Here is a 95,853-nt window from a genome sequence, read left to right on the forward strand (position 1 = left end):
TATTTATGCCTCTATTTCGGCTTCTTTGCTCTCCACGGCTGCCAAATAGCGCTCTGCATCCAAAGCGGCCATACAGCCAGTCCCGGCAGCGGTAATAGCCTGACGGTATTCCTTATCCTGAACGTCGCCACTGGCAAAAACCCCGGGCTTGTTTGTCTTTGTGGATTTCCCCTTGGTAACAATATACCCGGTTTCGTCCATTTCCAATTGGTCCTTAAAGATATCGGTATTTGGTTTATGTCCTATTGCTATAAATAAGCCTGTAATTTTAATTTCCTCTTTTTCACCGGTTTGGTTGTTTACCAACTTAAGGCCTTCTACTACTTGGTCTCCAAGAACTTCTTCTATTTCTGTGTAGTATTTAACTTCCAGGTTGGGCGTATTGTTTACCCGGTGCTGCATGGCTTTGGAAGCCCTCATCTCTCCTTTTCGTACCAATAGGGTAACTTTGTTGCAAATATTGGCCAAATAAGTACTTTCTTCGGCAGCGGTATCCCCACCGCCTACAATGGCAACATCTTGACCTTTAAAAAAGAACCCGTCGCAAACAGCACATGCAGATACCCCGCCTCCCCTTAAGCGTTGCTCGCTTGGCAGCCCAAGGTATTTGGCCGTTGCACCTGTAGATATTATTACCGTTTCGGCCTCTATGTTTGTAGCATTGTCTACCACCGCTTTATGGATGCCCCCTACTTCATCGTTCAATTCTATGGAGGTTATCATTCCTATTCTCACTTCCGTTCCAAAGCGTTCTGCCTGTTGTTGCAACTGTACCATCATTGAGGGGCCGTCTATCCCTTCTGGATAGCCGGGAAAATTATCAACCTCGGTTGTAGTTGTTAATTGCCCACCGGGCTCCAACCCTGTATAGATTACAGGTTTCATATCGGCCCTGGCAGCATATATTGCAGCTGTGTACCCCGCAGGGCCAGAACCTATTATTAAACATTTTATTCTTTCAACTTTTTCAGACATGATATATCCTTTCTAAATATTTATATAGCAAAAGTAGGTTTTTTAGTAAAAAGCTTACAGCCGAAATGATGAAAAGTTATTATCAAACAATAAACAAATTTAATATTGAAAGTCATGCATTAAAGAATGTTCATTTTATTTCGTTCATAACATAAAAATTCGTAAATTAACAGTACTCAAATTACTAGTTCATCAAAAATAAAGCAGTTATGAAGACAATATTTTATCCATTGGTTATTGTTTTTGCTCTTGTGCTTCTTTCGGGTACTTCTGAAGATGATGATCAAAAAAATTCTATTCAAGGTGTATGGGAACTGGAAAACCGCTATACCTACGACAATAATACCGTTATAGATACCATTCATAATGTTGACGGTTACCGGCAAATTAAAATGTATCATGAAGGTAAGGTTATGTGGACCCGCTTTGTGCCCAAGGATTCTGTTGAATGGTTTGGATACGGGTCTTACAATACTACGGATAATGCTTTACAAGAAAAACTTGAATATGGTTCTGCGTCCATGATGCGTATTATTGATACCATGCGGATTTTTTCGTTTAAACTGGTAATAGACAAAAACCATTTTAGCCAGATTACCATTGATGATGAAGGAAACTCCATTTTCTCGGAAAATTACAAAAGGATAAAATAACATCTACAATCAAAAATGCTAGAATTATCTAGTTTTTTTATTAATGTAAATTTTGGTCCTTATCGTTTACTTTTTACTATAATGTACTTTTGGAAGGCCCCGGAGCGTTTCTGCCGCAGATTCTGCCGTGATGTCCCTTTGGGGATTGGCAAACATTTCGTACCCTACCATGAATTTCTTTACTTCTGCCGAGCGCAACAACGGTGGATAAAATGACATATGAAAATGCCATTCCGGGTGTTTCCCACCATCCGTAGGACGTTGGTGTATTCCTGATGAATACGGGAACGAAGTTTCAAAAAGATTATCAAACATTATGGTCAATTCTTTAATAATTTCAGCAAAGGCAACTTCTTCTTTTTCGTTTAACTGGGAAATGTCCTGGTAATGTTCTTTTGGCACGATCATGGCTTCATAAGGCCAAACGGCCCAATAAGGCATTAAGGCCACAAAATGATCGTTTTCCAGTAATATACGCTCTTTTAATTCAAGCTCCTGCTTTAAATAATCCTGCAACAAGCTGCTGTTGTTGGCCTCCCAATATTCTTTTTGCTTTTCCTGTTTTTTTACAACCTCTTGCGGAATAGAAGACTGCGACCATATTTGCCCGTGCGGGTGCGGATTGCTACACCCCATGATGGCACCTTTATTTTCGAATATTTGCACATGGTTAATCCCTTTTTTTTCTCCAAGGGATTTATATTCTTCTTTCCATAGTTTTACCACATTGGTAATTTCTTCGACTTCCATTAACGGCAATGTAAGCGCATGATTGGGCGAAAAGCAAACTACCTTGCATATTCCCATTTCGGTTTCGGCCTGCAACAAACCTTCTTTGTATTGTTCTGGCTCCACATCGGGTAAAAGCGCGGCAAAATCGTTTGTAAAACTATAGGTTCCCTTATAGTCTGGGTTTACGTCTCCGCTCGCCCTTTCGTTGGTTGGGCATAAATAGCAATTTGGGTCGTAAGCTACTTTTTGCAATTCACTTTTTTGATCCTTTTTGCCTTGCCAAGGACGCTTGGTCCTGTGTGGCGAAACCAAAATCCATTCGCCAGTTAAAATATTATATCTTCTATGTGGTTTATTGTTTATTGTATTGCTCATTTTCAATGTATTTCCACCCCATTGCTTATGTTCACTTCGATAGGGCTCAATTCAATATTAAATTTTTCTTTGTAGGCCTTGCCAATTTTTTCAATGTATGAAGAAACATAATCCTGGTGAACTAAATTAATGGTACACCCTCCAAAACCACCGCCCATCATCCTAGAGCCTAAAACATAATTGTAATCTTTTGAAAAATCCACCATAAAATCAAGTTCGTCGCAACTAACTTCATATAAATTACGTAACCCATGATGCGATTGATATAGTAAATTGCCAAATACTTCAAAAAGCTCATCCTCCAACGCATTTGCGGCCATGAGTGTCCGTTTGTTTTCCTGTATAACATACAAGGCGCGGTTGTAGACTTTTTCGGGAAGCTCGTCCTTAAATGTCATGATTACGTTTTCTGGTATTTCTACCAAATATTTGTACTGCGGATATTTTTTATTTACAACGCCCAATGCTTCATCGCATTCTTTCCTTCTTGTATTGTACTCGCTACTTGCAAGGTTATGCGATACATTGGAATTTAACAGGACAAGTTGGTAAGGCTCAAATTCAGATTTTATAAGCTGATGTTCCAAATCTTGGCAGTTGAGTAAAATTAAGTGCTTCTTTTTTCCTTTTACCACTGCAAACTGATCCATTATCCCGCATTTGGTACCTACATAATTATGTTCGGCATCGCGGGAGAGGATTATAATTTCGCCTTTGGTAAGGCCTATATTAAAAAGCTTGTTGAGTCCGCTGGCAAAACCACATTCCAAAGCGGCCGAAGAGCTAATACCAGAACCCATTGGCAAATGGCTGTCAATAACGCAATCGAACCCCTTTACCGTATTTGGTTTTAACGCGTGTATATAATGAATAACGCCCAAAATATAGTTTTGCCATTCTGTTTGGCTGGGTTTAACCTCATCGAGATCGATAGTAAAACCTGTTTGGTAATTTTTAGACCATATATGGCATGCATTCGTGCCGCTTTTTCTAAAAGAAAGGTAAATCTTTTTATCGATGGCAGCGGGCAAAACATGCCCCCCGTTATAGTCTATGTGCTCCCCTATTAAATTAATCCTTCCGGGTGAATGTACAGAAACCTCGCCCTCAAAATTTTTTAAATCCAAAAAGTTTTCTTGCCTATTATCAGATTGCGTCGTATTTTTCAAATCTTGCTAATTTTACGTGAAACAAATATAATAAAAGTGATATATACTTTTATTGTAATTTTAAAATATTTTCAAATAAATTATAATCATCAATGATTTCAAGCGCAGAAGAATATTATAAAGATGAATCAAAAATGCACGTTGCAACCGACTGCATTGTTTTTGGTTTTGACGACGGAGAATTAAAACTCCTTATATTTAAAAGACGTGTAGCGCCCAAAAAAGGAGCATGGTCGCTCATTGGAAGCTTTGTCCAAATTAACGAAGATGTTGACAATGCCGCTCGAAGGGTATTAAAAGAGATTACCGGCTTAGACAATGTTTTTTTCGAGCAATCGCTAACCTATGGTAAGGCAGACCGAGACGATGGTGCCCGCTGTATCTCGGTTGCACAATTTGCCTTAATAAGAATTGATGAATATGATAGGGAACTTACCGAAAAACACGGAGCATATTGGTATAAACTCGACGAATTGCCCGATTTGGTTTTGGATCACGACCAAATGGTAATAGATGCCTTGGCCAAGCTACGCCGAAAAGCAAAACACCAGCCCATTGGTTTCGAACTGTTGCCCGAAAAGTTTACCATTCCGCAGTTACAAAGTTTATACGAAGCCATCTTTCAGCGTAATCTAGACCCGGGCAATTTTAGAAAGAAAGTGCTTTCGTTCAAGGTGTTGAAAAAACTGGACGAAAAAGATAAGAGCTCTTCCAAAAGAGGGGCCTATTACTATAGGTTCGACCATGAAAACTACAAAAAGCTTTTAGAGTCGGGTTATAATTTTGAAATTTTATAAGTATTATTTACAATCCCATGTAAAATTTGCAATTTTATAGTTTAAAGTGGGCTTGTAATTGTAATGCCACCATTCTGAAGTAATGGCACCAAAACCAAAAGATTCCATGGTGCTTTTCAATAGTTTTCTATTGTCAAGCACTTCTTCCGGAAGGTTTTGATAGGCATGCCTGGCCTTTCTCCCAAAGAAATCAAAAGGAGTGCCCATGTCCAGTTCTTTGCCTTCCAAATCGGTAAGGGTTATGTCCACGGCTCCTCCTTTGTTGTGTATGGAGCCTTTGGCCGGATCTGCGACATAGGTTGCATTGGGTACTATTTTCCACATCTTTTTTTGTACATCGTGCGGGCGGTAACAATCAAAAAATTTAATGCGGTAACCCTTTTCCATAAAAGCTTTATTTGCCTTTAAAAGCGCCCTTGCAGTAATTGCCCGTACATAGCATTCGCCACAATCGTACACCTGTGCTTTTAAAAAATTATCGGTGGTGGCATATTTCATCTCATAAACAAAATCGTCGCTATAATCTGCCAAGCGTACAAAAGCAGTGTCCTTTACACTATCAAGAGCGGGCATTTCAGCCTTTTTTTCTTCTTTTAACAGTGTACTGTCAACCGTAACTATACTGTCTTTCTTTATAGACGGTCCCGCAGCTTTGTTAGTTTGTTTTGGTTCGTTTTTACAAGAAATGATTACAAGTACAAGTACAAGAAGATAATTTTTCATTTAAAAGCATCTATTTTGTTAAGGTTGGTAAAGATATAAAATTTAAAAAGTTAAAGAATTTATAACACCTTTTTATGCATTTGCTATTATAATTGAAACGAAAAACAATACTCAAAATAGCTGTAATTAAATATATAGGAATATATCATCAGCAATAAGACCGTATAAAAAAGAATATACTCTACATGGTTTTTAAGTTATTCTTACAATTAACTTATAATTCAATTAACGCTTTTGTATTTCCCTGCCTCCTAATTTTGGATTAACAAATTTGATTAACAACAAACAAAAGACAATTATGAAAAAGCAAGTTTTAATTATAGCAGCCTTACTAATAGGTAGTATAGCAAGTGCACAATCGTGGTCCAGCGAGTTCCAGATTGGGGCACGTGGAGGTGTAAACTTTTCCAGTGTAACCGGAGACGATATTGACAGTCCGGATTCAAGGACAAACTTTTATGCCGGTTTGGTGGCAGAAGCGCCATTAAGCGAGCGTTTTTCTGTTCAACCGGAGGTTTTCTATTCTGGTCAAGGTTTTGAAATAAACGACCGTGAAGACGAGCCCGATGGCGAATTTCAGGTAGATTACATTCAGGTACCACTTTTAGCAAAGCTATATCTAGCAGATGGCTTTAACCTACACGCAGGTCCACAAGTTGGGTTTAAAGTAAACGAGGAAATTGATTTTGAACCCACTGAAGACGCAGGCGATTTTGATACAGACGCCATTAATGATGTTGATTTTCAATTAACGGGTGGTGCAGAATATAAATTTGAAAACGGATTCTTCCTTCAAGCCAGATATTCATACGGGCTAACAGAGATTGTTGAAGATAGCGATATCCACAACTCCGTATTTTCTGCCGGATTAGGATACATGTTCTAAAAGAACCATAATTAAACATAATAGGTAAACCCAAACCCAAAAAATCCGTAGGCGTTTTTATAATGCTTACGGATTTTCTTTTTATGCATATGCATCATTAAACCGCTTAAAATTATCCATTTAAAAAATAAACCAACTTCAAATTTACAATTCCATAAAAATAAGTATCCACTTCATAATTAAGTATTATACGTATTTTAAATTAAGTATTTTTACTTATATTTGAATTCAAATTTACGTAGTTATGAAGAAAGTCATTGTTATCGGAAATGGAATGGTTGGCTATAAGTTTTGCGAAAAACTGGTAAATAAAGCCAATAGCACGGATTTTTCAATTGAAGTATTTGGCGAAGAACCCAGGCCTGCTTACGACCGTGTTCATTTAAGTGAATATTTTGGCGATAAATCTGCCAACGAACTTTTACTGGCACCTTCAAAATGGTATTTGGAAAACAATATAAAACTGCATACTTCTTCATTGATTTCGTCTATAGACCCTTCAAAAAAAGAAATAAAAACCTATAAAAACGAAAGCTTTACATACGACTATTTAGTTATTGCTACCGGTTCCTCTCCCTTCATCCCACCAATTAAAGGCGTAGAAAAAAAGGGTGTCTTTGTGTACCGTACACTTGAAGACCTGGATGCCATGAAGAGCTATGCCTCTAAATTAAAATCTGAAGGAAAAATAGAAGCGGCCGTGCTTGGCGGTGGTTTATTGGGGCTAGAAGCTGCCAACGCCGCAAAAGAACTGGGCATGAACACACATGTAATAGAGTTTGCGCCCCGGCTAATGCCAAGGCAGCTCGACCTTCCTGCCAGCAACCTGCTCAAACAAAAAGTTGAAGCCATGAACATAAAAGTCCACTTGGAGAAGGCAACAAGTGAAATCCTTGGTAAAAATGGCATTGAAAGCATGGCCTTTAACGATAATTCTTCGTTAAAAATAGATATGCTCATTATCTCGGCCGGCATCCGCCCGCGGGATGAGCTGGCAAGAAACTCCGGCATTAAAATTGGCGAACGTGGTGGTATTTGGGTAAACAATAAAATGCAAACCTCTGAAAAAGATATTTATGCAATTGGCGAAGTTGCCCTGTACAATAACGGAATATATGGATTGGTTGCACCGGGTTACGATATGGCAAACGTGGCGGTCGAGCAAATTACCGGTGGAGACCTAACCATGGCCCCGTCTATAGACATGTCTACGCAATTAAAGCTTATTGGAACCGAAGTTGCCAGTTTTGGCGATCCCTTTATTGAAAATGATGAAGTCGCGGTAATCTCTTTTGAAAACAAACACAAAGGAATTTACAAACGCATTAATGTTTCCAAAGATGGAAAAAAACTTCTCGGCGGAATTTTAGTGGGAGATGCTTCAGACTACAACACGCTCTTTCAACTGTATATCAATGCAATGAAGCTACCCGAAAATCCTGAAGATTTAATCCTTGGTGCAAGGGGTGGCGAAGCTTCTTCCGTGGGAAGTGTTATGGATTTTCCAGATTCGGCACAAATATGTTCTTGCGAAAGTGTTTCTAAAGGGACCATTTGCGGAATGATACAAGACGAAACTTGCTGCTCTGTCGCAGATGTAGTTAAAAACACCAAGGCTACCACCGGATGTGGCGGGTGTAAACCCATGGTTGTAGATTTGGTAAACGAATCTTTAAAAGCATTGGGGAAAGAAGTAAAGGAAACCTTGTGCGAGCATTTTAGCTATAACCGACAGGAACTGTACGATTTAATAAAAATAAACAAAATAACAACTTTTAACGAAGCCCTAAACCTTTTTGGCAAAGGAGATGGCTGCGAAACTTGCAAGCCTGCACTGGCTTCGCTTTTTGCAAGTATTTATATGGAAACTGCCAATAGGCAGGTTACCATTCAAGATTCTAACGACCGTTTTCTGGCAAACATTCAACGAAATGGCACTTATTCTATTGTACCCCGTGTTCCCGGTGGGGAAATAACCCCCGAAAAGTTAATGGTGCTCGGGAGCGTTGCCAAAAAATACGATCTGTACACAAAAATTACGGGCGGACAGCGCATTGACCTTTTTGGCGCAGAACTACACGAACTTCCCCTTATTTGGAAAGAACTCATCGATGCCGGGTTCGAAAGCGGCCATGCCTATGGAAAATCTCTTCGGACCGTAAAAAGTTGTGTTGGCTCCACATGGTGCCGGTATGGAATGCACGAAAGCGTTTCTTTTGCCATAGAAATTGAAAATAGGTATAGGGGCCTACGTTCTCCGCATAAATTAAAAGGCGGCGTTTCTGGCTGCATAAGGGAATGTGCCGAAGCCCGCGGAAAAGATTTTGGCTTAATTGCCGTAGAAGGTGGCTGGAACCTATATGTATGCGGTAACGGGGGTGCCACGCCCAAACATGCCATTCTACTGGCCGAGCAACTGGACGACGAAACCTGTATAAAATACCTTGATCGGTTTTTAATGTTTTACATCCGCACTGCGGCACCCCTTACCCGAACCGCTCCTTGGCTGGAAAAATTGGATGGCGGTATTGAATACTTAAAAAAAGTTGTTATTGAAGATTGCCTGGGCATTGCCGAAGAACTTGAAAAAGAAATGCAGGGTTTGGTAAACCAATACGAGTGCGAATGGAAACAGGCCATTGAAGATCCGGAAATGATGAAGCGCTTTAAACATTTTGTAAATTCCAACGATCCCGATGACAACATAGAATACGTGCCGTTAAGGGAACAAAAAATGCCAAAGGCCTGGAGATAAACGCATACAGTGGTCTACTATATCAGTTGGCAGGATGTCAGTTGTAAAAACTGCCAACTGAACGCTGAACCTTATTTTTTTAATAACGAATGCTCTCAAAATAATTATACACAATGGAACAAATACTTCAACAATATCAATCGGTTGCATCAACAAAAGTGATGACTTGGTTTCATGTGGGAAAAATTAATGATTTTCCCGAAAACGGCGGAGCCTGTATAAAATATAAGGCCAAACAGATAGCAGTATACAACTTTACTAGAAAATCAAAATGGTACGCCTGCCAAAATGTATGTCCGCACAAAATGGAAATGGTACTTTCCAGAGGAATGATAGGCGACCTAAGCGGAACACCAAAGGTAGCCTGCCCCCTACACAAAAAAACCTTTTCACTTGAAAACGGTGAAAACCTTAATGGCGACGATTATAAAATTGCAACCTATCCTGTTAAAATTGAAAACGAAAATGTGTATATTGGCTTCACCGATTAATTTATGAAGCTATGAGCCAACCGAGTTTTGAACAAGCCATTGAAAAAATAGACAAAGAAAACGCAAAAGACCCAAACAAAGAGATCTATCAAGGTAAGGAATATCCAAAAGAGCTTTTATATGCCCAAAGAATGACCAAGGCATTGCTTGATTTTAATCCTCAAGCCAATGAAGAACTGCAAATTGCCGCAAGGGCACAGCATATTGCCCGTTGGAAAATAGACCGCTCCTCGTATCCCATGGACCGCATTGGATATTTAAAATGGCGGGAAGAACTTAAAAAGATGCATGCCGACATGACCTCCGAAATCCTTTCTGAAGTTGGTTACAATGTTGAGTTTATTGAACGTGTTTCTTTTTTAATACGAAAGAAAATGCTAAAAAAAGACCCCGATTCCCAAACTTTGGAAGATGTTGTCTGTTTGGTTTTCCTTCATTATTATTTTGAAGATTTCGCACAAAAACATCCTGATGAAAAAGTAGTAGATATCCTTCAAAAAACATGGGGGAAAATGTCAGAAAAAGGACACAAAGCTGCCTTAGAACTACCTTTGGACGAAAAAAGTTTTTCCCTTATTAAAAAAGCACTGGCTTAAAAAGAACCTTAATAAAACAGGAAAGGCTTCCAAAATAAGTTATACATTCAATCATGGACAAAAAGGTCACATCGCTCGACCAGAATACCTTTAACCGTTTAAGGAAACTGTACATTATAGCTCTTAGTGCCATTGCCTTGTCGGTTATTGTCAGTCAGTTGTTGGTACGCAAATATTTAAGCGATCAGCGGGACGATGCCAAGATTGTAAACATTGCGGGAAGGCAGCGTATGCTAAGCCAAAAACTAAGTAAGGAAGTGTTACTGCTAAGCCATTCTATCTCCAAATCACAATTGGACACGCTGGAGAACACGCTTCAGTTATGGGTAAATTCGCACAGGGCGTTGCAAAATGGAAGCGGACTTATGCAGTTTGAAGGGAATAATTCAGAAGTAATCAAAACCATGTTCAACGAGCTTCAGCCTTCATTTATAGAAATACAAAATGCCACGAACACTATCCTGCAAAAATCGAAACAAAACGGTTTTTCTTCTGAAAAAATAAGCGGTGAAATTTCTAGTATCCTTTTCCACGAAAGAAATTTTTTGACCCTCATGGATCGCATCGTAAACCAATACGACCGTGAAGCCACACAAAAAGTAGAGAAATTACAGAAACTAGAATTTGTACTGCTAATCATTACCCTTGCAATTTTACTTGCTGAATTTCTCTTGATATTCTGGCCGGCAGCCAAACGTACCAAGCAAACCATAAAGAATTTATTGCTATCGGAAGAAAGAGCAAAGGAGATGGCCTATAATGCCGATAAATTAAGCCAGGCAAAGGAAGAGTCTGTTAAACAATTAAAGGCCTTGAGCCTTGTTATGGAGCAAACACTACTGTTTGCCCGCATCTCTACCGATGGTTATTTAATAGAATTGGGAAATAAATTTAGCAGTTTGTTTAATTACAGGAGTTTTTCGGGAAACACAAAATTTGCCGAAGTCATTTCAACCCATGTAAGTGAGCAAGAGCAAATAGAAAAAATTATTGAAGACCACCTACAAACGGGCTGGCAAGGGGAAATTAAGGGAACTACGGCCGGCAATGCATCTGTATGGCTGGAAATGTCGTTAATTCCGTACCACCCGGTAACCCACAAAGAAGAACTGCTTGTAATTTGTTTTGATATTACCGAACGCAAAAAGGCGCAAATCCAAATAGAAAAACTTACAAAAGAGCGCTTCCAGGCCGAAATGGACCAACAAAAAGAGCTGTCGGCAAAAATTATTGAAAATCAGGAACAAGAACAGAACAGAATTGCCAAAGACATACACGACGGTATAGGGCAAATGCTTACGGGACTTAAATACAACATTGAAAGTATAGATGTTTCCAACCGGGAAAAAACGGCCGAAAAAATTTCCCACCTAAAAGAACTTACAAGCAATATTATTAAAGGCGTGCGGACGGCCACCTTTAACCTTACACCGCCAGAACTTACAGACCACGGCATTGTTTCGGCACTTACAAAACTTACCTTGGAACTTTCTAAATTTACGGGAAAGGACATTGTTCTTTTTAATAAAACCAATTTTAACGATCGGTTAGATTCGCTTACAGAAATAAACATATACAGAATTACGCAAGAAGCAGTCAATAATGCCATAAAATATGCGGAATCTTCGCACATCATTGTTTCGATGTCCCATAGCAATGAAGTTTTAAGTATTACTATTGACGACAACGGAAAAGGGTTCGATCCCAAAAAAACCCAGTCCCGGAAAAATGGCGAAGGCGGCATGGGACTTACATTTATGAAAGAACGTATAAAATATATAAACGGACGCTTGTTTATTTCTTCAACACAGGGCGAAGGTACCCGGGTTACCTTAAATGTGCCTGTTTAAAACTTCAAAATGCTTATTGACAATCCGCTTAAACGGATTAACTTTGGTTAAGTATTTTTCCGTATTTTCGTACTTAGAAAAGCTACAGAACATTCATGGGCACAATCAATATCATTTTGGCAGACGACCACGTACTTGTTAGGGACGGGATAAAATCGTTATTGGAAGACGAAGAAAACATTCAGGTAATAGATGAAGCTTCAAACGGAAAAGAAGCACTGGAAGTTATCGCCAAAAACAAACCCGATATCTTGGTGGTCGATATTAGAATGCCCGAAATGAATGGCATTGAAGTTGTAAAAAAGCTTAAATCTGCCCCAACCGATATAAAAGCCTTGGTCCTTTCCATGCACGATTCAGAAGAATACGTTGTACAATCCATACAGGCCGGGGCCGACGGATACCTCTTAAAAGGCGCCAGCAAAGAAGAATTCATCAAGGCCCTACATACCATTGCAGAAGGTGGCAAATATTTTGCAGGCGATGTTTCTTCTATCATCATCAATAATTTTGTTGACGGAAAACCTAAAAAGAAAGACACTACAAACACAAACGAATTTAACCTTACCAAAAGGGAAAAACAAATAATGGAACAGGTTTTAAAGGGCTTGAGCAATAAAGAAATTGCCGAAGAACTAAAAATAAGCAAACGCACCGCCGAAGTACACCGTTTTAATTTAATGAAAAAACTGGATGTAAAAAACCAGATCGAGCTGGTCAACAAAGCGCAAATGCACAATCTTATATAAAGTTAAATATTACATACAATTCAACTCCGCACCCAATTACCTTCATATTTAATAAAACACATAATAAATAGTTGATTTTTAGCATTTTTACAAAATAAATCAGCTAAATTCCTTTTTTAATAATTCTTCCTAAATACTTGTATTTTTTAACATTAATTACGTATTAATACTTATTTTTAAATCAAAATTAAGTATTATGAAAACTATAGTTACAACAAAAGCTACAAAATTAAATTTAACCAATTTAAAAAGCGTTCCCATAAGAACGTTCTGGATATCTGCTATTGCCTTTTTCATGTGCTTTTTTTCATGGTTTGGCATTGTGCCCTTTATGCCAGATGTGGTAAAAGAGCTTGGCTTGTCTCCAGACCAAAAATGGAACGCGGTTATCCTAGCGGTCACTGGAACCGTGTTTGCGAGATTATTAATTGGTAAATTATGTGATAAATATGGGCCACGGCTTTGCTACACATGGCTTTTAATATTGGGGGCCATTCCTGTGATCCTGACCGGTTTGGTGCAAACTCCTTTTCAATTTTTGGCGTGCAGGCTTTTTGTTGGCTTTATAGGTGCTTCCTTTGTTATTACGCAGGTTCATACTTCCTTGATGTTTGCTTCCAATGTAGTTGGCACAGCCAATGCCACCTCGGCAGGATGGGGTAATCTGGGCGGGGGAGCCAATCGTTTGGGGATGCCGCTAATTGCCGCGGCCGTAATAAGTTTTGGCGTTGCCGAAACCGATGCCTGGCGCTATGCAATGGTTATTGCAGGCAGCATTTGTTTTTTAATGGGCATTGTATACTATTTTTTTACGCAAGACACTCCCGAAGGGAATTTTAAAGAGTTGAAAGAAAAAGGAAAAAAAATACCGAATGCCAAAAAAGATGAAGTAGGCTTTCTGGAGGCCATTAAAGATTACAGGGTCTGGATTTTATTTATAGTTTACGCAGCGTGTTTTGGAATAGAATTAACCGTGTATGGCACCATGGACGACTATTTGCAAAATACTTTTAGGCTGGAAAGGATTACCGCCGGGAACATTGTGCTATCGTTTGCTCTAATGAATGTTTTTGCCCGGACTTTAGGCGGCTTTTTTGGCGACAGGTTTGGCAACAAAAAAGGCCTGCGTGGCAGGGTTTTGTTCTTGGCCATAATATTGGCGGTAGAAGGTATCATGCTTTCCGTGTTTTCTACCATTACCAGTTTAACATTGGGCATTTTCTTCCTCGTAGCATTTAGCCTGAGTGTACAAATGGCCGAAGGGGCTACATTTTCTGTTGTACCATTTATAAACAAAAGGGCCATTGGTTCTATTTCGGGTATTGTTGGTGCCGGTGGGAATGTAGGTGCCTTTCTGGCCGCTATTTTACTGAAATCAAAATCGGCTATTGCCGAAAAAATAGCCATTGCCGAAAGTCAGGGACTAAGCAATGGCCTTATTAAAACAGCCCAAGCTGAAGCTGCTGCAAATGCCGTATCAAGTGGATACCTAATTATTGGTTTTCTTGTAATTGTAACAGGCTTTACCGCCCTTGCAATTAGATTTTCTGTTCAAGACGAAAAAGTTGCACGCAGGGAAACACAACAGTCATCTGGAAAACTCAGCCCTGCAAATGGTTAATCATTAAGGATTAAAATTATGAATCTAAAAATAGTTGGCTGCTAAAATTATTGTATTCATAATAATGGGGAAGCCCTGTTTCATTTTAAAATTAAAATATGCAAATTAGTTTAAAATCGGTGATAGAATGATGACAGAAGAAGTAAAAACAACTTGTTCGTACTGTGGTGTTGGTTGTGGCATAATTGTAAAAAAAGATGCCCAAAACAGGGTAACGGTCGAAGGCGATAAAGACCATCCCGTAAACAGGGGGATGTTGTGTTCTAAAGGAATGAACCTTCATTATGTTGCCAACGATATCTCTGATAGGATTTTGTACCCCGAAATGCGTTGGAGCAAATCGCATCCACGGGAACGTGTTTCGTGGAATAATGCCATGGAAAGGGCAGCTTCGGTTTTTAAATCGATTATAAAAAAACACGGACCGGACAGTGTAGGTTTTTATGTTTCTGGACAATGCTTAACAGAAGAATATTACATTGCCAATAAGCTCACCAAAGGTTTTATAGGAACCAACAACATCGACACCAATTCTAGGCTATGCATGAGCTCGGCGGTTGTTGGTTATAAAAAGACTTTTGGCGAAGATTCGGTACCCATTGCTTACGACGACATAGAACTGGCCGATTGCTTTTTAATTGCAGGAGCAAATCCTGCTTGGTGCCACCCTATTCTCTTTAGAAGGATAGAACAGCATAAGGAGAAAAACCCCGAAGTGAAAATTATTGTCGTGGACCCGCGAAAAACCGATTCTGCTAATTTTGCCGACCTTCATTTGCAAATAATCCCCGGTACAGATATTGTGCTGTACAATGCCATTGGAAGGCGTTTATTGGAACGCGGGCTTATTGATTACAATTTCATAAAAGAGCACACCGAAAACTATCAAAAATACAAAGAGCAAATATTGTCCGTTTCCCTAAAAAAAGCCTCAAAAATATGTGGTGTCCCAGAAAACGATATTAAAAAAGCCGCCGACATGATTGGGCTTTCCAATGGCTACATAAGCATGTGGGCAATGGGGCTAAACCAAAGCGTAATTGGTACCGATAAAAATTTTGCACTGCTCAATTTGTCCCTCATTACCGGGCAAGTTGGCAAACCCGGTTCGGGCCCATTTTCGCTTACCGGACAACCCAACGCTATGGGAGGCCGCGAAGTTGGCGGAATGGCAAATTTATTGGCGGTTCATAAAAACCTTTTCAATGAAACCCACCGTAAAGAAGTAGCCCAATTTTGGGGCGTAAACAGTATTTCGGGGAAAGCCGGTTATACAGCTACCGAAATGTTTGACGCGCTCGAAAAAGGAAAATTAAAAGCCATATGGATTGTATGTACCAACCCAATGGTGAGCATGCCCAATGCCAGAAAAATTGAAGAAGCCTTGAAAAATGCCAAATTTGTGGTTCTTCAGGATATTTCGCATGCATCAGATACTTCTAAAATGGCCGATTTATTGCTTCCCGCTGCCGGGTGGCTTGAAAAAGAAGGTACCATGACCAACTCTGAACGCCGGATTTCATACCTTCCAAAAGCACTGAATGCCCCAGGTGAAGCCAGGCCCGATGTTGAAATATTATGCGATTTCGCTTCAAAAATGGGTTATCGGGGCTTTAATTATAATTCAACAGAAGAAATTTACAGGGAATATTGCTCCATGACCAAAGGAACAAACATCGACATTTCCTTTTTAAATTACGACCGACTTAAAAACGAAGGCACAATACAATGGCCGGTGCCAGAATATAGGCACAAAGGAACCCAACGCCTTTTTGAAGACCGGAAATTTTACACGCCAACGCAAAAAGCAATTTTCAATGTTCCATACAGCACAGAAAATGCATCTATTCCAACCGATGCAAAGCAGCCGTTAATTTTAACAACCGGAAGAATTAGGGATCAATGGCATACCATGACAAAGACAGGCAAGGTATCCCGCTTGCATACGCATTACCCCAGCCCAGTAATAGAAATAAACCCCGTAGATGCCTATTTGTACCATATAAAAAATGGCGACATTACCGAAGTTAAAAGTAGAATGGGTACGGTACGGCTTCGCGCAAAAGTTACCGACAATGTCCGTGAGGGCGTTATTTTTATCCCGATGCACTGGGGGAAAGTGTTAAAAAGTGACCTTAACCGGGCAAACAACCTTACCAATACCATTGTTGACCCACAATCCAAAGAACCCGATTTTAAATTTACGGCCGTTTCGGTATCAAAATATAAAAAAGAGAAAGAAAAAATTATAATTGTTGGCGCAGGTGCCGCCGCATTCAGGTTTGTTCAAAATTACCGGGACCATAACCCACTTGATGAAATTGATGTCTTTTCAGAAGAAGAGAATCCGTTTTACAACCGTGTGCTTTTACCGGAATATGTTACCGAAGAACTTACTTGGGAACAGCTTCAAAAAATGAAGGAAAACGAGCTGAAGAAACTCAAAATAGCCATTCATGGCGGAATTTCCATCACACAAATCAACAGGGAGCAAAAAACCGTTACGGACGCACATGGAAATTTATACAGCTACGACCGCTTGATATTGGCTACCGGAAGCCGGGCCTTTGTTCCAAACGATGTACAATTAAACCTGCCGGGCAGGTATACGCTTAGGAGCAAAGAAGATGCCGACCAATTTAAACTTCATCTGGACAAAATTAAACTCCCAATAAAAGAAAAACATGTGGTTATTGTTGGGGGCGGACTTCTAGGATTGGAGCTTGCCGCAGCTCTTAAGCACCAAGGCATGAAAATTACCATTATTCAACGTTCCTCAAGACTTATGGAGCGCCAACTGGATAAAACTTCCAGTAAATTACTTGCCATGGACGTCCAGGAAAGAGGCGTACAGATTTATTTTGACAATGAGGTTAGCACTGTTTTTGACGATGAAGAATCTGGCGACCTTTTTATAACGCTTAAAAGTGGTAAAAGCTTTAATGCACATGCCATTGTGTATGCCATTGGTACACGGCCGAACATAGAAATTGCCAAAAAATCTGGAATAAACTGTGGAAGAGGCATCAAAATAAACCAACATTTGCAAACTTCAGATGCATCGATATTTGCAATTGGCGAAATTGCGCAGTTTAACAATCAACTGTTCGGAATTACTTCCGCAGCGGAAGAACAAGCCAATATTTTATCAAATTTTATCGCCGGAGATATCAGCAGTTCGTACAAAGGTTCTGTGTTGATGAACATCCTTAAGTTTAACGACCTCAACCTTTGCAGTATCGGGGACCTTAACATTCCCGAAAACGATAGCAGTTATGAAGAAGTTATATTCATGGACGTAAGCAAGCGCTATTATAAAAAATGTATTGTAAAAGACGATTTACTGGTAGGGGCCATCCTTATGGGCGATAAAAACGAATTTGCCGAGTTTAAGGAGATGATCGAAAACAAAACAGAACTTTCGCACAAAAGGGACACCCTGCTCCGCGGAAGCGGAAATACAAAACCCGTAAAAGGAAAATTAATATGCTCGTGCAGCCAAGTGGGCACCGGAAATATAGAGGAGGCCATTTCCAGCGGATGTACCGACTATACAGCCTTGTGCAAACAAACCGGTGCAGGCCTGGGTTGTGGAAGTTGCAAGACCGAAGTAAGGCAGCTCCTAAAAAACAGTGCCGTACTCACTTAAAAAACAAAACAATGAGAAAAGAATTGTACCGTTTAATCATAAAAGGAGGCGTTTTATCTCCCGGCGAGCTTAAAAACATAGTAACCTGCGCCGAAAATTCGGGCCTAAAAAGTATTTCTTTTGGCTCCCGGCAGGACATTCTTTTCAACAAAGAGATTAAACGGGAACAGCTCGATAATTTTAACGACCTGGAATGGATTGCGCCCAATGCTAAAGGTACAGAGAACATTATGTGCTCTTATATTTCTGCCGATATTTTCCCAAACACCAGTTGGTTGACGGGAGACCGCTATTTGTATATCTTAGAACAGTTTAGGCATCAACCATTATTAAAAATCAACATTGCCGACCCCAAACAAAGGCTCGTTCCACTTTATACCGGACATTTAAACTTTATTGCTTCTCCGCACGAAGATTATTGGTATTTGTACTTAAGGCTCCCGCAATGGGAAAAAACGACCATGTACCCGGTATTGATCTATAGTTGGGATATTGCCAAGGTGTCGGTTGCCATTGAGGCGCTCCTGCAAGAAGAACCCGAAAATGTTTCAACGGTATTCGAGCTGGTAAACGATGCCGTGGACGCTAACAACAGAAATATTGACACTCCCTTGCACGTACCTTTTCACCCTTTTCCTTATTATGAAGGGATGAACAGGATGGGCACCGACAAATATTGGCTGGGACTTTATTGGAGAAACAATAAATACGACCTAGATTTTTTAAAATCCATGTGCGATCTGTGCGCCGAATGCAAAATAGGTAAAATAGGCATTACCCCATGGAAATCTTTTATCATTAAAGGAATCCAGACAGAGTTTAAATTAAAATGGGAAAAATTTTTAGGAAAAAGAGGCATCAATGTCCGCCATTCCATGTTGGAACTAAACTGGCATTTGCCCGTTGCCAATAAAGAAGCTTTGAAACTTAAAAGATACCTGGTCTCCAATTTCGATCAAAACGACATCAGTACTTACGGGCTTACCTTTGGAATTACCGATTATACCCGTAAAGCCTATTATTTCACCTCTATTGTAATTGAAAAGAACAAACAGCCCGAAATTTCGGTCGATTTTAAAATACGCGACACCTATAACCTACTTTATGCCAAAAACTTCGACCCAAATACAATGGAATACCTAATCCATGTGCAGGACGTAGATAAAGTGGAACTCCCCGGCCTGTTAATTGAACTCAGCAAAATGTATTTTGATGTTTTAGGTGAGGGGCAAGACACTCCCAATAAAAAAACAGAAAAAAAAGATACCATTGAAACAGAAGTATACCAATGTAGGGAGTGCCTAACCATTTACGACCCCGAGTATGGCGACATAACACAAAATATCGATCGGCAAACCCCATTCAACGAACTGCCCGAAACCTATTGCTGTTCCCTATGCGAAGCTCATAAAAGTGCCTTCGCCAAAAAAGTATTGGTAAAAGAATTGGAATGATGTGGGATGTTGTTCAATTAATAATTAGGTTTTTTTGCTATTATGTAGCTATGATGTTACGTTGCTATGCTGTTGAGGGTTGAGAGTCCAGAGGTTCAAGGTTTCAGGTTTGAGTATGTTAACTAATCCCTAATCACTTTTCCCTTATCGCTAATCACTATTCAAGGTTGTTATGCTGTTACGATGCTATGTTGTTGAGAGTTGAGGGTTGAGAGTCCAGAGGTTCAAGGTTTCAGGTTTCAGGTTTCAAATATCGCTAAGGGAGTGTTCAATTAACTAATCCCTAATCACTTTTCACTTTTCCCTAATAACAATTAACCATTAACTAACCCCCTTTCCTCATTTACTTATTAATTCATTGCATTATGTGACTTCTCCTTACGTCGAAGTGACCAGAAACCAAAACTATAAATCCTGAACCCTCAACGCTAAACTAGAAAAAGCCTTAAACTCAATCATGGCCTTGGCCGCGCAGTATTTTAAAAACATGGAGGACATGGGGGAAAATAGCTTCCATGGATTCTCTTGCACCATTGGTAGAGCCCGGTAAAGCAAGTACCAAACAATTCCCGATGGTACCGGCCATACTTCTGGACAACATTGCAAAAGGCATGCGCTCTTGCCCGTAACTCCGTATGGCTTCTTCTATCCCTGGTATTTCCCTATCCAACAAAGGTTTTAATGCTTCAGGTGTGATATCCCTGTAAGACAATCCGGTTCCCCCGGTATAGATCAATAAGTTATGGTCACGTGATAATTCTTTGGCTTTCGAGGCGATAATATCTTTTTCGTCTGGAACAATTTCATAATTTAAAACTTCAACATTGCATTCCTTAAGCTTTTTAATAATGGCCTTTCCGGCGGCATCTTCCTTTTTTCTTTCAGAAATAGTATCAGAACACACAACAACTGCTGCCTTTAACCCCAATGGGTACATGCGTTTAAATTTATCGATCCCGCCCTTGCCCGATACCATTTTTACAGGACCCAAATCTACGCCCCCATCTGGGTTACCGTTAAAAAACTGCCTTAATGCAATTCCCGCTATCGATGCGCCCAACATGGCCTCTGCATCCAGATTGGTTTTATGGATGCCCTTTACCATAACGGTAAAGGTAAGTTTGTTCTCTTCCAATAGGTCGGTTATTTCAATGGCATCAATTAAAAAAGGATGAGCATTCGGCAATATCGATGGGGTGTTTTTAACGGCCAATAAAACCGTAGTCTTTACTTCGGCAAAAACTTCTTTGGTATAAAGCGGCATCAAAGGGGTTCCGAGCGTAAGCGTAATTTCGGCCGTTGAGGCATAAAGTGTTTTTATTGTGGTTGAAATATCTTTCATCTTAAATAGTATTTAACGATATATCATAAAAGGAGCGATACCGTTTTTCATTTTGTAATCCTTTTTCAAATATAAGATTTAGTGAACGGTAAACATGCTTAAAAAAAGAAGAATCTGCCCTGTTCGGGAAAAAAATTTAAGCCCCCTGATGAATTTAAGCCCAAATACAGTGCTGTATTATATTAAAAACCTCATTATCAATTAAAAGAGATTGAAATATTTATTAAAATAAATACTGTGATGTCAATTAATAAGAGTACCTTTGCGCCCTTATTTTAAATAGATATATGAACAAATTTGAACAATTAGGACTGAACGAACAGCTACTCAAGGCCATAACCGACATGGGCTTTGAAACGCCTTCTGAAGTACAGGAGAAAGCTATTCCGGTCCTACTCGCCAACGAAACCGACATGGTGGCCTTGGCACAGACAGGTACAGGGAAAACAGCTGCTTTCGGATTTCCTATGATTCAGAAAATAGATGCAAACAGCAAGACCACGCAAGGGCTTATTTTATCGCCCACACGCGAACTATGCTTGCAAATCGCCAACGAATTAAAATTGTATTCCAAATATTACCCATCGCTAAACGTGACGGCCATATATGGGGGCGCCAGTATTACAGAACAGGCAAGACAAGTAAAAAGAGGAACGCAGATTGTAGTTGCCACGCCCGGTAGGATGAAAGACATGATAAGCCGTAACATGGTAGACATTTCTAAAATTGAGTATTGTGTACTCGATGAAGCAGACGAAATGCTGAACATGGGCTTTTACGAAGACATTAAGGACATTCTTTCGCATACGCCAAAAGAAAAAAGCACATGGTTGTTTTCTGCAACCATGCCAAAAGAAGTAGCTACAATTGCCAAGAAATTCATGAAAAACCCACATGAAATTACCGTGGGAACAAAAAACTCTGCATCAGAAAATGTACAACATGAATATTATGTAGTTAGCGGTAGGGACAGGTATTTGGCCCTGAAACGCTTGGCCGATACCAACCCGGATATTTTTTCGGTGGTTTTTTGCCGGACAAAGCGCGATACCCAAAAAGTAGCAGAAAGGTTAATTGAAGACGGATACAATGCCGGTGCACTTCACGGCGATTTAAGCCAGAACCAACGTGATATTGTTATGAAGGCCTTTAGAAGCCAACAAATACAAATGCTGGTTGCCACAGATGTTGCCGCACGCGGTATTGATGTAGACGATATTACCCACGTTATTAATTACCAGTTACCAGATGAAATAGAAACCTATACGCACCGAAGCGGGCGTACGGGAAGGGCTGGTAAATCGGGGATCTCAATGGTTATTATTACCAAAAGCGAACAACGTAAGATACATGCCATAGAACGCATTATTAAACAGAAATTTGAAGCAAAGAAAATACCAACTGCCGACGAAATCTGTGAAATCCAGTTGTACCACTTGGCAAGCAAGATCAAGAACACCGAAATAAACGATGATGTTGAGAACTATTTGCCTGCAATAAACGATGTTTTAGAAGGCATTGACCGCGAGGAACTTATTAAAAAAATGGTCTCTGTAGAATTTGGCCGTTTTGCCGAATATTACAAAAAGGCAGGCGACCTTAATGTTGCTGCAAATTCAAGTTCCAACGGAAGCGATTATTCATCAGAAGGAAACACAAGATATTTTATCAACGTTGGTTCCCGTGATGGCTATGACTGGATGGTTTTAAAAGACTTTTTAAGAGAGCAGCTTCAACTGGAAAAAGACGACCTGTTTAAAGTAGATGTTAAAGAAAGTTTTTCTTTCTTCAATACAGATTCTACGCATACCGAAAAGGTCTTGGCCACTTTCTCTGAATTTAAAATGGACGGACGTTTCATCAACGTAGAAGTTTCTAAAAATGCCCGCGAAAACTCAAGAGGGCGCGGTAAACGCTCTGGCGGAGGCGGAAAACGAAGCAGAAGAAGCGATAAAGGTTCTGGGGGCAGTTATGGAGAAAAACGCTTTGGTAAAAAAGGCGGAAAAGGAAATAAGCCCGGGAGTGGAAAAAGAAGATCTAAAAAAAGATTTTAGTTAATTATAAATTAAAAATGCGCCAATAGGCGCATTTTTTCCTTTTGTTTGCTATTTTTAGCCGCAATTTAATTTACGTAACGAACTGTTGGTCTATTGTGATACCTACTATATTTGTTTATAAACCAATCACATTCTTTAGGCATCAGATTACTTTTTTAGTATGTTTGAAGTAATGAAAAAAATATTTTTGATATTAGCCCTTCTCTCCTTTGGCCATGCCTTTTCGCAAGACAACGAAGGAGCGTTAAAAGGAACTGTCGTGAACACTTCGGACGATGCGCCTTTGGACAATGTCCATGTACTTAACCTAAACCAGGTTATCGGTACCATTACCAACGAAAAAGGCGAATTTAATATTCCCGCCCGCGCCAACGACACGCTATATTTGTCGTACCTCGGTTTTAAGTCCATTAAAGTCCGCGTTACCAACGACATGCTCAAATATCAAAATACCAAAATAGGATTGACCGAATTGGCTTATGCCCTGGAAGAAGTTGTGGTACGGCCATTCCAACTTACGGGCTACCTAGATATCGATGCCAAGAATATTCCCATAAACGAATCTGCCCGATACAGCATTTCGGGCCTAAACGTTGGTTACGAAGCCGGTAGCAGGAACCCCAATGCCTTTGCTAAGGTTATGGGCTCCATCTTCAACCCGGCCGATTTCCTCCATAACCTCTTTGGAAAGAAACCCAAACAAATGCGAAAGCTTAGAAAAATGCAGGAAGATGATAAAATCCGTAATTTGCTGGCTTCCAAATTCGACCGCGAAACCTTGATGGCCCTATTGCAAGTGGACAAAGTGGATATTGAAGAAATTTTACGAAACTGTAATTATTCCGACAGTTTTATTGAAACCGCCAACGACCTCCAAATTCTCGATGCCATAAGTAATTGCTACGAAGAATACAAAGTACTTAACCGAGGGAATTAATCAAAGAAAGACATCTATAAAATTTTATTGAGTCTACGTAATCAATCACAATGTACTTTCGCTTCCAACCGAGAGGTTATTAAAGTTAACACTTTTATAATCAAGCATTAACCGCGCTTCGGCCATTAAACATATGTTATGATCTATAGCGGGCAATCGGTAAATTTTCATATTAAATATCAGAAAATATAGGTTATTCTATTAACTTCTTGTTTTTTAAATGACAAAAAATAGCATATTTACGACACTAAACTTATATCTATGAAATATTCTTTAATGGCATTTCAAAAATATGCCGAATTTAACGGACGCTCCAGAAGAAGCGAATATTGGTATTTTTTCTTGTTCAACATGATAGTCAGCTATTCGTTACTTTTGGGAGAAGCGTATATAAATGGCACAAGGTATCTTAATTTAGTATATGTTATTGCCTCATTTATTCCTTCTCTTGCAGTGGGTGTAAGAAGACTTCATGACGTTGATAAAAGTGGTTGGTTTATACTCGTTCCCCTGTATAACATAATACTACTTGCTACAGAAGGAGATAATGGTCCAAACCAATATGGTCCCGACCCTAAAAATGAAAATATCTCTGAAATAGAAGAAATCGGGAAAGAATAACCCTTCCCTTACTTTTTGTAACAAAAAAGTTTAGCTGCTACATTGCAACGGGATTTTATTCATTATTTTTTTTAGTATCTTCAGTATCAATAAACTAAAAAATTAAAATATATGAAAACCCATACATTCATAATACTAGCCGCTATACTTTGCTTGGTTTCTTGTAAAAAAGAAGCCAAGAAAGGTAAAGACGTTACCGCCGAGGCCGTTTCTCAAATAAGCAAGGAACTCTCCAACTCCGAAAGACACCACGAGTGGGTAGATTTAAAACGTGAAAAGGGTACTTTTAAAGCCTTTGTGGTTTATCCCGAAAGCAATGTTGCCACCGATGCCGTTATTGTAATACACGAAAACAGAGGATTAAACGACTGGGCACGTTCTTTTGCCGATAAACTGGCGGGCAAAGGATACCTTGTTATTGCCCCGGACATGATATCTAATACTGTTGAAGGAATTGAAAAAACAACCGATTTTGCCGATTCCGACAAAGCTCGGGAAGCCATCTATGCCTTAAGCCCAGATGGGGTTACAGCAGACCTGAACGCAGCTTTTGAATACATAAAAAAAGACCCGGCCAGTACCGGAAAAGTATCGGTGGTTGGCTTTTGTTGGGGCGGATCTCAAAGTTTTAGGTACGCCACTAACAACCCTGCCATAAACAAGGCTTTTGTGTTTTATGGCACCGCTCCCGAAGACAAAAATGCTCTGGAAAGCATTAATGCACCCGTATATGGTTTTTATGGTGGAAACGATAACCGCGTAAATGCAACCATTCCAGATACCAAAACTGCCATGCAGGAATTTGGCAAAACTTATGAGCCCGTAATTTACAACAGGGCCGGACATGCATTTATGAGAAGGGGCGCAGAAACCGATACCGATGAAGCCAACAAAAAAGCACACGATGAAGCTTGGGAACGATTGCTAAAATTGCTTAAATAATACCACATCGGGCGACTGTTTGCCAAGGTGTTTCTAACAAGCATACATACTTTAAGGTATTTTATACGTAACTATTGGCGTTTACTTAGTGGGTAAAACATTTAAATTGATTAGATTTGCCCTATTACACATTTGTTTATTCATGAGAAAAATAATTCTTATGGCATTGCTATGCACCATAGCAACTGCTAATGCACAAAATACCGGACTTTTTAAAGACGAAACTACATTTACAAGACAGGATACACTACGGGGCAGCATTACCCCGGAACGCGCTTGGTGGGACCTTAATTATTACGACCTCGATGTAACGGTAAAGCCAGACGAAAAGTACATCTCGGGTTTTAACACCATTCGTTATTTGGTATTGAACACAAATCAGGTAATGCAAATTGATTTACAGCCGCCATTGAAAATTGAAAATGTAACACAAAACGGTAAAAAACTGGATTTTACAAATGATGGAAATGCACACTTTATAACCCTAAAGGAAAAACAAAAGGTGGGCGATTACAATGAAATTATTGTTTATTATTCCGGACATCCAAAAGAAGCCATAAGAGCCCCATGGGATGGAGGTTTCTCATGGAAAAAAGACAAAAACGGAAAAGATTTTATTGCCACATCCTGTCAAGGGCTTGGTGCCAGCGTATGGTGGCCCAATAAAGACCATATGTACGACGAAGTAGACAGCATGAAAATAAGTGTTACCGTGCCCAAAGACCTTACGGAAGTCTCTAACGGCAGGCTTATTGGCGTAGACGAGCATAAAGAAACAAAAACCTTTCATTGGTTTGTAAGCAACCCAATAAACAATTACGGGGTCAATATAAACATTGGCGATTATGTACATTTTGGAGAGGTATACCAAGGCGAAAAAGGTCCGCTGGATATGGATTATTATGTATTGAGCTATAATTTGGATAAGGCCAAGGAGCAATTTAAGCAAGCCCCTAAAATGATGGAAGCCTTTGAACATTGGTTTGGCCCATACCCCTTTTACGAAGACAGCTATAAACTTGTGGAAGTGCCTTATTTAGGCATGGAGCACCAAAGTTCTGTTACCTATGGAAATAAATACGAAAATGGCTATTTGGGCCGTGACCTTTCTGGTACGGGCTGGGGCTTAAAATTCGATTTTATCATTATTCACGAAAGCGGACATGAATGGTTTGCCAACAACATTACCTATAAAGATATTGCCGATATGTGGGTACATGAAAGCTTTACGGCCTATTCAGAAAATTTATATTTAGATTATTACTTTGGAAAAGAAGCCTCTGCCGAATATGTAATCGGTACACGAAAGGCCATAAGAAACGATATCCCGATTATTGGCAAATACGATGTTAACAACGAAGGTTCGGGCGATATGTATTACAAAGGCGCCAATATGTTGCATACCTTGCGCCAGCTAGTTGAAGATGATGAAAAATGGCGTTCCATACTTCGAGGCCTAAATAAAGATTTTTATCATCAAACGGTAAAAACTAAACAAATTGAAGATTACCTATCTGAAAAAACCGGTATTGACCTTTCGGCATTTTTTAATCAGTATTTACGCACGGTCATGGTACCCAATTTAAACTACAAAATAGAAGGAAAAACACTAAGCTATAAATATACCGATGTTGTTGAAAACTTTGACATGCCGGTACAGGTATTGGTTAACGGCGAAGAACAATGGATACAACCAAATAAAGACTGGCAAGAGTTAACTGCCAAAACAAACATAAATAGCTTTGAGGTAGATAACGATTTTTACATCTATCATACAGAAATAAAATAATTGCTTGAGGAATTTTAAGATTAAAGCAACCCGATAGTTTTTGAATGTGCAATTGCAATAGAACTATCTACAAAATAGCAAGTCGGCACTTTAAATGTTTCAATATTTTGTAACATTTTTACCGTCTTGCTATTTTGTTTATTAGTGGTTTGCCTAATATATACAGCAGCGACATTTTTAGGGAAGTACTTTACAATTTCTTCATAAATACCGGGATCTTTTTGAGAATCGTCCCCCATTAAAACAAAATTCATCTGCGGATAAAATTCAAGGATATCTTTAATCTTATTGAATTTATGCCTGTGATTTCCCCTACCGGAAAACAAGAAGTCTGTTAGTCCCGATTTTATTTTTTTCAGTTTAAAAACCGCTTTGGGCAATTGATGAAGTTTTGTAAAATTCAATATAAAACTATATAAATTCCATTCACTGCTGGAAACATAGAAAAAGGTATTGATTTCCATTTTATCGGTTCTCCCGGCCTTGCTCAAGAGCGAATAGTGAGTGGCTACATCATCAAATATTTTACGTTTTTGTACATTCTTGGTCAGCAAAACATACAGCTTCTTAAAAATATTGTTGGTATGCGAAATAAGAAAGGTATCATCTATATCTGAAATAACCCCGATTTTCCCTGGAAAGGGTTTTAAAAATTCGCTTTCCGCCTCTACCATATGCCCTTTGTAATACGCCTCTACCCTATAGGCATGCCAACCTGCATCTATGCCATTGCACGGTATGCAGACTCTAAAATAACCTTCGTACGTAGTTTGGGTAGAAATTTCCCGATTGTTAAAATAGACTTTTATCCTAGCATTTTTTAATGTTTTAATGGTAAACATTTCAAAAACGCCTTTGGCATGCCTATACCCTTTTTTATCGGTTAACAAATATTCGGGCGCCAACGATTTAAAAACATGCCCAAACAATATTACTTGTTCTTCGTTGGCATATCCCCTGTAAAGACTAAGATCGAATTTCATGTATCTTTTACCTTTTCTTTAGTAAATCAAGTTAGTTATTTTAATTAACTTAGATAAAAAGTCGTGCTATAAATGAATACAGCCCATAAAATTTTGTTAGTAGTAAATCCAATATCGGGAAATACAAAGAAGGAGAACATTATAGAGCAGGCACAAAAAGAAGCAAAGGCAATAAAAAAGCAATTAGAAATTTATACCACAAAAGGTAAAAGCGACAAAGACAATTTAATAAAACTGCTAGAGAAAAACCATTTTGAAAAATTGATAATCGCTGGCGGCGATGGCACCATAAAGCTTGGCGTTAGCGCAGTTATGGAAATCCATAAAAACATTCCCATTGGAATTATCCCTGCCGGAAGTGCCAATGGCATGGCGGTAGAGCTCAACCTGCCCCTAGACATACAAAAAGCCATACGCCATGCGCTAAAAAACACTCCAAAACCTGTAGATATTGTACAAATAAACGGCGAAGCATCCATCCATATAAGCGATATCGGCATTAATGCGGCGCTCATTAAAAATTACGACCAAAGCAACATCAGGGGAAAACTGGGCTATGCGCTACAGTCCATACCAACGCTTATTAATTTTAAGGAGCCTTTTCATTATAAAATCAATGCCAACGGAAAAGTTTTCTCTGGAGATGCCATCATGGTAGCTTTTGCAAATGCCCAAAAATATGGCAATGGCGCTGTTATTAATCCGCAAGGGAAATTAAACGACGGTAAATTTGAAATACTTATTTTTAAGTCGTTACAAATACCCAAGATTCTGGAAACTGTTTTTAACGAGGTTCCCATAGATGAAGAATTTATAGAGATTATTAAAACCAACAAAGCGGTTATTAACACAAAAAACCCTGTTCCGCTACAAATTGACGGGGAATATGGCAGGGAAACAAATTTTGTAGAAATCTCAATAGCCCACAAACAGTTACAAATAATATATTAGACTCTCTTTATCAATGTTTAGCCTACTTTAAAATAACATTTTTCGGATATACAAATATCTTTTTTCCTTCAAAAGAGCAAGATTCAATACGTGAAAACTTCGTTAATTACGCTTTAACATTTTGGCGTTGGCTTATATCTTCTTAATTTTAGATTCAACTTAAAAAATTCAATACAATGAAAAAAATAGGAATTTCAATTATAGCATTGACCTTGCTAGTAGGTGTTAGCTGTAAACAGAAAGAAAATAAAAAAGATGATGCTACCGAAAAAGAGACCGTGACAGAAGTTAAAAAAGATGCTCCAAAGGAAGCAAAAAAAGTAAAAGTTTCCATGGAAGCAAAAAGCGACTCGAATGTTAGCGGAAACGTAGTTTTTAAAGAAGAAAGCGGTATCGTTACCATGACAGCTGTTTTTGATGGCTTGGAGCCCGGTGAGCACGCAATACATTTACATGAAAAAGGAGATTGCAGTTCCCCAGATGGAAAATCTGCTGGAGGCCACTGGAATCCCACGCACGAAAAGCACGGTAAATGGGGCAGCCCAGATGGTTACCACAAAGGGGATATCGGTAATTTTACTGCCGACGATAACGGAAACGGGACCATTACCTTTAAAACCGACGAATGGTGCATAGGCTGTGGAGACGAGAAAAAAGATATTTTAGGTAAAGGTGTAATTGTACACCAAGGAGTCGATGACTTTACATCTCAACCCAGCGGCGATGCCGGATCTCGCGTAAGTTGTGGTGGCGTTATTGAATAATAAAATACTTACATATATAATTGAAAAAGACTGCAATTCATGCAGTCTTTTTTGTGTATGTAAAAACTAATTCGTTACTTTAGAGAACTAACCCTCATTTTTTGGCATGGAACAAGAAACACTTATGCAACGTATCAAAGAGAAAGACCCCATTGCTTTTGATACTTTATACCAAAACTACTCTAAAAGTTTATTAGGCGTTATATACAACATTGTAAAAAATGAGGAAGTAGCCGAAGAGGTATTGCAAGATGTATTTATTAAAATCTGGAACAAAGCCGACACATATTCTGCTTCCAAAGGCCGTATATTTACATGGATGCTCAATGTTGCCAGAAATGCAGCTATAGACAAAACACGTTCTAAAGGTTTCAACAAGGATAAGAAAAACCTAAGCGCAGAAAACTTCGTAGATATCATAAAAGACAATAACAATTTAAACAATCAAGTTGATGCCATTGGAATTTCTAAATACATCGAAAAATTAAAAAAAACCTGTAGGTCGCTTATAGAGTTATTATACTTTAAAGGATTTACACAAAAAGAAGCCTCAGAAGAACTAAACATCCCTATCGGAACCGTGAAGACAAGAAACAGAAACTGCATTGGTAACCTAAGGGAAATGCTACTTAACTAATGGAAATAAGAGAATATATAGAATCTGGAATTTTAGAGCTGTATGTTGCGGGCGTGCTTACCGAAAAAGAAAATGAAGAAGTAACCGAAGCGATAAAAAAACATCTCGATCTTCAATCTGAAGTTGAAGAAATAGAAACCGCCATTATAAAATTAACGGCGGCAGTTGCACCAAAAGATGCCCAAAAACTATACAACAAAATAAAAACTGCGGTCCTAAACCAACCAAAAGTAGTAGCATTGCCACACAAACGTTACAATTGGGCGGCATATACGGGCTGGGCGGCAGCAGTTGTACTGGCCGCAGGTATTTTCTACCTGTCTAACAAAAACAGCGACCTTGAATACAAGCTGCAATCTTCTGATGCCAAAAACGCAGTACTAGAAACCAAAATAGCCGAAGCCAATGAAAGCCTTGAAAAAGCCGAAGAATTAGTTAGCTTATTGAGGGACAAAAACATTCAAACCATCAATCTGGGAGGGCAAACGGTATCACCCCAGTCGTATGCCAAAGTGTATTGGAAACAAGAAGACAATGTGGTTTACATAGATGCGCAAGGCCTGCCCGAACCCCCACCCGGAAAAGTATATCAGGTATGGTCTCTTACATTGGAGCCCTTAACCCCTACCAGCATAGGTTTGCTGGACAATTTTACCTCGGATGACAATAAAGTCTTCGAGCTAAAAAACGCAAACCAATCGGAAGCCTTTGGTATTACACTTGAACCGGCCGGCGGTAGCGAAACGCCAACCATGGAACAATTGTATACTTTAGGAGTGGTTGGGTCTTAAAAAAATAATAATCTAAATTTGTATTTTTAGTTTATTAACACAGCTTATGTACGACCGTTTTTTTGGAGACAACGAATATAAAGGCCAAAATTTTCAGCAAGCTGCACTTGAAAAAGGAGAATACGACAATTGCCCTTTTTACAACTGCAATTTTAAACAGTCAGACATTACCAATGTAAGCTTTACTGAATGTAGCTTCCACGATTGCGATTTTAGTATGGCAAACATAAAAAACAGTGCCTTTAAAGAAGTCCACTTTTACAATTGTAAGCTTATGGGGCTACATTTTGACACGTGCAATCCTTTTTTGCTTTCTTTTAATTTTGAAGATTGCATTTTAAATTTTTCTTCTTTTTACAAACTGAAGCTTAAAAAAATGCTCTTTAAAAAATGTAGTATGGAACAGGTAGATTTTACCGAAACCGACCTAACAGAATGTGTTTTGGATAACTGCAATTTAGAGAATGCCATTTTCCACAACACCGTTTTAAGAGCAGCCGATTTAAGCACTTCTTACAACATGACTATCGACCCTGAAATAAACCAACTGCAAAAGGCAAAATTTTCAACCAAAGGGGCATTGTCTTTATTAAAAAAATACAACATTAAGATTGAATTGTAAAAAACCCTTGCTTATGGAAACAAGGGTTTTTCTACAAAATTATATCATGTTAAAATAAGACATTACTTTTTCAAACCTACTTTATGCCCATGCAGTGCATAATAAAGAATTATGGCATAACAGGGGAATAATATCCAATACCCGGTAGTTGCCGCTTCGGCAGTGGCCGTTGCTTTGTCTACCCCTTCAGAAATTAGGTTTAGCTTATTAGAATCTACCAAAACCCCATACAAAGGCGGAATAATGGCCCCTCCGGAAATTGCCATTACCAATAATGCCGAAGCCGTTTTGGTAAATTTCCCCAAACCATTGAGTGCCAATGGCCATATGGCCGGCCAAACAAGGGCATTTGCAATCCCTAAAGCGGCTACAAATAATACGGAGGTAAATCCTGTGGTAGCAATAATACCTATTCCAAACACTATTCCCAGGACAGCACTTACTTTTAAGGCCGTATTCTGGCTTATATACTTTGGTATTAAAAAGACCCCCAAAGCATAGGTTCCCACCATGGCCATAAGCGTCATTAACGTAAACGATTTTGCTTCTTCGCCGGGCATTCCCAATGAAAGCCCGTATGAAATAATGGTATCGCCCGCTATTACTTCTACCCCAACATATACAAATAAGGCCAATACGCCCAACCACAAATGAGGGAATTGAAAAATACTCTTTTTCTTGGTTATAACCCCTCCTTCAACTTCTGTTTCTTCAATTTCTTCGGCTTCAACATGTGGCAAAGGAGCTTTTGTTATTAAAATGGCCAAAATAAACAGTACAATGGCCATGGTAATGTATGGCATTACAACACTGTCGGCCATTTCGTTTAGCAAGGTTATTTTTTCATCGGCCGAAACCTGTAGCAATCGCTCCTTAATTTCATCGATCCCCGACAATAAAATTGCGCCAAATATAAACGACCCCAAAGCACCTGCTGTTTTATTGGCAATCCCCATAATGGCAATACGCTTTGCGGCACTTTCCATTGGGCCTAAAATGGTGATATATGGGTTTGATGCTGTTTGTAAGATGGTCATTCCCAAACCTTGTATAAAAATTCCGGTAAGGAATATCCAATATGTCCTGGCCTCGGCAGCTGGTATAAAGACCAACGCCCCAATTGCCATAATGGCCAACCCTAGGGACATTCCCTTTTTGTAACCTACTTTTTCTATTATATAAGAAGAAGGCAGGGCCATTACCACAAACGAAATATAAGAAGCCGAAGCTACCAAATACGATTGCGCGTCGGATAAATCGTTAATCGTTTTCATAAACGGAATCAGCGCCCCGTTGATCCAGGTTACAAACCCGAAAATAAAAAATAATCCGGCAATGATCATTATTGGCACCAGCGTATTGGATTTTTGTGAGGTAGTTGTCATAATTATTCAGTGTGACTTAGTTAATATTAATTTATTTGATTATTCGCTCAAGAAATTCCCTTTATTTTTCAAAATGCGCTCTTTGGCATATTTGGCATAATTTCTACCTATCGGGATTTTTTTATTTTCAATCTCTATCAAATTTCCTTCAATAGATTTTACTTTGTCTATGGCGATGGTGTATGATTTATGTACCCTTATAAAATTTTCTGAAGGCAATTCTTCGCTAATGCTCGATAAGGATTTATGAGATATATAAGTTCCTTCCCTACTATGGAGCTTTATGTAGTCTTTTAAACTTTCAATATATAAAATATCGTGTAAAAATATTTTAATAAGCTTTTTATCTACTTTTAAAAATACGTGCGGATCTTGGTCAAAATCTACTGTTTGCTTAATTCCGTTTAAGACCATCAATCTTGCGGTAAGCTTGTTCATGGACTTTAAAAAGCGGTTAAAAGGAATCGGTTTTACCAGATAATCCAAAACTTCCAGTTCATAGCTTTCAATGGCATATTCCCTATAAGCAGTGGTAACTATAACCAAGGGATGTTCTTTTAAGTTCCTTAAAAACTCCAATCCGTTCATTTTTGGCATGTTAATATCCAGAAAAATCACATCTATTTCTTGATTTTCCAATACCTGTAGTGCATTTATCGGGTTGTTAAAAGCGCCAACTATCTCCATGTTTTTAAATTCCTCGATATACGATTTAATAACATCGACTGCTAAAGGTTCATCGTCTATTATTAGGCACTTTATATTCATTGAATGGGGATTTTTAGTATAACTACAAACATATCATTATTTATATCAGTCATCAAGTCAAATTTATCTTTATATAAAATTTCAAGCCTTCTTCGCATATTTTTAAGTCCAATACCTCCCTTCTTCTTTATCTTGTCCGGATGGATGTCGAAATTATTTACGGTTTTAAAAATAAGTTGTCCGCCTTTTTTTTCAAATGAAATGGAAAGCTTCAGTTTTTTATCGTTCTGGACACCGTGCTTAAAAGAATTTTCTATAAAAGGAAGAAACAACAAAGGGGGAATAATAATGCCGTCTATGTCTCCACTTATTTTAATTTCAGATTCAATATTATATTCATATCGTAATTTTTCCAGTGCAATATAATTGTCTATATAATTTATTTCTTCTATTAAAGGAAGCCGTTTTTTACTGGCGTCATAGATTACATAATGCATAATATCGGACAGGCGCAGGACAACATCCGGGGCCTGGGCCGACTTTTTCAAGGTCAGTGCATATAGATTGTTAAGCGTATTGAAAAAGAAATGCGGTTGCATTTGTGCCTTTAAATATTTTAGTTCGGTTTTGTACTGTAATTCCCTTAACTGTCGGTTTTGGTTATGCTCGTTTATGTAATCTACCGTAAATTTTATGGCAGCGGTAATTCCTATTACATAAAATTCACCAAGGCTTACCGCCACAATATGGTTAAACCCAAAAGCTTCCTGCGTTCCTTGGGCTTCCGGCCAAATATCTTTGGTAACCAACCAATAATTAAGAGCCGTCCTGGTAACATAATGAATCCCTAAAAGTGCAAGTAAACAAACAATATACAGTACATATTTCTTTTTAAAAATGAGTTTCGGTATTAAATAATAAATGTTAAAGTACACTATTATTATATGCAACGGAAATTCCACCAGATTGGATGAAAACGAATATGAATAATCATTAAAATAACTTCCCCACCTTACAAAGTTTATAAGAAAATATATCGCCCAAAAGTACAAATGGTACTTTAACTCTATCGTTTTCGTTGTTGCAGAATCACTTGCGTTCATATTAAATAAAATTCACCATTTTAGTCATTTTGCTTAAAAATCCGTGAAAAAATATGACTATTTGCATGAATAACCAAAAGATTTTTAAAAATGATGAAGTTAAAAAAACCGTTATCCAAAAATTGATGTTGTTTGTTGGAAGAATGATGCTGTTGGTATAAAAAGATTTTTGGACTACAGCTATTGAAGTAATTTTTAACCATTAATTAACAAATTGATAATATGAAACAAAAAAATTTACTTTTCATTCTCTTATCACTCATATCTATATATGGTGTATTTGGGCAAGAAGTTCAAATTACCGGAGTGGTAACGAGTAGTTTCGATGATGTCCCGTTACCGGGAGTAAACATTACCATCGTCGGGACTTCTGTAGGAACGCAAACCGATTTTGATGGAAATTACACCATTGATGCCAATCCCGGAGATGTAATCCGGTTTTCTTATATCGGCATGAAACCCACAGAGGTTACCGTTGGCTCACAGACCAACATTAATGTAACCCTGGAAGAAGACAGCCAACAATTAGATGCTGTTATCGTTACCGCATTGGGTATCGAAAAAGAAGAAAAAGCACTTACTTATGCAGCGCAAGAAGTTGGGGGCGACGAGCTAACAAGGGTTAAACAAACCAACCCCATAAACAGCTTATCGGGAAAATCTGCCGGGCTTACCATTACAAGGAGTTCTTCTGGTGCCGGTGGAGCCGCAAAGGTTGTATTAAGGGGTAACTCTTCTACCACCAACAACGACCCTCTGTATGTTATAGATGGGGTGCCAATGCTCAACAACGGTAACGGTTCTAACGGGGCCGAGCCCGGCACCGATGTTTTTGGTGGCCAAACAGGAAACAGGGATGGTGGCGACATTATGTCTATGATCAACCCCGACGATATTGAAAGCATGACCGTACTAAAAGGTGCTTCTGCATCGGCTCTTTACGGTAGCCAAGGGGCAAATGGTGTTATTTTAATTACTACCAAAAAAGGTAAAGATGGTGCATTGTCCGTAAACTTTAATACAAGCTTTACGGTAGACAATGTTATGTCGCTGCCAAAACTGCAAGACGAATACCAATCGAACTCGGTAGGACAGCCCATTGCAGAAAATGGTTTTGTAACCGACCCCAAATCGTGGGGTGCAAAAGCCGATGGTCTTGACAACGATGCCAAAGATTTCTTTCAAACTGGTTACACATCAATCAACTCACTTTCTTTAACTGCCGGAAACCAAAAAGCACAAACATATTTCTCGTATGCAAATACCAGCGCCGAAGGTGTAATCCCGGGAAATAAGCTTTTAAGAAATAACTTGACACTTAGGGAAACCGCTAAGTTTTTAGATGAAAAAATAGACGTTTCGGCAAGCATCAACCTTTCCGACCAGAGAATATGGAACCGCCCGACGAACGGACTGTACTCTAACCCGCTTACGGGTGTTTATTTGCATCCCGTTGGCATCAGCAGGGAAACTTATAAAAATAAGTATGAGTATTTTGATGCCGAAACAAATATGATGGACCAGTATGCAACTTCTTTTGATGAAAACATACAACAAAACCCATATTGGCTAATTAATAGAAACCCAACAAAAGATATAGCACAACGCGTGCTTGCCAACGTATCGGTAAAATATCAAATTACAGATGATTTTTCGTTACAATCCAGAGGAAGTTTAGACAAATCTTTCTTCACTTTTGACAAGAGGATGTATGCCGGGACAGACCCGAACGTAACAGGTACGAATGGGCGTTACATTTACGAAAAAACAGAAAATACACAACATTACATAGACCTCATTGCTAATTATTCAAAAGATCTTAGTGAAGATTTTTCAGTTTCGGCATTGGTAGGTACTAGTTTGACCAAATACAAAATCGGAGATCAATTGTATATCGATTCTGGCAGGGACGGAACTGCGTTAAACTATCCAAACATTTTCAACATTGCAAACATCACCACAACCAATAATATGCGTCAATCCGTTGGAAACAGGGACGTACAATCGGTTTTTGGTTCAGCAAATTTCGACTTTAAAGGGATGCTTTATTTAGACGTAACCGGGAGAACCGACTGGTCGTCAACATTGGTAAATACCGATAGTTATTCATTTTTCTATCCATCGGTAGGTTTAACCGGGGTTCTATCAGAAATGTTTACCATGCCCGAAGCCATTTCATTTGCAAAAATAAGGGGGTCTTATGCCGAAGTTGGTAAAGACATTCCTGTATATGCAACAGTACCAATTAATCAAATAAACGATGCCAATAAATATGTTGGGGTTCCGGTATTTGCTCCTATTGAAGGAGAAACATTAAAACCGGAAAGACAAAAATCTTTTGAAATTGGTACCGAATGGCGCTTTTTTCAAAATCGTCTAGGCTTTGATTTTACCTATTACAATACCAAAACAACCGACCAGATTTTTTACATTCAGGCACTTCCCAATCCCGAGGGATATTCACAGAATATTGTAAATGCAGGTGAAATTTCCAATACAGGGGTTGAAATTGTACTAAACGGGAAACCCTTTTATAACGACAAGTTCAAGTGGAATACTGCTTTTAACTTCGCAAAAAACGATAACAAAGTAGTCTCTGTTCACCCGGCACTTCAAAATAATGAAGCCATCATAACAGCACATGGTGTAAATGGTTACGAATATTCATTAGTGGAAGGAGAAGATTTTGGTAGTATCAAGGCAAGATCTTTAATAAGAGACGGGAATGGCACCCCAATGGTAAATTCTTCCGGAACTTTAATGGCTACCGATTTTGAAACCGTAGCACATGCCCAACCAGATTTTACCCTGGGATGGAACAACTCGTTTGATATCGGGAATTTTACGTTGAGCTTTTTAATAGACGGGAAATTTGGCGGTGATGTATTGAGTGTTACAGAGGCTATAAACGATTATTACGGGGTATCCAAAGCTACTGCCGACGTTAGAAACACCAATGGAGGCATGATTGATGTTGTGGACGAAAGTGGAAATCCGTCGCAGATTTCTGCCCAGGAATATTATACCGCTGTTGGCGGTAGGGCCGGTATGCTTGGCGAATATGTATACGATGCTACAAATGTTAGCTTACGGGAGTTTTCAATTGGGTATAGGCTCAATATGAAAGACAGCTTTGTACAGAGAATCAATTTCTCCTTAATTGCAAACAATTTATTTTTCTTTTATAAAGATGCGCCGTTCGACCCAAATATTACAGCTAGTACCGGTTTAGGACTTCAAGGTGTAGATATTTATAACCAACCTTCTACAAGAAGTATCGGGTTAAACATTAACGTAAATTTCTAAGAACAAGAAAATATGAAAAAACTAATAACATATACACTCGCTTCGGTTCTCGCCATTAGCTTGGTAAACTGTACCGAGGATTTTGATGACATCAATACCGATCCTTACGGGATTTCAGATGAAAGTCTAAAACAACAATTCAATAATATCGGGGCCAAGTTCCCACCCATGTTTGCCAACGTTATCCGTATAGAGCCTGCATGGAACTATCAATTGCAACATAACTTAAACGCAGACCTTTTTTCGGGTTATATGACCTCGCCAACCCCCTTTTCGGGTAACATTAACAACCAGACCTATAGTTTGGTAAGTGGCTGGAACCAGACTATCTGGACCGATGCCTACGATGCCAACGAAGGTAATGGTATAATGCCATATGCAAGGGGCGTGCATGAACAGGTACAAACAGTTGACAATGAAAATGCCATTATGTTTACCTATTTGTCTGATATTATAAAAGTAATGGGAATGCACCGTATTTCTGATGTCTTTGGACCTATACGCTATACAAAGTTCAACGATTATGAAACTACAGGACAATACGATTCGCAAGAAGAAGCATATCATGCATTTTTTACAGACTTGGGTACTGCCATTGATGAATTAAAAAAGTTTGAAGGAATAGATGCTTTTAAAAATTTTGATGCATCAATGTTCAAGGGAGATGTCACTATGTGGCGGGCCTTTGCCAATTCTTTGCGTTTGCGCTTGGCCATTAGGGTCTCTAACGTAGATCCGGCTTTGGCCAAAACCCAAGGAGAAAAATCGCTTTCCAGTGATGCCGGACTTCTATTGGAAGACAATATGGAAATAGATATGGGTGGCTTTGTACATCCTCTTTACACCATTAGCGATAGCTGGGGAGATATCCGTATGTCTGCCGAAATGGAATCTGTTTTAAAAGGTTTTAATGACGGAAGGCTGGAAACGTATTTCATGCCAGCTTTAGGAAATGGTGTTGAAGGCGAATACAAAGGTATAAGGATGGGAGTTGCCATTGAAGCTAAATCAGAATATGGCGATCATTCAAAATTAGGTGAATATTTAAAAGATTTAACTTATAAAGACTGGATGACCTCTGCAGAAGTTTATTTCCTAAAAGCGGAAGCCGCACTTAGGGGATGGGCTGGCGCCGGTGATGCCCAGACCAATTACGAGAACGGTATCAAGGCCTCTTTTGCCCAACACGGTGTTGGCGGTGCAGATGATTATATTGCAGACAACACAAGCACCCCAGCAGATTATGTAGACGCCATAAACCCAGCTAATGATTATGCATATCCCTCGGATGTAAAAATAGCATACAATGCTACCGGGACCAAAGAAGAACAATTAGAGCAGATCATCACCCAAAAATGGATTGCCATGTTCCCTGATGGCCAGGAAGCTTGGAGTGAATACAGACGCACCGGATATCCCAAAGTCTTCCCCGTTGTAATAAATAACAGCGGAGGAGAGATTGATACCGATATCCAAATAAGAAGGATCAACTTTGTAGATTCAGAAAAAAACACCAACGGTGCAAATGTAGAAGCCGCCACTTCCCTATTGAAAGGGCCAGACAATGGTGGAACGCGTTTATGGTGGGACACGGGATCAAACACTTTTTAGCCAACTAAAGCCAATGATTTAAAATTGCAGACAGGCTCGTAACGAGCCTGTCTTTTAAAAAAAGAACGAGAAAAAGAATATAAAAAGGCTATTAAAAATGATACAAGAAATTAAGTACAAACAGGTAGGTAAGTTTGAAGACACCAAATTTGAAAAAATTCATAATGAAATCTTTAACGATTCTAATTATGCTTCTGTTTTGGTGGCCCATGAAATTGCCGAACTTATCAAACAAAGGCAACAGGAAGGTAGGCCTTGTGTTCTCGGGCTTGCAACAGGATCGTCCCCAATTAAAGTTTACGAAGAACTTGTAAATCTTCATAAAAAAGGCGAACTCAGTTTTTACAATGTAATTACCTTCAATCTGGATGAATACTATCCAATGGAACCTAAAAACCGCCAGAGTTATTACTATTTCATGCACCAACATTTGTTTGACCATGTAGATATCAACCCAGAAAACATTAACATTCCTTCTGGGGAAGTCCCTCAAGAGGAGCTGGATCAATATTGTATTGATTACGATTTAAAAATAAAACAATTGGGCGGACTCGATTTTCAATTGCTGGGAATTGGAAGAACGGGACATATTGGTTTTAACGAACCCGGTTCGCATAAAAATTCGGGAACCCGGATTATTACCCTGGACCATGTTACCCGTCGTGATGCAGCATCCGATTTTAACGGAATAGAATACGTGCCCAAAAAGGCAATTACCATGGGGGTAAGCACCATCATGAAAGCAAAACGGATTATCATGCTGGCATGGGGGCACAAAAAAGCCTCTATTGTAAAAGAAACTATTGAAGGGCAAATTACCTCCAATATCCCCGCTACTTTTCTCCAAAATCATGACAATACCACCATGATTATGGATAACGAAGCAGCTTCAGAACTTACGCGGATTAAAACACCATGGATTGTTAGCCAATGTATCTGGACAGACGATTTAAAAGTGCGCGCTGTTACCTGGTTAAGCGAAGAATTGCAAAAACCCATTCTCAAGCTTACCGATAAAGATTATAATGAACACGGCATGGCAGGATTACTAACTATTGAAGGCTCAGCTTACAATCTTAACATTAAAATCTTTAACATGGTACAGCACACCATAACCGGTTGGCCGGGCGGTAAACCCAATGCCGACGATAAAAACAGACCAGAACGCGCCAATCCGGCAAAGAAAAGGGTTATTATTTTTAGTCCGCACCCGGATGATGATGTAATTTCCATGGGAGGTACTTTTTCACGATTAATCGAACAGGGGCACGAAGTACACGTAGCATATCAAACCTCTGGTAATATTGCCGTTACCGATGAAGAAGCACTTAAGTTTGCCGAAGTGGCCCAATTACTGGACAATGGTAAAGAGGAGACCAATTTTAGTAAAATCATAACTTTTCTTCAGAATAAAACAACGGCTTATGGAGACAGCATTGAAACCAGGAAGATTAAAGGCTTAATCCGAAGGATGGAATCGTATGGCGCAACAAGATATCTGGGACTCAACGATGCTAAAGTGCACTTTCTCGACCTCCCTTTTTATGAAACAGGCGAAGTAAAGAAAAATCCGGTTGGGGAAAATGATATTCAAATTATATCAGATTTAATTGCAAGTATTCAACCCCACCAAATATACGCTGCAGGAGATTTGGCAGACCCGCACGGAACGCACAAGCTGTGCCTTGATGCCATTTTTGAAACCATAGAACGCATAAAAGGGCAAAAATTTATGGAAGATTGCTGGGTTTGGCTATATCGCGGTGCATGGCACGAATGGGACATAGCCGACATAGAAATGGCCGTTCCTTTAAGCCCCGACGAGATGAACAAAAAAATAAATGCCATTCTTTTCCACCAATCGCAAAAAGACAGGGTAATGTTTCAAGGAGAAGATGCCCGCGAATTTTGGGTAAGGGCACAAGAAAGAAACAGAAATACAGCTTTACTGTACGATAACCTTGGCTTGGCAGAATACGAAGCCATTGAGGCATTTAAAAGATATCATTTTTAAGTTTTAAGTTAGTAGTTAGCAAATTTTATTTGCGTTAGTTTCTCAAAACAGCCTTTCTTTAAAGAAAGGCTGTTTTAAACTACCATGTAAATATTTGACGACACCGAAACCATGAAAATTGTTAAAGGTAAAAACAACTTGTATTCAAGTTAAATTTAGTACCTTATCTGTTTAAAAATGATGTCTAAACTAAATACAAATAAATAACCAACAATGATTTTAATTGCCGATAGTGGATCTACCAAATGCGACTGGATCCTCGCCGATACAAATGGAGAACAGCTATTATCTTCCCAGACGGAAGGAATCAACCCCATGGCTTTGTCCGACAAGGCCATAACTTCTATTATCCGAAACAATAAAGACCTTCAACCCTACAAAACCTTGGTTACCCAAATACATTTTTACGGGGCCGGTTGCGGTACAAGAAGTGCCGATAAAAAAATGAAGCTCATCCTCGAAGAAATATTCGAAAACACTGTCCATATTGGCATCAAGGAAGATGTTGTAGCGGCCATTCATGCAACAACCACTAAGCCCGGCGTAATTTGCATTTTGGGAACAGGTTCTAATTGTTGTTATTTTGACGGGACCAACATTATCCAGAAAATCCCTTCACTGGGTTATGTTCTTTCGGATGAAGGCAGCGGTAACTACATAGGCAAAGAACTCCTTCGGGCATATTACCATCATAAAATGCCTGTAAACATCAAAGCAGCTTTTGAAGACGGGCATGATACCGATATGAACCAAATGTTCCAACACCTTTACCACAATCAAAATCCAAATAAATATTTAGCTTCCTTTGCGCGCTTTGCTTTTCAGCACCGCAATAATCCATTTATTGAAAGTATTCTCCATAAAACCATTGCATCTTTTATAGAAACCTATTTAACACATTACCATAACGAGTTACAACGGCACCCTATTCATTTTGTTGGCTCCATTGCTTATTATTCGCAGGACATTCTAACCAAACAACTTAAAGAAAAAGGGTACCGGGCAAGTACTTTTGTGAGAAAGCCAATCGACAACCTTATAAAATACATTGCCGGACAAAAAATACATACCAAAAATTAAATCTATGAAGTTACATTCCCTTTTATTGCTCCTCATAGTCTGTATGAGCTGTAATAATCCTGAAAAAACCACTTTGGAAAACACACATGCATTTGTAACACCAAAGCCACAGGAACTAACTGTACAAAACGGTAGTTTTACCATCGATAACAATACCGTTATTGTATATACCGATGATGAAACCAAACGTATTGCCGATTTTTTTGCTGATAAAATCAAGGCCTATACCGGCATAAAGCCCAAAACGAGTAACAAAACGGTCAAAAAAAACACCATTGTGCTAAAACATAGCACTGCTTTTGAAAATGATGAAGCCTACACCTTAAACATTTCCAATAACCAGATACTTATGGAGGGAAGCCACCGCGGACTTTTCTACGCCATGGAATCTTTGCTTCAGCTTATTCCCGTTGCCCCAAAAACGGCCTCCAATAATATCACTGCCGTAACAATCCCTGCACTTTCCATTAAAGACAAGCCTGTTTTTTCATGGCGGGGCATCCATTTGGATGTTTCCAGGCATTTTTTCACTGTTGAGGAAATTAAAAAACAACTGGACGTTCTCTCCCTTTTCAAAATAAATAAATTTCATTGGCACTTAACAGACGACCAAGGTTGGCGGGTAGAAATTAAAAAATATCCAAAACTTGTTGTCAATGGTATTAAGGACAACCCAGAACGAAAAGGCAAAGAGTATTATACCCAAGAAGATATCAAAGAAGTGGTGGCTTATGCAAAAGAACGTTACATAGATGTTGTTCCCGAAATAGAAACCCCCGGCCATGCCGTGGCCGCGCTTGCAGCCTATCCCGAATATGCTTGTAACGATACTTGGACCTACCAACCAAGAGAATTATGGGGAATAGATTACAATATATTTTGTGCCGGAAAAGAAAACGTATTTACCTTCCTTGAAGACGTGTTTGAAGAATTGGTTCCATTGTTTCCCTATAAATATTACCATGTTGGCGGAGACGAAGTACCTAAAAAACGTTGGGAAAAATGCCCTCTTTGCCAAAAACGTATAAAAGATGAAGGTTTGGCCAACGAAGAAGAGCTGCAAAGCTATTTTATAGCACGTGTAGAACAAATTTTAAAGAAGCATGACAAAGAAATGATAGGATGGGACGAAATTCTGGAAGGCGGTATTACCCCCACCACCAATATTATGTCATGGCAAGGCGAAGAAGGTGGTATTAAAGCGGCCAATGCCGGTCACGATGTAATTATGTCGCCTACCAGCCATGCATACCTTAATTTCCATCAAGGCGATTACCGCGTCGAGCCAATGGCGCACGGCGGCTATATTCCTTTGGAAAAAATTTATAATTACGATCCCGTTCCCGAAGCCATAAAAGAAGATAAAAGGCACCACATTCTCGGGATGCAGGGAAACCACTGGACAGAATACGCCTATGAAGGCAAGGACATAGAATATTATGCCTATCCACGCATTATTGCCCTTGCCGAACTTACATGGACAGGAAAAGAAAAGAAAGATTATACGGATTTCCTTACACGGCTTGACGAGCTGTACCCGGTTTTGGACCATTATAACATAAATTACCATATACCGTTGCCGGAAGGGCCCACCGCAAACGGAATTGTATTTACCGATAGCGTTACATTAGACTTCCATACCACACATCCGGTAAAAATGGTGTATACTATAGATGGAACATCCCCTACCGCACAAAGCCCTGCTTATAAAAAGCCGATTACCTTTACGGAAAACACCGAAATTAACATTGCAACAGTGCTTCCAACGGGAAAAATAAGCACCGTTAGGACCTTGCACGTTAAAAAAGATAATTTAAAAAATGCCATTGCTGAAAAAGGGCTCGCCCCCGGATTAACAATGACGACACTAAAAGGACATTTTACCGATGCCAGTGCCATAAAAGGAACTTTTAGCAACCCAACCACAATTAAGCATATAAAAGATGCCAATGTGACCTATGATTGGGGGAAAGAAATAGACACGACCAAATTTAGGGCCGTTTCCATAAAAGGCTATGTGGATATCCCCGAAGATGGTGTCTATTATTTTGCGAGCAAGCAAGAAAAAGTGAAGATTGCCGACTCTCTCATTATCGATCCCGAATATACCCTAAAAAGATTTCATTTGGAAGGCACCATTGCCCTTAAAAAAGGCCTCCACCCCATTGAAATTTTATACTTGAACAACGTTATTAAGGGATGGGCTTCCGATTGGAACGAAGTAGAGGTAAAATACCGTAAAGCCAATGAAACCGAATATAAAACTATTGATAGTACCATGATATACCATATGCCTATTAAATAACCACATACATAATAACTTTCATTGTACCGCCACAATGTTGTTTGGTTCAGCCTGCCTTTCGGTAGGCTGATTTTTTTGGCTTCCCATGTACCTTTTTCCCTTCCTCATGCACTTTTTTATGTTTCCCATCAATATTTTTGGTGTCCCACGTACATTTTTACCTTCCCCATGCACTTTTTTAGGTTTCCCATCTATATTTTTGGCATTCCACGCACATTTCTTCCTTCCTCATGTGTATTTTTTTATAAAAAAAGGCTGAACTCTAAGCTTTCGCTTAAAATTCAGCCTCAAACTAATTAAAACTAACTGATTGGTTTTTACTTTGCTGCTCTATTCGGGTTTAAATACCCAAGTCCAACCAGTTCCACCTGCATTGTTAGCTAAATACAATATCAATTCGTCTTCTGTTAAAGAAATAATGGTATACAATCCTGCCGGATTTCCTTGTTCGGCTCCAAGAATGTTTTGTCCGTTTACCTGTAATGTTTGTTTGCCTACATCTAATGCAAAACTACCTACCTGCGGTTCAGCATCGGGCTTTGAATAGTAGGTATAATTGGCAGCACCATCCAAATCGAAATGCATCTTCCCTGCGGCATCTACCGGCGGACAACAATCTCCTGCTGCATTCCACCACGGAATATCCCATTTACTTGGATCATCATTTTCTGACATATACCACCATTTTCCACCATCAGGATCGGGACCACCAGCAAAAACCCAAGTCTTTCCTACAGAGGTTTCTTCGCTTACCAAATCGTACCAATCTTGGTCTATTGCATGGTCTAATTCATCAATCTGTACATCGATGGTTTTAGAGAAAAATTCGCTTCCTATAGATCCTACATACGTAAAGGTAGCTGTTCCCGGAATAGGATATACAAACTCGACCCTATTGGTTAAGGCTTTTCCAGAATTATAATCCCAATAGCCTGTTATACCTGGGGTTTCCATAGTTAACTCAATAAGATTTCCTCCTTCTGTTGCTTGTGTGGCAGACAGTACTACACCATCAATATCCGTAGTGTTTTCCAACACTTCCCTGTCGTCTATAGGTTGGCATGCCGAAAACAATAACAGCAAAGTACTCCCGCATAGACCTATTATTTTATTTATTTTCATGTCTTAAATTTTATCAGTTAAAATAATTACCAACCCGGGTTTTGTTCGTAAACTCCGTTTGAAAGTCTTACCTCGGATTCAGGAATCGGTACCAATCCTTTGGTTTCCGGTCTGTATTCTACGCTGTATGTTGCATCTACACCAGAGTTCCTAACATTGATTGAAGTTCCAAAAGCATCATCTACATCTCCCCAGCGTACCAAATCGAACCAACGTAAGCCTTCAAAAGCAAATTCGTGCAAACGTTCTTCTTTTAAGGCATTTAAAGAATAGCCTACAGCTCCTAAACCTGCCCTGCCCCTTACGGCATTCAATCCATCCGCAGTTTCAGATATTTCAGAATGCATTAACAATACATCGGCAAAACGCAGATAGACAAAATCCTGAGCGGCCCATAACTGTAATGGATCTCCATTATTCATATCGTATAAAAAATAGAACATTCCTTTAACTCCATCTTCTCCTGCCGGATCAGGGTCGTCATGCTTTAAGGTTATATATTTTTTATTAACTAGGCCGGTTTCATGGTCTCCTTTATCGGCTTGCCAACCACCAGTACCCTGATCGGGATCACCCAATTGAAGAATAGATCCTTTTTTACGTGGATCGGCATCGTCCCACTGGCTCCACAGTGTTGGATTAACGGGGCACCAGCCCCAACCTTGTCCAAACGGTATTAGTTCAGTATTATCACGAATACCAAAGAACAAAGGCATGCGGTTGTTATATTGTTGCCCCCAATCCCAGTTGGTAGTAGAATACCGTTGTACAAACATAAACTCTTTGTTACCGGTCCCGAAAGTTGGCGTTAATCCATCTTGTCCTACCCACTTAAGACCTTCGGTTGCTGCCCAAGGAAGAATAGTATCTTTTGCACTTTCATTTACATAAGAATATGGCCATAAGTTTCTAAAATCGTTTGCCAGGCCATAACCACTGTTATTGATACAATCGTCTAAATATGATATTGCTTGTGATTTTGAAACCGAGCCGCCTTCCGGCAAAGGCAAATCGCTTGCCGCCTGCCCTTCTATATTGGTCATATATCCAGTATAATATAAAAAGGCCTTTGCCATATAAGCTTCTGCTACCCATTTATTGGCATGCCCATATCGCTCAGTTGGAATTGATGTAAATGGTGTTGAAGGAAATAAATCTATTGCCATCTTAAAATCGGCGGCAATTTGCGCATAGGTATCGGTTATTGAAGCCCTCGGCACATCTTTTGGTGCATCGGTTTGGTTAATTATAGGGATCCCCCCAAAGAATTTGGCAGCCCTAAAGTAAAGGAACCCTCTCATAAAGTAAGCTTCTGCTAAGGTTTGATTTACAAATTCAACACTTTCTTCTTCCGTTAAGAAATAGTTAGAATAATCAGCTTCTGGAACTTTTTCCAAGAGCATATTACAGCGGTAAATTCCATTGTAGGTTTGTACCCATAGATCTTTATAGGTATCTTCTTCGGGATCTTGAAAGCTATCTACATTTTTGGCCGATCGGTCGTCGGGACCTCCACCACCGAACATCATATCAGACAGTAGATTGGCAGCTATACCTTCGTCACTATGTACTCCCGCAGTATACAAGGCATTGTACACACCTCCCATAGCTTCATCAATATCTTGCGGACGAGCGTAATAATTACTCAAGCTCTTTTCCAAAAGGTTTTCTGTATCTGTAAAATCGTTACTACAACCCACTAATAAGGTCATTGTAGCAACAGATATACTATATATTATTTTTTTCATTGTCTTTTTATTTTATGATTAAAAGTCAACACTCAATCCAAACATTACTGTTCTTGGTAAAGGGTACAACCCTAAGTCTACACCAGATGCCCATGTTGTATCATCGTTACCACCATAAGCAACATCGGGATCCATTCCATCGTAATTGGTAAAAGTGTACAGGTTATTGATTGCAGCATAAATCTTCACTTCTTTTATATAATCAATATCCTTTAAGTACTGACCCAATTTAAATCCAAAAGTTAGGTTGCTTATTCTTAAATAATCGGCATCCTGCATATAGATATCAGAAATCCAGTTGGTGTTTCTATTGGATACTGAACTCATGCGTGGCAACTTATTGGAAGTTCCTTCCCCATGCCAACGGTTAAATATGTCCGTGGTATAGTTTTGATCGAAATTATCGGCAAACGAACGGTACGATTGCATTACCTGCATTCCGAATTTGCCTGTCAACGTGGTATTTACATAAAATCCTTTGTATTCGGCATTTAATTGTATTCCCAGTTCGTAATCTGGTAATGGGCTCCCTAACATGGTTTTATCGCTTTCGTCGATTACCCCATCTTGGTTTTGATCTACAAAACGAACATCGCCAGGACGTTGGTCTGCAAAATACGGCGTACCATCTGTAGGTTTTACATAAGCATCAACTTCATCCTGGTTTTGTAGAATACCATCGGTTTCATATCCATAGAAGTATCCTATTGGTTGCCCTACTTCTACTCTTGAAATATAAGCAGTCCCTTGTGATAAAATATGAGGTTGTCCTTGAATAACTCCTTCCGAGTTAGCCAACCGCGTTACTTCATTCTTATTATAAGAACCTGTTACGGTTGCTCCATAAGAAAAATCTCCGGCGGTATCGTTCCAAGACAACATTACTTCAAACCCTGAATTTTCTATATCTCCTCCATTGATATATGGAGCAGCGGCTCCTTCGGTTCCCTGTATAGGTGCTAAAACCAACCAATCTTTTGTTGTTTTTTTATACCAATCGGCCGTAAGTGCCAACCTTGAGTTTAAAAAACGTGCGTCCAAACCAAAATCCAATTGTTCTGAAGTTTCCCAAGTTACGTCTGGATTAGGGATCCTTGTAGGTATGGAAGATGTATTTGGCACCGGTTTGCTGTTTCCAAAATAATATCCCGGTGTGATATATGAAACCGTTGAACTATAGTAAAAATTAGGAATAGATTGATTTCCGTTTTGCCCCCAGCTTCCCCTTAGTTTTAAAAACATATTGGAATCGCTCATGAAATTTTCTTCACTTAATACCCATCCGGCAGATACAGAAGGGAAGTAGCCCCATCTATTTCCTTCGGCAAAATTGGAAGAGTTATCTGCACGCATGGTAGCAGAAAGCATATACTTCTCTTTATAATTATACTGTGCCCTAGCTATATAAGACAATAATCCTCCTCCTCCGGCAGCCCAATCGGCTCCCCAAGTATCAATAGCACCGATTACGGTTTTATTTACATTATTAAGGAAAGCATATTTAGGATCTCCAAACAATGAGTTTGCCATGGTTCCCCCAACCTCATAGTTAATTTCGTTTTGATACAACTCATTACCAATTAAAGCAGTAAAGTTATGGTTACCAATATTTCCTTCGTAAGAAAGTGTATTTGTAAAAGTAGAATTGTTTCCTAAATATTGACTTTGGGTTACTCCATCTGTAGCATTTTGATATAGCGTTCCCAAAGCATAGGTCGGTGCCCAAGAACGTCCAGTACCAAACCAAGCGTCAATACCGTATGAAGATCTAAACTTTAAATTTTTAATAGGTTCAATCTCCATGTATACATTTCCTACAATTGTATTGCCCTTGTTGCCTAAGTTGGCATAATTATGACGGTAATACATTACAGCCAAGGGGTTGTGCGAGTTGTTGGAAATCCCGTCCATAGTTGGTGTAAAACCATATTGGTCTGGCGAATCTGCCCAATAAGCCGGCATTAACGGGTGTTGAACCAAGGCATTGTGCAAGTCGTTCCAGTAAATATTTCCTGTGGCTACGCTTCTGTTTTCTGTTTGTGAATATGTAAAGTTCTCTCCTAAGGTAACAAGGCTTCTGTCGTCATTTTTAAATAAAACAAACTCCGTATTTAAACGTGTGGTTAAACGTTTAAATCCTGCATCGGTTACATCGCCCCCTATAATTCCCTTTTGGTCGTAATAAGAAGCCCCCAATGAGTAGGTTATATCTTCGCTTCCTCCGGTTATATTTATGGAATGGTTAGAAACAGGTGCATTTTTCAAAGTAATTTCGTCAATCCAATTGGTTCCTTCCCAACCATTTTGAAGCATGTTCCATACATCCTCGCCCAGTTGTGTTCCCAATTGCCCGGGATATGTATTGTTTAACCAACTATTGTTCTTTATTAAAGCTTCCCAATTGTTTGGTGCCAATCCGTCATTTACACGGCCTTCGTCCATAATATACATGTATTCCTGTGCATTTAAAGGCGTTAGGTTTTTGTATATGTTTTGGAAACCATAAAACGATTCGTAATGCACCTGTGCCTGTCTGGACTTTTTACCTTGACGTGTAGTTACCAAAACCACTCCGTTTGCGGCACGCGAACCATAAATGGCAGCAGAGGCAGCATCTTTTAATACATCGATACTTTCAATATCACCTGAGCTTAAATAATCTATATTTCCAACCGCAACACCATCTACAATATATAATGGATCGGCGTTACCAATAGTTCCCAAACCACGGATGGTTACTTTGGTACCAGCTCCGGGAGCACCATTATTTCTTGTAACACTTACCCCAGGTGCAACACCTTGTAAGGCCTCCATAGCTGTTCCCGTATTTAGTTTGGCTATATCTTCTCCTTTTACATTTAAGTTGGCCCCTGTTACCAAGGCTTTCTTTTGCACACCATATCCAATTACCACAACTTCTTCCAAAGCTTCCATAGATTGCTCTATAGTAACGTTAATAGAAGTTTGCTGGCCAACCAATACGGTTTGTGTTTTCATACCAACGTATGAAAAGATCAAGTTGTCAGATGGATTTACGCCATTAATGGTGTAGTTCCCATCAAAATCTGTCTGAACCCCATTGTTGGTACCTTCTACCATAACCGAAACTCCTGGCATAGGCATTCCGGTATCGTCGATGACAGCACCACTAATGGTTTTTGTCTGTGAAAATATGCTTTGTATGCAGAGCAGCATCAAGGCAAACATCACAATTTTAAGTTTTGGCATCATTTTAATTAATTTAAATTATTGAGTTAGTACTTAAATTTTATCACGGTAAGCATATAGAAATAATACGCTGTGTATTAAAACACATAAAACACAAGAAACACCAATAACCCTATAATAATGGCTATTAATAATACTTCGCATAATGTTCTCCAGCTAAACCGCATAAAACTTTGATTGTGTTATGTAAATGTTAAAAAATCATTAACGAAATCGTAATAGTTTTTCAGCAATCAGTGTCACATTTGAAGCAATCTTGCCCAAACACCCACCTTTTGCAACATTTGTTTCTACAAATGCAACATAATTACCATTTGCAAAAACCCTATAAACACAATAAAGAGGAGCTGTTTTGATTAATTGCTGAAAAAATAGAGAGCTTTAGAGGAATAATTGCGTGCAAAGAATGGTAACAGCAATTAATAGTTAACAGTAACGGGGTGTGAAATCTTTAAAAAATGTTAATTCAATAAATGCTTTATTCAAGTAAAAATATGATTTGGTCCACAAAAGAATTGATGGTATAACCAAACAAATGTATATCATATTTATCTTTATTTCATCATGAGTAAAATCTATAAAATAACTAGTAGAAGTAACATCGAAAAGATGCTTTTTTTTATTTTTTTGCCTGTAGTTTTTTATTTTCTAGAGTTGGTTGCCACTCTAAATCCCAAGTCGTCTATTCTGAAAGAAAAAGGATGGCTTCTTCTTCGAGTTGTTGCCATAACGCTCCTTTCTTGGTCACACCAACCACCGCCACGAAAAACACGATATGTTCCGTAAACAGTTTCATCATAAATGTCCGAGCACCATTCCCAAACATTCCCCAACATATCGTAAAGCCCCCATTTGTTCGGCTTTTTTTGTCCGACTTCTTGAGTTCTATCATTGGAGTTGTTTTTAAACCAAGCAACTTCGTTCAAATCTCCGTACCGAATGTCTTTAGTTCCTGCTTGGCAGGCATATTGCCATTCAGCTTCTGTTGGCAATCGGAATCCATTTGCTATTGAATTTAAGCTTACTTTTTCAGTTGCCAAGTCAATCATATAACAATTCTCCCTGCCTAAAGATCTAGATAGTCCATTACAAAAATTCACGGCATCAATCCAAGAAACGGTTTCAACCGGCAATCTATCTCCCTTGAATGCCGAGGGGTTTTCGTTGGTTATTGTTTTATATAATTGTTGTGTTATTGGGAATTTAAAGAGTTCAAAAGAATTTATATCAACCGACCAGGTTTCTTTTTTTCGGTCATCTCGCATGTCGATAGTTCCCATAGGAATGTTCACCAACAACTCGTCAATTCCTTTTTTATCTATGTTTTTTATCGTGTTCACGGTTGTTTTTTTAAATAAAGACTAGCTACCTAATATAATACATTTGTTTGTGTTATATTGAAACCAGAGTTCATTTTATTATATGGAAGATGGCCCCTGAATATGAAGGGTAAAAACCAAAACTTAAAATCATTTAGTCTTTACTTCTTCCTCTACTTGGGTTGGAAGCATCCCAAAACAAGCTTTAAAACATTTTGTAAAATAGGATGACGATGAAAAACCAACGGCATATGAAACCTCGCTTATATTATTATTCCCGGCCTGTATTAAAGCCTTTGCCTTATGAAGCCTGATGTTTCTAATAAACTCATTGGCAGTTTGCCCGGTCAATGCCTTTAATTTTCTATAGACCTGGCTCCTACTTAAATTAAGATGCGACGCAAGGGATTCAACATTTATATCGGGTTCGCTGATGTTTTTATTAATATAATTAAGCGCCTTTTGTATAAATTCTTTGTCTAGTGATGTGGTATTGACATTGGAGGGGACATCGCTTATGGCACTAAAATATTTGTTGAAGATTAATTGCCTGCTGGTAATTAATTGCGATAACCGAAGCTTTAACAGTCTCATATCAAACGGCTTCACCATATATGCATCTGCCCCAATTTCTATCCCGTCTATCCTGTCGTCTATTTTGGCCTTGGCCGTGAGCATCAACAAAGGAATATGACTTGTACGGATATCGGTTTTTATATATTTACAAAAATCAAACCCGTTCATTTCCGGCATGATAACATCTGTTATTATAACATCGGGAAGTACTTCTTTTGCCATTTGCAGCCCTTCTTTACCGTTGTTTGCCGCAACTACCTTATAATGCCCTTTTAGTTCGTTTTTTAAATAGTTTCTAAGTTCTGGGTTGTCTTCAACCAATAATAATGTATAAAAATTGGCTTGCCCGTCCATGGCGCATTCTTTTTCTGCTTCTTCGCTCATGGTTGCTTCTATATATTTTGGGGCATTTGGAAGTTGCTCGTTTAAATCAGAATAAATTTCATTCTCTTTAAAGTGACCTTTTCCCTTTGGAAGTATTATTTTAAAAACAGTCCCCTTTTCCAATTCGCTTTCAACTTCAACCTTGCCCTTATGAAGCTCCACAAAACTTTGTACCACTTCCAGGCCTATTCCCGTACCGCTAAAGTACATTTTGTTGGAACCTTCAACTTGATAAAAACGTTCGAACATTTTTTCGACTTGTTCTTTCGCTATCCCGATTCCTGTATCTGAAATAATAATTTCTACCGCTTGAGATCTATAATTTTCATTCACTAAAGGGAAACGTACCAAATCGTCTTTGGACCGCAGTGAAACACTAATGGTACCTCCATTGGGCGTTGCTTTAAAAGCATTGGAAATTATGTTGAAAATAATTTTTTCCAGCATACTTTCATCGGCCCAAATAGCAAGGTCATTTTCATCTGTATCCATGCTTATAGCTATATTTTTGGCATGGGCTTCTTCTTTAAAATAACTCAAGACTTCGTTGGCCAGCGTTACCAAGTTAAATTCCCTGGCCTTTACGCGTATTTTATTCAGCTCCAACTTTCTAAAGTCCAACAGTTCGTTTACCAACCTATGGAGCCTTGCCGTGTTTTTGTGTATAATGTTGTGTTTTTCCCGAATCGACTTAGGAAAATCTACACTTTCATTATTAATAATATCCTGAAGCGGGTTCATTATCAAGGTAAGCGGCGTTCTGAACTCATGTGATATATTGGTGAAAAACTGAAATTTTTTCTCGTTTAGGTCTTTTTCCTGTTGTCTTTTCTCTTTTTCGTATTTTACTATTTGCTTTTCCCTAATCCTACTTTGTGTCATTTTATTCAAGACATACAATCCGATAAAAAACAATGCGATATAACCAAACAATGCCCAATTTGTTTTCCACCATGGGGGCAATATCGTTATTTTTAACTCTAAAGGATCTGTATTCCATACCCCATCGTTATTAGACGATTTTAATTTAAACGTATAATTTCCTGGATCCAAATTTGTATAGGTGGCGCTCTTTGCGTTTCCTACGTAATTCCATGCATCTTCATAACCTGCTAAATAATAGGCATATTCGTTTTTTTCGGGCCGTGTATAATTTATCCCCGAATATTCTATAGTAAATACCGGTTGCTTATTTGTCAATGCAATGCTGTCGGTTTCTGCAATTACCTTGCTTAAAGGGGAATCGGGCTGTGTTGGTAGCACCCGTTTGTTAAAAATCCTTAAGTCCGACAAGTATAATATGGTTTCGTGCCGGTTTGTTTCTATATGCTCCGGGTTAAAATAATCCACGCCTCCGTAACCCCCAAGGTAAATTTCGCCGTCTTTGCATTTATACGTGGCATTCATATTAAAATCGTTCGACAACAATCCATCGTTCACGCTATAATTGACAAACTCATTGGTTTGAGAGTTCATTTTAACGATTCCCGAATTTCCGGTAAGCCATATATCGCCTTCGTCACTTTCTATAATTCCGCAAATGTTTTCCAAAGGAAGCCCGGTAAGTTTATTGTACCATTTAAAAGTTCCGGTATGGACATCGTATTTTGCCAGCCCGGCGCCCTTGGTCCCTATCCATATTGTTTTATCTTTCCCTTCGTATAAAGACAAAACATGATTAGCCGTGGTTGGGTTATTGTATGCTTCCTGCATCTGTTCCCGCATGGAAACTATTTGAAACTCGCCGTCCTCCTGTTTTTTTATTTTAAAAAGACCATGCGTTGCCCCCAACCATATATTGTCTTGATGGTCTACCAATACTTTCCAGACATCGCTGTTGTCTAGGCCATATTCTTCAAAAACAGCCGAGTTATAATTTGCAAATTTCCCTGTTGAAGGATTGTACGAATGTAACCCATTATGAAAGGTGCCAATCCAGATATTACCTTTTGAATCTTCATCAATGCTCACGATGGTATTCGATAAAAGAGCGCCATCGGTAGTATCTATATTATAATTTATGAAGTTTTTGCTTCCGTTTTTCAGCAAATAAATACCATTGTCCCAACTTGCCACCCAGGTGTTGTTCTGGCTATCTTTATAAATTGTCTGGATATAATTACTTGTTAGGCCTGTATATGGACTTTTATCAGAAGTATTAATATGGGTAAATTGCTTTGTGGCATTATCTACAATATCTATTCCGCCGCCGTCCATTCCTATCCAAAGTTTTCCGGACATATCCTTGGATATGGAAGTAACCGAAGGAGCGTGCAACGAGTTGGGGTTGTTATACAAGCTTTCGATGCCCTCAAACTTGTCGTAAAGCCTATCGTAAACAGCAATTCCCTTGTTGTAGTAACCCAGCCAAATTTTTCGGTCCCTATCTTCAAACAAAGACCATATGGAGTTTACCAACAGGCTTTTCTCGTCTTTGTTGCTAGTTATGTAATGATTAATTACATTTCCATTGCCATCAACATGAAACAGCCCGTCATTTTCGGTACCACAAAGTACGGTGCCCCCATGCAGGGCTGTAAGCGAAAACAAAGGATTTTTTGATATTGGGTAATGCTCCACGCTTCGGGCCTTATTTTTGGTATGCTGAATGTTGTTTATTTTGTACAACCCTTTAGAATATGAGCCCACCCAAATATTATCCTGCTCATCTATGGCCAAGGAATGTATACCATCTTTAATTACAATCCCATTTGCAAACACCGAAGGCTTTAGCATGTTTTTGCCTGCATCATATTCCTGCACCCCCAAATTTGTGGCGGCATACAATTTCCCCATTTCGTCCATCTGTATGGCCAAAATGGTTATTGGCGTAGTTCCGTTTAGTTTGCTTATCCCTACTTTATCGATTTCGGGTTTAGTGGAAAATTTCATCTTATATAGCCCCCTGCCAAAAGTTCCTATAAACAGGTTTCCGTCTTTATCTTCTTTAAGGCTTCTTATGGATAAATTGGTATTGGGCGGTAGACCAAAGCCATCGTTGGAGATTCTTTTAAACTGGTCTTTATCGCTATCGTATAAGTTAAGGCCCTGCTCTGTCCCGACCCAAAACCTATGCTGGCTATCCAGATAAGTGCAATACACCACGCTACTGCTTAATGAAGTGGTATCGTTTAAAACGTATTTATAAGAATCGAATTCTAAACCATCGTAACGGTACAACCCGGCTCCATTGGTCCCTATCCATATAAAACCATAATCATCTTGATTTATGCTATATATCCCTACTTTTGGAATGTCTTTCATTGTGCTGACAAAATTGAACCTAGGCAATGGTCTTTGAGACCATAACCCTGTAACCGTCAACAATAAAAGGCATATATAAATGTACTTTTTAGGCATAGATTAGGAATGTTAGGCGTTTAGCTTTAATGTAGTACCAAATTCAAAAATATAAAAAATATTAAAAAAACAATTTTTACACTTATTAATTAACAAATAATCAGATAAAATGATATTTTTAAATTATTTTTTAAGAATCAATCCTGCACAATAATTTATTTTTAAATATTTATGAATTTCCTTCAGAAGATTTTAAAACCTTTTACATAAAATTTATTTAAACAAAATACATACCGGAGAAGGAGCATCTATTTCATCCATATAGGTCAACAATCCTGTTTCGGGATTTTTTTTGAACGAAACTATATTGTTGGTATATTGATTGGCCACCAAAAGAAATTCTTCTTTGGGGGAAATGGCAAAATTTCGCGGGCCATCACCTTTAACCGACTCAAAACCAATGGATTTTAAAGAGCCATCTGCGCCTACTTCAAAAATAGCAATGGAATTATGACCGCGGTTTGAAGCATATAAAAATTTTCCGTTGGATGTAATATGGATATCCGCGGCGGTATTTTCTCCTTTAAAGTCACTTGGTACTGTGCTAATGGACCTTTCTATTTTATAAGTTTCGTTTTCAAGGGACAATTGAGTAATTGTACTGTTCAATTCATTAAAAACATAAGCCCATTTTCCATTTGGATGAAATGTCATGTGCCTTGGTCCTGCACCCCTTTCCATTGCAAGCTTTGCGCTTTTTTTAGGCACTAGCTTTTTATTTTTTTCATCTATGGTGGTAAACCATAGTTCATTGGTGCCCAAATCTACTTCAACAACGTCTTTTTGGGTAGGCTGCAACCATACAGAATGTGCATGAGGCCCTTTTTGTCTTTCGGTTGTTCCTTTTCCCGTATGCTGGTGCACGTCTAATATACCCGAAAGCTCTCCTGCTGCGTTTAATTGAAGTAAGCCTACATTTCCGCTGGAATAATTGGCCGTTAAAACAAAATTAGCTTCATTGGCAACAATAAAGCAAGGATGTGCACCGCCCGATGGGCTTTTGTTTATAAGTTTTAAAGTATCTGCTTCTATTTTATACGATTCTACCCCTCCTTGACCTTCGGCATCTTCTATTTCGTTTACGGCCAACAAGTATTTTTTATCATTAGAAAAAGTCAAAAAAGACGGATTTTCGCTCTTGGCCGCCAATCCATTGTTTTTAAGTTTCCCTTCACTGTTTACCGAATAACTGTATATTCCTTCACTTTCACCATTGGTATATGTCCCTACATAAAAAGCAATATTTTTAGGTTCTGTTTGTTTTTTCGTTTCGGCAGCCACTTTTACAGTTTCTTTTTTTTGATTTGATTCTTTACACCCTATCATTAAAAGTAACGAAAGGGATACTATGGATAATTTCATCTATTGAAAATTAATTGGTGCTTTTATTTTTTTGGAAAGATACAATTTTATAGATGATTCTTATTATATGAAAAACAGGAGCAATATTATTTGAGCATTTTTGTTGTTATGCCATAAAAAAAAGGTCCGGTGCAATACAGGACCTCATTTTAAATAAAAATCTATTTATTATGAAATTATCTTTTCCATTTTCCGCCACCAAAGTAGAAACCAACGGAAACACCAAAGTAGCTATTCTTAATTTCAACAGAACCAACTTCAACACTTGATGCGTCATCTGTTATAGAAAAACCTTCTGATTTTGTTTTAGGAATGATGTTGTATTCAAGTCCAAGCCTGAATTTTCCAACTTCAAAACCACCACGGATCATTCCACCAAATTTTCCTGAAACATCAATTTCAGCGTCACTATTATCAAACCCGATACTGGACAATCCATAATATCCTACACCGGCACCAAGAAAAGGTGCGAAAGAACTAGAGCCATTATGAAAATAATAATCATACGTACCTAAATAAGAGGAAGAAGTAGAAACTTTGGCATCTTTTCCATTTACGTCTCTTGCAGTGGCGGCTCCGGCAATTCTTAAACCTACGTTCATATTATCGGCGATATTGTATTTGGGCTCAATATCAAACAACATTCCACCTCCACCTGAAGCAGCTGTATAGCCTATATCCAGGCCTACTCTAAATTTTCCTTTTTCCTGTGCTTGGGCCGAGTAGACACCCGTCATAATAACAATAAATAGTAATAGTAATTTTTTCATAAGATTATAATATTATATAGTTTATGGTGCTAACATAAACATATAATCTATAATCAGAGAATATTTTTTTGTTAAATTTATTTTCTACAACAAAAAATTATTTTGCTATATTCACGGCTCTTGTCTCCCTGATAACCGTAATTTTTACCTGACCAGGATACGTCATGTCTGTTTGAATTTTTTGGGATATCTCAAACGATAGTTCAGAAGCTTTATCGTCGCTTACTTTTTCGCTTTCTACAATTACGCGCAATTCCCTTCCTGCCTGGATTGCATAAGCCTTTTTAACTCCTGTAAAGCCAAAAGCAATTTCTTCCAAATCTTTTAAACGCTGTATGTAAGAATCCAGCACCTGGCGCCTTGCACCTGGCCTTGCACCGCTTATGGCATCGCACACTTGGACTATTGGCGCCAATAAAGTTTTCATTTCTATTTCGTCGTGGTGGGCTCCAATGGCATTACACACATCGGGCTTTTCGCCATATTTTTCGGCCCACTCCATTCCAAGGATGGCATGAGGGGTTTCTATCTCGGTTTCGGGTACTTTACCGATATCGTGCAACAATCCTGCTCTTTTGGCAAGTTTGGCATTAATGCCAAGTTCTGCGGCCATAACGCTACAAAGTTTTGCCACTTCCCTTGAGTGCTGCAATAAGTTTTGCCCATAAGAAGAACGGTACTTCATTCTACCTACGGCCTTAATGAGTTCTGGATGCAGTCCATGAATCCCCAAATCGATTACCGTACGTTTTCCTACTTCAATAATCTCTTCTTCAATTTGTTTTTTGGTCTTTTTAACCACTTCTTCAATACGTGCCGGGTGTATTCTTCCATCGGTTACCAAACGGTGGAGCGACAACCTTGCTATTTCCCTTCTTACCGAGTCGAAACACGAAAGAATAATGGCTTCTGGGGTATCGTCTACTATAATTTCTACACCTGTTGCAGATTCGAGCGCCCTGATGTTTCTTCCTTCACGGCCAATAATACGGCCTTTTACATCATCCGACTCTAAATTGAACACAGACACACAATTGTCTATGGCTTCTTCGGTACCGATACGCTGAATGGTGTTTACAATAACTTTTTTGGCTTCTTGCTGGGCGGTTAATTTGGCTTCTTCCATGGTATTTTGGATATACGTCATGGCATCGCTCCTCGCCTCTGTCTTTAAAGATTCTACCAATTGGCTTTTGGCCTCTTCCGCAGAAAGCCCTGAGATAACTTCTAATTGCTCGATTTGACTTTTATGGAGCTTTTCTATTTCGCCCTGTTTTTTATCTAGAAAGTCCAGCCTAAAATCGTAATCCTTGCTCTTGGCCTCCAGTTCGGTATTGGCCTTCTTGTTTTTTGCCAGTTCGCTAGATACCTGCGACTCTTTATCACGGGTTCTTTTTTCGGCCTCGGCTATCTTTTTATCTTTTGCAATAATCACTTTTTCGTGTTCTGCCTTGAGTTCTAAAAACTTTTCCTTGGCTTGCAGTATCTTATCTTTTTTAATGCTTTCGCCTTCTGTTTTTGCCTCTTTCAATATTTTCTGGGCTTCTTTTTTTGCCCCGGAGATCATTTTTGTTGCATTGTTCTTCTCAAGAACCTTGGCTATTATAAACCCAACTATTATACTTATTACTCCAACAATTATTGATAGTGTAGTATTATCCATCTTTACATATATTTAAAAAAAAAGCCTACATTGGCATTGAAGTTTTGTACAAACTCCATAAAACAGGTTTAAGGCTACCAAACTGATCAAGGGTCCGCGGTTCCTAAGTCCTGAAATTAATCAGAGGAGCGGCATGCTTTTACAATTTGAACTCACCTTTTTTAATTAATACTTGTTGAGTTTGTCAAAAAAATGCAACCAATGTAGGCAGTAACATTATATTATTTAAAAGAACATTCTATTTTTTTAGCTTAAATGCCCAGAAACAAGAGCGTCCAATTTTTTTAACCGCTCGTTCATTTCTTCGTTTATATTTTCCTTATCAATACCTTTTTGTTCTACTTTGGAGGCAAATTGCAGGGCACACATTGCCAACACGTCCTGTTTGTCCCTTACGGCATAATTCTGTTCGAATTGCTTGATCAATGCATCTATGCTCTTTGCCGCCTTTCTTAATCCTTCTTCCTGTTCTGGCGCTACCGTTAGGGGATACACCCTGTCTGCAATAGATATTTTGATTTTAAGCTTCCCTCCCATTGTTAGAACATTTATTCCGATAGTTGAGCGATACACTGATCAATTTCACGGATTAAAGTATTTATTTTAAGCTTAGCTTCTGTTTTACTTTGATTACTGCCAAGCATTGAATTTGCTAGCTTGAGCGATTCATATTTTTCTTCCCATTGGGTAACGGAAAGTGCTAAATCCTTATTTTCATTTTTAGAAACCGCCAATTCTTCTTTTAATTGCCGATTGACCTCTTGTTGTTGCTTCAACTTTTTAAGCAACTGACCAATCTTATTCTCCAGAGAATCAACAATTTCTATAATTTCGCTCATACATGCAATGTTCAACACATATCTTTACAAAGTTAAGACACCTTTACATACCTCACAATAGTTTGCAAAAATTTCTTTTAATAAACTAATATAACGAAATTTGCGTTTTAAGAGTAGTTTTTTCTCGTTTAATTATCAATTCTTTAATTTAGCAGCATAACAATTTTCCCATGCGGTATTTTTTTATTTGTAGTATTTTATTTTCCCAATTTATTTATGCCCAAACCAGTTACCCTGAAAATTATTTTCGTTCGCCATTGGATATCCCCATAGTATTGGCGGGGACTTTTGGCGAATTGCGCTCCAATCATTTTCATTCGGGCATGGACATAAAAACACAGCAACGGGAAGGCCTGGATGTTCATGCCGTGGCCAATGGATATGTTTCAAGGATTAAAATTCAGCATTATGGTTACGGAAAAGCCATCTATGTAAAGCATCCAAACGGTTATACGTCGGTTTATGGGCATTTACAACGTTTTTCGCCCGAAATTGAAGCCTATGTAAAAAAGCATCAATACAAAAACCAATCATACGAAATTGAACTTTTTCCCGAAAGCAACGAGTTTCCGCTTAAAAAAGGGGATATCATTGCCTTTAGTGGAAATACGGGCGGCAGTGGCGGACCGCATTTACATTTTGAAATTCGCGACAGTGCGGCCAAACCCATAAACCCGTTATTGTTTGGGTACGAGGTAAAAGATACAAAGGCACCGCGCATCCTGGGGGTTTATGCATACCCGCTTGCCAACGGCGCTATTATTAACAACGGAAACAAGCGAACAGAATTGCAACTTGTAAAACAAGCAGACGGAACGTATCTGGCCAATAAAATAACTGCCAGCGGAAACATTGGCCTTGGGGTGGAAACATACGACCAGCTTGATATGGCCTATAATAAAAACGGAGCGTACAAAGTATGTTTAACCGTAAATGGCACGCTTAATTTTGAATACGATTTTGAAACTTTTTCTTTTAACGAAAGTAGGTACATAAACACCTTGATAGATTACCCAACCTATATTGAAGACAATAAAAGAATACAAAAATGCTACATAGAACCCTATAACAAACTTAGCATCTATAAAAAAAGAAACGATGAGGGCATAATTCCCATTGCGGAAGGCCTGTCGTACCAAATTGTAATGGAGGTGTCTGATTTTGCTGGAAATACAAGCACCATAATTGTTCCAGTTGAAGGCAAGAAACAAGAACTTATTCATAAAAAAGATGATGCGAATACGGGAAAATACCTCATCGCTGCCCGCGACAATATCTATAAAGTGGGAGATGCGACCGCATTTTTTCCGGCAAATACTTTTTACCACGATTTTTTTATAGACCTTAAAGGAACCGGGGACAGTATTTCCATACACAACGAAAGTGTTGCCGTAAAAAGCAATTACACGATCAGTATGGACATAAACCGTTTAAACGAAGACGATATCAGTAAATTATTTATAGCGCATTTAGATGAAGACGACCGCCCCTCGTATGAGCATACCTACAGAAAAGGAAACATTTTAAGTACCCGCACAAGGGACCTTGGCAGGTTTACCGTTATGAAAGATACCATATCTCCCACCGTAAGGCCCTCTAATTTCAGGGACGGGCAGTGGCTTTCTAATTTCGGCAATATAAAGCTGGAAATTCATGACGATTTAAGCGGCATTAATTCATACCGGGCAACCATAAACGGCGAATGGATATTAATGGAATACGAATATAAAGACAATACACTTACGTATGATTTAAATGACATCGATTTTAAAGATTCGGCAAATTATTTAGAAGTATTTGTTACCGATAATGTTGGAAATAATACTACTTTTAATGCTGTTTTTTACCGTAAATAAACTTTAGTGTATTGAAAATCAAGCCTAATATCCTTTTTTTACTGTTTTTCTTGACCGTAAACCTATTTTATAGCCAAACCGCTACCATTCGGGGTATTGTTCTTGACAATTCGAATATGCCCATTGAAAACGTATCGGTAATCGTTTCAGAAAAAGGGGTAAAAACCAATTCTAACGGCTTTTATAAGGTAATAGTCCCAGCAAATAAGGATGTTACGCTTCATTTTACCCATATTTCATTTGAAGAAATTGTATTGTCCGTTCAATTGGAAAACGGGGAAGACATGGAGTTTAACCCGATAATGGAAACGCAGATCAAACAAATAGGGGAAGTGGTGGTTTCTTCAAAAAATAAAAAAACCGTTGAGGGCATTCAAAATATCGATCCCGAAATCGTCAGGACGATTCCTGGGGCCAATGCCGGGGTGGAAAACATTTTAAAATCGCTTCCGGGCGTTAACTCAAACAACGAATTGAGCACGCAATATGCCGTAAGGGGCGGGAATTACGACGAGAATCTGGTATATGTTAACGAGTTTGAAATTTACCGGCCTTTCCTCGTTCGTTCCGGTCAGCAAGAAGGCATGAGTTTTATCAATACAGACCTTATCCAAGATATTGATTTTTCTGCGGGCGGCTTTCAGGCCAAATATGGAGACAAATTATCATCGGTACTCGATGTTACCTACAGAACCCCTTCAGAATTAATGGGCGGCGTGGACATAAGTTTGCTTGGAGGAAGTGCGTATTTGGGGAGCACCTCTAAAAACAAACGTTTTACAACTTTAAGCGGTGTTAGGTACAGGAACAACAGCCTTTTGGTTAATAGCAAAGACACCGAAACCAATTACAACCCTATATTTGCCGATGCGCAAACTTTTTTAACCTACAGGCTGTCGGGGAAGTTCCAGCTTCATTTCCTTGGAAATTTATCGTTAAAAGAATATGATTATCAGCCAGAAACCCGACAAACCACTTTTGGCACTATAGACGACCCGATTTCGGTCAGGGTTGATTACAGGGGAAATGAAGAAGACAGCTATAAAACGGCTTTTGGAGCCTTAAAGGGGATTTATCAGGTTAATCAAAATACATCGTTAAAATTTATTGGCTCTTTATATCATACCAAGGAAAAGGAATATTACAATATCGCAGGCCGTTATAGCATGGGGGAAATAGACACTGTCATGGGCGGACTGGTTGAAGAATACCAAAACATTGGCCGACAATATGAATATGCCAACAACAAACTAAATGCTACCATTTTTAATATACAGCATAAAGGGTTTTACGAAAAAGAAAACACTACCATAGAATGGGGCATAAAATATACTTTAGAGAATTTTAAGGACCATTTGGAAGAATACGAAACCGTGGATACCGTAACAGTAGACACCGTTGACTTAAACTCTCCGTACAACTGGAACATTCCGCCATTGCATGCCGTAAAAGCCGATAATAATGTAACCAACAACAGGCTTATGGGGTTTCTGCAATGGAGCAGGCTTGTTTTTTTGGGAGAAAATAAGGTATGGCTCAATGCTGGAATAAGAGGGCACTTTTGGAATGTCTCCGGAGACAGTATCGACTCAAACTCTCAATTTGTGGTAAGCCCCAGAATGCAGGTTGCCATAAAACCAAACTGGAAAAAAGACATGCTTTTCCGTTTGGCCGGGGGGCTTTACCAACAACCCCCGTTTTATAGGGAAATGCGTGATAGCACCGGGCATGTTAACCCTTTTGTAAAAGCACAAAAATCATATCATATTGTATTGGGGCACGATTACAGCTTTAAGCTTTGGGACCGTCCTTTTAAACTAAGTTCGGAAGCCTATTATAAATATTTAAATGATGTAAACCCCTACACGCTAGAAAATGTGCGCATTCGGTATGAAGCAGCAAACAATGCCGTGGCTTATGCTTATGGATTGGATTTTAGGCTAAATGGCGAGTTTGTTCCCGGTACCCAATCGTGGTTTAGCTTTGGCTACTTAAAAACCGAGGAAAACATAGACAACCGCGGTTATATTCCAAGGCCAACGGACCAGCGCCTAAAATTTGCAGTACTTTTCCAAGATTATATACCAAGTATCCCCAATGTAAAACTGTACCTAAACGGAGTGTACAATACTGGCCTGCCCGGTGGAAGCCCCGATTATGCCGACCCGTACGATTACCAATTGCGACTTCCCGATTACAAAAGAATGGACGTTGGCATTAACTATATATTGCTAGACCGTAAACAAAAAGTTAAAAACAGCAATTGGAACAATAAATTTGAAGAAATTCATGTGGGCTTCGAGATTTTCAATATTTTTGACGTCCAAAACTCGATTACCAATACATGGGTAGACGATTATTACACCAATACACAATACGCCATACCAAACTACATGACCGGAAGGGTTTTTAATATTAAGGCCGGATTAAAATTTTAACCAGCTGTTCATTTAATTAGAAATTAATAAAACAAATACAACAAAACAGGATTCTGTGAAATAGCATTTTAATGAAAAAACATATATTTTTAATTGTATTGATGATGAGTGCCCTTGGTTTTGGCCAAAAAACCATTTATCAAAGCGAATCTTTTGAAGAACTTAGCAAAGACCATAAAACCGTGGCCATTGTTCCTTTTGAAGCCCGTCTGGAACTGGACAATAAAAACTTGACCGCGGAACAATTAAAAAAACTTCAGGAAAAGGAAGGCTACGAAGCACAAAATGCGTTGGAAAGCTATTTTTTAAAAAGACACAAACGAAAAGATTACCGTATTGAATTTCAGGATATAAAAAACACAAATGCCTTATTGGCAAAAGAAGGCATCGATTTACTGAACCTCGATATATATACCACTCAGGATTTGTGCAAAATTTTAGGGGTCGATGCGCTTATTTCGGGCGACCTAACCTTAAACGCATTAATTTCAGAAGGCGTCTCTACCGATTTTGACTTTATGTCCTTTATCTCCGGTACTTCAGATTATGGGCGGATTGCCATTAAATTAAGTGATGGCGCCACCGGAAAACTTCTTTGGAAATACGAAAAGGTAATTACACGTAAATCGGGGAAAAACACATACGACATTATTGAAGCCATGATGCGCAAGTCTACACGGAAGTTTCCTTATGATAAGTAAATAGCTATTCGTCCTTGCTGCATTGGTTGCAATAACCAGAAATAAAACCATTAAAATTTACCGACTGATAGCCTTTGGGTAGTTTAACGTCAATTTCATTAGGCAGGCATTCTACTTTTCCGCAGTTTAAACACCGAAAATGAAAATGACTGTGCAGGTGCTTCTTTTCGCCACAGTTAATACAATAGGCATAATACTGTTTTCCGTCGTCTCCCAATATTTTATGCACAATCCCATCGTCATAAAAACTGTTAAGCACCCGGTATATGGTTGCCCTGTCTATTACATTGCCAATCTCTTCTTGTATAATGTCCTTGTTTACCGCCGTTGAAGCATTTTTTATGGTTTCCAGTATTAACTCCTTTGCCTTTGTATTTCTTTTGTTCTTCACCATTGTATCCAATCTCCTTAACTGTTCTCTTTCCATTGATGGGTTTTGTCCTCAAAGATTTCCTTTCCAAAGATAGGAACCTGTTCTTTTATCATATTTACAATGGCTTCGGTAGCAGCATAGACTTCCTTTCTGCTTTCAGCCGAAACAAATACAAAAAAACAAATTTCGCCTACATTTACTTTGCCCAGGCTATGGTATGTATGCATACAGGTTAAATTAAATCTATTAAAAGCCTCCTCCCTGATTTCGTGCAATTTATCTTCGGCCATTTTCCTGTAGCATGAATATTCAATGGCCGAAACTTTTTTTTCTTCAATAACATCGGCACGTACCTGCCCCAAAAATATATTGTGCGCACCAATATCGTGTTTTGATTGATGCTTGGCTATTGAATTGGCTATAAATTCCGGAGAAATTGCCCCTTCCATAAAGACCGTTTTCTTTTTATGAACTGTCATTAAATTAATTTTATTTGAAAATATAAATTTACTGAAGAATATCCAGATAAAGAACTTCTTTGCCTTTTTCTATGCAAGCGGTATCTGCGGGAACATACACCAAAACATCTGTTTTTATTAAGCTAACCAGCATGGAAGAACTTTGGTTTTTATGTATCTCTATACCGTCAACAGTTTTGTTTCCACGCAAAAAAAGCGATTTTCCGCTGGAATTTTCTATACTTTCCTTTAAAACAGCCTTTTTAAACCCTCTTTCTTTGCAATTCATTGCCTTTTGTATGGCCGCAACCACATATACCTGAAAATTAATAAAACAAGCGGCAGGATTGCCCGGAAGCCCAAAAACAATGGTTTTTTCTTTTGTGCCGAAATAAATAGGCTTTCCTGGTTTTTGGTTTATTTTATAAAAATGTTGCGTTACTTCCAATGTTTCAAATGCCCGTTGCATTAAATCGTAATCTCCCACCGAAATTCCTCCGGAAGCTATCAATATATCGTAATTTTCAATAGCTTCTTTTAACTTATGCAGCGTATCGTCCATTTCATCAGAAACAAAAAAACACCGAATGGTTTTTATCCCCAATTTTCTCAGTAACAATTGAAGCATTATAGAATTACTGTCATAAATTTTACCTCCCTCAAGCTTATCGCCGGGCGGCTGAACCTCGTTTCCGGTTATTAGCAAGGCTACATCTGGGCATTTGTACACTTTTATCCTATCAAGCCCCAAAGCGGTCGCATATGCCAGTGCCGAGCTATTAAGCAAGGTATTTTTTGGTATGGCCAGGTCTCCTTTTTTTACCTGTTCGCCCGCAAGCTTAATATTGGTTTTACCGGTATATGGCCTGGCTTGTTTTATATATCCGTTTTTTTCAACTACATGTTCCATCATTAATACGGCATCGGCCGAAAATGGAACTTTTGCACCAGTATAAATACGCACGGCCTCTCCTTCTTTTAAAATTATATCACTTATATCCCCTGCTTGGACACAGCCTACAATTTTATAGTTTTCTTCTGATGTAAGCTTGACCGCAAAACCATCCATAGCCGATTGTTGAAAAGGCGGCAGCGAAATAGGCGCATGAACATCTTCGGCCAGCACATGTCCTTCTGCATTTATAATTGATGCTTCTGTTATTGTAGCTGCAATACTTTGTTGAAATACAATCTGAAGCGCTTCATATACGGAAATCATTTATCTTTAATAAATTATTACATCAAAAATAGGTATAATTTTCATTTTGAAGAATAAATAATTAAGTATTAATACTTAATTTTGTTCACGAATACTTATTTTTGATTTAAAAAGCACGATTTAAACTGTCATATTTTTTAAATTACTACCTATGAAGAAGCTACCTCAACTAACATAAAAAGAAAATAAACCAATGAAAAAATTAACCACTACCCTATTTTTAACATTTTGCTTTATACAACTTACTCATAGCCAAACATTCGACCTTTCGGCAGACCTCCGCCCAAGATTTGAGTACCGACATGGATACGGCTCTCTTTTTCCCGATGATGCAGACCCAGCGGCCTTTGTTACACAACGCTCAAGGCTTAATTTTAATTATACTGATGAAAAACTAAAACTGATGCTGAGCGTACAAGATGTAAGTACATGGGGCGATACCCGGCAAACTTCCCCAGTAGACGGAAACGATTCGTTTTCATTATTTCAGGCTTGGGCAGAACTAAGCATTACTGAAAATTGGGCCATTAAGGCAGGACGGCAAAGTATTGCTTATGACAACGAGCGTATTTTTGGTGCCCTAGACTGGGCCATGCAAGGCAGATTTCATGATGCAGCACTTATTAAATACCGAAACGATGGTTTTATGGCCGATGCAGGTTTTGCCTTCAGCCAAACAGAAATATCCAATGAAGGCACCGCATATGATGTTCCGGGCTTTTTTACCTATAAGACCATGCAATACCTTTATGCACAAAAAAGTTGGGAAAAAGCATCGGCCAGTCTTTTGTTTTTGAATACCGGGTTTCAAAATTTTGATGAAGACGATGAGGCCGATGGCGTTTATTACACCCAAACGTTAGGTTCTTATTTTAAGTTTCCTGTTTCCGTAATCGGCATTTCGGGGAGTTTTTACTATCAATTTGGCAAGGCATATCCCGTAAATGTTGATTTAAGTGCCTACGAATTCATGCTTGAAGCAAGCTACAAACCTGTAAACACATTGTTTGCACTGGGCTTTGAAGCCATGAGCGGATCGGATCAAGGTGGGAGCGACAATAATTCTTTTTTCCCGCTTTACGGTACCAATCATGCTTATAATGGATTTATGGATTATTTTTATGTTGGCAACTATGCCAATAGTGCCGGTTTGAACGATCTTTATGGAAAAGTGGTCTGGAAAACAGGAGAAAAATCAGATTTACTTGTTTCTGCACATTATTTTGGTGCCAACGGCGACCTTGCCAATGATGCCGATGCTTATTTGGGCACGGAAATAGACTTGCAGTTTACCCAAAAACTCATGAAGTTTGCTACCCTTAAAGTAGGTTATTCGCATATGTTTGCCTCAGAAAGTATGAGCTTGATTAAAGACGGAAGGCCGAACGACAATTCCAACAATTGGGCATGGGCCATGCTGGTAATCAACCCGACGCTTTTTACTCATACCATAAAATAAATGCCTAAACGTTAACTATTTTTGTTAACACATAGCCTTTATCAACATTGCCGGTAACAGTGTCCAGCATATTATTTTCCAAGCTGTTGGCAAATACATTGTCTTGTTTGTTGGATGTATCTGGATTTATGTGGTACACATTTGTACTATAGCCCGAACTGGATAAATCTTCCTAAAAAACAGATAATGTTGCCGGCATGAGTACCAATGTACCCATGCCAACCATACTTTTTTTATAAATTTCTTTCTGTCTACCTTTTTGCTTTTTCTATTTAATTCCCAACCTATCAAAAAAATCTTCCTTATAACTATCTCCAATGGGAATCCTCATGTCGTCAATTACTACTTTATTTTTCTGTATTGTTTTTATATAGTGCACATTAATGGCAAAAGACCTGTGTATCCTTACAAAATCCCTGTCGGGCAATTTGCTCAATAAATCTTTAAAGCTCATCAGGGTAAGAATGGGTTTGTTGGTACCCAGAATATGGACCTTTAAATAATCTTTCAGCCCTTGAATATATTTAATTTCTTCAATATTTACTTTTATATTTTCGTAATCTGCTTTAATGAAAATAAAATTTTCTGCCTTCTTTTCTTCTCCTGTAGAGGGAAACACATTGGTTGTCATTGATAAACTTCTATTTGTTATAATTTCTTTTGCCCTTGATACAGCTTTTATAAACCGATGATAGGGTATTGGTTTTACCAAATAATCTACTGCATTGAGTTCAAATCCTTCAACTGCATATTGGGAATATGCCGTTGTGAAAATAAACAGCGGTTTATTGTCTAATGAATTTATAAAGTCAATTCCGTTAATCTGGGGCATTTCGATGTCGGAAAAAATAAGATCGACCTTCTTTTCCTTTATAATCGAAATGGAATCTAGGGCATTTGTATAAATACCAACGAGCTCGATAAAATCTATTTTGCTACAATATTCCTTAATAAGGTCTATTGCCAATGGTTCATCATCAATTATTATACATTTCATTTTCAGCAATATAAATAGTTAAACTTATTGAATAATAATCCCCATCATTTTCAATTTTTAGTTCGTGCCTGCCAGGATATAATAATTTTAACCGGTTTTGAACATTTTGTAGCCCGATACCGGAACTGTCGGGCGATTTTTTAATTATCCCGATTTTGTTTTTTATAAAAAAGAAGACATTGTCGTTATTAATGGTAATGTTTATTTTTACTTCTGTGTTCCCTTTATAATCTGTTCCATATTTAAAAGCATTTTCTATAAACGATATAAACAATAAGGGGCGTATTACCTTTCCCTTAGCGTCTCCGTATATGTTTATGGTAACGCGTTCGTGGTTGGAGAGCCGCAATCGTTGCAATTGTATATAATTGTGTATATAATTTAGTTCTTTTTCCAGGGAAACCATGTCTTTATTGGCCTCATAGATCATGTACCTCATCAATTCCGAAAGGTTTAAAATGGCTTCGGGTGTATCTGAGGATTTTTTTATAGATAAGGTATATACAGCGTTTAGCGAATTGAACAAAAAATGGGGGTTCAATTGGGTTTTTAAAAATTGTAATTCGGAATGTACTTTTTCATGCTCTGTTTTTTCCCTGACGCGTTCGTTTTTATTCCATTCGACATACATCCTAATAATTGCCCCGATGATAAAATAAAACATCAAATTGATTGTTGGCCCGATAAGCATTCTAAATTTAAAATAGACATTTCCTGCTATGTCGTCTTTTGATAACTGCAAAGGAAAACCGTCAAGAGAATGGGCCCTAATAGACATTACCGAATGGCGTCCGGGTATTGTTCCGGGAATTGGGAACTCCGGGGGCAAAAAAGTGTCTACCAGATAGCTACAAACAAGGATTACAAAAACCGAAATCAGTACATAAATTAGTATTCTTTTTTTCAATAAAAAATAAGGCACCAATACATAATAGTTAAGGTAAAATAAGACAATGTTTACCAAAAACCTCGGGGATAAATTAGAAAACACATCAACAACGCCAGTGCGGCTGTAGGATTGAAAAAGCATTACCCCATATAGGCACGACCACACCAATATGTGTAGTATTATTTCTTTTTTTATGGACTGCTTGTTTTCCATATAATCCTTCTAATTTACCTAATTTTAATTTGCAAGCTGTCCAACACTTCTTTTTGGAGATAAGGTATCTTTTTATTTTTTAACCGGTTTACCACTAACGAAGCTGTTTTTTTTGCATCATCTTTTGATAAAAATGGCTGTTTTGCGGAAATTGCCGGGATATATTCCTGCCGTATCACTCTAGTGCCTTTATATGTAATTTCGTACCCATAACCACCATTTACATCGATAACAGTGTATTTTAGCTTTTCCTCTTGTTTTTCGCTTAAAAAAAACCATCCGAAAATTAAAATACAAACACCTGCCAATATCATTATTTTTGTTTTGTCCCACTTCATATAAAAAACCTATTTTTTTATAAGGGGGCTATCCACACCCCCTTTTAAAACTCAACAAACAAGCAAGTAACACCTTGCTTTAATCTTCATCGTCGTATTCCATATCCGGGAAAAACTCATCCAGGTCGTCGAGGTAAAGGCTTCCGGTTTTTCCTAGCCCTACAAAAGCCCTGCTACCGTTACAAAATGCAATTGCATCTTGCCTGGACGAGCCTTCAAATCCGGTTACTTCTTCCCAGGTGTCATTTAGTGGGTTGTATTGCCAAGCAGAGGCTACAGCCCCATTTTGTGCTCCGCTTACTATATAGCCATACCCGTTTAAAGAAAAGCTTACAGCATTGCTACGCGCAATAGCATAGCTATCTTCTTCATCAAGGTCCAATAATTTAGCCCATGTTTCTGTGGATGGGTCGAACTTCCAAAAATCATCGGTATAAACCCCGTTTGAAACTCCTGTTCCAAAATATACCATATTGCCTATTACAAAAGCTGATGCCGCCCTTTTTTTGTTGCCACCATATCCTTCAATTTCTGTCCAAGCATTTGTAGTTGGGCTGTATTTCCAAAAGTCCTTTCTGTCGTTGTCGCCGTCAAAGCCTGTTCCAAAATAACCATATCCATTTACGCTAAAAGCTGTTGCGCTCCGTCTGGCCGTTCCCGGAAAATTGGCTATTTGGACCCACGTATTTGTTTTCGGGTCGTACTGATAAAAATCGCCCAGCTCATCAAGTCCATCGTAACCAGAACCTATATATCCCTTACCATCAACATCAAAGCCTACGCCCGCACTTCTTGGAGCACCGGGAAAATCTGCTTTTTGCGACCAGTAATTCCCTTCCATATCATAGCTCCAAAAATCGTTTAGGTAATCATCTCCATCATATCCTACGCCCATATATCCCATTCCGTCAATTGTAAAGGCAGACGAACCGCTACGGGGCCTGCCATCGAATATGGAACGGTCCATCCAATTTCCCATTTCTTCTTCATCATCATCAGAAGAACAGGCTATAAATACAAATGTTGTAAACAACAATAGTGCGAAATAATTCAATTTTCTAAATTTCATCATATATAATTCTATTAATTAACTCAATATTATCATTTTCGGAGTAAAACTAATACGAAGGAAAAAGAGTCAAAAATGGAATATATCAACCTGTATTTTTAACAGACCAATCTGCCATTTTTATCTACAAACTGCGCAAAGATTGTTCGTCGATTATATTCATAAATTGGTATAGACATTCGCCTTGAAAGTAGAATAAGGTTTTTACTGTTTTAATACACAGTTACATTTACCAAAAAAAATACATGAGATACCTTGTTTCTTTAGTTTGCTTGTTAAGTATGTTGGTTGTTTTGTCTTGTACCGAAAGTAGTGATTACGATCCTGATTTTAATGTGGGAGACTCTTTTGCCGATAGCCAATTGAGGGTTATACAAATAGACACACTTTCCCTAGAAACCTCTACCATGCAATTTGATAGTTTAATTACTTCAACCAGCAATAGGATTTTAATTGGGTCTTATAACGACCCAGAGTTTGGAACCGTAACGTGTGCTAGTTTTTTTGAGGTGCTCCCTGAAAATTTCAGCATTAATAGTGAAGCTGTTTACGACAGTATTGTTATGTATATGAAATATGACAGTTATTATTACAACGACACACTTCAATTAAACGAAATCCACATAAAAAAGGTAACCGAACAGCTAAAACCGAAAAAAAATGCCTTTTATAATACAAGCAATATTGCATACAGCAATGAAGATATAAGCATGTTGGCATACTACCCCCGGCCCATGGAGGGCGACACCATTTCCATAAAAATGGACAATGTTTTGGGAGCGACTATTTTTGATAAAATTCAAACAAAAAACATTACCAATACTGACGAGTTTAAGGCATTTTTAAAAGGTATTATGCTTCGGCCCGGCGGAGAAAGTGGCAGTATTATAGGCTTTTCAACCGATGAAACGCTTTGCTTTATACGCCTTTTCTATTCTACTGCCGGAGAAACCGGAAGCACTCAAGATTATATCGATTTAAAAATAAACAAAGGCAGCGAGCATCCTACCTTTTTTAATCAAATTACCGCCAAGGACGCCAATCAATATCTGGAAAAACTCACCGATCAAGAAGAAAGCATGCCCAGCACTACTTCAGAAAACAAAACGTTTATACAAGCCGGGACCGGAATTACAACACAAATTAAATTTCCGACCATAAAATCGCTTTACGATATCGAAGGCACCGGTACCATTTTGGAAGCCACTTTGATAATTAATCCTTCCATTGACACTTACAACGATTATTTATCGCTTAAAGATACCCTAAATCTTTACCTGACAGATAGGAACAATGTCCTTTCATCTCAACTTACATATGCTGACGGAACGGCGGTAAAGGCGGTTTTAAACAAGAACAATCTTGAGTTTAACGAAATTTATTATACCGTTCCCATTGGGGCTTATGTAGAGTTTCTGCTTACAAACGAGACCGAGACTGATCAAGCTATTGCCCTGTTGCCAACCGATTACACTTCCAGCGTTGACAGGATGATATTAAATGGCCCTGAATCCGCCAATAATGCCATTAAGTTACAATTAATTTATACCGTTTATGACCGCGAAAACTAAAAACAGCATCCTTCTTTTTATACTTATCATTACCAAAGTTACCGCACAATCCGAAAGTTTAACAAGTTCTCCTTATTCACTTTACGGGCTGGGCGTAATTAACCAAACCAGTATTGGCAAGGTAAATGCCATGGGTTATAGCGGCATTGGCATGAAGTCGGTTGGATATATCAATAACCTCAACCCGGCATCATATGCGCTGATTCCTCAAAACAATTTTTTATACGATTTGGGTGGAAAAGCCGAGATAAATACCTATGCCAACAAGTTTAACAGTGAAAAAAATACAAGTTTCAACTTTTCAAACCTTGCCTTTGCTTTTCACATAACAGAAAAAATGGGAGCCGGGGTAACCCTTATTCCATACAGCCATGTTGGGTATTCTTTGGTAGGGCTCGAAACCAACATAGAAGGTTCTACCGAAACCGTTAAAACCAATGCACAAGGAACCGGTGCATTAAACGATTTAAGTTTTAATTTTGGCTACAGTCCATTTTCAAACTTCAGGATCGGGCTCAATGCCGCCGTGTTATTTGGCAATATTGAAGAAGAGGAATCCTTTAGCCTTAATACTTCTTCTTTTCTTTTGAATGAACAAACCTCCTACTCCGGCATACAATTGGGCATAGCAACCCAATTTGACATTACCGACGATATTTCCCTTGGAGGGATTTTGAAGCTTCCTTCAACCCTTAACGGAAGTCTAAGCCGTTCAATCTATAAAACTCTCGACTATAACAGCACAACCGTTGAAGAAAATATTGAAGGTAATGCTGATGATTTTGAACTCCCTTTGCATTTTGGCGTAGGATTTAGTGCAACCCTTTTTGATAAAAATTTATTGTTCAATGTCGATTACCAAAAAAGATATTGGGGAAAAACCGGGCAAAACGACCATATTGGTGAATATACCGATCAAAACATATATGCCCTTGGTCTTGAATATGCCAATAAATCCAGAAACACAAAGTATTTCCAACGCATAGCATATCGGGCTGGTTTTAATTTTGATGATGGCTATCTTTCCGTAAATAACAATAAAATAAACAGTTACAGCATTACCGCAGGCCTTGGCTTGCCGTTGAGTGCCCGTAACAGTTCTGCATTAAACATTTCGTACAGCTATGGTCAAAAAGGGCAAATAAACAATATTCTGATTCAAGAAAATTATCATTTAATTACCATCAACCTTAGTTTACAAGACTTTTGGTTTGTAAAGCGTTTGGTAAAATAAAATACCTTTATTCAACTTGTTTTGACTTTTTAGCCGAATTAAAAAATCAAGACGGGTTTATTGCTTTCTTCTTAAAAAAAGAAACAAGTATACCAAGCCGATCAAAACCACCACGGAAGACAATAAAAATGTTTGCGAAATCCTTATGATGCTATTTTGGTAGTACCAACCCGAAAGCAAGGCCCCAATACCAATTCCCGCTTCTAGGGCAATATACATGGTTGCCATGGCTTTTCCACGCGCTTCCCGCTTGCTCATATCGATAGTCCATGCATTTAACAATGGCGATAGAACGCCCATGCCTATACCGTATAAAACCCCTCCAACAACAAATACAATAAACGAGGATGCTACTCCAATGACAATAACCGCAATAGCCAGCACGATTAAGCCGATAAAGATTAAACTGGTTCTTCCATATTTATCAGAAGCTTTTCCTGCAATAAAACGCACCAACAAAGATGAAACGGTAAAAACAATAAAGAACATCCCCTTATTTTGTATATCAAGGTGCGTGGTCCAGTCGGGAATTAATGTTAAGATAATTCCATAAGAAATGTAACACAAAAAGGTGAGGATGGCTGCCGGAAGTACCTCTACAGCAATGATGTCCCGTCTGGAAATTTTTAAGAGCGACCAACTGAATTTTCTTTTTGATTCGAGCGTTTCTTTCATGTTCACTATAATCAACATGGATAAAAAAGCACATACCGAAGAAAGGTAAAAAAGCGTATCAAAAGAGTAATACATTTTAATATAACTTCCAAATGCAGGCCCGACCGCCATTCCTGTGCTATAAAACAGGCTTTGCATACCAATGGCCTCGCCCCAGGAGCGTTGCGGTGTAATGTCGGCCACATATGCAGAAGTTGCCGTTGGCTTAAATCCTGTAGAAAACCCATGGAGCAGCCTTAAGAACAAAAAACCAAAAACCGAATGAAGCATGGGGTACAATACTCCACAGAGTACACATACCAAAGCTCCAAAGATCATCACGGGTACCCGGCCCACGGTATCGGTAATCCTCCCGCTAAAGGGGCGACACATACCGGCGGTAAAAGTGAACAGGGCAATAATAAGCCCAATGTACTGCGAACCGCCAAGCGAACTTAAATATGCCGGAAGCTCTGGGATAAGCATGTTGTAGCTTGCCGAAAACAACAACGAACTAAAACACACCATTCCAAATTTTAAATTATATACCGGATGGGTTTTATAATGCACAATTACATTTCTTATTTGGCCCATTTTAATTTTAAATATCTTTGTCTTTCATTATGGACACAAAGAAATAACAAGCTCGTTAAACTGAAAAGGACATTTGTCCGATGTGATAAAAATGATACGAAAAAACGCCGATTTACTTCAGTACATAACAAAAGTGCTTATCCACAAAACCGATAATAAATTGCTTGAGGTACTTTATAGCCCCACTGAAATAATACTGGATCAACGCAAAAAAGTTTTTTATGTGCACATTATAAAATCTGGAATGGCCAAATGCTACCTCACCGAAGACAATGGAAACGATTTTATACAGGAATTTTTTAGCGAAGGCGAAATATTTGGAGAACTTGAAGCCATTAACGGCGATTTAAGCTTTTGTTGCATCGAAGCCATAACTCCAGTACAGGCCTATAAAATAGAAGCGCAGTATTTTAACACGCTTTTGGAAAAAGATCCAACTTTTAACAAGCTAATTTTAAAAGCGCTGGCAAAAAAGCTAAATTATACTGCTATCCGCCATGCTTACAATCAATCGCATACCCTTGAAGACAACTTGTTAAGGCTACAAAAACAATATCCGGCTCTTATAGAACAGATATCCAAGCAAGATATTGCCAATTATTTGGGCATAACGGTACGAAGCTTAAACCGTTCGTTAGCGAAACTAGGCATTTAGTATAATAAAATGGAGTATATGGTGCTTGAAAATATTCAATACCGCACTATTGCTCGATCCAATCTATGATACTTTCGTCTGTTGGTAAAGTTTTCGGCGAAATTACCTTGGCCACGTGGCCGTTTTGGTCAATGAGGTATTTTTGAAAATTCCAAGCTACTTCAGAATCTTCGACCCCGTTTTTACTTTTTTCAGTTAAAAAATGATACACGGGGTGCATATCTTCCCCTTTTACCGATATTTTGCCCATCATAGGAAAAGTAACCCCGTAATTGGCTTGGCAAAATTTAGCGATCTGCTCGTTATTTCCCGGTTCTTGGCCCGCAAAATTATTGGCCGGAAAACCTACAATAACAAAGTTGCTATTTTTATATGCATCATAAAGTTCTTGCAATTGTTCATATTGAGGTGTTAATCCGCATTCGCTTGCCGTGTTGACAATCATTATTTTCTTCCCTTTTAAATCTTCAAAAGAAAAAGTCCCGCCATTGATATCTTCAACCGTAAACTTATATATTGTTTTATTTTCCATGTTGTCTGTGCTTTGTGCCTTTAGCATCATGCTACATAGCACTAAACCGTATAAAAGTATCTTTTTCAATGGTTTTAAATTTAAATTGAAGGTACAAAAATTATGCATTAAAAAACAATTAACTTATAATTTACAGCCTCTCTGAAGCCTCCTTTATAATTTCCTTCAACCGGGTTTTTAAACTTTCGGGTTGCAATATGGTGGCATAATCGGCAAACATTAAGTACCAACGGGCAAAACCGTTCATGACATCGGTCGTCATAAAAGTCATTTCTACTTCGTTCCCCTCTATTTTTTCCTCTACAAAACCATAATACTTGCAATTGTATTTTATGTATTTGGCTATTTGCTTTTCTATGCGTATTACCACCTTGGTTTTGGCTGTTTCTGTTTCTTTTTTGCGGTGGTCTTCCAAAGCACCATGCTCCAACACAAAGGGGGTTTGTGTGCGTTTAATCTGTACCATCCGGTCTGTTCGAAATTGCCTGTAATCTTTACGGAGGTGGCAATAGGCCATAATGTACCAAAAATTATTTTCATGAAAAAGGCCCACGGGTTCTATCAATCTATCGGTATGTGCATCGGCATGAAGGGCTTCGTATTTTAAAAATATCTGCTTCTTTTCGGCAATACTTTCAAATATAATTTCCAGTGCATTGGGAATGTTTTTATTAAACAAATCTTGTGCCGGCCGTATGGCAATTTGCGATTCTATGGCACTTATCCAATCTTTTTCATGTCCTCGTAAAACCGACCTTATTTTATACATGGCCGCTTCAAAATATGCGCCCAGGGATTCATCGGTGTAGTGCTGCATCAACTTTTCGGCCGCAATAAAACTGCCTGCCTCTTCTTTGGTGAACATTACCGGAGGAAGCCGATAACCTTCCATTATACTATACCCTACCCCTGCTTCGCTTACAATGGGCACCCCCGATGCTTCGAGCGTTCTTATATCCCTATAAATGGTCCTTAAACTTACTTGAAAACGATCGGCCAGATCCTGTGCCTTTACTATTTTTTTGGACTGAAGCTGTATAAGAATAGTAACGATCCGGTCGAAACGTTTTATGGTATCATCACTCATAATGGTTTGACATATATCCCAAAGATAAGACTTCCAGAAAAAGTATGTTTGCTGAAAAGACATTACTTTTTTAATAATAAAATTTTTAGCACCCCTATTTTCATCGGTTCAATTTTTTTGTGTTCTACAAAGTAAAGGCAGGTTCATGACAACCTTATGTCAACAGGGTTTATGTTTAATGAATTTATTTTGAATGATTTACATATAAAAAAATAGAAGTATGTTATTATTTTAATCTTTTTTAAAAAACTTTTTTTTCTACTGACATAGGGCTGTCATACACCGCTTTTAATTTTGGTATCAAGAAATAATAATCAGTAAAAAATTTAAATCATGGAAAATTCAAACACATCAACCGTAAAAAGCGCAACAGTTATTACCCCTGAAGAATTATTTGCTCATTGGCAAGGGCACAGAGACCTTACCAGACGTACCATTGAAGCGTTTCCCGAAAAGGAATTCTTTACCTACAGTATTGGTGGAATGCGCACCTTTGCCGAAATGGTCATGGAACTTCTGGCCATAGCCTCGCCCGGGATTAAAGAAATAGTAACTGGGAAAACAGAAGAATTTAAAGAGCATGTTGACCATAAAAACAGTAAAAAGGTAATTTTAGAACTGTGGGATAAAACCACCGGAGAACTCAACGAATACTTTCCTAAAATTAAAGAAGAAGATTTCCATAAAGCCATTAAATCCTTTGGACAATACGAAGGAACGGTACAATCTTCTATCTTCTATTTTATTGATAATGAAATTCATCACCGGGGTCAAGGGTTTGTATATTTAAGAAGTTTAAACATTGAGCCTCCTTTTTTCTGGGAGCGCGATAAATAAAAAAGCTAAAAATGAATGTATTCGTTTTTAAAACCAGTGTAAACAATCAAAAAGACATCAAAAGGTTGCAAAATCCATTAAACCAATTGATGCATCAAAACGAACAGTGGAGTTTCGACCTAGAGGACTGCGATAACATCCTCCGGGTCGAGTCTCTTCAAGTAAAAGCCTATAATATAGCCAATACACTTAACATATTGGGTTTTTCTTGTGAAGAGATTTAAAATCTTATGAATCTTTTAAAAAAAAACTTATGATTTCAGTAATCGTTACTTACAAAGTAAAAAAGGATTTTGTAGGTCGGAATAAAACCAACATACAAAAGTTTATAACCGATTTTGAGCAGTTAAACACTTCCTTGTTTCAATACAATGTATTTACCAAACAAGATGGAATTACCTTTGTGCACCATTCTCTGTATAAAAATGAAGATATACAAAAAGATGTTTTAAATACCGCTTCTTTTGTACGGTTTCAAAAAGAAAGGGACACCCTTGGTCTTGACGAAAAACCCGAAATTGAATTTATCAATTTAGTGGCGGCCACCAAGCATCAATAGAAAAGGTGTAAATGCTTATTTACTTATAACTATGGAATCAAGGAGCAGGAAAAACCTTGAGTTCTTTAGCTCTTTGATTCCATATTTCTTCCATTTCCTTCACTATACCGGGAAACTGTTGGGCAATATTGGTGGTTTCTGTCCTGTCTTTGGTAAGGTTATACAACTCCCAAGGGGTATCGTTGTGGTGCCTTACCAGTTTATAGCTCCCTTTTCTTAAGGCAGCACCACCAAAATGCTCCCAAAAATAAACTTTTGTGCTATCTACCGCAGTATTTTCTGTAATAATGGGGAGAATGGAATTTCCTTCGGTTGGGGTTATTTCGTGCTCCTTAAAACTTTTTGGGTATGTGGCACCTGCCAAATCAATACATGTGGCCATTAAATCTACCACATGGGCCGATTGCTCCCTTACTGCGCCTTTTTCCTTGATCCCTTTGGGCCAATGCACGATAAAAGGAGTTGTAATTCCACCTTCGTATTCTTGGGCTTTCCAATAACGAAAAGGCGTATTGGCCACATTTGCCCATACTGGGCCTATGCCTGCAAGCACGGTTTGCGAACCGGGCAACGAATCTTTTTCTACGGGAAAAATAACTGTTCTTCCGTCTCGTGTACTTCCAGCTCGGTCGAATCCCGGACCGTATTTTGATGGCCTTTCTGAACTTGCTCCATTATCTGACAGAAAAAATATAACTGTATTGTCCAACTCTCCTTCAGCTTCCAATTGGTCTACCAATTTCCCTATGTTTTTATCGAGTATGTCTACCATGGCTGCATGCACTGCCATGGCTTTGGCATCCCAAACTTTGTCTTGGTTTTCGTTCCATTTTTTCTCGGGAAACATAAAATTGGACAATGCCACATTGCTTTTAAGCACGCCTTTTTCTATTAACCGCTTGTAACGGGCTTGCCTAATGGCCCTCCAGCCTTTGGTATATATACTGTCGTATTTGGCAATAACATCTTCTGGTGCTTGTATGGGCCAATGCGGCGCACAATGTGCCACATACAAAAAGAATGGTTCTTTTTGCTTGGAAAATTGCTTTACATAGGCTACCGAGGAATCCCCGATGGCATTGGTATGGTAATAATCTTTTGGGACATCCATAACCTGTTTGTCCCCGTTTACCAAGCTAAACGGATCGAAATAATCTACCACGCCCCATATATTCCCATAATATTTATCAAACCCCCTATGCGTTGGGTAGGTTGCCGTATCAGAAAAGGCACCGTAATTTTCTTGGTGCGCCAGCCATTTTAACTGCTTTTCGCTTTCAAGTTCGTTTGTTTGAGACACATGCCACTTCCCTACCATTCCCGTTTGGTAGCCAACTTTTTTTAATACCTCGGCAATTGTTACGGTATTGTCGCCCAGATAACCTTTGTAACCCGGCTGGCCCTGATCCATCGTCATGCGCCCTATTCCAGCTTGGTGCGAATACAAACCTGTAAGCAAGGATGCCCTTGAAGGGCAACAGCGCGACGTATTGTAAAAAGCGTTAAACCTAAGTCCGTTTTCGGCAAGTTTATCCAAATTTGGAGTATGTATCTCCCCGCCATAGCAACCTGCATCAGAAAAACCCATATCGTCTGCCATGACAATTACGATATTTGGCCGTTTATCTTCTGAAGCCTTTTTTTCTGAACTTTTTTTACATCCGGAAAGTAAAAGAATTCCTGTTATTAATAGAAAGCCGGTATATCTTGGGCATATGTACTTCAACATCTTGTCTTGCGGTTAATGATTAATAAGAGTTAAAAGTACTTTTTTTATTTAATTTTTAAAAGAAATAATACTAAAACGTTTTATGATGCCAATGAAAATTTAGATAAAATGCCTGTTGCAACTAAAAAATCATGGGAAATTAATGCTGCACGGCTTCTAATAATTTTTGAAAAGAAACAGTGTCCTGAGTTCCAGAGTTCATGTTTTTTAAAGTAAATGTAGCCTCGTCTATTTCTTTTGAGCCTGCCAAAACCACATATGGGACATTGCGTTTATTGGCATAGGTCATTTGTTTTTTCATTTTGGCATTGTCTGGATACAGTTCGGCCTTAATTCCTGCTTCGCGAAGTTTTGTAATGGCTTTTAGGCAATAAAGAGCTTCCTTATCACCAAAATTTAAAAAGAGGACTTTTGTATTTTCGCTTACCGAACTGGGAAACAGCCCGAGTTCTTCCAATACAAGGTATATTCTGTCCAGCCCGAAAGAAATGCCGACACCACTTACATCTTTGAGTCCGAAAATTCCCGTAAGGTCGTCGTAACGGCCACCACCGCCAATGGAGCCCATTTTTACCTCGGCTGGTGCAGCAACCTCAAAAATAGCACCGGTGTAATAGTTAAGTCCGCGTGCCAAAGTAACGTCGAGTTCCAAAGCAGCCCCTTTCAAGCCAATTGCATCAATGGCATGGAGAATAAACTCCAATTCTTCAACCCCTTTCGTGCCTTCATCAGATGTTGATAAAAGTGATTTTAGGCTTTTTAACTTTTCAGCATTAGCACCATCAAAAGCAAATAAAGGCTGTACTTTTTCAATAGCTTCTTTGCTTATGCCCTTTTCCAGCATTTCTTTTTTAACACCATCTTCACCAATTTTATCCAGTTTGTCCAAGGCAACGGTAAAATCTATCAGTTTGTCTTTGGCACCAATAACCTCTGCAATCCCGGAAAGGATTTTTCGGTTGTTTATCTTAATGGTTACATTTTTCAGACCAAGTGAATTGAAGACGGCATCATACAATTGCACAAACTCCACTTCCTGCCAAAGCGATGTGGAACCAACCACATCGGCATCGCATTGATAAAATTCCCTAAAACGTCCCTTTTGGGGGCGGTCTGCGCGCCAAACCGGTTGTATTTGATAACGCTTAAACGGCAAATCTATTTCGTTTTGGTGCATTACCACATAGCGGGCAAAGGGAACGGTAAGATCGTAGCGCAAGGCTTTTTCGGAGATTTTAGGGGTCAAGGCATTGGCATCTTTTTTTGCAAAAAGTTCATCGTTCACTTTAGAAAGGAAGTCACCCGAATTCAAAATTTTAAAAATCAAGCGGTCGCCTTCATCGCCATATTTCCCCATCAACGTCTCAGAGTTTTCAAAACTCGGCGTTTCAATAGGAAGGAAGCCAAATACCTCGAAATGTTTCTTAATGGTATTTATAATATAGTTACGCTTGGTAACTTCCTCAGGGGTAAAATCCCTTGTTCCTTTAGCTATGCTTGGTTTTTGTGCCATTATTTTTTGTTGGATGTTATGTTGCTATGGTGTTATGGTGTTATCTTGTTATGCTGTTATGGTGTTGTGTGCAATTTTATTATCAACGCTGAACTCTCAACTCTCAACTCTCAATTATCAATTCTCAATTCTAAAAGCTATTCATCAATAATATCATCAAAATATCTGTAAAGCTCGCCTTTGGTAATTACCCCGCCTTTTTCAATGAGCTCGAACTTATCTTTATTTACATCTTCAGAATACGCTTTGTTTGCGGTCATTATTTCTACTCCATCTTTTAAAAAGTTACTTTTAAACCACGCAAAGCCCTGATTTGTTGTTAGGTCCACGCCTGGCTGGTGTATTCTAATGGCGATAAGCTTCATTTCTTTATTTCCCAGGTAAAAAAGGTGCATTTCGGTAGCAGAGATATTTTCAATATAATGTACTTTCCCTAAAACTCCTTCCCAAATTAAATCGCTAAACACATCTATTTCTTCTTCGGCTACTTGGGGTTTGTTCTTTTTTATATCATCCCACTCATTGGCGGTAATAGATTGTGTAGCCAAAAAATTAATAAATTCCGGATGCATTTCTTCCAACTGCTCTTTTGTAAGTCTTCTATACTTCACCTATCTGCTGTTTAAGGTTTTGTGTTTGCAAAAATAAAAAAGAGGCTGATAAAATTAAATTTTTACCAACCTCTTTTATGTTATGCTGAATTGTTAATTACTTAGCTTCTGCAATTACTTCAAAAGGGAAATTAACTATTACTTCCCTGTGAAGCCTTATAGTTGCTTCATAAGGGCCAGCAACTTTTACATTACCACCTAAAATACTGATGTATTTCTTTTCTATGGCTATGTTTCCTTCTTTTTGAATGGTTTCAGAAAGGTCTGCATTGGTTACAGAACCAAATAATTTGTTTCCGGTACCGGCCTTAGCAGTAATTTTTAATTCCAATCCTTTTAATTGGTCTGCTATTTTTTGAGCATCGTCAACAATCTTTTTCTCTTTAAAAGCTCTTTGCTTTAAATTCTCAGCCAATACTTTTTTAGCAGAAGCGGTAGCCAGAATTGCTTGACCTTGCGGTATTAAAAAGTTACGTCCGTAACCGTTTTTTACAGTTACCACATCGTCCTTAAAACCTAAATTTTCTACGTCTTTCTTTAATATTAATTCCATGGTTACCTTGCTTTTATTTTAATAAATCTGCTACATAAGGCATTAAAGCTAAGTGACGAGCCCTTTTAATGGCTACAGAAACTTTTCTTTGGTACTTTAATGAAGTCCCGGTTAACCTTCTTGGTAAAATTTTACCTTGTTCATTAACCAATTTCAATAAAAAGTCTGGATCTTTATAATCAATATATTTGATGCCCGACTTTTTGAAACGACAATATTTTTTTGTCTTATTGGTCTCTATGTTCAATGGGGTAAGATATCTAATCTCCCCGTCTTTCTTTCCTTTTGCTTGTTGCTCTATAGATGACATAATGATTAAGCTTTTTCGTTAAGTTTTTTTCTTCTTTTCTCTGCCCAAGCGATTGCGTGCTTATCCAACTTAACAGTTAGGTAACGCATAATGCGCTCGTCGCGTCTAAATTCTAATTCGAATGGCTCAATTGCTTCTCCGGCAACTTTAAATTCAAAAAGATGGTAAAAACCACTTTTTTTGTTCTGGATCGCGTAGGCTAACTTTTTAAGCCCCCAATCTTCTTTCGATACAAATTCTGCCCCTTTTGAGGTTAAGAAATCTTCAAACTTCTTAACTGTTTCCTTTATCTGGGTCTCAGATAAAACGGGATTAAGAATGAAAACAGTTTCGTAATGATTCATAATCTGAATAAATATTATTAAATTTAAGGGTGCAAAAGTAAAATTAATTATTATAATAACAAAGTGCGACATGAATATTTCGATGAAACAAGGAGAAAATTCCCCTCTTACCCACATATTTTCCCTATTTCACAACATTTTCTTTGTTTCACCTTTGTTTTTTCACTAAAATTGTTGTGTTCAAACATCCAACCACTTAGCTGATAGAAATATGAGAATGAATTGTATTATCGTAGACGACTCGAGCATTCAGCGTATGTCTGTTGCCAGATTAATCAAGAACCACCCCATGCTCAACCTTGTGGCAGAGTACAGCAATGCCATTGAAGCAAGAAATGGCCTGAAGAAACAAAAGATCGACCTCATCTTTTTAGACATCGAAATGCCTGTAGTCAATGGCTTTGACCTCTTGGAAGCCCTTAACGAGCCTCCTCAAGTAATCTTAATCACCGGAAGTGCGCAATATGCACTAAAGGCATTTGATTATGATGTTACCGATTACCTTCATAAACCAATAACCCAGGAACGCTTTGAGGCTTCTGTTAAAAGGGCTCAGGAAAACTTTAAACTAAAAGTTGCCTCCAAAGAAGACGACGATCATATTTTTGTAAAAAGCAATCTTAAGAAAAGAAAGGTTTTTTTAAATGAAATCAATTGGGTGGAAGCCCTTGGCGATTATATTAAACTGGTTACAGATGAAGCAAACATTGTTATTCTTTCTACCATGAAGGCCTTTGAAAACGAACTGCCGGACGACCGCTTTTTAAGGATCCACAAATCGTACATTGTAAACCTGGACAAGGTAGAAAAATTTAACAGCAAAAACGTAGAGGTAAACGGAAAACAAATTCCGCTCAGCCGAAACAAAAAACAAGAACTATCTGAAGCATTAAACAATTCATAGTTCAAGACGTTAATAGGCGTCTACATTATAAATTACCCTAACACTCCTGTAGGCTGCAATGGCCTGAAAGCTTTTATCTATTTTTTTGATGGCCGCTTTTGTCTGTACAACAGATTGATGGTACGGTACCTTTACTACTATATTTTTTAAATATTCATTTCTTATTCTTGAAACCGGGGGAAACTCGGGCCCCAGAATGTCTGTTTGTGTATGGGCATCAAAAACGGTGTGCAGGGCTTTTGCAAACCATGTGCTTGCCTCGTTTACCTTATTGTAGTCTTTGTGCTTAAACACCATTTTTATAATTCTTGTAAACGGCGGATATTTAAATTGTTTCCGTTCGTTGAGCTGGTCCGAAAACATATCGGCATACCTATTTAACGACGCCTGCTGTAATATTTGATGAAACGGATTATAGGTCTGTATAATAACCTTCCCTCTTTTTTGGGTACGCCCGGCACGTCCGGCAACTTGTTGTATTAATTGGAAACTGCGCTCATGAGCCCTAAAATCGGGGAAATTCAACAAGGTATCGGCATTCATGATGCCCACTAAGGACACATTTCTAAAATCGAGGCCTTTGGTAAGCATTTGCGTGCCCACCAAAATATCTATTTCCTGTTGCTCGAAAGCGTTTATTATTTTTTCGTAACCGTATTTGCCTTTGGTGGTATCTGAGTCCATCCTGCCCAATTTGGCCTTTGGAAAAATCTCCTTCAGCTCTGCTTCTACTTGTTCCGTACCAAAGCCTTTTGTATCAAGCTCGCTACTACCGCAAGCCTGGCAGGCCTGTTGCATCGCCATGGCGTAACCGCAGTAATGGCAACGGAGCTGGTTTCGGTATTGGTGATAGGTTAAACTTACATCGCAATTTGGACATTGTGGCGAGTGGCCACAGGTTTTACATTCCAAAATGGGTGCAAATCCTCTTCTATTTTGAAAGAGTATTACTTGTTCGCCATTTCCCAAGGCTTCGTGGATTTCGTCCATAAGCCTGTCGGAAAAATGACCGTTCATTCGTTTTTTCTTGAGTTTATCCTTTATATCGGTCAGCTCGATATCGGGCAACAATACATCTCCAAAACGCCTGTTAATTTCAACAAAGCCATACTTTTCCCGCTTGGCATTGTAATAACTCTCTATACTTGGTGTGGCGGTCCCCAACAATGTTTTTCCTTTGTGCATGCCCGCCAAAACAATGGCCGAATCCCTAGCGTGGTAGCGCGGTGCAGGGTCGAACTGCTTAAAGGAAATCTCGTGTTCTTCATCAACAATAATCAACCCCAAATTGGAAAACGGCAACAAAACAGCCGACCGGGCGCCCAATACAATTTGTGCTTTGGGTTTATTGTGCAAAATATTGTTCCATGCCTCTACTCTTTCGTTTACAGAGTATTTTGAGTGGTATACGCTTACCTTTTCGCCAAAATAATCTTGCAGGCGTTTTATCAACTGGGTTGTTAGTGCAATTTCGGGCAATAAATAAAGTACCTGTTTTCCACTGGCTATAACCTGTTCTATCAATTTTACGTAGACCTCTGTTTTTCCGGAGGAAGTAACGCCGTGCAAAAGCACGACATCATTGGTTTTAAAATGTGCTTTTATCTCGCCTAATGCTGCGGCTTGATATTGGTTAAGTTCTTTTAATTGCGTGGTTTCCATCTCTCCAAAATCCACCCTGTCCTGCTGGAGATGGTATTCAACCAACACCTCTTTATCGATAAGGGTTTTTATAATGGATGCCGAAGCCCCGCTTTTTTCTTCCAGCTCTTTTATCTTGATGGGCTTTTTGGTGGAAGCTTCCAACGAGAAAAGCGTCATGATAACGTCTTTTTGTTTGTGGGCCCTTTTGTTTAATGTATCGAGCAATTGGTTTAGGTTTTCATCAGAAGCATGTTGTTCGGCCAGCTTTACATACCGTACCATTTTAGGCTTGTACTGCTCGTATATTTCTTCTTTCAGCTTGATAACATTTTTATCCAGGAGCCTTTTTAAAACCGGTAGAATATTCTTTCTGTCTACAATACCGCTTACTTCGTGCACCTTTAGCATAGACTGATGTTGGAGTGCCTCGTAAACCAGCCATTCGTCATCCTTTAAATTATCTTCAAGGACCTCATCAAAATTATCGTTCTTTAAAATAAGGGTTTCGCTTTCCAACAAAAACGCAGACGGAACGGCCGCCTTAAAGACTTCTCCCAGCGTACACATATAGTACGAAGCAATCCATTCCCAATGTTTTAATTGTTTTTCGGTAACAATTGGAGCTTCGTCTAGTATTTGGTCTATCTCTTTAGGCTTGTATGCTTCGGGCGGGTTATTGTGAACGGCATATACAAGTCCCGTATATATCTTGGATTTGCCAAAGGGAACGGCAACCCTCATTCCCGCACGGATAAACGAAGCTTCCCTTTTGGATATCGCGTAGGTAAAAGCTTTTTCTATAGGAATAGGTAGAACTACATCTATAAAATGCATTTTTTGGGTTTCAGATTGTTCGTTGTTCGTTGCTTGTTTGGTTTTGGATTTCTTTTATGTAGTTATTAGTTAACCCTGTGCCATTCTTGGGTCCTAAATAAAAAAGCAATATAGCCTCTTACGTTTAAAATATCGCTATTGTCTTCGTCTACCCATATTTTACATTTGTATTCTTTCCCCTTTTCCGGATCGAGTATGGTTCCGCCTTCGTACTCATCGCCATCTTGATGAAGCCCTTCAATAATAACCATCCCCAAAACCGGTTTGTCCTTTTTGGCACCTTCACATTTATCGCAAACAACATCTTGACGGTCTTTATTGAGTATTTCTACTACTTTGCCATATACCTTTCCATCTTCTTCATAAATATCTACAATGGATTTTTCTTTTCCGGTACTATCGTCTATGGTTTTCCATTTTCCAAATATGGATTGTGCATGTGAAGCAAATCCTATACATAAAAACAACCCCGTAAATAGTATTATCTTTTTCATCTTCTTATAAATATTTATTTGTTAGAAATTTCGCCTTAAACTCCTTAATGAGGCATTCAACTCGAAGCCCAAAAGAAGAATATTCGAATTAATCCAAATATAAAGCATTAATATGAGTAACGCTCCAATGGACCCGTAAATTTCATTGTACTGAGAAAAATTTTCAATGTAAATACCAAAAAAATAAGTAGTTACAATAATTAAAAAGGTGGTAAGCATGGCTCCTGGCGAAAAGAATCTTGTTTGCCGTCCTTCCGAAGTACCAAAATAATACAATAGTGCCGTTGTTAAAAAAGTAATAATGATAAAAAATAAAAATCGGCCTATCTGCACCCCTATGGTGTCTCCGGTTTCTATATCGATTCCATTTGTTTTTGCAGCCAGATCGCTTAAGTACTGAACTATATATATTTCATAAAAAATAAATCCGATAACGCTTGCCAAGAAAATAAAGGCCATTAGCAAAGCCACGCCAACCGCAACAAAATATTGCTTGACTATATTTCTGGTTATAACAACATGATATGAGGTTTCGAACCCGCCAAATATGGCATTGATTCCATTGGCCATTAAGAAAATGGACAGGAAAAACACAGACGACAACAGGCCGCCCCTTTGTTTCCCTACGATATCCTCGATAATGGAGTCGAAAAAATTGGCGGTTTGCGGAGGCAGCATACTTTCTATAAAATGTATAAAATCTCTTTGAAAGCCTTCTATGGGCACATATGGGATAAGGTTAAGTATAAAAAGCAAAAAGGGAAAAAGTGCCATAAAAAAACTAAACGAAATAGCACTTGCCCTATAAGTTAATGCCCCCTTGATGATGCCTACAAAGTACATTTCCAGCAAATCGTAAATAGAAAGGCCTTCAAAGCCGGGCAACCTGATTTTTTTTAACAGCTTTACAAAGTAATTTACAATCGGTATTTTATTTAATTTATCTTCAATTTCTACCGACATGCTACACTGCTTTTAAACTTAGGTCCATGTTGTAAACAGAATGCGTTAATGCCCCAGATGAAATGTAGTCTACACCACATTCGGCATACAACCTGATTGTTTTTTCGTTGATGCCGCCGGAAGATTCGGTTAAACATTGCTTGTTTATCAAAGCTACGGCCTTTTTGGTGTCTTCGTAGTTAAAATTGTCCAGCAATATCCTATAAACACCGCCAGCGTTTAAAATGGTTTTTACTTCTTCCAGGTTTCTGGCCTCTACAATAATTTTTAGGCCTTTGCCCGTATTTTTTAAATATTGTTTTGTTTTGGAAATAGCTTCGGGGATACCTCCGGCAAAATCAATATGGTTGTCTTTCAACATAATCATATCGTACAGCGCAAACCTGTGGTTCTCGCCGCCGCCTATTTTAACGGCCCACTTTTCCAGTGCCCGTATACCGGGGGTGGTTTTTCGTGTGTCCAGTATCTTTGTCGATGTTCCTTCAAGCAGCTTTACATAACTTTGGGTCTTGGTGGCTATGGCACTCATTCGCTGCATGGCATTGAGCACCAAACGTTCTGCCTTTAAAATAGACTGCGAGCTTCCTTCAACATAAAAAGCAATATCACCGGGTTTTACATAGGCTCCGTCTTCTATCAATACTTCTACTTTTATTTGGGCATCTATATATGCAAAAACCATTTTTGCAAACGCCACTCCCGCTATGACTCCCTTGTCTTTTACCAATAATTTTGCCTTTCCCTTTGCTTCTACCGGTATGCATGCCAGTGAGCTGTGGTCTCCATCGCCTACGTCTTCACGGATGGCATTTTTTATAATGAGTTCAAGCTCATGCTGAAACTGCTCTTTCGATATCATATCGCATTGTTTTGCGCTAATTTATAAAATTAGTTTCTAGATACGAATTTGTATGATTTTATTTTGCTTTTATATTTATGTGAAGCTAAATAAAGCACGCAAATGCGAAAGTTTTATTAGGATGCATGTTATGACCTATGTGTTTTTATTGTTTATTTTTGTTTTTATGAACATCAAACTTATTGCTGTTGGAAAAACAGACGATCGAAACCTTATTTACCTAACAGACACATACATACAGCGTCTTGGATTTTATGTGAACTTTAATTTTGAGATTATTCCAGATATAAAAAATGTAAAAAACCTATCGGAAACACAACAAAAAGAAAAAGAGGGCGAACTTATATTGAATAAAATAGCGCCTACCGATGTTTTAATTCTCCTGGATGAAAACGGCAAGCAATTCTCTTCTGAAGGTTTTGCCGATGAATTACAAAAGCACATGAACAGCGGGGTTAAACAGTTGGTTTTTGTTATTGGCGGACCTTATGGTTTTTCAGGTGCTGTTTACAATAAATCGCGAGGTAAATTATCCCTTTCAAAAATGACATTTTCGCATCAAATGATACGTCTTTTTTTTGTAGAGCAACTTTATCGCGGGTTTACTATTTTGAGAAACGAACCTTATCATCATAGGTAATAACCTGAGTTCGATTATTCTGACTTTGTCAAAACGCTTCTCCTATTCTAAAATATATGCCCCAATCGTCTTTTCCAACTGCGGCATCTAAACCAATATTAAACTTTACTTTTTTAAATGCTTGGTAACGGTAGCCTACCCCAGCACCGGGGTATAAATCCCAATTGTATGCCTCGGTGTCCGAACCATAAATTGTGGCTACTCCCGCAAAACCTACCAAGCCCATCTTTTTGGCAAAATTATAGCGGTATTCTCCTTGTATGGCCATAAGTCCGTCGCCACGAAATTCCCCCTGAGAATACCCTCTGATGTCTTTTCCCCCAATGGTTTGTTGTTGTTGGAAGGCAATGTCGCCCAAGCCAAATTTACCGGAGAAACGTGCCGCAATAAGGTCTCTGCCATTTTTCATGGGGATGTATTTGTTGTATTCGGCCAGTATTTTTTCGGCAGCAACATCGTTTCCGAACCATTCGGGGAAAGAAATCCACCGCAATTGTACCTTTTCGCCAGACATGGGATAATATATGGCATCGCGGGTATCGTAAAGTGTATTTAGTTCTATTCCATTGGTTTCCACCACTGAAGGCGGTTGTACATCGTCTTCGTAAACCGTATTGTAATGGGCATATGTATAAGTAACGCCGCCATAAAGGTTCTGCACAATCCTTCGTTGAGCACCAATGCTTACTACGGTTGCTTTTGTACCATAATCGTAAAACCCGGGAACAACGTCTTGGTTTTCTAAATAAAACTGCGAATTATAATCGCCATTGAAAAAGAAAAATTTGGCCCTCCACTTGTCTTCATCAAAGAAAAACCTATTAAAAAAGGCAATAAAATAAGAGTTATTCGTGGAGTAAACGCCCGAAAGCCCTGACATGGATTTTGGAGAGACTTCATCGTTTTTGTTTAATTTGTACATCATCATGGGTATGGCCCCGAACATAAACTCCAAATTCCTATTAAAATTTAAAAAGGGCATTACCGTAATATCTATGTTTTTATCTTTTTTTTGAATGCTATCCGACTCTTGCTTTTGTGCAGAAACTATGGCGCAACTACATAAGAAAGAAATTATAAATATATATTTTTGCATGGTCCTGTTTTTGCTTAATAGGAATGGAATGTTTAATAAAGATACGACCAAAAAACAAGAAATTAACAAAAATTCTTACAAGCCGAGTAATGAAATTAGTATTTGCCACACACAACCTCAACAAGTTAGCAGAAGTCAAGAAAATAATACCAAACCATATTGAGCTTTTAAGCCTTGAAGATATTGGGTGCACCGAAGCTATTGAGGAATACGGAAAAACAATAGAAGAAAATGCCATAATCAAGGCTGCTTATGTATACAATACGTACCATGTAAATTGTTTTGCAGACGACACCGGCCTTGAAGTCAAGGCACTTGAAAATGCCCCAGGCGTATATTCGGCAAGGTATGCGGGGCCACAAAAAGATACCAACGCCAATATGGACAAAGTTTTAGAAGAGCTAAAACCACATGAGAACAGGTCTGCACGCTTTAAAACCATTATCGCTCTATATACCCATGAAGGAAAAAACTTGTTTGAAGGTATTGTTGATGGTGTTATAACCAATGACAAACGCGGGAACAAAGGCTTTGGTTATGATCCCATTTTTCAGCCGGATGGCTACTCTAAAACATTTGCCGAATTAACTTCAGAAGAAAAAAACAATATCAGCCACCGCGGAAAAGCTATGAAAAAACTTACAGATTATTTAAAATAAACCTATTAAAACAACACCAACCACATGCAAAAATATTTTAGCTTTTTATGTGCATTGCCTTTGCTGTTACTTTCCCTGCAAACGGTACATGCACAAGAAAAAATAACCCCTACAGACCATATAGAGATTGTGGGCCTAGTGGAAAACAATCTTGACATACAGATTGCCGACCTTGAAAAATATAATAGCCAAACGCTCCCAGACCTGGTTATTACCAGCCATAAGGGCGATTATAGAAAGGAACTAACACAATTAAAAGGGATCTTGTTAATTGATCTTTTAAAAGAGGTAGTTATTAAAGCAGATAGCCCAAAAATTTTAAGTGAATATTATTTGATTTTTGAAGCTTCAGATGGATATAAGGTAGTATATTCATGGAACGAACTGTTTAACTCGCCCACGGGGTCGCATGTTTTTTTGATTACCCATAAAAGCGGAACCGACATAACCAAAATGGAAGACCGTTTACTTGTAGTTAATACCAACGATATACAAACTGGACGGCGACATATAAAAAGCTTGAGCAAAATTACCGTAAAACGCGTAGATTGATTTTTATGAAACTCTATTATAAAAACATTGAAGAAAAAGACCTTGAACTGGTAAAGGAAATATACGATTGGTATATTACAAATTCTACCGCAACTTTCCATACTGATCCCATAACCATACAAGGACTTAAGGAACTTTTGTATTTTAATCATTCTTTGTATGATTCTTTTTTAATTTATGCTGATGATGAACTTGCCGGTTATTGCTTTACCACACATTTTAAAAAGCGACAGGCATACAACGGCACCGCAGAAGTTACCATATATTTAAAAGATGGTTTTGGCGGAAAGGGCATCGGGAAAAACACCTTGTCTTTCTTGGAAGAAAAAGCAAAAGGCAAAGGCATTAAAAATTTATTGGGCATAATTACCGGAGACAATACCGGAAGCATAGCCTTGTTTGAAAGGATGGGCTATTTTAAATGTGCCCATTTTAAAAATGTGGGCGTTAAGTTTGGCAAAGTGCTGGACGTTGTTGGTTATCAGAAAGAAATACAAGAATGACCAAAATTATAAAACGGACGCCTATAATCTAAATTTGAAGCATTTTAAAGAATTTATAAGAATGCTGTTGATTGAAATCTGATATTTATAGTTATCTATTAACAATTAACAGCCAATA

At 38.5% G+C, this 95,853-nt stretch carries 81 protein-coding genes and 1 other RNA gene; 41 read left to right on the forward strand and 41 right to left on the reverse strand.

The window, feature by feature from the left end; genetic code table 11:
* Positions 1-3 precede the first annotated feature (3 nt).
* A complete protein-coding gene (gene trxB, locus UXI14_RS12350) occupies positions 4-975 on the reverse strand; it encodes a thioredoxin-disulfide reductase (RefSeq protein WP_335966398.1) in 972 nt (323 codons plus the stop codon).
* Positions 976-1,184: 209 nt separating this feature from the next.
* Between trxB and UXI14_RS12355 the strand changes: the two genes are divergently transcribed.
* Positions 1,185-1,628 (forward strand): hypothetical protein, encoded by a 444-nt coding sequence (locus tag UXI14_RS12355; protein ID WP_335966399.1) that lies wholly within the window; start codon positions 1,185-1,187, stop codon positions 1,626-1,628.
* 66 nt (positions 1,629-1,694) lie between these two features.
* Here the strand turns inward: UXI14_RS12355 and UXI14_RS12360 are convergent, their stop codons facing one another.
* Entirely contained in the window at positions 1,695-2,735 is a 1,041-nt protein-coding gene (locus tag UXI14_RS12360; protein ID WP_335966400.1) for a UDP-glucose--hexose-1-phosphate uridylyltransferase, read from the reverse strand.
* 2 nt (positions 2,736-2,737) lie between these two features.
* Positions 2,738-3,904 carry a galactokinase gene (gene galK, locus UXI14_RS12365; protein WP_335966401.1) on the reverse strand — a complete coding sequence of 389 codons (1,167 nt, stop codon included), beginning with the start codon at positions 3,902-3,904 and terminating at the stop codon, positions 2,738-2,740.
* Positions 3,905-3,996: 92 nt separating this feature from the next.
* Here galK and UXI14_RS12370 point away from each other — a divergent pair, with 92 nt between their 5' ends.
* Entirely contained in the window at positions 3,997-4,701 is a 705-nt protein-coding gene (locus UXI14_RS12370) for an NUDIX domain-containing protein (protein ID WP_277900694.1), read from the forward strand.
* Between the two features lie 3 nt (positions 4,702-4,704).
* On the opposite strand, the gene UXI14_RS12375 is transcribed toward UXI14_RS12370, so the two are convergent.
* The gene (locus UXI14_RS12375) at positions 4,705-5,424 is read right to left on the reverse strand and encodes a M15 family metallopeptidase (RefSeq protein WP_335966402.1); all 720 of its coding nucleotides are present in this window, start codon (positions 5,422-5,424) and stop codon (positions 4,705-4,707) included.
* Between the two features lie 298 nt (positions 5,425-5,722).
* On the opposite strand from UXI14_RS12375, the gene UXI14_RS12380 reads away from it, so the two are divergent.
* From UXI14_RS12380 to UXI14_RS12420, 9 genes are all read left to right on the forward strand, one after another.
* Positions 5,723-6,310 carry a porin family protein gene (locus UXI14_RS12380; protein WP_277900692.1) on the forward strand — a complete coding sequence of 196 codons (588 nt, stop codon included), beginning with the start codon at positions 5,723-5,725 and terminating at the stop codon, positions 6,308-6,310.
* A 244-nt stretch (positions 6,311-6,554) separates the two neighbouring features.
* Positions 6,555-9,065 carry a nitrite reductase large subunit NirB gene (gene nirB / locus UXI14_RS12385; protein ID WP_335966403.1) on the forward strand — a complete coding sequence of 837 codons (2,511 nt, stop codon included), beginning with the start codon at positions 6,555-6,557 and terminating at the stop codon, positions 9,063-9,065.
* 113 nt (positions 9,066-9,178) lie between these two features.
* Positions 9,179-9,556, forward strand: a complete 378-nt coding sequence (gene nirD, locus UXI14_RS12390) for a nitrite reductase small subunit NirD (protein ID WP_277900690.1) — start codon at positions 9,179-9,181, stop codon at positions 9,554-9,556.
* An 11-nt stretch (positions 9,557-9,567) separates the two neighbouring features.
* Complete coding sequence (locus UXI14_RS12395) at positions 9,568-10,152, forward strand: DUF4202 domain-containing protein (RefSeq protein WP_335966404.1); 585 nt, start codon at positions 9,568-9,570, stop codon at positions 10,150-10,152.
* A gap of 53 nt (positions 10,153-10,205) precedes the next feature.
* Positions 10,206-12,002, forward strand: coding sequence for an ATP-binding protein (locus UXI14_RS12400; RefSeq protein ID WP_335966405.1), 1,797 nt, complete (start codon positions 10,206-10,208; stop codon positions 12,000-12,002).
* 95 nt (positions 12,003-12,097) lie between these two features.
* Positions 12,098-12,751 carry a response regulator transcription factor gene (locus tag UXI14_RS12405; protein WP_335966406.1) on the forward strand — a complete coding sequence of 218 codons (654 nt, stop codon included), beginning with the start codon at positions 12,098-12,100 and terminating at the stop codon, positions 12,749-12,751.
* A 196-nt stretch (positions 12,752-12,947) separates the two neighbouring features.
* Positions 12,948-14,372: an MFS transporter gene (locus UXI14_RS12410; protein WP_335966407.1), complete on the forward strand. Its 1,425-nt coding sequence runs from the start codon at positions 12,948-12,950 to the stop codon at positions 14,370-14,372.
* Positions 14,373-14,499: 127 nt separating this feature from the next.
* A complete protein-coding gene (locus UXI14_RS12415; protein ID WP_335966408.1) occupies positions 14,500-18,021 on the forward strand; it encodes a molybdopterin-dependent oxidoreductase in 3,522 nt (1,173 codons plus the stop codon).
* 11 nt (positions 18,022-18,032) lie between these two features.
* A complete protein-coding gene (locus UXI14_RS12420) occupies positions 18,033-19,475 on the forward strand; it encodes a rubredoxin (protein WP_335966410.1) in 1,443 nt (480 codons plus the stop codon).
* Positions 19,476-19,926: 451 nt separating this feature from the next.
* On the opposite strand, the gene UXI14_RS12425 is transcribed toward UXI14_RS12420, so the two are convergent.
* Complete coding sequence (locus tag UXI14_RS12425; protein ID WP_335966411.1) at positions 19,927-20,817, reverse strand: molybdenum cofactor synthesis domain-containing protein; 891 nt, start codon at positions 20,815-20,817, stop codon at positions 19,927-19,929.
* A gap of 287 nt (positions 20,818-21,104) precedes the next feature.
* On the opposite strand from UXI14_RS12425, the gene UXI14_RS12430 reads away from it, so the two are divergent.
* From UXI14_RS12430 to UXI14_RS12450, 5 genes are all read left to right on the forward strand, one after another.
* Positions 21,105-22,871: a DEAD/DEAH box helicase gene (locus tag UXI14_RS12430; protein WP_335966413.1), complete on the forward strand. Its 1,767-nt coding sequence runs from the start codon at positions 21,105-21,107 to the stop codon at positions 22,869-22,871.
* Between the two features lie 175 nt (positions 22,872-23,046).
* Entirely contained in the window at positions 23,047-23,811 is a 765-nt protein-coding gene (locus tag UXI14_RS12435) for a carboxypeptidase-like regulatory domain-containing protein (RefSeq protein ID WP_335966414.1), read from the forward strand.
* Positions 23,812-24,072: 261 nt separating this feature from the next.
* On the forward strand, positions 24,073-24,432 hold the full coding sequence (locus tag UXI14_RS12440; protein WP_335966415.1) for a DUF805 domain-containing protein: 360 nt from the start codon (positions 24,073-24,075) through the stop codon (positions 24,430-24,432).
* Between the two features lie 111 nt (positions 24,433-24,543).
* Positions 24,544-25,374 (forward strand): dienelactone hydrolase family protein, encoded by an 831-nt coding sequence (locus UXI14_RS12445; protein ID WP_335966416.1) that lies wholly within the window; start codon positions 24,544-24,546, stop codon positions 25,372-25,374.
* A 142-nt stretch (positions 25,375-25,516) separates the two neighbouring features.
* Positions 25,517-27,163: a M1 family metallopeptidase gene (locus UXI14_RS12450; protein WP_335966417.1), complete on the forward strand. Its 1,647-nt coding sequence runs from the start codon at positions 25,517-25,519 to the stop codon at positions 27,161-27,163.
* Positions 27,164-27,183: 20 nt separating this feature from the next.
* Here the strand turns inward: UXI14_RS12450 and UXI14_RS12455 are convergent, their stop codons facing one another.
* Positions 27,184-28,146, reverse strand: a complete 963-nt coding sequence (locus UXI14_RS12455; RefSeq protein WP_335966418.1) for an App1 family protein — start codon at positions 28,144-28,146, stop codon at positions 27,184-27,186.
* A gap of 72 nt (positions 28,147-28,218) precedes the next feature.
* Between UXI14_RS12455 and UXI14_RS12460 the strand changes: the two genes are divergently transcribed.
* The 5 genes from UXI14_RS12460 (at position 28,219) to UXI14_RS12480 (ending at position 31,911) form a co-directional block, all read left to right on the forward strand.
* Entirely contained in the window at positions 28,219-29,097 is an 879-nt protein-coding gene (locus UXI14_RS12460; RefSeq protein WP_335966419.1) for a YegS/Rv2252/BmrU family lipid kinase, read from the forward strand.
* Positions 29,098-29,273: 176 nt separating this feature from the next.
* Complete coding sequence (locus tag UXI14_RS12465) at positions 29,274-29,861, forward strand: superoxide dismutase family protein (RefSeq protein ID WP_335966421.1); 588 nt, start codon at positions 29,274-29,276, stop codon at positions 29,859-29,861.
* 106 nt (positions 29,862-29,967) lie between these two features.
* Entirely contained in the window at positions 29,968-30,498 is a 531-nt protein-coding gene (locus UXI14_RS12470; protein WP_277900675.1) for a sigma-70 family RNA polymerase sigma factor, read from the forward strand.
* Positions 30,498-31,289: an anti-sigma factor gene (locus UXI14_RS12475; RefSeq protein ID WP_335966422.1), complete on the forward strand. Its 792-nt coding sequence runs from the start codon at positions 30,498-30,500 to the stop codon at positions 31,287-31,289. The genes UXI14_RS12470 and UXI14_RS12475 overlap by 1 nt, the downstream gene beginning before the upstream one ends.
* 46 nt (positions 31,290-31,335) lie before the next feature.
* Positions 31,336-31,911, forward strand: a complete 576-nt coding sequence (locus UXI14_RS12480; RefSeq protein ID WP_335966423.1) for a pentapeptide repeat-containing protein — start codon at positions 31,336-31,338, stop codon at positions 31,909-31,911.
* A gap of 62 nt (positions 31,912-31,973) precedes the next feature.
* Here UXI14_RS12480 and UXI14_RS12485 read toward each other — a convergent pair whose 3' ends face one another.
* From UXI14_RS12485 to UXI14_RS12495, 3 genes are read right to left on the reverse strand one after another with little or no spacing between them, the layout of a single operon-like run.
* Positions 31,974-33,296 carry a sugar MFS transporter gene (locus UXI14_RS12485; protein WP_335966424.1) on the reverse strand — a complete coding sequence of 441 codons (1,323 nt, stop codon included), beginning with the start codon at positions 33,294-33,296 and terminating at the stop codon, positions 31,974-31,976.
* 39 nt (positions 33,297-33,335) lie between these two features.
* Entirely contained in the window at positions 33,336-34,064 is a 729-nt protein-coding gene (locus UXI14_RS12490; RefSeq protein WP_277900671.1) for a LytTR family DNA-binding domain-containing protein, read from the reverse strand.
* Positions 34,061-34,939, reverse strand: a complete 879-nt coding sequence (locus tag UXI14_RS12495) for a histidine kinase (RefSeq protein ID WP_335966425.1) — start codon at positions 34,937-34,939, stop codon at positions 34,061-34,063. Before UXI14_RS12495 ends, UXI14_RS12490 begins: the two co-directional genes overlap by 4 nt.
* A gap of 390 nt (positions 34,940-35,329) precedes the next feature.
* Here UXI14_RS12495 and UXI14_RS12500 point away from each other — a divergent pair, with 390 nt between their 5' ends.
* The 5 genes from UXI14_RS12500 to UXI14_RS12520 all read left to right on the forward strand — a co-directional run bounded on the left by UXI14_RS12500 (position 35,330) and on the right by UXI14_RS12520 (position 45,423).
* The gene (locus tag UXI14_RS12500) at positions 35,330-38,413 is read left to right on the forward strand and encodes a SusC/RagA family TonB-linked outer membrane protein (protein ID WP_277900669.1); all 3,084 of its coding nucleotides are present in this window, start codon (positions 35,330-35,332) and stop codon (positions 38,411-38,413) included.
* A 12-nt stretch (positions 38,414-38,425) separates the two neighbouring features.
* Complete coding sequence (locus UXI14_RS12505; RefSeq protein ID WP_335966426.1) at positions 38,426-40,024, forward strand: RagB/SusD family nutrient uptake outer membrane protein; 1,599 nt, start codon at positions 38,426-38,428, stop codon at positions 40,022-40,024.
* Positions 40,025-40,121: 97 nt separating this feature from the next.
* A complete protein-coding gene (gene nagB / locus UXI14_RS12510; protein ID WP_335966427.1) occupies positions 40,122-42,038 on the forward strand; it encodes a glucosamine-6-phosphate deaminase in 1,917 nt (638 codons plus the stop codon).
* A 213-nt stretch (positions 42,039-42,251) separates the two neighbouring features.
* A complete protein-coding gene (locus UXI14_RS12515) occupies positions 42,252-43,118 on the forward strand; it encodes a BadF/BadG/BcrA/BcrD ATPase family protein (protein WP_335966428.1) in 867 nt (288 codons plus the stop codon).
* Positions 43,119-43,122: 4 nt separating this feature from the next.
* Positions 43,123-45,423 carry a family 20 glycosylhydrolase gene (locus UXI14_RS12520; RefSeq protein WP_335966429.1) on the forward strand — a complete coding sequence of 767 codons (2,301 nt, stop codon included), beginning with the start codon at positions 43,123-43,125 and terminating at the stop codon, positions 45,421-45,423.
* Between the two features lie 330 nt (positions 45,424-45,753).
* Here the strand turns inward: UXI14_RS12520 and UXI14_RS12525 are convergent, their stop codons facing one another.
* From UXI14_RS12525 to UXI14_RS12575, 11 genes are all read right to left on the reverse strand, one after another.
* Positions 45,754-46,545, reverse strand: a complete 792-nt coding sequence (locus UXI14_RS12525; protein ID WP_335966430.1) for a hypothetical protein — start codon at positions 46,543-46,545, stop codon at positions 45,754-45,756.
* A gap of 26 nt (positions 46,546-46,571) precedes the next feature.
* Positions 46,572-48,293: a RagB/SusD family nutrient uptake outer membrane protein gene (locus UXI14_RS12530; protein WP_335966431.1), complete on the reverse strand. Its 1,722-nt coding sequence runs from the start codon at positions 48,291-48,293 to the stop codon at positions 46,572-46,574.
* An 18-nt stretch (positions 48,294-48,311) separates the two neighbouring features.
* A complete protein-coding gene (locus UXI14_RS12535; protein WP_335966432.1) occupies positions 48,312-51,524 on the reverse strand; it encodes a TonB-dependent receptor in 3,213 nt (1,070 codons plus the stop codon).
* A 638-nt stretch (positions 51,525-52,162) separates the two neighbouring features.
* Entirely contained in the window at positions 52,163-52,861 is a 699-nt protein-coding gene (locus UXI14_RS12540; protein ID WP_335966433.1) for an SUMF1/EgtB/PvdO family nonheme iron enzyme, read from the reverse strand.
* 129 nt (positions 52,862-52,990) lie between these two features.
* Entirely contained in the window at positions 52,991-57,064 is a 4,074-nt protein-coding gene (locus UXI14_RS12545; RefSeq protein ID WP_335966434.1) for a two-component regulator propeller domain-containing protein, read from the reverse strand.
* Positions 57,065-57,373: 309 nt separating this feature from the next.
* A complete protein-coding gene (locus tag UXI14_RS12550) occupies positions 57,374-58,522 on the reverse strand; it encodes a lactonase family protein (protein WP_335966435.1) in 1,149 nt (382 codons plus the stop codon).
* A gap of 176 nt (positions 58,523-58,698) precedes the next feature.
* Complete coding sequence (locus UXI14_RS12555) at positions 58,699-59,259, reverse strand: outer membrane beta-barrel protein (RefSeq protein ID WP_335966436.1); 561 nt, start codon at positions 59,257-59,259, stop codon at positions 58,699-58,701.
* Between the two features lie 130 nt (positions 59,260-59,389).
* The gene (rny, locus tag UXI14_RS12560) at positions 59,390-60,955 is read right to left on the reverse strand and encodes a ribonuclease Y (RefSeq protein ID WP_277900657.1); all 1,566 of its coding nucleotides are present in this window, start codon (positions 60,953-60,955) and stop codon (positions 59,390-59,392) included.
* 50 nt (positions 60,956-61,005) lie between these two features.
* Positions 61,006-61,136: non-coding RNA, 6S RNA (gene ssrS, locus UXI14_RS12565), on the reverse strand.
* Positions 61,137-61,201: 65 nt separating this feature from the next.
* Positions 61,202-61,492 carry a cell division protein ZapA gene (locus UXI14_RS12570; RefSeq protein WP_277900656.1) on the reverse strand — a complete coding sequence of 97 codons (291 nt, stop codon included), beginning with the start codon at positions 61,490-61,492 and terminating at the stop codon, positions 61,202-61,204.
* Between the two features lie 11 nt (positions 61,493-61,503).
* Positions 61,504-61,794: a hypothetical protein gene (locus tag UXI14_RS12575; RefSeq protein ID WP_277900655.1), complete on the reverse strand. Its 291-nt coding sequence runs from the start codon at positions 61,792-61,794 to the stop codon at positions 61,504-61,506.
* 170 nt (positions 61,795-61,964) lie between these two features.
* Between UXI14_RS12575 and UXI14_RS12580 the strand changes: the two genes are divergently transcribed.
* The 3 genes from UXI14_RS12580 (at position 61,965) to UXI14_RS12590 (ending at position 66,789) form a co-directional block, all read left to right on the forward strand.
* Complete coding sequence (locus UXI14_RS12580) at positions 61,965-63,650, forward strand: M23 family metallopeptidase (RefSeq protein ID WP_335966437.1); 1,686 nt, start codon at positions 61,965-61,967, stop codon at positions 63,648-63,650.
* 11 nt (positions 63,651-63,661) lie between these two features.
* Entirely contained in the window at positions 63,662-66,088 is a 2,427-nt protein-coding gene (locus UXI14_RS12585; RefSeq protein ID WP_335966438.1) for a TonB-dependent receptor, read from the forward strand.
* 71 nt (positions 66,089-66,159) lie between these two features.
* Positions 66,160-66,789 (forward strand): hypothetical protein, encoded by a 630-nt coding sequence (locus UXI14_RS12590; protein WP_335966439.1) that lies wholly within the window; start codon positions 66,160-66,162, stop codon positions 66,787-66,789.
* Between the two features lie 4 nt (positions 66,790-66,793).
* On the opposite strand, the gene UXI14_RS12595 is transcribed toward UXI14_RS12590, so the two are convergent.
* Genes UXI14_RS12595 through UXI14_RS12605 form a run of 3 tightly spaced genes read right to left on the reverse strand, consistent with a single transcriptional unit; the run spans position 66,794 to position 68,839 of the window.
* Positions 66,794-67,216: a transcriptional repressor gene (locus UXI14_RS12595; RefSeq protein ID WP_335966440.1), complete on the reverse strand. Its 423-nt coding sequence runs from the start codon at positions 67,214-67,216 to the stop codon at positions 66,794-66,796.
* A complete protein-coding gene (locus UXI14_RS12600; RefSeq protein ID WP_335966441.1) occupies positions 67,198-67,641 on the reverse strand; it encodes a molybdenum cofactor biosynthesis protein MoaE in 444 nt (147 codons plus the stop codon). The genes UXI14_RS12595 and UXI14_RS12600 overlap by 19 nt, the downstream gene beginning before the upstream one ends.
* A 28-nt stretch (positions 67,642-67,669) precedes the next feature.
* Positions 67,670-68,839 (reverse strand): molybdopterin molybdotransferase MoeA, encoded by a 1,170-nt coding sequence (locus tag UXI14_RS12605; protein ID WP_335966442.1) that lies wholly within the window; start codon positions 68,837-68,839, stop codon positions 67,670-67,672.
* Positions 68,840-69,032: 193 nt separating this feature from the next.
* On the opposite strand from UXI14_RS12605, the gene UXI14_RS12610 reads away from it, so the two are divergent.
* Positions 69,033-70,298: an alginate export family protein gene (locus tag UXI14_RS12610; protein WP_335966443.1), complete on the forward strand. Its 1,266-nt coding sequence runs from the start codon at positions 69,033-69,035 to the stop codon at positions 70,296-70,298.
* Between the two features lie 268 nt (positions 70,299-70,566).
* Here UXI14_RS12610 and UXI14_RS12615 read toward each other — a convergent pair whose 3' ends face one another.
* The 4 genes from UXI14_RS12615 to UXI14_RS12630 all read right to left on the reverse strand — a co-directional run bounded on the left by UXI14_RS12615 (position 70,567) and on the right by UXI14_RS12630 (position 73,807).
* Entirely contained in the window at positions 70,567-71,295 is a 729-nt protein-coding gene (locus tag UXI14_RS12615; RefSeq protein WP_277900647.1) for a LytTR family DNA-binding domain-containing protein, read from the reverse strand.
* Positions 71,276-72,397, reverse strand: a complete 1,122-nt coding sequence (locus UXI14_RS12620) for a sensor histidine kinase (protein ID WP_335966444.1) — start codon at positions 72,395-72,397, stop codon at positions 71,276-71,278. The genes UXI14_RS12615 and UXI14_RS12620 overlap by 20 nt, the downstream gene beginning before the upstream one ends.
* Positions 72,398-72,411: 14 nt before the next feature.
* Entirely contained in the window at positions 72,412-72,735 is a 324-nt protein-coding gene (locus tag UXI14_RS12625) for a DUF4907 domain-containing protein (RefSeq protein ID WP_335966445.1), read from the reverse strand.
* 79 nt (positions 72,736-72,814) lie between these two features.
* Positions 72,815-73,807 carry a kelch repeat-containing protein gene (locus tag UXI14_RS12630; protein ID WP_335966447.1) on the reverse strand — a complete coding sequence of 331 codons (993 nt, stop codon included), beginning with the start codon at positions 73,805-73,807 and terminating at the stop codon, positions 72,815-72,817.
* A 242-nt stretch (positions 73,808-74,049) separates the two neighbouring features.
* Between UXI14_RS12630 and UXI14_RS12635 the strand changes: the two genes are divergently transcribed.
* On the forward strand, positions 74,050-75,375 hold the full coding sequence (locus UXI14_RS12635) for a DUF4270 family protein (RefSeq protein WP_335966448.1): 1,326 nt from the start codon (positions 74,050-74,052) through the stop codon (positions 75,373-75,375).
* Positions 75,359-76,609 (forward strand): hypothetical protein, encoded by a 1,251-nt coding sequence (locus UXI14_RS12640; RefSeq protein WP_335966449.1) that lies wholly within the window; start codon positions 75,359-75,361, stop codon positions 76,607-76,609. Before UXI14_RS12635 ends, UXI14_RS12640 begins: the two co-directional genes overlap by 17 nt.
* A 57-nt stretch (positions 76,610-76,666) precedes the next feature.
* Here UXI14_RS12640 and UXI14_RS12645 read toward each other — a convergent pair whose 3' ends face one another.
* On the reverse strand, positions 76,667-77,857 hold the full coding sequence (locus tag UXI14_RS12645; protein WP_335966450.1) for an MFS transporter: 1,191 nt from the start codon (positions 77,855-77,857) through the stop codon (positions 76,667-76,669).
* 91 nt (positions 77,858-77,948) lie between these two features.
* Here UXI14_RS12645 and UXI14_RS12650 point away from each other — a divergent pair, with 91 nt between their 5' ends.
* Positions 77,949-78,512, forward strand: coding sequence for a Crp/Fnr family transcriptional regulator (locus UXI14_RS12650; protein ID WP_277900641.1), 564 nt, complete (start codon positions 77,949-77,951; stop codon positions 78,510-78,512).
* Between the two features lie 46 nt (positions 78,513-78,558).
* Here the strand turns inward: UXI14_RS12650 and UXI14_RS12655 are convergent, their stop codons facing one another.
* Both UXI14_RS12655 and UXI14_RS12660 read right to left on the reverse strand, forming a co-directional pair.
* Positions 78,559-79,071: a glutathione peroxidase gene (locus UXI14_RS12655; RefSeq protein ID WP_335966465.1), complete on the reverse strand. Its 513-nt coding sequence runs from the start codon at positions 79,069-79,071 to the stop codon at positions 78,559-78,561.
* Positions 79,072-79,174: 103 nt separating this feature from the next.
* On the reverse strand, positions 79,175-80,131 hold the full coding sequence (locus UXI14_RS12660; RefSeq protein ID WP_277900640.1) for a YafY family protein: 957 nt from the start codon (positions 80,129-80,131) through the stop codon (positions 79,175-79,177).
* 333 nt (positions 80,132-80,464) lie between these two features.
* Between UXI14_RS12660 and UXI14_RS12665 the strand changes: the two genes are divergently transcribed.
* From UXI14_RS12665 to UXI14_RS12675, 3 genes are read left to right on the forward strand one after another with little or no spacing between them, the layout of a single operon-like run.
* On the forward strand, positions 80,465-80,968 hold the full coding sequence (locus UXI14_RS12665) for a DinB family protein (protein WP_335966451.1): 504 nt from the start codon (positions 80,465-80,467) through the stop codon (positions 80,966-80,968).
* Positions 80,969-80,979: 11 nt separating this feature from the next.
* Positions 80,980-81,192, forward strand: coding sequence for a hypothetical protein (locus UXI14_RS12670; protein WP_277900638.1), 213 nt, complete (start codon positions 80,980-80,982; stop codon positions 81,190-81,192).
* Between the two features lie 29 nt (positions 81,193-81,221).
* Positions 81,222-81,527 (forward strand): hypothetical protein, encoded by a 306-nt coding sequence (locus tag UXI14_RS12675; RefSeq protein ID WP_277900637.1) that lies wholly within the window; start codon positions 81,222-81,224, stop codon positions 81,525-81,527.
* Between the two features lie 37 nt (positions 81,528-81,564).
* Here the strand turns inward: UXI14_RS12675 and UXI14_RS12680 are convergent, their stop codons facing one another.
* From UXI14_RS12680 to rpsF, 6 genes are all read right to left on the reverse strand, one after another.
* Positions 81,565-83,256 carry an arylsulfatase gene (locus UXI14_RS12680; protein ID WP_335966452.1) on the reverse strand — a complete coding sequence of 564 codons (1,692 nt, stop codon included), beginning with the start codon at positions 83,254-83,256 and terminating at the stop codon, positions 81,565-81,567.
* Between the two features lie 139 nt (positions 83,257-83,395).
* A complete protein-coding gene (gene hisS, locus UXI14_RS12685; RefSeq protein WP_335966454.1) occupies positions 83,396-84,769 on the reverse strand; it encodes a histidine--tRNA ligase in 1,374 nt (457 codons plus the stop codon).
* Positions 84,770-84,906: 137 nt separating this feature from the next.
* Entirely contained in the window at positions 84,907-85,380 is a 474-nt protein-coding gene (locus UXI14_RS12690; protein WP_335966455.1) for a DUF6495 family protein, read from the reverse strand.
* 97 nt (positions 85,381-85,477) lie between these two features.
* A complete protein-coding gene (gene rplI / locus UXI14_RS12695) occupies positions 85,478-85,933 on the reverse strand; it encodes a 50S ribosomal protein L9 (protein ID WP_335966456.1) in 456 nt (151 codons plus the stop codon).
* A gap of 13 nt (positions 85,934-85,946) precedes the next feature.
* Positions 85,947-86,243 (reverse strand): 30S ribosomal protein S18, encoded by a 297-nt coding sequence (rpsR, locus tag UXI14_RS12700; protein ID WP_202027488.1) that lies wholly within the window; start codon positions 86,241-86,243, stop codon positions 85,947-85,949.
* Positions 86,244-86,248: 5 nt separating this feature from the next.
* Entirely contained in the window at positions 86,249-86,587 is a 339-nt protein-coding gene (gene rpsF / locus UXI14_RS12705; RefSeq protein ID WP_277900632.1) for a 30S ribosomal protein S6, read from the reverse strand.
* Positions 86,588-86,798: 211 nt separating this feature from the next.
* Here rpsF and UXI14_RS12710 point away from each other — a divergent pair, with 211 nt between their 5' ends.
* Positions 86,799-87,491 carry a LytTR family DNA-binding domain-containing protein gene (locus tag UXI14_RS12710; protein ID WP_335966457.1) on the forward strand — a complete coding sequence of 231 codons (693 nt, stop codon included), beginning with the start codon at positions 86,799-86,801 and terminating at the stop codon, positions 87,489-87,491.
* A 9-nt stretch (positions 87,492-87,500) separates the two neighbouring features.
* Here the strand turns inward: UXI14_RS12710 and priA are convergent, their stop codons facing one another.
* From priA to nadC, 4 genes are all read right to left on the reverse strand, one after another.
* On the reverse strand, positions 87,501-89,969 hold the full coding sequence (priA, locus tag UXI14_RS12715) for a primosomal protein N' (protein ID WP_335966458.1): 2,469 nt from the start codon (positions 89,967-89,969) through the stop codon (positions 87,501-87,503).
* Positions 89,970-90,034: 65 nt separating this feature from the next.
* A complete protein-coding gene (locus UXI14_RS12720) occupies positions 90,035-90,463 on the reverse strand; it encodes a DUF2147 domain-containing protein (RefSeq protein ID WP_277900629.1) in 429 nt (142 codons plus the stop codon).
* Between the two features lie 21 nt (positions 90,464-90,484).
* A complete protein-coding gene (locus UXI14_RS12725) occupies positions 90,485-91,426 on the reverse strand; it encodes a YihY/virulence factor BrkB family protein (RefSeq protein ID WP_277900628.1) in 942 nt (313 codons plus the stop codon).
* Between the two features lies 1 nt (position 91,427).
* Positions 91,428-92,285: a carboxylating nicotinate-nucleotide diphosphorylase gene (nadC, locus tag UXI14_RS12730; protein WP_335966459.1), complete on the reverse strand. Its 858-nt coding sequence runs from the start codon at positions 92,283-92,285 to the stop codon at positions 91,428-91,430.
* 166 nt (positions 92,286-92,451) lie between these two features.
* On the opposite strand from nadC, the gene rlmH reads away from it, so the two are divergent.
* Positions 92,452-92,925, forward strand: coding sequence for a 23S rRNA (pseudouridine(1915)-N(3))-methyltransferase RlmH (gene rlmH, locus UXI14_RS12735; protein ID WP_335966460.1), 474 nt, complete (start codon positions 92,452-92,454; stop codon positions 92,923-92,925).
* Between the two features lie 28 nt (positions 92,926-92,953).
* Here rlmH and UXI14_RS12740 read toward each other — a convergent pair whose 3' ends face one another.
* Positions 92,954-94,021: a BamA/TamA family outer membrane protein gene (locus tag UXI14_RS12740; protein ID WP_335966461.1), complete on the reverse strand. Its 1,068-nt coding sequence runs from the start codon at positions 94,019-94,021 to the stop codon at positions 92,954-92,956.
* 89 nt (positions 94,022-94,110) lie between these two features.
* Between UXI14_RS12740 and UXI14_RS12745 the strand changes: the two genes are divergently transcribed.
* The 3 genes from UXI14_RS12745 to UXI14_RS12755 are packed head-to-tail and all read left to right on the forward strand — an operon-like array spanning position 94,111 to position 95,735.
* The gene (locus tag UXI14_RS12745; protein WP_335966462.1) at positions 94,111-94,680 is read left to right on the forward strand and encodes a non-canonical purine NTP diphosphatase; all 570 of its coding nucleotides are present in this window, start codon (positions 94,111-94,113) and stop codon (positions 94,678-94,680) included.
* 24 nt (positions 94,681-94,704) lie between these two features.
* Complete coding sequence (locus UXI14_RS12750; RefSeq protein ID WP_335966463.1) at positions 94,705-95,232, forward strand: molybdopterin-binding protein; 528 nt, start codon at positions 94,705-94,707, stop codon at positions 95,230-95,232.
* 5 nt (positions 95,233-95,237) lie between these two features.
* Complete coding sequence (locus UXI14_RS12755) at positions 95,238-95,735, forward strand: N-acetyltransferase family protein (protein WP_335966464.1); 498 nt, start codon at positions 95,238-95,240, stop codon at positions 95,733-95,735.
* The last annotated feature ends 118 nt before the right edge of the window (positions 95,736-95,853 follow it).

It is taken from the genome of Galbibacter sp. PAP.153 (assembly GCF_037029175.1).
GTDB classification, from domain to species: Bacteria; Bacteroidota; Bacteroidia; order Flavobacteriales; family Flavobacteriaceae; genus Galbibacter; species Galbibacter pacificus.

Excerpts from the sequence above, each read along its gene's own strand:
- trxB (WP_335966398.1), bottom strand. The coding sequence starts at position 975 with ATGTCTGAAAAAGTTGAAAGAATAAAATGTTTAATAATAGGTTCTGGC.
- UXI14_RS12355 (WP_335966399.1), top strand. The coding sequence starts at position 1,185 with ATGAAGACAATATTTTATCCATTGGTTATTGTTTTTGCTCTTGTGCTT.
- UXI14_RS12360 (WP_335966400.1), bottom strand. The coding sequence starts at position 2,735 with ATGAGCAATACAATAAACAATAAACCACATAGAAGATATAATATTTTA.
- UXI14_RS12370 (WP_277900694.1), top strand. The coding sequence starts at position 3,997 with ATGATTTCAAGCGCAGAAGAATATTATAAAGATGAATCAAAAATGCAC.
- UXI14_RS12375 (WP_335966402.1), bottom strand. The coding sequence starts at position 5,424 with ATGAAAAATTATCTTCTTGTACTTGTACTTGTAATCATTTCTTGTAAA.
- UXI14_RS12380 (WP_277900692.1), top strand. The coding sequence starts at position 5,723 with ATGAAAAAGCAAGTTTTAATTATAGCAGCCTTACTAATAGGTAGTATA.
- nirB (WP_335966403.1), top strand. The coding sequence starts at position 6,555 with ATGAAGAAAGTCATTGTTATCGGAAATGGAATGGTTGGCTATAAGTTT.
- nirD (WP_277900690.1), top strand. The coding sequence starts at position 9,179 with ATGGAACAAATACTTCAACAATATCAATCGGTTGCATCAACAAAAGTG.
- UXI14_RS12395 (WP_335966404.1), top strand. The coding sequence starts at position 9,568 with ATGAGCCAACCGAGTTTTGAACAAGCCATTGAAAAAATAGACAAAGAA.
- UXI14_RS12400 (WP_335966405.1), top strand. The coding sequence starts at position 10,206 with ATGGACAAAAAGGTCACATCGCTCGACCAGAATACCTTTAACCGTTTA.
- UXI14_RS12405 (WP_335966406.1), top strand. The coding sequence starts at position 12,098 with ATGGGCACAATCAATATCATTTTGGCAGACGACCACGTACTTGTTAGG.
- UXI14_RS12410 (WP_335966407.1), top strand. The coding sequence starts at position 12,948 with ATGAAAACTATAGTTACAACAAAAGCTACAAAATTAAATTTAACCAAT.
- UXI14_RS12415 (WP_335966408.1), top strand. The coding sequence starts at position 14,500 with ATGATGACAGAAGAAGTAAAAACAACTTGTTCGTACTGTGGTGTTGGT.
- UXI14_RS12420 (WP_335966410.1), top strand. The coding sequence starts at position 18,033 with ATGAGAAAAGAATTGTACCGTTTAATCATAAAAGGAGGCGTTTTATCT.
- UXI14_RS12425 (WP_335966411.1), bottom strand. The coding sequence starts at position 20,817 with ATGAAAGATATTTCAACCACAATAAAAACACTTTATGCCTCAACGGCC.
- UXI14_RS12430 (WP_335966413.1), top strand. The coding sequence starts at position 21,105 with ATGAACAAATTTGAACAATTAGGACTGAACGAACAGCTACTCAAGGCC.
- UXI14_RS12435 (WP_335966414.1), top strand. The coding sequence starts at position 23,047 with ATGAAAAAAATATTTTTGATATTAGCCCTTCTCTCCTTTGGCCATGCC.
- UXI14_RS12440 (WP_335966415.1), top strand. The coding sequence starts at position 24,073 with ATGAAATATTCTTTAATGGCATTTCAAAAATATGCCGAATTTAACGGA.
- UXI14_RS12445 (WP_335966416.1), top strand. The coding sequence starts at position 24,544 with ATGAAAACCCATACATTCATAATACTAGCCGCTATACTTTGCTTGGTT.
- UXI14_RS12450 (WP_335966417.1), top strand. The coding sequence starts at position 25,517 with ATGAGAAAAATAATTCTTATGGCATTGCTATGCACCATAGCAACTGCT.
- UXI14_RS12455 (WP_335966418.1), bottom strand. The coding sequence starts at position 28,146 with ATGAAATTCGATCTTAGTCTTTACAGGGGATATGCCAACGAAGAACAA.
- UXI14_RS12460 (WP_335966419.1), top strand. The coding sequence starts at position 28,219 with ATGAATACAGCCCATAAAATTTTGTTAGTAGTAAATCCAATATCGGGA.
- UXI14_RS12465 (WP_335966421.1), top strand. The coding sequence starts at position 29,274 with ATGAAAAAAATAGGAATTTCAATTATAGCATTGACCTTGCTAGTAGGT.
- UXI14_RS12470 (WP_277900675.1), top strand. The coding sequence starts at position 29,968 with ATGGAACAAGAAACACTTATGCAACGTATCAAAGAGAAAGACCCCATT.
- UXI14_RS12475 (WP_335966422.1), top strand. The coding sequence starts at position 30,498 with ATGGAAATAAGAGAATATATAGAATCTGGAATTTTAGAGCTGTATGTT.
- UXI14_RS12480 (WP_335966423.1), top strand. The coding sequence starts at position 31,336 with ATGTACGACCGTTTTTTTGGAGACAACGAATATAAAGGCCAAAATTTT.
- UXI14_RS12485 (WP_335966424.1), bottom strand. The coding sequence starts at position 33,296 with ATGACAACTACCTCACAAAAATCCAATACGCTGGTGCCAATAATGATC.
- UXI14_RS12490 (WP_277900671.1), bottom strand. The coding sequence starts at position 34,064 with ATGAATATAAAGTGCCTAATAATAGACGATGAACCTTTAGCAGTCGAT.
- UXI14_RS12500 (WP_277900669.1), top strand. The coding sequence starts at position 35,330 with ATGAAACAAAAAAATTTACTTTTCATTCTCTTATCACTCATATCTATA.
- UXI14_RS12505 (WP_335966426.1), top strand. The coding sequence starts at position 38,426 with ATGAAAAAACTAATAACATATACACTCGCTTCGGTTCTCGCCATTAGC.
- nagB (WP_335966427.1), top strand. The coding sequence starts at position 40,122 with ATGATACAAGAAATTAAGTACAAACAGGTAGGTAAGTTTGAAGACACC.
- UXI14_RS12515 (WP_335966428.1), top strand. The coding sequence starts at position 42,252 with ATGATTTTAATTGCCGATAGTGGATCTACCAAATGCGACTGGATCCTC.
- UXI14_RS12520 (WP_335966429.1), top strand. The coding sequence starts at position 43,123 with ATGAAGTTACATTCCCTTTTATTGCTCCTCATAGTCTGTATGAGCTGT.
- UXI14_RS12525 (WP_335966430.1), bottom strand. The coding sequence starts at position 46,545 with ATGAAAATAAATAAAATAATAGGTCTATGCGGGAGTACTTTGCTGTTA.
- UXI14_RS12530 (WP_335966431.1), bottom strand. The coding sequence starts at position 48,293 with ATGAAAAAAATAATATATAGTATATCTGTTGCTACAATGACCTTATTA.
- UXI14_RS12535 (WP_335966432.1), bottom strand. The coding sequence starts at position 51,524 with ATGATGCCAAAACTTAAAATTGTGATGTTTGCCTTGATGCTGCTCTGC.
- UXI14_RS12545 (WP_335966434.1), bottom strand. The coding sequence starts at position 57,064 with ATGAAAGACATTCCAAAAGTAGGGATATATAGCATAAATCAAGATGAT.
- UXI14_RS12550 (WP_335966435.1), bottom strand. The coding sequence starts at position 58,522 with ATGAAATTATCCATAGTATCCCTTTCGTTACTTTTAATGATAGGGTGT.
- UXI14_RS12555 (WP_335966436.1), bottom strand. The coding sequence starts at position 59,259 with ATGACGGGTGTCTACTCGGCCCAAGCACAGGAAAAAGGAAAATTTAGA.
- rny (WP_277900657.1), bottom strand. The coding sequence starts at position 60,955 with ATGGATAATACTACACTATCAATAATTGTTGGAGTAATAAGTATAATA.
- UXI14_RS12570 (WP_277900656.1), bottom strand. The coding sequence starts at position 61,492 with ATGGGAGGGAAGCTTAAAATCAAAATATCTATTGCAGACAGGGTGTAT.
- UXI14_RS12575 (WP_277900655.1), bottom strand. The coding sequence starts at position 61,794 with ATGAGCGAAATTATAGAAATTGTTGATTCTCTGGAGAATAAGATTGGT.
- UXI14_RS12580 (WP_335966437.1), top strand. The coding sequence starts at position 61,965 with ATGCGGTATTTTTTTATTTGTAGTATTTTATTTTCCCAATTTATTTAT.
- UXI14_RS12590 (WP_335966439.1), top strand. The coding sequence starts at position 66,160 with ATGAAAAAACATATATTTTTAATTGTATTGATGATGAGTGCCCTTGGT.
- UXI14_RS12595 (WP_335966440.1), bottom strand. The coding sequence starts at position 67,216 with ATGGAAAGAGAACAGTTAAGGAGATTGGATACAATGGTGAAGAACAAA.
- UXI14_RS12600 (WP_335966441.1), bottom strand. The coding sequence starts at position 67,641 with ATGACAGTTCATAAAAAGAAAACGGTCTTTATGGAAGGGGCAATTTCT.
- UXI14_RS12605 (WP_335966442.1), bottom strand. The coding sequence starts at position 68,839 with ATGATTTCCGTATATGAAGCGCTTCAGATTGTATTTCAACAAAGTATT.
- UXI14_RS12610 (WP_335966443.1), top strand. The coding sequence starts at position 69,033 with ATGAAAAAATTAACCACTACCCTATTTTTAACATTTTGCTTTATACAA.
- UXI14_RS12615 (WP_277900647.1), bottom strand. The coding sequence starts at position 71,295 with ATGAAATGTATAATAATTGATGATGAACCATTGGCAATAGACCTTATT.
- UXI14_RS12620 (WP_335966444.1), bottom strand. The coding sequence starts at position 72,397 with ATGGAAAACAAGCAGTCCATAAAAAAAGAAATAATACTACACATATTG.
- UXI14_RS12625 (WP_335966445.1), bottom strand. The coding sequence starts at position 72,735 with ATGAAGTGGGACAAAACAAAAATAATGATATTGGCAGGTGTTTGTATT.
- UXI14_RS12630 (WP_335966447.1), bottom strand. The coding sequence starts at position 73,807 with ATGATGAAATTTAGAAAATTGAATTATTTCGCACTATTGTTGTTTACA.
- UXI14_RS12635 (WP_335966448.1), top strand. The coding sequence starts at position 74,050 with ATGAGATACCTTGTTTCTTTAGTTTGCTTGTTAAGTATGTTGGTTGTT.
- UXI14_RS12640 (WP_335966449.1), top strand. The coding sequence starts at position 75,359 with ATGACCGCGAAAACTAAAAACAGCATCCTTCTTTTTATACTTATCATT.
- UXI14_RS12645 (WP_335966450.1), bottom strand. The coding sequence starts at position 77,857 with ATGGGCCAAATAAGAAATGTAATTGTGCATTATAAAACCCATCCGGTA.
- UXI14_RS12650 (WP_277900641.1), top strand. The coding sequence starts at position 77,949 with ATGATACGAAAAAACGCCGATTTACTTCAGTACATAACAAAAGTGCTT.
- UXI14_RS12655 (WP_335966465.1), bottom strand. The coding sequence starts at position 79,071 with ATGCTAAAGGCACAAAGCACAGACAACATGGAAAATAAAACAATATAT.
- UXI14_RS12660 (WP_277900640.1), bottom strand. The coding sequence starts at position 80,131 with ATGAGTGATGATACCATAAAACGTTTCGACCGGATCGTTACTATTCTT.
- UXI14_RS12665 (WP_335966451.1), top strand. The coding sequence starts at position 80,465 with ATGGAAAATTCAAACACATCAACCGTAAAAAGCGCAACAGTTATTACC.
- UXI14_RS12670 (WP_277900638.1), top strand. The coding sequence starts at position 80,980 with ATGAATGTATTCGTTTTTAAAACCAGTGTAAACAATCAAAAAGACATC.
- UXI14_RS12675 (WP_277900637.1), top strand. The coding sequence starts at position 81,222 with ATGATTTCAGTAATCGTTACTTACAAAGTAAAAAAGGATTTTGTAGGT.
- UXI14_RS12680 (WP_335966452.1), bottom strand. The coding sequence starts at position 83,256 with ATGTTGAAGTACATATGCCCAAGATATACCGGCTTTCTATTAATAACA.
- hisS (WP_335966454.1), bottom strand. The coding sequence starts at position 84,769 with ATGGCACAAAAACCAAGCATAGCTAAAGGAACAAGGGATTTTACCCCT.
- rplI (WP_335966456.1), bottom strand. The coding sequence starts at position 85,933 with ATGGAATTAATATTAAAGAAAGACGTAGAAAATTTAGGTTTTAAGGAC.
- rpsR (WP_202027488.1), bottom strand. The coding sequence starts at position 86,243 with ATGTCATCTATAGAGCAACAAGCAAAAGGAAAGAAAGACGGGGAGATT.
- rpsF (WP_277900632.1), bottom strand. The coding sequence starts at position 86,587 with ATGAATCATTACGAAACTGTTTTCATTCTTAATCCCGTTTTATCTGAG.
- UXI14_RS12710 (WP_335966457.1), top strand. The coding sequence starts at position 86,799 with ATGAGAATGAATTGTATTATCGTAGACGACTCGAGCATTCAGCGTATG.
- priA (WP_335966458.1), bottom strand. The coding sequence starts at position 89,969 with ATGCATTTTATAGATGTAGTTCTACCTATTCCTATAGAAAAAGCTTTT.
- UXI14_RS12720 (WP_277900629.1), bottom strand. The coding sequence starts at position 90,463 with ATGAAAAAGATAATACTATTTACGGGGTTGTTTTTATGTATAGGATTT.
- UXI14_RS12725 (WP_277900628.1), bottom strand. The coding sequence starts at position 91,426 with ATGTCGGTAGAAATTGAAGATAAATTAAATAAAATACCGATTGTAAAT.
- nadC (WP_335966459.1), bottom strand. The coding sequence starts at position 92,285 with ATGATATCGAAAGAGCAGTTTCAGCATGAGCTTGAACTCATTATAAAA.
- rlmH (WP_335966460.1), top strand. The coding sequence starts at position 92,452 with ATGAACATCAAACTTATTGCTGTTGGAAAAACAGACGATCGAAACCTT.
- UXI14_RS12740 (WP_335966461.1), bottom strand. The coding sequence starts at position 94,021 with ATGCAAAAATATATATTTATAATTTCTTTCTTATGTAGTTGCGCCATA.
- UXI14_RS12745 (WP_335966462.1), top strand. The coding sequence starts at position 94,111 with ATGAAATTAGTATTTGCCACACACAACCTCAACAAGTTAGCAGAAGTC.
- UXI14_RS12750 (WP_335966463.1), top strand. The coding sequence starts at position 94,705 with ATGCAAAAATATTTTAGCTTTTTATGTGCATTGCCTTTGCTGTTACTT.
- UXI14_RS12755 (WP_335966464.1), top strand. The coding sequence starts at position 95,238 with ATGAAACTCTATTATAAAAACATTGAAGAAAAAGACCTTGAACTGGTA.